Here is a 115,343-nt window from a genome sequence, read left to right on the forward strand (position 1 = left end):
CTCCGCGGCTGTACCTTTGTGCGGGTGTGGTTTCTTTTTTTTTTTTTTTATTTTTTTTTTTTTTTTTTTTTGGGGGGGGGGGGGGGGGCGGCCCGCGGGGGGGGGGGGGGGGCGCCCCCCCCCACGTCCTTACCTCCAACAGCCTCAGGCCGGATCGACTTCCTGGTGCTTCAGAAAGCGCTGGTCGATTGCAGGCAGCGGCTCCCCTTCCAGCGTCGCCTCGAAAGCACGCAGGCGTTTGTGGATGGAGATCAACTCGACGATCGTCGGCCAGGCATTGACCAAATACTGAAATGAGGAGCTGACCTGGCCGAAAGCGGTGGAAACCTGCTGCCAAATGCCTAGGGTGATCGTACCAGCAGCAATCGTGGGAATGAGGATCAAGCTGGAGAAGATGGCATCTGCCTGCAGATAGCCGGATCGAACGACATTGAAATACGCATAGTGAAAGTAGAGGGTGAAATAGTTGCGTCTGACATGCGCAAAGAGTTCGGCCACTGTCGGCGGTGCTGCACGCGCCGCATCGTCTTCGCCGTATACAAGCTCTTTGCGGTAGGCGGCCTCGACGCGCTGATTTTTGAACTCCAACCCTGGCAGTTTTACGCCAGCAATCATGAGAAGAACCGTACCGAAGATCGACCAGGTGACGGCGGCTACAACCAAAGAATAGGGAATTTCGCCAACAAGAGGTAAGACCTTCACGTGGCTGGAGAGTTGCGCGAGCAATGGCAGGAACGCTATCAACGTCATCATGGAGTCAACGAGAGATACACCAAGGCCTTCCATCGTGGTGGAGAACCGCATCGTGTCCTCCTGCACGCGCTGAGAGGCGCCTTCGATATGCCTTAATCTCTGCCAGTGGGTCATATAGTAATCGTTCATGGCCGTGCGCCAGCGGAAGATATAGTGGCTGACGAAGAACCGGGTGACGACGAACAAGGCCATGCCCGAAGCGCCAATCCATGCGTAGATCCAGAACATTGAATAGAGTTCGCCGGCGGTCACCGAGCCGGCAGTCGTAATCGCTTTCTGAAAGAGATCAAAAAAGGGCCCGCGCCAAGTGTTCAGCGCCACATAAATCTGCACGTTAAGATATGTCGAAAACAGGATCAGCGCCGAACCGAGGATCGACCAGTTCTGCCAGGGATGAGGAGAATAAAAGCGCCAGAAGGCGTAAAAGGCGCCAACCAGAAAACCGAAATAGATATAGAACCAGATAAACGGCTTGGTCCAGAAGATCGTCATTCCGAGGATTGGAGGAACACCTGCCGGTGCTGGGGGCAGACCGACCAGCGCGCCGAGCTGTTCCCCGCCAAAGAACCAGAACAGAATTCCGGCGAGACTCCATACGACGGCCGAGGTGAAGAAGACCTTCGGCTGCGGAAAAAACGATACGAACACTGTAGGGAAATCCTCGGTCGATGCGCAAATCAGCGGGTTCAGCGCGCATAAAGTCACACATTAGTGGCAAAGAAAATGCCCGCTACCCAATCCCGTCGTCGAGCAAGACCATAATCATGGCGATTTTGGCGCAGCCGACCAGGCGATCGCACCGGAAGCGAGCAGGACGGCTGCGGCCATGATCGAGGCGAGGAAAAAGTTCCCCGAGGCCTGCGCGAGCAGCCCGGCGACGACTGGGCCGATGATCTGGCCGAGGCCGAAGGCGGCCGTCATCACCGCCAGCATCCGGCGTGGTGCTCGTGGAGCAAGCTGCCTGCCGGCCTGCAGGCCAAGCGCGGTGATGGCGATAAAGGTGCCCCCGACGAGAAGGCCGCCCAGCAGCGGCCCGGTGCGCCCGCCGATGACGACACTGGCGCTGACACCGACCACCTCGACCAGGCAGCCCAGGGCGTAGGTGGCATAGAGCCCGATCCTGGCCGCGAGCTTCTGCCACAGCCAGACCGACGGGAAACCGGCAAGGCCGGTGACCATCCAGACCACCGCCTCGAAGACGCGGCCGCCGCCGCCCTGGCGGACGATGGCGACCAGGAACGTTGCCGTGACGATGTAGCCGAAGCCGAACAGGCCGTAGGCGACGATGATTTTCACCAGCGACCGGTCCTTTGGCAGTGCCGGCTCGCTCCCGGTGGTGCTGCTCGCGGCCGAGGTGCCGCCCGCCAGCAAGGCGACGGCTGCAAAGCCGCAGGCCGAAATCGCCGCTGACCACAGCCAGCCCGCCGCCCAGCTGGCATGTTCGGTGACGAGGACTGCCAACAGCGCCGAGGACGCCGCGATACCGAGGCCGACACCGCCGAAATACGGCGCCTGCAGGTCGTTTCGCCCGGCTGCGGCGAGATGACCGAAAACGATGCTGGTCATGAAGACCAGCACGAAGGCGCTGGCGAGGCCGGCAAGAAAGCGGATGAGGAGAAAGGCGGCCATGGTGCCGCTCAGACCCATCAGCCCGGCGAGGATCGCGGTGGCGGCAAGGCCGGCCAGCATCAGCTGGCGCTCGCAGCCTTGCGCCCAGCCACCGGTGGCGGCAAGCGCGCCGACGAGGTAGCCGAGATAATTGGCCGATGCGATCCAGCCGGCATCGGCCGGCGACAGATCGAGCTCTTGCATCATGCCGGGCAGGATCGGCGTGTAGACGAAGCGGCCGATGCCCATGGCGACGGCCAGGGCAATCATGCCGGCGATTGCGAGACGCAAGGGCGAAGCGATGTTCATTGCAGTGCACCATAGGTGCGCCTGCCGGTGAGACAATCCGTCTTTTATTGGGCCAGTACGTCCGTGCGTCTCCGCATGTCAGCCGGGGCCGTCTCGAAGCGGGTACGACGCGCCGTCAGCCTGAACGGCATGTCGGCGAGCTCGCGCTCCGACATGGTGTCGAGAACCGGATGCGACAGCGGATCGGTCACCCAGCTGGTGGCCTCGCTGTCATGCGGGAGCGGCTGCGTTCCGAGCGGGGAAAAGGCTCCGAGCCATGACAAAATCTTCATCAGATTGCCTCCTCGCTCTGAGTAGCCCACTTAGAATCCGGCACCCGGCAGTGTCTGGCAATTGAGATTTCAGCCGTTCGAGTTTAGAAAAACTGTATGGCTATGCTGAACCGTGTACATCTCAACGGCTTGCGCGCCGTCGAAGCCGTCGCCCGCCTGGGGTCGCTCGCGGCGGCGGCCGGCGAGCTCAACGTCTCGGTCAGCGCCGTCAGCCAGCAGATCAACCGGACAGAAAGGCAGCTCGGCCGGGCGTTGTTCGAACGAACGCCAGCTGGCCTGGCGGCGACGGAATTCGGCAACGTCTTTACTGCCCGGCTCAGCACCGGGTTTCGCGAACTCGCACAGGCGGTGGCGCTTGCCGATGAAAGCTCCGAGTGCACGCTGGTGGTTTCGGTGGCGCCGGCCTTCGCCTCGAAATGGCTGCTGCCGCGGCTGTCGCGGCATTTTGCCCGACATCCGAACGTGCTCCTTCGCATCGACGCCTCGGTGCGGCTTGCCGATCTCGATCGTTCGGACATCGACGTCGCCATCCGGCTCGGCGACGGCAAATGGCCCGGTGGGCGGTCCGAATTGCTGCTGGCGCAAGAGGTGTTTCCGGTCTGTGCACCGGTGATCGCCAGCAATCTGAAATCGATCGAAGACCTTGCTTTGACCTGTGCGATCACCGACGAAAGATCGATGATCAGTTGGGAGAGCTGGTTCGAAGCGGCCGGGGTGGAGCCGGTCACCTTCATGAAAGGCGCGCGCTTCACAGATCCGATGCTGTGCCTGGAATCCGCGATTGCCGGTCACGGCGTCATGCTCGGCTGGCAGTTGCTGGCCGCCGACGCGCTGGCCGACGGCCGGCTTGTCGCGCCGTTCGGCGTACGCGCCCAGAGCGGGCTCGGCTATTGGCTGGTGACCTCGGCCAGCAAGAGCGAAAGCCGCAAGGTCAGGGAATTCAAGATCTGGGTGCGCGAGGAGATCGAGGCGACGATGGCGCAGTTCAGGTCGCTCGAGAGCGCCAGCTGAGCCTGCCGGCACATCACGGTGGAAAGGTCGGTAGCGCCGGTCTATGTAAAGAACAGTCCCCAATCACGGCAGGCAGGATTATGACCACACATTCGCGCGGCGTTTCCGCAAGCATCGACCCGGTGAAGCTCGACAGGCTGGCGGAGGTCGCCGTCAAGATCGGGCTGCAATTGCAGCCCGGTCAGGATCTGGTGCTGACCTCGTCTGTTGCCGCGCTGCCTCTGACGCGGCGGATCGTCGAGCACGCCTACAAGGCAGGTGCCGGCCTGGTGACGCCGATCTTCAACGACGACGAGATCACGCTGGCGCGCTTCCGCTACGGCGCCGACGCCGGCTTCGACCGCGCCGCCGGCTGGCTCTATGAAGGCATGGCAAAAGCCTTCGCCAATAATGCGGCCAGGCTTGCCGTGCGCGGCGAGGATCCGTCGCTGCTTTCTTCTCAGGACCCGGCAAAGGTGGCGCGTGCCAACAAGGCGAATTCGATGGCCTACCAGCCGGCGCTGGAGAAGATCACCGGCTTCGACATCAACTGGAACATTGTGGCTTATCCCGATCAGGCCTGGGCCAAACAAGTGTTTCCGAACGACGCCGAAGACGTCGCCGTGGCCAAGCTTGCCGACGCCATCTTTGCCGCCTCGCGGGTGGACGTCGAAGACCCGATCGGCAACTGGACGGCGCACAATGCGGCGCTGAAGAGCCGCACCGAATGGCTGAACGGCCACAATTTCCACGCGCTGCATTTCACCGGCCCCGGCACCGACCTGACCGTCGGGCTGGCTGACGGCCACGAGTGGATGGGCGGCGCCTCGACCGCCAAGAACGGCATCACCTGCAACCCCAACATCCCGACCGAAGAGGTTTTCACCACGCCGCATGCAAGGCGCGTCGAAGGCCATGTCACGAGCACCAAGCCGCTGTCCTACCAGGGCACGCTGATCGACGGCATTGCGGTGCGTTTCGAGGCGGGCCGTATCGTCGAGGCAAAAGCTTCGAAAGGTGAGGATGTACTGCAAAAAGTGCTGGACACAGACGAAGGCTCGCGCCGTCTCGGCGAGGTGGCGCTGGTGCCGCATTCCTCGCCGATCGCCAAGAGCGGGCTCTTGTTCTTCAACACGCTGTTCGACGAGAACGCCGCCTGCCACATCGCGCTTGGCCAGTGCTATTCGAAGTGCTTCGTCGACGGCGCCTCGCTCAGCCAGGACGAGATCGCGGCGCGCGGCGGCAACAAGAGTTTCATCCACATCGACTGGATGATCGGCTCGGACAAGATCGACATAGACGGCGTCCATAAGGACGGCAGCCGCGTGCCGGTGATGCGCAAGGGCGAGTGGGTTTAGGCCGGGGACCTCTAAGCGAAAGCCAGCAAGCAGCGTCGCCTGCTGGCCCATGCGGAGTTGGCAATGGAGCTCGCGGTAAAGCGCATCTATGAGCCGCCGGCGTCCGATGACGGGCAGCGGGTGCTGGTGGATCGCATATGGCCGCGCGGCATCGCCAAGCAGGACGCGGCGCTGACCGTCTGGCTGAAGGACATCGCGCCAAGCAATGAATTGCGCAAATGGTTCGGTCATGAGCCGGCGCGCTGGGCGGAGTTCAAGCGGCGATACCGCGATGAGCTCGACCGGAACGGCGAGGCGGTGGCGGAACTGCGCGCCTTGCTCCGTGAAGGCAAGGTGACGCTGCTCTACGGCGCGCATGACGAGGCGCACAACAATGCGGTGGCACTGGCGAGCTATTTGCGTGGGATCAATTAGTAACGCCGGCGGGACAGCGCCCCCCTCTGGCCTGCCGGCCATCTCCCCCTCAAGGGGGGAGATTGGCAGCTTCGCCGAAAGCGCTTTTCTTTGGAGACTAGCGAAAGCCGAAGTGACATCCAATCTCCCCACTAGAGGGGGAGATGTCCGGCAGGACAGAGGGGGGGCGCGACGGATCGCGGTGGGTCGGTTCTACTTCCTACCGATCGCCTCTTGATAAACATCAGGCTTGAAGCCAACCAGTATGCGATCGCCAAGTTCCAGCACCGGTCGCTTTATCATCGTCGGTTTGGCCAGCATCAGCGCCTTGGCCTTCTTCTCGTCCAGGCCCAGTCTGTCCTCCTCCGACAGTTCACGGAACGTTGTGCTCGCCTTGTTGAGCAGGATTTCCCAGCCGACCTTGCCTGACCAGCCGTTCAGCCGATCCGCGTCAAGCCCGTCTGCGCTGTAGTCGTGAAAGCGATAGGCAACATCATGGCTCGCCAGCCAGGAACGCGCCTTCTTCACCGTATCGCAATTGGTGATGCCGTACATGGTGATCGTCAAAACGCGTCCTCGGACCAGTCGAATCTGACGGCACCCTAAAACCGCGCCTCTCGGTTTTCCAGCGGCCTCGCCGGGCATCTGCGATTTCGCGCTTGCCAATAGTAAGGAATTTCCCTAAGTGTTTCTAAGCTAACTCTGGTCACGCGAAATAGCCGAGGCAAGGAAACGACCATGACGGGCCTGCAGACCGAAAGCCCCCCGCCCATCGACGGCATTTTCCGGGCGCTCGCCGATCCTACCCGGCGGCGCGTGGTCGAGCGGCTGAACCGAAGCCCCGCCTCGGTCAGCGAGCTTGCGCAGCCGTTCGAGATGGCCCTGCCATCCTTCATCGAGCATCTCAGGGTTCTGGAAGGCTGCGGGCTGGTGCATTCGGAGAAGGCAGGCCGCGTCAGGACCTACCGGCTCTCGCCGGAGCCGTTGAAGCTCGCGGAAAACTGGCTGGCCGAGCAGCGTGCGCTGTGGGAGCGCCGTCTCGACCAGTTCGACGACTACGTCCTGAAACTCAAGGAGAAAGACAGATGAATATGGTCCCGTTGTTCCAACCCGATCCGAAGCTCGACCTCGTGCTCGAACGGATGATCGAGGCGCCGCGAGAACTGCTGTGGATGGCCCTAACGAAGCCCGAGCATGTCCGCCAATGGTTCACGCCGAAGCCGTGGATCATCACCGATTGCGAGATCGACCTGCGGCCCGGCGGTCTGTTCCGCACCCGCATGCAGTCACCCGACGGCAAGGAGGTCAACGACAGGCGTTGCTGCTACCTCGAGATCGTCCCGAACGAGCGGCTGGTGTGGACCGACGCGCTGCTGCCAGGCTACCGGCCGTCAGGCGATCCATTCATTACAGCGGTCATATCGCTGCAATCGCATGGCGAGACGACGCGCTACACCGCGACCGCCATCCACCGCGACGAAGCCACGCGCAACAGCCACGAGGAGATGGGCTTCTACGACGGCTGGGGCACGGTGGCGGAACAGTTGGCGGGCTACGTCGAGACGATCTGAGGAGACCCGCTTCGCACTCACAGTGCGGCCACGGAGCCGTCGTGGCCGTTCAGCCGAACGCCGGTGCCGAAGGCACCAAACATCGCAACAAATTTGACGGTTGGTGTAATGCCAATGTCGAAGGCTCAGGCGCCATAGCCGATGATGCCCTTGATCTCGAGGAAATCGTGGATCGCCCAGTCGGCGTATTCGCGGCCGTTGCCGGACTGCTTGTAGCCGCCGAACGGCGCGAACGTGTCCCATTCCGGATAGTTGATCGAGACCTGGCCGGCACGCAGGCGGCTGGCAATCTTGCGGGCGTGGTCGATATCCCCGGACTGCACATAGGCGGCCAGGCCGTAGACGGTGTCGTTGGCGATCTTCACCGCATCATCATCGTCCTCGTAGGAGATGACCGACAGAACCGGCCCGAAGATCTCTTCCTTCTCGATGGTCATGCCGGGCCTGACGTGGCCGAAAACGGTCGGCCGCACATAGTAGCCACGGTTGAGGTGCTCCGGCCGGCCGGGGCCGCCGGTGACCAGCGTTGCGCCCTCGGCGATACCGGCCTCGATCAGCCGCTGGATCTTGTCGAACTGGATGTTGCTGACCACCGGCCCGAGCTTGGTCTCTTCCGAGCGCGGGTCGCCGACCTTGTGCGCTTCGGCCGCCCTTTTGGCGATGGTCAGCGCTTCGTCGTGGCGGGCGGCCGGCACCAGCATGCGGGTCGGCGCGTCGCAGGACTGGCCGCTATTGCCGAAACACGCCTTGACGCCCTTGCGCACGGCCGCTTCGAAGTCAGCGTCGGCCAGCACGATGTTGGCCGATTTGCCGCCGAGCTCCTGCGCCACGCGCTTGACCGTCTCGGCCGCCGTCTTGGCGACGATGATGCCGGCCCGGGTCGAGCCGGTGAACGAGACCATGTCGATATCGGGATGGCCGGCCATGACCTGGCCGACATCCGGACCGGTGCCATTGACCATGTTGTAGACGCCCTTCGGCGTGCCGGCGGCCTCCATTACTTCGGAAAAGACGATGCCGCTGATCGGCGCGATTTCGGAAGGCTTTAAAACGACGGTGCAGCCGGCCGCGATGGCCGGCGCCACCTTGCAGACGATCTGGTTGAGCGGCCAGTTCCACGGTGTAATCAGCGCGCAGACGCCGATCGGCTCCTTGACCACCATGGTGGTGCCGCGCTTTTCGCTGAATTCGTAGTCCTCCAGCGCCTTAATGGCGGCTTCCATATGCGCTCTGCCCGCCCAGGCCTGCGCCTCGCGCGCCCACCTGATCGGCGCGCCCATTTCCTGGCTGACCGCCTGGGCGATGTCCTCGTAGCGCTCATTGTAGACTTCGAGGATACGCTTCAGCAGCTTCAGTCGCTCGGCCTTGCTCGTTTGCGAGAAGGCCGGGAATGCCGCCTTGGCTGCCGCCACGGCCTTGTCGACATCGGCTTTCGAGCCGACCGAGATTTTGGTGTAGGCCTCTTCGGTGGACGGATCGGTCACATCCAGCGTTGCCGGAACCACGGGGCCGACCCATTTGCCGCCGATGAAGAAATTGAGATGATTGCTCATGGGCCGTGCTCCGGTTTTCAGAAATGAGTGAGACTAGCTAGGCAGCATAGGGCAGTTGGCACCACGGCGCAGGCTGATATGCGCCACATCGCCGACGCTGAATTGAAAGCCCTCCGCCCGGCGCGGCGCGTCGATGACCACCTGTGTCCCTTGCCCCAGCTCTGCATGAAGGCGCAAGGTGCGGCCGTGAAAGACGATGCTGTTCACCCGCACCGGTGCAGTACCGGCCGCAGCCTCGGTCGTGGCCAAAAGGTCCTCCGGACGCACGCCAATGGTGCGCACAGTGCCCTCGCTAGGCAGCTCGCCTTTATCCGAAATCGCATCCAGCGGCAGGACGCCGGCGGTGAACAGTAAGCGCTCGCCGTCACGGCCGACAAAGCGCGACTGCAGAAGGTTCATGGTGCCGATGAAGCTGGCGACGAATTTGGTGGCGGGCCGATCGTAAAGGGTCGCCGGCGGCGCGATCTGCTCTATGCGGCCCTTGTTCATGACGACAATGCGGTCTGAGATCGACAGCGCCTCGGTCTGGTCGTGCGTGACCATGACGAAAGTAGTGCCAAGCCGCGACTGCAGCCGCTTCAGTTCGACCTGCATCTGCTCGCGCAGATGCGCGTCGAGCGCCGACAGCGGCTCGTCAAGCAGCAGCACACGCGGCTCGCAGACGATGGCGCGGGCAAGCGCGACGCGCTGGCGCTGGCCACCCGACAATTCGGACACGCGGGCGCCGAGCTTTTCGGCAAGGCCGACCATGTCGAGCGCTGCGCCGACGCGCCTTGCCTGTTCGGCACCGGAAAGCTTGCGCAGCGACAAGCCGAAGCCGACATTTTCGGCGACGTTCATGTGCGGGAACAGCGCGTAGTCCTGGAATACGGTGTTGACCGGACGGTCGAAGGGCCTGAGCGCCGTGATGTCGCGCCCTTCGAGCAGGACCCTGCCGTTCGACGGGCTCTCGAAGCCGGCGATGACCCGCAGGCTGGTGGTCTTGCCGCAGCCGGACGGTCCGAGCAGGGTCAGGAACTCGCCGTGCGAAATGTCGAGATCGACGGTGTCGAGCCCGATGATGCCGCCGGGGAAAATCTTGGAGACCTTGTCCAGCCGGACGAGCGGATCAGGCGCCATCGCGAACCTCGGATGGTTTGGTGGTGTTGACCCACAGGATCTGGCAGCGCTCGCTGCCCGGATTGCGGAAGGCATGCAGCAAGGTGCTCTTGAAGGCGAAGCTGTCGCCGGCCTTCAGCCCGTATCTGGTCGAATCGACCACCAGTTCGACCTCGCCTGACAGGACGAAGCCGAATTCATGGCCGGCATGGGCATAGGCTTCGGCGGTGCCGCCACCGGCTTCCACGGTCACCAGCATGCCGGTGAGTGTGGCGGCCGGCGGCGACAGCAGCGCCTTGGCGATGCCTTCCGACTTTACCGGGATCTGGCGCCGGCTGTTGGCGCGCACACAATAGAGGTCGTTGCCGGCATCGTTGCCGTCAACGATCAGCGCCGACGGCTCGATGTCGAGTGCGGCGGCGAGCGGCCAGATCACCCGTACCCGCAACGACGACATGCCGCGCTCGATCTGGCTCAGCGCACCGATCGACACACCGGCCCTGGCGGCAAGTTCGGCCAGCGAGAGATTGCGCTCCAGCCTGAGCGCCCGCACGCGCCGGCCGACCCTGACGTCGGCGTCGTCCTTCGGCTTCTCAGCCGCTTCGTCCAGCATGTCCATTCGTTCGTCCTTGCTTGGTAGGGTTTCCCCTTCCCCCTTCTGGGAGAAGGTGGATCGGCGCGAAGCGCCGAGACGGATGAGGGGTGTTGGCCGGAGTGCCGTGGGTGCCATCTGGAACACCCTCATCCGTCGCCTTCGGCGACACCTTCTCCCGCAAGGGGAGAAGGACGGACCAGGCTCAGCCGCCTGCCTTGACCTTCTCGAACATCTTGGCGAGTTGGTCATTCTGTTTCATCGGTCCGGTGAAGACGGTGGTCTTCAGCATCACCTCGGGATCGGGAGGCAGCTGCAGTTTCTCCAACTCCTCCTTCGGCACGGCCGCGAAAGCCGAGCTGGTCGAGCTGCCATAGCCGTAGGCCTGGATCAGGTATTTGCCCGAGTCCGTCTCCAGCCGGCTGTTGATGAAGTCATAGGCAAGGTCGACGTTCTTGGCGTCCTTGAGCATGACGAAGCCGCAAGCCCAAGTCAGCATGCCTTCCTTCGGCTTCATGAACTCCACAGGCACACCCTGCTTCTTCAGCGAGGTGGCCGAGGCATTCCAGGTCATGGCGGCGACCAGCTGGCCGCTCGCCAATGCCTGTTCGACCGAGGTCATATCAGTGGTGTAGTTCGAGAGCAGCGGGCGCTGCTCACGCAGTTTTTCCGCCACCTTGTCCATCTGTTCCGGTGTCATGTCGAATGGATTGACGCCGGCAAGAAGGGCCGCCACCACCGGTGTGTCGTGGACGGCATCGATGGTCGCCATACGCCCGGCATATTGCTTGTCCCAGAGCAGGTTCCAGCTGGCTTCTGGATTCTTCACCAGATCGGTGCGGTAGAGGATCGAGGTGTTGCCCCAGTCCCACGGCACCATCCAGACCTTGCCGTCGCCGGCCTGCAGGTCGGGCAGGTTCTTGAAGACCGGGAAGATCGAATCCCAGTTCTTGATGCGCTTGGTGTCGATCGGCTGCAGCAGGCCTTCCTTGTTCCAGCGCGCCACCTTGTCATAGCAAGGGTGCGCGACATCCGGGCGGAAGCCGGCCTTGACCTTGGTGAAAGCATCATCGTCGTCGCCGAACATCGAGGCTTCGACACCATCGGGGTGCGCCGCGAGGAAGCTCTTGTTGAAGTCGGGCAGTTCATAGCCCGACCAGGTGAAATATTGCAGCTTGTCGCCGGCAAAGGCGACGGTGGATGCAAGCGCCAGCGCGAGGGCGGCCAGTCCAGTTTTCGCCATCTTTGCCGTCGTCGATTTCAGGTCGAATGCCATTGCAGTTCTCCTCTTTCGGTTTCTTCTGGTTTTGACAGGTTGGCGGACGCTGGCCGCCGGGCCGCAGCGAGCCCGCGATGGCGCAGGATTTCGGCGAGTGCGGCGATGACGAAGGACACGGCCAGGATTGCCGTGCCGAGCGCCATGACGGTTGGCAGCGATTTCGGGAAGCGCAGCTGACTCCAGATATAAAGCGGCAGCGTCGGCTCGGTGCCGGCGAGGAAGAAGGCGACGATAAACTCGTCGAACGAGGTCAGGAAGGCCAGCATGAACGCCGAAATGATGGCGGGCAGGCTGAGCGGCAGCATCACCCGTCTGAAGGTCGTCCAGTCCGAGGCGCCGAGGTCGAGCGCTGCCTCGCGGATGGTCGTCGGAATAGCGGCGAAGCGGCTGCGCATGACCACCACCGTCGTCGGCAGCGCCACCAATATATGACCGAGCACGATGGCAATGCGCGACGGCCCGAAACCGGCAAGATTGACCAGGATGAGCAGCGCTATGCCGACGATGACGCCTGGGATCAGGATCGGCAGCCGCGCTATGGCACTGATCGTGGCGGCCAGCGGCGAGCGGCTGTAAAGGTCCATATAGGACACTGTGATGCCGCAGAGCGTTGCGCCAGTGGCGGCAATGGCGCCGATGACGAGGCTGGTGGCAAGCGCACCGGACAGCGCCGAATTGCCGACCAGCGTGCCGTACCACCCAAACGTGAAGCCTTGCAGCGGAAATGCTGCCTCGATCGAATTGTTGAAGGAAAACAGCGGAATCAGCAATATCGGCAGATACAGGAACACGAGATAGGCAAGGACGTAGGCTCCCAGCCAGCCGCCGCCCTGCCTTGCATCGATACGCGCCGTGTTCATGTGCGGCTGCCGTATCGGCGGTCGGCGAAGCGCACCACCAGCACCACGGCGAGAATGACCAGCATGACGGCGACGGCGAGCGCGGCGCCGAACGGCCAGTCATTGGCCTTGCCGAACTCGGCCTGGATCAGCGTGCCGATCATCGTGCTGGCAGGGCCGCCGACCAGCGCCGGCGTCACGTAATCGCCGACGGTCGGCACGAAGACGATGAGGGCCGCCGCCAGCACGCCCGGCATCGAATTAGGCAGCACGATGCGACGGAAACTGGTGAACGGTTTTGCGCCGAGATCGGAAGCAGCTTCGAGCAACGATTTCGGGATGGTGTCCAGCGCCACATAGATGGGCAGGATGGCGAACGGCGCATAAGCGTGGGCAAGCGTGACGACCACCGCTGCCGGCGTATTCAAGAACACCAATGTCGGCTCCGACCAGATGCCGCTTTCGATCAGCGCCGAGTTCAGCACGCCATTATAGGCAAGCACGATCTTCCAGGCGAAGACACGCAGCAGATAGCTGGTCCAGAACGGCAGGGTCAGCAGGAACAGCAGCAGCCCGCGCCGCCGCCTGGCATGAAAGGCCAGATAGTAGGCGACAGGATAGGCGGTGACGACAGTTACCAGCGTCACCAGTCCGGCGATGCTCAGCGAGCGCAGCGTTACCGTCCAGTACAGCGGATCGGTTGTCACAGTGACGAAATTCGCAAGGGTGAAACCAGCCCCCAGCAGCGAACCGTCATTGCCGCGGAACGCGAGGAAAAACACCAGGCCAAGCGCGAAAAGGATCAGCAGAAAGGTGACCAGCCCGCCGGGCAGCAGCATTGCGAAGCGAAAACCCGGCGGAGACCGGGTTTCCGGCAGCGGCTGCATTGCGGCGATGGTCGACATCGGCTGTCCATCGGAATTTGAAATCGACTAAGCTTTTTTCATATTCGTGAAGCTGTCAAGCTGTTTCACGTTTGGGCATGAAACGTCAGCGTTCGAAGGCGTCCAGCATCCGGTACAAGGCGATCGTCGCGGCAACGCCGACCTGCCGAAAGGCGTGAAACGGGATCGGCCGGATCGGCGATATCGGCAACGGCAATTGCCTGGTGTCGCCGCTCGACAAATAGGAGGCGATGCGCTCGCCAAGCGCAGTCATCAGGCCGACGCCGCGGCCCTGGCAACCGACGACCGCCAGCAGACCCTTCTCTGGCTCGTGGATATGCGGGAGATGGTCCGGCGTCATCGCCACCCGGCCGAACCAGCGCTTTTCAATGGCCACATCGGACAGCGCCGGGTAGAGCCGCAGCAGCGCGCGTTCCAGATGCGCCCAGTCGGCCGGGCCGTTCGGCAAGGCCATGCGGCCGCGCCCACCGAGCACCAGCCGGCCGTCGGCACTCTTGCGGTAATAGACGAGGATGCGGCGCGAATCCGACACTGCCTGCCCTTCCGGCAGGATCGCCGCCGCGAGATTGGACGATAGCGGTGCTGTCGCGATCTGAAAGGAATGCAGCGGAACGATCGTCTCGGCGAGGCCGGGGAGCAGGCCGCCGGTATAGGCATTGGTCGCCAGGACAATCGCCTTGGCCTTGAGTTCGGCGCCGCTTTCCGTTGAAACGTGCCAAATGCCGGTATTCTTGCTGATCTGCATCACGTTCTGGCGCTCGGCGATCTTCACGCCCGCCGCTGCAGCGACGCGCGCCAGTTCCGACGTGTAGGCGAGCGGATCGATGACGCCGGCGCGGCGATCGAGCCAGCCGCCGAGATAGCCTTGCGCGCCGGTCATCGTCGCGATCTCCGTCGCGCTCAGCAGCCGGACATCGGCGCCGCGAGCGCGCCACTGCCGATCCCGGTTCGCCGCCGCTTGCAGCGCGGTCTCGGTATGCGCGGCCTGGATCCAGCCATTGCGAACGAACGGCACAGCCAGTCTTTCGTCGCGGATCAATTCGAAAACGGCATCCGCCGTCGAGGCGGCAAAGTTGACAAGCGCCTCGCCGCGTTCGAGACCAAAATGCTCCAGCAGCCAGTCCGGATCGTATTTCAGGCCGGGAATGACCTGGCCGCCGTTCAGGCCGGACGCGCCGCTGCCGATTTCGCCGGCCTCCAGCACCTGGACGGCAAGGCCGAGCCGGGCGGCGTGCAAGGCTGTCGACAGCCCCATGATGCCGCCACCGACGATGACGACATCGACGCATTGGCCGGCTGGAAAAAGCGACTGGAACGCGGGTGTCCGCGGCTTCTGCCAGATTGGATCGGAAAACCGTAAGAGCAAGCGTCACCCTGGAGATTTCAGTGGTGAAAACCCTAGCGACGGTTTCATTATTTTGAAAGAGCGTTTTGCGTCGCCATTGGCGCACGTCGGGCTCGATCACGGTCCAGCGATGCGAAGACCGCTTGAAAGAATTGACAAAGCTCGCCCTGCAAGCGGGATAGACCTTTGGCGGGAATTTGTTGAAAGTGCCGCGGCCGAAGGACAAGACAACAGGAAATGTAAGCCATGACGAACGCCACCCATTTGCCCGCCGAGGGTCTTTTCGTAGGCCGCACCCGGGCGAGCGATGCTTCCCATCCGCTGGTAGTCACGGTGCGCGACGGTACAGTCTTCGACATCACGTCAAATGTGGCACCGACCGTACGCGACGTTTGCGAATTGCCGGATCCGGCAGGACACGTCCGCTCGGCAAAGGGGCGGCCGATCGGCCCGCTCGATGCCATTGCCGCCAACAGCTTCGAGACAGCGCGCGATCCGGGGAAACCGTACCTGCTGTCCCCCGTCGACCTGCAGGCGATCAAGGCGTCTGGCGTCACCTTCGTCGTCAGCCTGCTCGAACGGGTGATCGAGGAGCAGGCGCGCGGCTCGGCGGAAAAGGCCGACGCCATTCGCGCCGACATTGCCGGGCTGATCGGCCACGATCTGTCGAAGCTCAAGCCCGGCTCGCCGGAAGCGATGGAGATCAAGGCCAAGCTGATTGCGCGCGGCGCCTGGTCGCAATATCTGGAAGTCGGCATCGGCCCCGATGCCGAGATCTTCACCAAATGCCAACCGATGGCCTCGGTCGGCTTCGGCGCCGATGTCGGCCTGCATCCGGTTTCGACATGGAACAATCCGGAGCCGGAGATCGCCACGATTGCCGCCAGCAGCGGCAGGATTGTCGGGGCGACGATTGGCAACGACGTCAATCTGCGCGACGTCGAGGGGCGCTCGGCGCTGCTGCTCGGCAAAGCCAAGGACAACAACGCTTCGGCAGCACTTGGCCCCTTTATCCGGCTGTTCGACGAGACATTTTCCATCGGCGACGTGAAGCAGGCGATCGTACGGTTGAAAGTCGAAGGCGAGGACGGATTCTCGCTGGAGGGCGCCAGTTCGATGGCTGAAATCAGCCGCTCGCCGGAAGAGTTGGTCGCCGCCGCCATGGGGCCCCATCATCAATACCCCGATGGGCTGGCGCTTTATCTCGGCACCATGTTCGTGCCGTCGAAGGATCGCGGCGAAAAAGGCAAGGGCTTTACCCACAAGGTCGGCGACATCGTCACCATCTCGTCGGAGAAGTTCGGCGCGTTGGTCAACCGGGTGCGGTTGTCGCCCGACTGTCCGCACTGGACTTACGGTGCCAGTCACCTGATGCGCGATCTCGCAAGGGCCGACCTCATCTAGTCCCCCCGCCTAACATCCGATAGATTCTAGAATTCTCTGATTGGAATTACCTGCTCGTAGGCATTCGGGAGAGTCCATTGATCGTCGCTCTTGAGGGCAAGATGCTTGTTGTTACCGGCGGAACGCAAGGGCTTGGCGAGACCATCGCCCGGCTGGCCTCAGCCCCCGACGGCGGCGAAGGGATCGCTATTGTCGGCCGCAATGCCGAGCGTGGCAGACGCATAGCCGAAGAGCTTTCACGACCAAGCCGGCCCGTCGTCTTCATCCAGGCCGACCTTCGAGATCCGGCCGCGCCTGCAGCTGTCATGGCGGAAGCGATCAAAAGACTTGGCCGCATCGATTGTCTGGTGAACGCCGCGGCCCTCACCGACCGGGCCTCGCTGCAAACTGGCACAATCGACGACTGGGACAGGTTGTTTTCCGTCAATGCGCGCGCGCCGTTCTTCCTCATGCAGGCGGCCGTAGCCGACATGAAGACACGGCGGGCGGCGGGCGCCATCGTCAACATACTGTCTGTGAATGCGCATTGCGGTGCGCCGGACCTTGCCATCTATTCCGCAACCAAGGGCGCGCTTTCGACGCTGACCAGAAACATCGCCAACGCGCATCTTTCCGATCGCATCCGCGTCAACGGCATCAACATGGGCTGGGTAGCGACGCCGGCCGAACAAGAGATGCAGGCGCGCACGCTGGGCAAGGGCGAAAACTGGAAAAAGATCGCCGCCGCCGGGCTGCCCCTTGGTCGATTGCTGACCATGGACGAAGTCGCCCGGCTAGCGCTGTTCCTGCTCAGCGACGCCTCCGGGCTGATGACCGGGACGCTGATCGACCTAGAGCAATCCGTGCTCGGCGCGCCGCCGCGCGGCATTGCATGACGGTCGCAAGCCGATCGTCGCCTGCGTGGAAAATATCAGCCAAACTGATGCAATCTGATGCGATTGCTGATGGCGTGGTGCCTTGCGCCAACGTCCATTGGCAATGGAGGCTTGCCATCGATCGAAAAAGGGAATGCTCTAATGCGCCCAGGTCGACGCTGGCAAAATGCGATACCGGTTTTGGCCGCGCACGGCTTTTGGCCGCGATCGTCGTCGGAGGAGGAGTTCGGTTCAAATGGGAGGAAATCAAATGCTGACGAGGCTAAAATTGCTTGTACTCGGCTTAGTGGTGGCGCTGGCCATCCCGGCCGCGGCACAGGCCAAGACGTTCTACTGGATTTCGCATGGCGGCCCGGCCGATCCGGTCTGGACCTACTTCCTTGCCGGCGCCAAGCAATGGGCGACGGACACCGGCAACACCGTCAACACGTCGTTCCACAATAACGACGTGGCGTCGCAGCAGGAGGCAGTGCGCGCGGCGATATCGGCCAAGGCCGACGGCATCGTCACCACCAGCCCCGATCCGGGCAGCCTTGTCGAGATCGCCAAGGAAGCGCGGGCGGCAAACATCCCGATCATCAACTTCAACACGCCCGACCCCAAGGCGGACTTCAACGCCTATGTCGGCGGCGACAACGTCACCTTCGGCAAGCACTGGGCGCAGTATCTGGTCGACAAGGGCCTGGTGAAGAAGGGCGACTTCGTCTGGATGCCGGTCGAAGTTCCCGGCGCCACCTATGGCGTCCAGGAAGAGGAAGGCATCAAGAGCGTGTTCGAGCCGCTCGGCATCACCTATGAAATCACCGAAGCGACGCTCGACCAGGCCGAAGTGATCAACCGCATGGTCGATTACCTCACTGCCAACAGGGCCAAGGTCAAGGCGATCATCGGTCTTGGCGACCTTGTCACCGGTTCGATCAAGCGGGTTTTCGACCAGGTCGGCGTCAAGCCGGGCGAAATCCCGGTCGTCGGCTGGGGCAACTCGCTCGACACTACGCAGGAAGTGCTGAACGGCTACGTCAATGCCGGCCAGTGGCAGGATCCGCAGGCGACCAGCTACGTCGCGCTCTCACTTGCCAACATGGCGGCCAGCGGCATTCCGCCGGGCTTCGACGTGATCACCGGCGCCCTGTACGAGAAGGACACCGCGGCAGTCTACGACAAGATCCTGTCCGGCAAATAAATCCGCGATCGAGTTGGTCACGGCCGCTTCGGCGGCCGTGACTGTCGCATCATCCGCCGAAGCCGGTTGCGGTCTCGGCCAATTCCAATCCTATCGCGGGTCCAAGGTGGAAAATCGTTCTCTTATCCAACGCTCGATCGCGCGGCCCGAGTTCGGGCCGTTCGTGCTGCTCGTCATCGAGATCGCCGTGTTCTGGGGCATCAACCACGACTTCCTGTCGCCGCAGAACATCTCGAACACGCTGGCCTTCACGGTCGAGCTCGGGCTGATCGCGCTGACGATGACGCTGTTGATGACATCAGGCGAATTCGACCTCTCGGTCGGCTCGGTGTTCGGCTTTTCGCCGGTGCTGATGTGGACGTTGTTCAACAGCGGCGTCGCCTCGCTGGAAGCCGCCTTCGTCATCGCGCTGGTGGTCGCTGCGTTCATTGGACTGGTCAATGGCTGGTTCGTGACACAGCTCAAGATTCCATCCTTCCTGGTGACGCTGGGCATGCTGCTGGTGGTGCGCGGCACCGCTTTGTTCGTCACCAGCGGGTTTCCGCAGCGGACCTGGAGCGCCGAGGGCAGCTGGCTGGCGGAAGCGCTGATCGGCGATTTCTTCATCGGGCCGTTCCGTATCTATATGTCGCTGTTCTGGTTCATCGCCGCCGCAATCGCGCTCGGCTACGTGCTGACGCAGAGCCGGACAGGCAACTGGATCCAGGCGGCCGGCGGCAACCCGAGTGCTGCAAGGGCGCGCGGCGTCAATGTCAGCGGCGTCAAGATCGGCCTGTTCATCCTGTCGTCTATCCTGGCCTCGCTCGCCGGCGTCATCTCCTCGCTACGCACCTCGGCGGCCAACCCCAATAGCGGCACCGGCTACGAGCTCGAAGTCATCGCCATGGTGGTGATCGGCGGCACGGCGCTGACTGGCGGACGCGGCACAATCATCGGCACGGTGCTCGGTATCCTGATCCTGCGCGTGATGCGCAACGGCATCGTGCTGATCGGCGTGCCTGGCCTAGCCTACAACATCTTCATCGGTGCCATCATCCTCGGCATGATGGCGCTCCACTCATGGCTGGAACGCCGGCATCAGGCAGGGACTTGAGACGATGATCGAGCCACTGATCCGCATGACGAACATTCGCAAGTCCTATGGCCGCGTTCAGGCGCTGGTTGATGCCAATTTCCATGTCAACGAAAGGGAAATCGTCGGCCTGCTCGGCGACAACGGCGCGGGCAAGTCGACACTGATCAAGGTGCTGTCGGGCGCGGTCCCGCTGACCAGCGGCGACATTTTCATCCGCGGCAAGAAGGTGAATTTGCGCAGCACCAGCGACGCCATCGCCCATGGCATCGAGACGATCTACCAGGATTCGGCGCTGGTGACGCAGCTTTCGATCGCACGCAACCTGTTTCTCGGACGCGAGCCGATCAAGCCGCCGCGTTTCCTCAACCGCATGGACCAGGAGGCGATGAATGTGGTTGCCCGCGACCTGCTCAAGCAGGTCGGCATCTCGAAGAACATCCCGCCGACGACGCCGATCGGCTCGCTCTCCGGCGGCGAGCGGCAGGCGGTGGCGATTGCGCGCGCCATGCATTTCGACAGCGACCTCATCATCCTCGACGAGCCGACCAACAATCTCGGCGTCGCCGAAACGCAAGGCGTGCTGAGCTTCGTGCGCAGCGCCCGCGACTCAGGCCATTCCTGCATCTTCATCGCCCACAACATCCATCATGTCTTTCAGGTGGTCGACCGCATCGTCGTGATGCGGCGCGGCAAGGTGGTCGCCGACGATATCGACCCGAAGAAGACCAGCGTCGCAGAAGTCGAACGCGTCATCACAGGCATGTCGGACAAGGAAATCCGTGACGCGCTGGTCGAGGGTACGCAACGGCCCGGCTGAGCGGCCGGGCCGGCCTTATCGTCGAGGCACTGGATCGCATCGCCACATGGTTGCGACATGAAAGCCACCGTTTCGGATATTGCCAGGAGCTGCGGCCTGTCGAGCGCGACGGTCGACCGTGTGCTCAACAACCGACCGGGGGCCAGTGCCGCCAACCGGCAGCGCGTAATGGAGGCGGCCAAGCAACTCGGCTATCTGCCGGTCGTCGACCAGGTCGCGTTGCCCTCGCGGCCGGCGCATCTCGAATTCTTCCTGCCGATCGGCAGCAATGCCTTCATGGCCGATCTGGCCAGGCACATCGAGGATTATGCGGCGCGCCTGCCGCTGGTCGCCTCCTGCCGCATCCACAAGCTCGCCGGCATCTCGCCGAGTGCCTTGCAGGCGGCCGTCGAAAACCTCTCGCTCAAGGTGAACGGTGTCGGCGTCATTGCCGTCGACCATCCGAGAACGCGCAACATCTTGCGCGAGATCGTCGAGGCCGGCATCCGCCTGGTCACGCTGGTGTCCGATGTTCCCGGCGCGCCCCGCTCGGCCTATGTCGGCATCGACAACCGGGTGGCCGGACGAACAGCGGCGCTGCTGATGGGACGCTTCCTCGGCGGCCGCCAGGGCCATCTGGCGATGGTCGTCGGCTCACGTTCCTATCGCGGCCACGAAGAACGCGAAATGGGCTTTCGCTCCGTGCTCGGCGAGGAGTTCCCCAATCTGACCGTCACCAGCGCCGTGGAGATCAACGACGAGCCGGAGGTCAGCTATACCGCGACCATGAAGGCGCTGCACAACGAGCCGGAGCTGCTAGGCATCTATTGTGTCGGTGCCGGACGCTCGGGCGTGGCAAAAGCATTGCTCGAAGCCAGGCCGCAGAAGAAGCCGGTGTTCATCTGCCATGATCTGACGCGCGAGACGCGCGGCTATCTCGTCGATGATCTGCTCGACGTGGTCATCGACCAGAATGCGCGGCTGATCGCCGAACAGTCGGTCATTCGCCTGCTCGGCTCGATCGCCTCGTCGGCGCCGTACCTGACGCGGAAATTCATCGAGCCCCGCCTGATCTTCAAGGAAAATGTCCCGGTGCAGTGATGCTGCGAGGCGATATTCGCTCGGCCTAATCGTTAAAATTCGGTGGATACCGCAAATCTGCACATGACCTATGCAACTTTTGTGCTTGCCGAATCATTGGGCAATCGATACTTTCGCAGGTGTCGGCCATCTACTCCTCCCAGATGCGATGCCGACGCTGAGTGCGGTACACCTCCTCCCGTGCCGTATTCGAAATCGAGCCCGCTGCCACCTCCTCCCGGCAGCGGGCTTTTTTTGTTCCGGCTCCGGGATAGCGCCAATGCTTGCGGTCGGGACAGCACCGGACACGACTGTTGATCCGCGAATCGACGAGCTTTGCTGCGACCCGCCGCGGCTTGTCGGGCAGAATCCTGTCACACTTGTCACTCTCACCGGATCGCCGGCGGCCCTATCCTGCCTCACAACCAGCAAACAGCGCCGCGCCGGCAATGGTGCGGAGGATCGGCAAGGGAGACGCGAGATGGCAGATTGCGATGGGACGAGACACCACCCGGCGGCGCGGCGCGCAATCGAAACGCCACGGATCGTTTCGCCGCTTGCGAGATTATCTGGCCCTGAAAGAAGTGATCAGGCCTTCCGCCATGCGGACGAACTGCGCGCTCGGGCCCTCGGCGCCGACGCTTTGCAGGCTGACGCGGGCGCCCTCGAGCAACAGCGACAACGTGTCCGCAAGAAGTTCGGCCTGTCCGATGCCGGCATCGCGACAAAGCGAGACCAGCCGCTCGCGCTGCGCTTCCTTGAGTTCCTTGATCACTTGCCTTGCCGGATGATCGGTCTCGCTGAGCTCGATGGCGGCGTTGGCCATGTCGCAACCGCGACGATCCGACATCAGGCAATCTGCCGCCATCCGGACCCAGGCGTGCAGCTGCGCCAGCTTATTGCCCGGATTCTCGGCCTCGAACTTTTCCCACATCGCGTTGGCGCTGCAGGCGGTCGCCCGCAGACATTCGATGATCAGGTCGTCCTTGGATTCGAAATGCCGGTAGAGCGTCATCTTGTTGGTGCCGGCGGCCTCGGTGATGGCGTCGATGCCGACGCCGCGAATGCCATGCTTGTGAAACATGTCCCGTGCCGTCTCCAGGATCCTGTCCCGGGGGCGAACACGCTCCACAACACCGTCTGTCATCAAAACCTCCGTGATTGCGTTTCCCGAAATTCCCTTGGTGCACCTCTTGACTAGGGTGTTACCGGTCTGTAACGTTAGAGATGTTACTTACCTGTAACACCCGCATTGCATCATGTCAAACTCGCAAGTGCCGGCCATCAGCCTAGCCCCGATCAGCAAGGCGACGAACCGCACCTTAGGGCCCCGGCCGGCGAGCAAGAGAACACCCGATCCGCGGCTTGCCGCGGATCGCCAAAAAGCAGGAGCCGCTTCGATGTCGCAGCGCAATGATCTGACGATCGATGAAGTCGTGAGGGATCCGATGATCCGCATGCTGATGAAGGCCGACCGTGTCGACCCGCGGTCTTTCGAGGCGATGCTGCGTGCGCTGGCCGACGAGCAGGCCGAGCGCCGCAATGCGCCGCGTGGCCCTGTGGAAGATTTCGGGTTTCTCCAAGATTCCGGCTCAACGCGCAGCCGGCGGCTGTCCAGGGTAGCCCGGGCGTTTGGCCGGGCCAGAGCATCGGGCGAGGCGTGCATCTCATGGTAAACTTCTTCATCCAGCGTCCGATCTTTGCGTCGGCGATCGCCATCATCATGGTGCTCGCCGGGGGGATCAGTTATTTTCTCCTTCCCGTCTCGCAATTTCCCGACATCACGCCGCCCCAGGTCGTGGTCAGCGCCCATTACCCGGGCGCCAGCGCGCAGGTCGTCGCCGACACGGTAACGACGCCGCTCGAGCAGCAGATCAACGGCGTCCAGGGCATGACCTATATGTCGTCGTCGAGCTCCAATGACGGCTCCTCGACGATCACCATCACCTTCGACGTCGGCTACGACCTGAGCACCGCGGCCGTCGACGTGCAGAACCGCGTTTCACAGGCGGCTTCCTCGTTGCCGGCCATCGTCAACCAGGGCGGTGTGACGATCAAGAAGCAGAACCCGAACTTCGTCCTGATCGTCGACCTCACCTCGCCCGACGGTTCCGTCAATCCAGTCGCTTTGAGCAACCTAGCTTATCTGCAGGTGGTCGATCCGCTGAAGCGCCTGCCCGGCGTCGGCGATGTGCAGATTTTTGGCGAGCGGCGCTATTCGATGCGCATCTGGCTCGATCCCGACAAGCTCGCCAATCTCGGCATCACCGCCGTCGACGTGCAGGACGCGGTCGCTGAGCAAAACGTCCAGGTGGCGGCCGGCAAAATTGGGCAATCGCCGGCTCCGGCCGGCACCGCCTTCGAGATGCAGGTCAACGCCGTCGGCAGGCTGAGCGATCCCAAGGAGTTCGGCGACATCGTCGTGCGGGCCAATACCACCAATGGCTCGCTGGTCAGGCTGCGCGACGTTGCCCGCATCGAGCTCGGCGCGCTGCAATATTCGTCGTCGGCCTTCTTCGGCAAGGATCCGACGGTGGTGCTCGCGGTCTACCAGATGCCGGGCTCCAACGCGCTCGATCTGCAGCAGCGCGTCAAGGATAAGATGCAGGAGCTGTCGGCCCGCTTCCCGAAGGGCGTCAGTTACGCCATGCATTACGATACGACACGTTTCGTTTCGGCCTCGATGCACGACGTGCTGATCACGCTCGGCGAAGCGCTGGTCCTGGTCGTCGCCGTGGTGTTCATCTTCCTGCAAAGCTGGCGCACCACGATCATCCCGACGATCGCAATTCCGGTGTCGCTGGTGGCGACGCTGGCCGTGATGAATATGCTTGGCTTCTCACTGAACATGCTCAGCCTGCTCGGCATGGTGCTGGCGATCGGCCTCGTCGTTGACGATGCCATCGTGGTCGTCGAGAATGTCGAACGCCAGCTCGAGGCCGGCCTCAAACCGCTGGCCGCCACGCGCACTGCGATGGCCGAGGTCACCGGCCCGATCATCGCCACGACCGCCGTGCTGATGGCCGTGTTCGTGCCGGTCGCCTTCATTCCCGGCGTGTCCGGCCGGCTCTACAACCAGTTTGCCCTGACGGTGGCGATCTCCTTCGGTATCTCGGCTTTCGTCTCGCTGACGCTTACCCCGTCGCTCAGCGCCGCCTTCCTGCGCCACCGGCCGGAAACGCAGTTTGTGCTGTTCCGCTGGTTCAACACGGGCTTCGAACGGCTGGCGCATGCCTATGCGAATGGCGTGCGCATTCTCATCCGCCTGCGCTGGATCATGCTCGGCGTGTTCGCGGCCGGACTTGTCGCCACCTATTTCGTCTGGCAGCGCCTGCCCTCGACCTTCCTTCCGGTCGAGGACCAGGGCTACTTCTTCGTCGTCATCCAGCTCCCCGACGGGGCCTCGCTGGAACGCACCGACGCGGTGGCGCAAAAGGCACGCGACATCCTGCAGAATACGCCCGGCGTCGACATCGTCGGCTCGATCAGCGGCTTGAACTTCCTGACCAGTGCCGCGCAGTCGAATTCGGCGGTCGAATTCGCGATCCTGAAGCCATGGGACGAACGCGGCCCCGACCAGAGCGCCTCGAAGCTCGTCGCCGATGTGCGCAACAAGCTGCTGCAAATTCCCGAGGCTTTTGCCCTGAGCTTCGACCCGCCGTCGATCCCGGGCATCGGCACTACCGGTGGCTTCGAGTTCCAGGTCGAGGACCTGACCGGCCGCGGCAGCGTGGCGCTCAACGATGCGACGCAAGCGGTGATTGCCGAGGCGCGCAAGCAGCCCGAACTCAACCCGCAGCAATTGTTCTCGTCGTTCTCGACCTCGACGCCGCAGTTCAACTACGATCTCGATCGCGCCAAGGCGAAGCTGCTCGGGCTTAACCTGCCGGACGTCTTCAACACGCTGCAGATTTATCTCGGCTCGCTCTATGTGAACGATTTCAACCTGTTCGGCCGCACCTTCCGGGTGACGATCCAGGCCGACAAGGACTCTCGTGCCGGCCCGGCCGACATTTCGCGGCTCTATGTCCGCAATGCTTCGGGTGGCATGGTGCCGCTGAACACGCTGGGCAAACTTGTCCCCATCGTCGGCCCCGAGACCGTGCCGCATTACAACAACAATGCGTCGGCCCTGATCAATGGCGGCGCCGCCCCCGGCTTTTCGTCCGGCCAGGCGGTGGCGGCAATGGAGCGTGCCGCTGCCACGGCGTTGCCGAGAGATTTCGGCTACGAATGGACCGGCATCACCTATCAGGAGCTCAAGGCGGGATCGATCGCATCCGTCGTCTTCGGCCTTGCCATCGTCTTCGTCTTCCTGATCCTCGCCGCGCAATATGAGAGCTGGGCGATGCCGTTCATGGTCCTGCTGGCAGTGCCGCTTGCATTGTTCGGTGCATTCGTCGTGCTGTGGCTGCGCGGCATGCAGATCGACGTCTATTCGCAGATCGGGTTCGTCATGCTGATCGGACTGGCGGCCAAGAACGCGATTCTGATCGTCGAGTTTGCCCGGCGCCGGCGCGAAGAAGGCCTCAGCATCGTCGAGGCCGCGATGGAAGCGGCACGGCTGCGGCTGCGGCCGATCCTCATGACCGCCTTCGCCTTCATCCTCGGCGTGCTGCCGCTGATGTTCGCCAGAGGTGCGGGTGCCGCGAGCCGGCAGTCGATCGGCACCACCGTTTTTGGCGGCATGGTCGCGGCGACGATCCTGTCGCTGGTGTTCGTGCCGGTCTTCTATGCGGTGATCGAGCAGCTGCGCGAGCGCCGCAGCGAGAGCGAACCGGTCTCCGAAGCGACCGAACAACCAACTGCCGAACTTGCCTTCGAGCCCTTGGCCGAGGCGGCTGAATAGGACTGGAGAATTGATCATGCGTAAATGGAAAATGGCGCTGGGAACGGCCGTCGCCCTTGGGGCGATTTCGGTGGCGAGCGTTCACCTGCTCGACATGGGCAGCCTCAGCCTCAACGCCGGCACAGCCGGGGCGGCAACCCCCAAGCCGGAAGCTTTTGTCATGCCGGTGCCGGTGGTGAGCGTCGTCAAGAAGACGATCCCGATCTATCTCGACTATGCCGCCCGGGTAGAGCCGATCCGCAGCATCACGCTGCAGGCGCGCGTGCCGGGGTATCTGCAGGAGCAGGTCGCCACCGACGGCAGCGACGTTGCGAAGGGCGACCTTCTCTACAAGATCGCGCCTGAGGATTTCCAGGCTGCCCTCGAGCAGGCGAAGGCGCTTATCCAGCGCGACACGGCAACACTCGACTATGCGCGCTCCAGTCTCGGGCGCGGCAGCGAGCTCGCCAAGAGCGGCTATCTTGCCAAGGATGTGTTCGACCAGCGCACCAGCACCTTGCGCGAGGCTCAGGCCTCGCTCGCCGTGAACCAGGCCGCTTTGCGGACCGCCGAGCTCAATTTGAGCTATACCGAAATCCGTGCCCCGTTCGCGGGACGTATCGGACGCAGCCAGGCTTCCGTTGGAACGCTGGTCAGCGTCGCCGGCACTGTGCTCAACTCGCTGGTGCAGCTCGATCCGATCTACGTCACGTTCAATCCGAGCGAAACGGACCTGACACAGATCGAGGAGGCCCGCGCCGCTGGACCGATCGGTGTCGATGTCCTGCTTCCCGGTGAAACGGAGCCGCGCCAGAAGGGCGATCTTACCTTCATAGACAACACCATCGATCGCTCGACCGGCACGATCACGGCACGGGCGACGATCGGCAACGGCAAGTTCACGCTGCTGCCCGGCCAGTATGTCCGCGTCCGGCTGCACGTTAAAGAGCAGCCCGATGCGCTGATGGTACCGCAGACGGCACTCGGCTCGGGCCAGCTCGGCAAATACCTCTATGTCGTCGGCAAGGACAACACGGTCGACCAGCGCATCGTTTCGCTCGGACCGACCAATGGCGATCAGGTCGCCATCTTGAGCGGTGTGGCCGAAGGCGACCGGGTGATTACCGGCAATTTGCAGAAGATCGGCCCGGGAATGCCGGTCTCGCCGCTGCCCGAGAAACCGGCCACCTGATAACCCCCATCAGGTCCGGTCCCGCGGCGCCCTCGGCTCCCACGCCAAGCGCGCCGCTTTTGCTGAGCAGGTCGGCAAGATCCGCGACATCGGCGCGCTCGGCTTGGCAGGAGCTATGAAGGCGCAAATAGAGCGGGCCGTGACGCACCCATCTGCCGCAAGCTGCTGGCCAGCGGAGAACCTGAACCCGCAATTACCCTCTTGTTAGATTGTCGACAATCTGCTTGTCTAGCTTTTGATCTCCCGGAGCGGCCGAATGGCAAAGCTGGATTTCAATCCGATCGCGGATACGACACGCAGGGCCGAGATCGTCGCGCTGCTTCGGCGGGCGATCCTGACCGGCCAGTTGGAACCGGGGCAGAAGCTCAACGAACTCAGGATTTCCGAGCAGATGCGGGTGAGCCGCGCGCCATTGCGGGAGGCGATGCGCGAATTGGTGCAGGAAGGCATCCTGACCAGCATCCCCTATGCCGGGACGTTCGTCATCGATGTTACCGCCAAGGACATTGACGATGCCTATTCGCTCAACAAAGTGCTGGACGAATTCGCCATTGAGCGGACCTGGCCGCTGCGCGACCAGCGCTTCTTCGATGAGCTAGACCGGCGCCATGCAGCAGTGAAACGGGCGACGCACGCGCTGGACACCACTCTCCAGATTGAAACGGCGCTGCAACTGCACGGCCTGATCCATGAATGGGCCGACAATTCGGTGCTCCTGGAAACCTGGCAGCGGCTGACCAGCCGGCTGCAGATGTATTTCGCGTTGCACCAGCGGGCGCGCAACGAGCCGGTGCCTGCCGAAGATGGTCACGAGACCTATGTGCGGCTGCTCAAGGGTACCGACATGCGCGCTGCGCAGCGCCACGCCAAGGAGCATATTGATTTCGATTTCGAGGCATTGCTCGCCTATGCGCGCGGGCTGGAGCGACGCGGCCCAAAGGCCGGCGCCGATCGTGCCGGCCAGCCCAAAGGCGGCTGAGCCCGACAAGTTGGCGGTCATCCCGGAACATAGCAACGGACAGAAAACGTGCAGATCAAAACCATCAAGGCCTACCATGTCGTCCAGCCCTTCGTTGACGGGCCTTACCGCATGTCCAAGGGGCGCGTCGCCGATGCGTTCGACGCGGTAATCGTCGCCGTCACCGCCGACAGTGGGCTCACCGGCTGGGGCGAGATGGCGCCGCTCGGCAATTTTTACTCGCCGGCCTTCGCAGCTGGTGTCCGCGCGGGCGTCGTCGAGATCGCGCCGCATCTTGTCGGCCATGACCCACGCGGGCTTGCCACTATCAACAGGCTAATGGACACGGTGTTCAAGGGCCACCCCTACATCAAGTCGGCGCTTGACATGGCATGCTCGGATCTCGCGGCGCGCGCCGCCGACATGCCGCTGGTCACCCTGCTCGGTGGGCGCGAAAGCGAGACGGCCGAACTCTACAAGGTGGTCACCCATGGCACGGTCGAGGTGATGGCCGCACTTGCCAAGCGCATCGTCAAGGACGGCTTTCACCGGCTGCAGGTCAAGGTCGGTGGCAATGTCCATGACGACATCGAGCGCATCACCGCCGTCGCCGCCGCAGTGCCGAAGGGCACCGTCATCTTCTGTGACGCCAATGCCGGCTGGACGCCTTACCAGGCACGCCAGTTTGCCGACGCGACGCGTGCTATCGACTACACATTCGAGCAGCCCTGCACGACCATCGACGAATGCCTGTCGGTGCGCCGCTCGCTCGACAAGCCGATGGTGCTCGATGAATCCGTCGCCTCGCTGGATGATATGCTCGACATCCATCGCAAGGGCGCCGCCGACGGGCTGACGCTGAAGATCTCGCGCCTCGGCGGCGTCACCAAAACGCGCCAGATCCGCGACCTTGCCGTCGACCTCGGCTTCATGATCACGGTCGAGGACACTGGCGGTGCCGAGATCGACACATCAGCCATGGCGCACCTGTCGCTGTCGACGCCGGAGGAGCGCCGGCTGCACGCCATCGCCTTCCACGAATGGGTGACGGTGCGCACCGCATCCAACATGCCGCCGGTGTCGGGCAGCCGCATGGGCATTCCGGATGGGCCGGGCCTCGGCATCGATGTCGTTCCCGACCTGCTTGGCGCGCCCTTCTTCGAAATCGGCAGCTGAGCGCAATAGGGCTGCACCCAATCGACCTGAATCTGCCGCGCCCTCCTGACTGCAGAGGCATGGCCGCGTGGATTGACCGCTCATCCAATCATCTTCTGCCGATTGCAGGGCGACAATGTCCAATTGCCGGTTGAAATATTTTTCATTTGGAAATAGAAATGTTCAAAATACTGATTTGGACGCTGCGGCGCGTCCGGAACTGGAGGAAGCGACATGTCCCATCCGCAATTTGCAGCGGAACTTCTGCAGCGCGCTGAACAGCAGGGGCCGATCACCATCGGGCTTGCCGGCGCCGGTCAGATGGGCACCGACATCGTCGTCCAGGTGGCACTGATGCCAGGCATGCGGATCGGCGCCATTTCCGAAGTCAGGCCGCAGGCAGCGATCGACGCGGCGCTGCTCGCCGGCCACGACCGTTCCGACATCGTCCAGGCCGGCAATGCGGCGGCGATCGACCGCGCCATCGAGGCCGGCAAGATCGCGGTGACCGAAGATTTGCATGCGCTGGCGGCGGCCGGCCACATCGACGTCATCATCGACGCGACGGGAAATCCCAATATCGGCACACTGTTCGCGCTCGAAGTGATGAAGAACGGCAAGCACATCGTCATGCTCAATGTCGAAGCCGACATCACCATCGGCCGCTTCCTCAAGGAGGAGGCGCGCAAGGCCGGCGTCGTCTATACCGGTGCCGCCGGCGACGAACCGGCCTGCACGCTGGAAATCATCGGCTTTGCCAAAAGCCTCGGCTTCACCATCATCGCCGCCGGCAAGGGTAAGAACAATCCGCTGAAGATCGACGCCATGCCGGCCGACTACGAGAAGGAGGCGGCCGAGCGCAACATGAATGCGCGCATGCTGGTCGAATTCGTCGACGGCTCGAAGACGGCGATCGAAATGGTGGCGATCGCCAATGCGACCGGCCTGGTGCCCGATGTGCCGGGCATGCACGGCCCGACCGCGACGCTCGAGGACCTGGCCAATGTGCTCTGCCCACGCGAGGATGGCGGCGTGCTGCACCGCAAAGGCGTTGTCGATTACTCGATCGGCAAGGGCGTCGCGCCCGGCGTGTTCTGCATCATCGAGACCCGGCATCCGCGCGTGCTGGAGCGCATGATCGACCTCAAGGTCGGCAAAGGGCCGTACTTCACGATCTTCCGGCCCTATCATCTGACCAGCCTGGAAGTGCCGCTGTCGGCGGCGCGCGCCGTGGTCTACAAGCGCGCCGACATGGAGCCGCTCGACCGTCCGGTCGCCGAGGCGGTGGCGGTTGCCAAGAGCGATCTTGGCGTTGGCCAGTCGCTCGGTATGATCGGCGAAAACGATTATCGCGGCTTCGCCATGACGTGGGAGGATGCGCGCGCCCGCGGCGCCCTGCCGCTCGGCCTTGCCGAGCGCGCCAAGGTGGTCAAGCCGCTCAAGACCGGCGACTTCCTGACCTATGAAAATTGTGTACCCGACGATTCGATGGTGATAACCCAGATCCGCCGCCGTCTCGACCAGTCGGACGGACGGTTCGTCACAAACGCAGCCTGACCCCGCCGGATCTCCGCCTGATGGACGATGTCGTAATCGGGATCGACGCCTCGACCACGGCCGTGAAGGCGATTGCCTTCACCCGCGCCGGCGAGGAGCTGTTCCAGGCGCGCGAGACTTACCCGCTTTCAAATCCGAAGCCCGGCCATTTCGAGCAGGACGCCGAACATTGGTGGACGGCGCTGCTTGGCGCATTGAAACAGGTCACCGAGGCGGTCGGCGCTGCGCGGGTGGCGGCGATCTGCATCGCTCACCAGCGCGAGACTTTCACGCTGGTGGACAGCGCCGGCAAGCCACTCATCCCGGCGATCCTGTGGCTTGACGAACGTGCCCGGCCGCAGGTTATCAGGCTTTCGGCCGAACTCGGCCGCGAGGCGATCCGCGACTGGAGCGGCAAGCCGCCGGACCCGACGCCGGCGCTCTACGCCATTGCCTGGCTTGCCGAGCACCAGCCCCAGGTGCTTCACCAGGCAGCGGCGCTGGTCGACGTACACGGATTCTTCGTTCAGCGGCTGACCGGGCGATTGGTCACCAGCACGGCAAGTGCGGATCCGCTCGGGCTGCTCGACGTCGAGAAAGGTACCTGGCATCCCCGCCTTGTTGCGGCGGCCGGACTGCAGATGGAGCAATTGCCCGAGCTGGTCGCGCCGGGCGCAATTTGCGGCGGACTTTCCGCAATTGCGGCGCAGCTGACCGGCCTGAAGGCTGGCACGCCGGTTGTGGCAGGAGCCGGTGACGGGCAAGCTATGGGCCTTGGCATGGGCGTCTACGGCGAGGGCAAGAGCTATCTCTCGCTCGGCTCCGGCGTGGTCAGCGGCTGCTATTGCGGCAAGGTGAAAACCTCGGACGCCTTTCGAACGCTGGTCTCGCCGACCGGCTCCGGTTTCATGCTTGAGACCGTGCTGCGTTCGGGCATGCAACTGGTCGACTGGATCGTTCGCACCACCGGTTCGCCCTCGGCGGCAGCGCTGGAAAAAGCGGCGTTGGATGTCGCCGCGGGCAGCGAGGGTCTGCTCATCATGCCCTATTGGGCCGGCGTCATGAGCCCCTATTGGGATGGTGCGGCGCGCGGCGCCATCGTCGGCCTGTCGCTTGACCACCGGCCGGAGCATCTTTTCCGCGCTGTCCTTGAAGGTATCGCTTTCGAGCAGGCCGTTGCCACCGAGGCCATGGAAGCCCAGGCCGGTGGCAAACCGGCGGCGATGATTGCCGCCGGCGGCGGCACCAATTGCGCGCTGCTCATGCAGATCATGGCAAGCGTGCTCGAGCGGCCGCTCTCGGTTTCGCCGGTCAACGAAGCCGCCGCACTCGGCGCTGCCATGCTGGCGGCAGCGGCTGTCGGCTGGTTCGCCTCGCCCGAGGTTGCGGCAAAGACAATGGCTGCCGCTTCCACCAGGCATGTCGATCCGGTCGGTGAACTGGTTCCCTTCTACCGCACGCGCAAAGAGATCTACCGCGACCTCTATCACGCGACACGCGACATCCACGCGCGCCTTGGTGCTGTCAACGCGGCTAACGGTTGAGCAAACCCTTGGCCGCGTCTTCGTCGGTGATCAAAACCGATACTTTGGTGTTGGCGAGTGCTGCCCGCATGATGGCAATCTTTTCCAGCCCTCCCGAAACCAGGATAATGCTCGGAATATCCGACAGATCCTGCAGTGGATAGGCACAGACGCGGCGGTTCACCTCGTGGTCGACCGGGCGGCCCTCGGCGTCGATGAAATGACACAGAATATCGCCGACGGCACCGGCCGCCTGCAGTTCCTCGAGTTCGCTGGGCTTGATGAAGCCGTAATTGGCGATCGGGCTGTCGTTGGAAAACGAGCCGACGCTGAGCACGGCGATGTTTGCCCGGCGTGCGCGGAAGACGACGTCCTGAACGCTGCGCTGGCTCATGAAAGCGTCGCGCTGTTCCGGCCTGTCGGCGTAGACCGGCACCGGCAGCAGGAAGCACTCCGCACCGATCTTTTCGGCGAAATCCCAGGCACTTTCGGTCGGGTTGAGCGGCTGGGCATGGGTGAGGCCGCCAAGCATCGAAACCACCATCGTCCTGGCGATGGGCCGCCGCGGCAATTCATTGATGGCGAATTTCAGTGTCCGCCCCCAGCCGAGCGCGATGACGTCGCCGGCATTCACATGGTCGGCCAGGTAGGCGGCGGCGGCGTGGCCGATCATCAGCGGCGCGTTGCTTCGATCGGCCGCCGACGGCACGACCACGGCCTGGCTGAGCCCGAACCGCTGCTTGAGGCTTTCCTCCAAAATCACGCATTCGACGACGCTGTCGCGGATGCGAAACTGAACGACACCCTCTTCGCGGGCGGCGGAGAGAATGCGATGCACCTTGATGCGGCCGACGCCGAGAATTTCGGAAATCCGCTCCTGTGTAAGACCCTCGACATAATAGTGCCACGCGGCGCGGGCCTTGAGTTCGGCGTCGGGGAAGCGCGAGGCTCGTTCGTTCTCTACGATCGTCATCTGTTTGCCTTGCCGCAGCCGCCGGCTCTGCTCAAGATATTCCAATCCGGCGACTTCGAAATGCCCAAGATTTCGCAGACCTTGCGTAAGGCAAACCGGCGGACAGCGCAAACCCGTCGTCGAATGAAGCGGCAGGCCTTGACAATTTTCCGACGAACAGTTTAGCTGAACAAAATTGCATGTTAAAGATAAATTGTTCACAGGGAGGGGCCTGGTGAACGAAGTGGCCCGGTGGTGCAGCGCCGGATTGCTGTGGAGGAGACAAAGTGGCTGTGAGCAACGACGCAAGCGAGTTGAAAGCAGGCTCTGGTGCGCAGGCTACGACGGGTGCAAGGTTTTCGGCTGTCTTTGCCGGAACCATGGGTCCGCTGATCGGGCTGGTTCTGCTGTGCCTGGCGCTCTCGCTGACCACCGACACGTTCCTGACCATCCGCAACATTCTTAACGTGCTCGACCAGGTCACCGTGCTCGGCATCATGGCGATCGGCATGACGCTGGTCATACTGATCGGCGGCATCGACCTGTCCGTCGGCTCCGTGCTGGCGCTAGCTTCAATGGTGATGGGCTTCGTCGCCCATCCGGACTATCTCAATCTCGGCCTGCCAATGGGCATTGTCGCGGCCCTCGTTGTCGCCGGCCTTTGCGGGCTGGTTTCGGGCCTGCTGGTGACGGTCACCAAGCTGCCGCCCTTCATCGCCACCTTGGCCATGATGTCGGTGGCGCGCGGTCTCGCCAATATGATCACCGACGGTTCGCAGATCGTCGGCTTTCCCGACTGGTTCACCAGCCTGTCGATCATCCGCCATTTCGGCTTCCTGTCGGTCACCGTCGGGCTGATGATCGTGCTTGCCGTCATTTTCGCGATCTTCCTGAACTACCGCGCCACCGGCCGTAGCCTGTACGCAATCGGCGGCAGTGCCGAAGTCGCCCGGCTGTCCGGCATACCGGTCAAGTCGCTGACCAACTGGGTCTATGCGATCTGCGCCGTGCTGGCCGGTCTCGCCGGCATCGTGCTTGCCGCCCGGCTCGATTCCGTCCAGCCGAGCTCCGGCCTCGGCTACGAGCTCGACACCATAGCGGCGGTGGTAATCGGCGGCGCCAGCCTGTCGGGCGGCGTCGGTTCGATCGGCGGCACCGCCATCGGCGTCCTCATCATCGGCGTACTGCGCAACGGGCTGAACCTGCTCGGTGTCTCGCCCTTCATCCAGCAAGTGGTTATCGGCGTGGTGATCGCGCTGGCGGTGGCCACCGACACCTGGCGGCGAAGAGCGCAATGAAGAATGGGGCGCAATAAAGAATTGGGCCCGATGAAGAATGGGGCTCGATGAGATTCGCCCGGACATTCGGGCGAAAACGGATCGGTGATCCGAAACTGGGAGTTGTTCGGCCAAGGGGCGCCGCGATGCGCGGGCAGGACAGATTGAACATCAACGGAGGAATAACATGCTGACCAAACGTTCATTGCTGCTTGCCGCCGCGGCCGTCATCCCGCTGCTTAGCCTGTCCGACATGGCCTCGGCCAAGGACGCCAAGAAGCTCGGCCTCGCCGTCGCCAATCTGCAGGCCGACTTCTTCAACCAGATCAAGCAGTCGGTCGAAGCCTACGGTAAGGAAAAGGGCATCGAGGTCGTCACCGTCGATGCCAAGGGCGATTCGGCGACCCAGGTCAGCCAGGTGCAGGACCTGATCACGCAGAACATCGATGCGCTGATCTATATTCCGGCCGGCGCCACCGCCGCGACCGTGCCGACCAAGACCGCCAAGGCTGCCGGCATCCCAGTCATCAATGTCGACCGCAACGCCGACGGCGCGCCCGGCGACACCTTCATCGCCACCAACAGCGTGGCCTCGGCCAAGGCGGTTTGCGACTACATCGCCAAGCAGGCCGGCGGCAAGGGCGAGCTGATCATCATCCACGGCCAGAAGGGTACGACGCCCGAGGTCGACCGCTCGAAGGGCTGCGGCGAAGCGCTGAAAGGCTACCCCGATATCAAGGTCGTCGGCGAATTGTGGAGCGAAGGCTGGCACCAGGACGAAGGCTTCAAGCTGACGCAGGATCTGTTGCAGTCGCATCCCGACGTGTCGATCGTCATCGGCCAGGCCGATGCGCTGGCGCTCGGTGCGGCGCAGGCGGTCAAGGTCGCCAATCCCGGCCATAAGGTCTGGGTTGCCGGCTTCGACGGCGACGTGGCGGCGCTCAAGGCGCTGAAGGACGGCGTCTTCGACGTGACTGCGACGCAGCAGACCCAGGGCATGGGCCGGCTCGCCGTCGACGCGGCAATCAAGCTGGTGGCCGGCGAGACCATTCCCGCCGAACAGCTGCAGGATGCGACGCTGACCACCAAGGACAATGTCGAGCAGTTCATCGCCAAGCATCCCTGATTGAGACCAGTCCGGCAGTCGACGAGCGCTACGATGTCCACCGATCCTCGCCACACGCACAGCCCCCATAACGGGCTCGTCGTCAGCGGTCTCTGCAAGAGCTACGGGCCGGTGCAGGTCCTGGCCGATGCAAGCTTCGAGGTGCGGCCGGGCGAGGTCGTGGCGCTGCTTGGCGAAAACGGCGCCGGCAAGTCGACCATCTCGAACATCATCGCCGGGTCGACCAAACCCGATGCCGGCGCCATCACCTGGCGGGGGAACGCTTATTCCCCCGCCAATCCTGCCGCGGCGATCGACGCCGGCATCGGCATGATCCACCAGGAGCTGAAGCTCTTGCCCGATCTGTCGGTCGCCGAAAACGTCTATGTCGGGCGCCTGCCGATGCGTGGCGGCCGCATCGACCGCGCGGCAATGAATGCACGGGCATCGGCCCAGTTGAAGCGTCTCGGCCTCGATGTCTCGCCCGAGCGCAAGGTGCGCACGCTGCGTATCGCTGCCCAGCAGCAGGTCGAGATCGCCAAGGCGCTGACGCTCAATGCCGAGCTGCTGATCTTCGATGAACCGACGGCCGCCCTTGGCGGCGAGGAAACGGAGCTCCTGTTCCAGCAAATCCGCAAGCTCAAGGCGGAGGGCATGTCCTTCATCTATATCAGCCACCGGTTGGACGAGATCGCCCAAATCGCCGACCGCGTGGTGGTGATGCGCGACGGGCGCATCGTCGCCCGGCACGAACGCGCTGATATCCCGGTTCGCACCGTCGTCGAGCAGATGGTCGGCCGCAGTGTCGAGCGGATGTTCCCTACGCTATCGGCGCCGGGCAACGACACACTGCTCGAGGTCGAAAACCTGTCCTCGCCGGAACGCAGCTTTCAAAATGTCAGCTTTTCGGTGCGGGCCGGCGAAATCCTCGGCATTGCCGGGCTGATCGGCGCCGGACGCACGGAGCTGGTGCGGGCGATCGCCGGTGCCGATCCGATCTCATCGGGATCGGTGCGCGTCGGAGGCCAAGCGGTGCATCTCAATGGCCCGGCGGCGGCGATCAAGGCCGGCGTCGTTCTCGTACCGGAAGACCGCAAGGCGCAAGGCGTGGTGCTCGACCAGACGATCGGCGAGAACCTGGCGATCGGCAACTTCGACCATGTCGCGCCGAATGGCTGGGTGTTCCCGAAGGCGGTGCAGAAATTCGCCGAGGCCGGGATTCGCAGGCTCGGCGTCAAGGGCCGGCCGAACCAGGCGGTCAGCAAGCTTTCAGGCGGCAACCAGCAGAAGGTGATCATCGCCAAATGGGTGTCGCGCCCGCCGAAGGTGTTCATCCTGGACGAGCCGACGCGCGGCATCGACGTCGGCGCACGCGCCGCGATCTATGATGTCATCGCCGACCTTGCCCGCTCCGGCATGGCGGTGGTGGTGGTGAGCTCCGACCTCGAGGAAGTGCTCGGCCTGTCGCATCGTGTGCTGGTGCTCAGCCGCGGCCGGCAACGCGGCATTCTCGAGCGTAACCAAGCAAGCAATATCGCCGTGATGGAACTCGCCACGAGCTAGGATCGAAACAAAGCGCAGCAGGTGGTATCCTCCCAAGCACCAGACCGCGCGGGGCGCCAGCAACAGAGTTGGCGCCCCTTCATTTCCGGAGGACGGCGGTTGGAGGAGAGGGACCGACGATGAAATTATTCGATCTTCATGGTGACGTGGCACTTGTGACAGGCGCCGGCAGCGGCATCGGGCAAGCAGTCGCCATTGGGCTGGCCGAGGCCGGCGCCGACATAGCCTGCTTCGGCCACGCCTCCAAAGGCGGGCTGGAGGAGACCGCGCACCGGATCACAGCACTCGGCCGCAAGGCACTGGTGCTGAACGGCACGGTGACTTCAGAGGCCGATCTCGCGGCCGCGATCGAGCGTACGGAGGTGGAACTCGGCGCGCTGACGGTCGCCGTCAACAATGCCGGCGTCGCCGGCGCTGAGCCAGCCGAGACGCTGTCGCTGGAGAAATGGCAGAAGCTCTATGACGTCAATGTCAGCGGCGTGTTCCTGTCCTGCCAGGCCGAGGCCCGCGCCATGCTGACGCGGCGCAAGGGCTCGATCATCAACATCGCCTCAATGTCGGGCTCGATCGTCAATCGCGGCCTGACCCAGGCGCATTACAATTCGTCGAAGGCCGCGGTCATCCACATGTCGAAGAGCCTCGCCATGGAATGGGCGGATCGCGGCCTGCGCGTCAACGTCGTCAGCCCCGGCTACACGCTGACGCCGATGAACAAGCGACCGGAGGTCGCCGACCAGGTCAGGATCTTTGAGCGCGACACGCCGATGGGCCGCATGGCAGAGCCGGAAGAGATGGTCGGCCCGACCGTGTTCCTGGCCAGCCGCGCCGCGAGTTTCGTCACCGGCATCGACCTGATCGTCGATGGCGGCTTCGTCTGCTGGTAGGAGAAAAGATGCAGAAGCGATTCCAGGGAAAAACGGCGGTGATCACCGGCGCCAGCGGCGGCATCGGCGCGGCAATGGCCCGGCGCTTCGCGGCGGAAGGTGCTGCGATCGTCGTCAGCGCCATCGACCCGCGCGTCGAAGAGGTCGCCGCCGATCTCAAGGCTGCGGGCGCCAGGGTCGCATCGTTGCGCATGGACGTGACCAAAAAGGACGAAGTCGTCGCCCTCTATGACCTGGCCGAGCAACAGTTCGGCCGCGTCGACATCTCCGTACAGAATGCCGGTGTCATCACAATCGCCAGGATCGAGGCGATGACCGAGGGCGAGTGGGACAAGGTGATGGCGGTCAACACCAAGGGCGTGTTCCTGTGCTGCCAGGAGGCGATCGCGCGCATCCGCAAGCATGGCGATGGCGGCCGGCTGATCAACACCGCATCCGGCCAGGCGCGGCAGGGTTTTATCTACACGCCGCATTATGCGGCCTCGAAATTCGGCGTCGTCGGCATCACCCAGAGCTTGGCAAAGGAAGTGGCCAAGGAGAAGATCACCGTCAACGCGATCTGCCCCGGCATCATCGACACCGATATGTGGGCCTATAACGATGCCGCATGGGGCAAGTTGATGGGCGACTACAAGCCCGGCGAGTTGATGGCCGAATGGGTGAAGAACATCCCGATGGGCCGCGCCGGCAGCGGCGAGGATGTCTCCGGCCTGGTCAGTTTTCTCGCCAGCGACGATGCGGCCTACATAACCGGGCAGACCATCAATGTCGATGGCGGCCTGATCATGTCGTGAGCGGCGGCGCGGGCAAACGTACCATCCGCTGGCATCTGAAAGCCCCCCCTCGCTGCATTCAGGCTGCTCGGCCGGCCCGTGCCAATCCATGTTCCACGAGCCGGTCGATGATTTCGGAATAGCTGACGCCGCTTGCCGCCATTGCCTTGGAATACATGCTGATATCGGTGAAGCCGGGGATGGTGTTGATTTCGTTGACAAGGAACTGCATGTCCGGTGTCAGGAAAAAGTCGATGCGCGCCATCCCGTCACAGCCGACGGCTCTGAAAGCCCTTGCAGCCACATCCCGCATGCCTGCCTCGATCTCCGGCGGCAGATCGGCCGGCACTCTTAGCGCCGCGCCGTTCTCGTCGCTGTATTTGGCATCGTAGCTGTAGAAATCGTGGCTTTCCGCCGGCACGATCTCGCCTGGCCGCGAGACGAACAGGTCGCCTGCCGGATCCTCCAGCACGCTATATTCGATCTCGCGCCCATGAATGAATTCCTCGGCCAAAAGCTTGCAATCGTGCCGGAAGGCTTCAGCAGGCGCTCCATCGAATTCCTGGCTGGCATTGATCTTTCTGACGCCGACAGACGACCCTTGACGCGCCGGTTTGATGAAGAACGGCAGGCCGAGTTCGCTTTCCAGTGCAGCGAGGGCAGGCGCCGCACCTTCATGGATCGTCACTGAGCGCGCGATCGGCAGCCCCGCCGCTTTCAGGAGTCGCTTGGTAACGTCCTTGTCCAGCGCGGTTGCTGAACCCAGGATGCCGCAGCCGGCGAGCGGCACTCGAGCCACCTCGGCCACCCCCTGCACCGAGCCGTCTTCGCCATGGGGGCCGTGCAGGACGGGAAACAGAACGTCGATCTTAGGCAGATCATGGGGCATGCCGTCGACCGGGATCGCCATCATTCGTCCGCGCCCACCCGGAACCAGGCAAACCTCCGTGCCGCCCGCGGGTTTTGCCAGCGCACCATCCTGGAAGCTGCTCAGCAGCCACTGTCCTTCGCGCGTGACGAAGATTGGGACGGCATCGTATTTGGCGGGCAGCAGCGCCCGCATGACATTGGTTGCTGAAAGCACCGAAACGTCATGCTCGGCGGAGCGTCCGCCGAAGAGCACGGCAATACGCAGTCTGTTCAAGGAAGAGGTCATGAAAGCCTCGGATATGATCTGGTTTTGAGGAGGTCAGGAGCCGACGGCGATACTGCGGTTCGCAAAAAAGTAAGGCACTTTGGTCTGCTGCATTGTGTCGATATCCTGTCGTCGCGGCTGGTAACCCGATGACTGGCAACCTTGGCTTTTTTCAATCCGATTTACGGGTGCATGCAAAAAGACGGGCTGTGAAATTGGCACCGGCGTTAATCGTTGCGCGACGTGAACGTTGGTATATATAATTTCATCTCATGAAAGTGGCTCTAGGCGAGTTGCCGAGCCAACAGCCGAGATCATGGGACTTTGATGGTTTGCACCTCAAGACCGACGATCGATCCGTGGATTACTGCTTGGGCAGCAATCGTTCGGCAGTCATGACGCGGCCGGTCCCGCCCCATCTTCACCAATTTGGGCACCACCCGGTTTTGCGCCGGTTCCGCTTCGGCAGCATTTGTGACGCCTACGGCCTTGCGCAACGACCGGCTTTTCCAACACAATCAAGAAAAGACGCAAGAAGGGAACGAACGATAACTTCCACCAGAGCTTGACAGGAGAACAAGCATGTCACTTCGGAGCATGATTTCGAATTTCTCAATGGGAGCCTTAACACTTGCCGCCGCAAGTGCACTGACACCTTCAGCTTATGCGGCGGCGCCGGAATCCAACGATCCTATCAAGATCGCGCTGTTCGACTGGACCAGCGTCAATCTGAACGCCAAGATCCTCGGCGGCATCCTCGAAAAGCTAGGCTACACCGTCGAGTACCCGACCGCCGACTATCTCTCCAGCCTGACCACCGGCCTGACCAACGGCGACATCGATGTCGGCCTGGAATTCTGGGACACGACGGCCGGCGAGGCGATGAAGGCCTCGGACGCGACGGGCCAGACCGAACGCCTTGGCGCGCTCGGGCCCAAGGCCAAGGAAGAATGGTGGTTTCCCGAATATATGAAAGAGAAATGCCCCGGCCTGCCGAACTGGGAGGCGCTGAAAGACCCGAAATGCGCCGAGGCCTTTTCGACGGCCGAAACCACACCGAAGGGGCGCTATCTCGGCGGTCCGGTGACATGGGAAGGTTTTGACGACGAACGCGTCGAGGCGCTGAAACTGCCCTTCACCGTCATCCATGCCGGCACCGATGCGGCGATGTTCGCCGAACTGGACTCGGCCTATCAGCGCAAAGCGCCGATCATGCTGTGGATCTATTCGCCGCATTGGGCGCCGGCCAAATACAAGGGCGAATGGGTCGAATTCCCCGAATATACGGCACAGTGCTACACCGACCCGAAATGGGGTGTGAACCCCAACGCGAAATATGACTGCGGCAAACCGCATGGCGAGATCTGGAAATATTCCTGGGCCGGCATGAAGGACAAATGGCCGGTGGCCTACAAGGTCGCGAAAAACTACACGATGGATACCGACGAGCTCAACAAGATGAGCGGCGAGATCGATCTCGAAGGCAAGACGCCGGAAGACGTCGCCGCCGCCTGGATCGCCGCCCACGAAGCTGACTGGAAAGCCTGGGCCGAGTGACCGTCTGACTGGAAATCCGACGACCCGGCCATTCGTGGCCGGGTCTCGATCCCCGTGTTCCAGAAGGACGATCGCATGACCGATACGATTGAACAGGCGGCGAAAGCGGGCAACGATGCCCGCCCGATAAAGCTTGCCTGTCGCAATGTATGGAAGCTGTTCGGGGCGGACGCGGCCAATTTCATCCGCCGGCGCGACGGCAAGGCCAGCCTGGCGGACATCGCCGCTGCCGGACTGGTTGGCGCGGTGCGCGCCGTCGATCTCGAAATCCGCCAAGGCGAGATCTTCATCATCATGGGACTTTCGGGATCAGGCAAGTCGACGCTGGTGCGCTGCATGTCGCGGCTGATCGAGCCGACCCATGGCAAGGTCGAATTCGAGGGCAAGGACCTGCTCAAGATTTCCGATGCCGCGCTGATCGAGCTGCGACGCCATCGCATGGGCATGGTGTTCCAGAATTTTGCCTTGCTGCCGCATCTCAACGTACTGGAGAACATCGCCTTTCCCTTGGGCATCCAGGGGCAGGACCGGCCGACGCGCGAAAAGCGCGCGCGGGAAGTGATCGAGCTGGTCGGCTTGCGCGGCCGCGAGCATTTCTATCCTCGCGAGCTTTCCGGCGGCCAGCAGCAGCGTGTCGGCATCGCGCGCAGCCTCGCCACGAAACCGGAAATCTGGTTCCTCGACGAGCCGTTCTCGGCCCTCGATCCGCTGATCCGCCGCGAGATGCAGGACGAGCTGATGCGGCTGCAGACCATGCTGCACAAGACCATCGTCTTCATCACCCATGATTTCGACGAGGCCATCCGGCTGGCCGATCGTATCGCCATCATGAAGGACGGCGAGGTCATCCAGATCGGCACGCCGGAAGAGCTGGTGGTCAACCCGGCGACCGACTATGTCGCCGAATTCACCCGCGACGTCGATCGTGCCAAGGTGATCTCGGCCAAGAGCCTGATGCGCGCCAGCGACGGTGCCGAGTACGGCGGCACGGTCGCGCCGGATGCCAAGATTGCCAGTTTCTCGGCAGATATAGTCTCTGCCGGCAAGCCCTTCGCGGTGGTCAACGGCACCGGCAAGCCGATCGGCGAGATCAGGCCTCAGGCGGTGATCGATCTTCTGGCCGGCATCGAACGTCGTGGGGCCGGCGCATGACGGTCACGGCAAGCGCTAGCGCAGCGAGGCCCCGGCCGGTCCAGACATGGCTGGCGATCTGGGCCTGTGCGCTCGCCGCCGTGCTTATTGTCTTCCTGCTGCAGGAAAGCCTGCCCTGGGCGGTCAATTACCCGGCCGACTCGACCGTTCCTGTCGCCGACTGGGTCAGTGCACTGATGAACTGGGTGAAGTCGAACTTCTCCTGGCTGACCCGCTCGATCACCGCGGTGCTCGGCGTGCCGCTCGATTTCGCACTCGGTCTTCTGGCCAAGAATTTCAAGATCGGCCATGGCGCGGAAATGATCGTCTTGCCGCGCCTGTCCTGGGTCGGCGTCTGCGCTGCCGCCTATTTTGCCGGGCGCGCCGCCGGCGGCTGGAAGCTGGGTGCGCTGGTCGGCGGCTGTTTTCTCTACATCGCGCTGTTCGGGCAGTGGACCAGCGCCATGCTGACGCTGGGCTTGATCTCGATCGCCGTGCCGTTTTGCATTGTCACCGGCCTGTTCGCCGGCATCTGGGCATGGCGCAAGCCTTGGGCGGAGAGGCTGCTGATCTCCCCTGCCCTCGATCTGATGCAGACGATCCCGACCTTCGCCTATCTGATCCCGATGCTGCTTCTGTTCGGCAACAGCCCGGTCTCGGCAATGATCGCGACGGCAATTTTCGCGACACCGCCGATGGTGCGGGCGACGATGCTGGGCCTGTCGCGGGTGCCGTCGGAGATCGACGATTTCAGCGAGATGGCCGGCTGCACGGCACGGCAGAAACTGTGGCGGGTGCTGTTGCCGTCGGCGCGGCCGACATTGATGGTCGGCGTCAACCAGGTCATCATGCTGGCGCTCAATATGGTGATCATCGCCTCGATGATCGGCGCCGGTGGGCTCGGCTATGACGTGCTTTTGGCGTTGCGCGCGCTCAAGGTCGGCGAGGCCATGGAGGCCGGCCTCGCCATTGTCGCACTGGCGATTGCCCTCGACCGGCTGAGCCAGGCGATCGCGCATAATCACGCCAAGGGCAATGTCCGCCATCAGGCCAGCACCAGGTTCTGGCGGCGCTATCCCAATCTGACGCTGGCCGTCGCCATCCTCGCCGTCACCACGCTGCTCGGCCTGTTCGTGCCGGCCTTCGCCGCGGTGCCGAAAGCGATCACCTTCACCACCGCGCCTTTGTGGAAAGCGGCGGTGAACTGGATCACCATCAACTTCTTCGACACGATCGAAGGGTTCCGGGTGGCGCTGATCCTCAATGTGCTCAACCCGGTGCGCGCCTTCTGCGAGGGTTTCCCCTGGCTCGGCGCGGTGTTCCTGCTCGGCCTTGCCGGCTACCACCTCGGCGGCTTGCGCCTCGCGGCCCTGGTCGCGGCATTGACAGCATTCTGCGCCGTCACCGGACTTTGGGAAAAGACCATGGCGACGGTCTATCTGTGCGGCATCTCGGCCTTTATAGCCTGCCTGATCGGCATCCCGATCGGGCTCATGGCATCGCGCAGCGACCGCTTTGAAAAGACCGTCACGCCGGTCATCGACACACTGCAGGTGCTGCCGTCATTCTGCTTCATTATCCCGGTGGTGATGCTGTTCAGGGTCGGCGACGTCACCGCGATGATCGCCACCGTCGCCTTCGCCGTCGTGCCGGCGATCCGCTACACCAATCACGGCATCCGACAGGTGCCGCCGGCGCTGATCGAGGCGGCGAAGGTTTCGGGCTGCACCAGGCGCCAGACCTTCTTTCGCGTGCAGCTGCCGTTGGCGTTGCCCGAGATCATGCTCGGCGTCAACCAGACGATTCTGATGGCACTGGCGATGATCATCATCTGCGCCATGGTCGGCACGCGCGATCTCGGCCAGGAGGTGTTCATCGCCTTGTCCAAGGCCGATTCCGGCCGCGGCATTGTCGCCGGCCTGGCCATCGCCTTTATCGGCATCGTCGCCGACCGGCTGTTCAACGCCTGGACGGCCAAGGCAAGAGCGAGGTTGGGGTAGCCGGGAATACGGGCGCCCTAACGGCAAACTCAATCGGCTGGCTATCACCAGGCGCGGCGGCGATGAGCTGCCGACTCCCTTATGCCTGGAGATATAGCCCTTTGTGATTATTGCTCGCTCCTGCCGCACAGCGTAAGGCTGTGATGGGTCGGGGTAGGCTAAACAGGAGAGCGTACAATGTCTAAACGCGTTCCCTTTACTTCCGGTGATCTAACAGATTATCAACGCGGCACTGATGACAGCCTCGCAGGCGATCCAATTACAAACAGCTTAATCGGCGATGCTGGCGGCAGCCTGCTCGATTTCTCTAGGGGCGGCAACGATATCTTCACAGGGCTGCCATACTCCACCACCACTGCTTACGGCGATGCCGTCGAGGATGGCTCGGACCACAGCAAGGGCGGCAACGACACTTTCACGGGCGCCTCGGTAGGCACCTACATCTTCTACGGTGACGTGGGCGGCAACATGTTCCTCCATGCTCAGGGCGGCGACGACAGTTTTAGGGCCGAGGGCGACTCCTTCAACACTTTTTACGGCGACGCCGGCGGCGATATGTCGGACCACAGCAAGGGCGGCAACGATATCTTGAGCAGTGAAGAGGGTAGACGGGTAGACAACACGTTCTACGGTGATGCCGGCGGCAACATGTTCGGCTTTGCCCAAGGCGGTGACGACGCTTTCGTGACCAGCACTCGACAAGGAGCCGACCACACCTTCTACGGTGATGCAGGCGGCGAGATGTCCGATCGCAGCAAGGGCGGCAACGACACGTTCCAGGGGTCCACAGAGGCGACCAACACTTTCTACGGTGACGCCGGCAGCAACATGTCCGGCAATGGGCAGGGCGGCGACGATAGCTTCACGGGCAAGAGCGATTCATTCAACACTTTCTACGGCGATGCCGGCGGCGACATGTCGGACGACAGTAGGGGTGGCAACGATACCTTTACGGGCCGCTCATTTTCCACCAACACTTTCTTCGGCGACGCTGGCGGCAGCATGTCTGGCAATGCTCTGGGCGGCGACGACTATTACACAGACACGTTTGGGGATCTCGGGAGGAAAACTCTCTATGGCGATGCGGGCGGCGATGTTTCCGGTTTTGCGACAGGCGGCAACGACACCTTCACGAGCGTGGGTGGGTCCCAGGTAACGTTCTACGGTGATGCCGGCGGCAGTATGTTCGACCATGCGCTTGGGGGCGACGACGTCGCCGTGCTGCAAGGCACTCATAATTTAGGGTATGGCGATGCGGTCACGATGCTCGGCAGCGCTGTGGGCGGCAATGATTCCCTGACTGGCGGCGACGGGAGCTCCGGTCCGGATGTCCTAAGCGAGTTGTACGGCGACGCCCTCGCTATGTCCGGTTCCGCCCAGGGCGGCAACGACATTCTTACCGGGGGCCACAACAACGAAATCGGCCAGGTCCGCAACTTCCTGTGCGGCGACGCTCTACAAATGTCCGGTTCGGCTTTGGGCGGAAACGATGTCCTATATGCCGGGAGCGCGGCGCCCGGCTGCACGGTCATCAACGACTTGTGGGGTGACGGGCAACTGAGCGAACTGGCTCAGGGCGGCAAAGACCAATTCATATTCAAGGACGATGGTTCAATGACGGTCGGAACCCAAAACACCATTTACGACTTCAGCCAGACCCAAGGCGACACCATCGTGTTTAGCGGCGTGGAGGGCGTGCAATCGTTCGATGATCTCACAATTGCGCAAAGTGGAACCGACACCATCATTACCGCGGGAATCGATCAAGTTACTCTCGCAAACTTTACGAACCCGCTGACGACGAGCGATTTTTTCTTCGTCTGACAGCAAAGCTTATCGCATTCAAAGAGTGGAAATGGGTGAGAATTCGTTGAGCATCGTCGCGCGGCCGGTCGCCCCAATTCCAGTCGACCGGCCGATCGGCAATCGAAGGCGCAGTTATGGATCAAACGGCCAGGAATCTCTCGGTCAAACGAGCGCAGAGCGCTACGCGACGGTCAGATGGCCGTCGTTGAAATCATATTTCGGACTGTGCAGGATTACTGAATTCTCGCCGTCCGCGTCGCGACCAGGATCCTGGACGAAGAGCACCTCGATCACGTCGCAAATTCCCTCGCGCTGGCAGCCGACCCCGTACGGGAAGTTGTCTGAGGCAAGGCAAGCGTCGTTCGGACTGCCTACTCCGCCGCGACACCCTTCACTTCGAGATAGCTCTCCATCGAATCGTCCATCGCCTGCAGCCATCGCGTATGGTGCAGCGGCGCCATCGTGCCGGTCATCAGCGAGCGATAGGAATGGTCGCGGAAGCCCATAATGTCTTCCGCCTTGTGGTGCTCCCACTCCATGAAGGTCCGGTTGACGGCCTCGACGTCGAAGCCGGGATAGTCGGTCTGCTCCATCAGCTCCCTGGTGTAGTCGCCCTGGAACCAGATCATCTGCTCGGCGTCTTCCAGCGTTTCCTCGCGCGCCCGCCATTTCCTGCCGTGCTCGGCCATCGCTTCGGCCGAGGGCAGCTTGATGCGACCCATGATGACGTCGCGGGCGAACCAGGCCTGCGCGTCGAACATGTTGAAGGTGTAGAACTGGTCCTGCATGCCGATATAGGACAGCTTCGGGTTTTTCTCCCAGACGACGCCGTCGTAGAGCCCGTCGGGCCACATGCGGTTGGCGGTCTTCAACTTCAACTCCTCGGTGAGGAACGGGAAGGAATGGAGATAGCCGGTGCACAGGATGATGGCGTCGACGTCTTTGGTGCTGCCGTCCTTGAAGTGCGCGGTCTTGCCGACGACCTTCTGCAGCAGCGGCACTTCCTTCCAGTTCTCCGGCCATTTGAAACCCATCGGCTTCGAGCGGTAGCTCGAGGTGATCGATCTGGCGCCATATTTGTAGCATTGCGAGCCGATGTCCTCGGCCGAATAGGAGCGGCCGATGATCAAGATGTCCTTGCCCTTGAATTCCATGGCGTCGCGGAAATCGTGGCTATGCAGGATACGGCCGTTGAAGGTCGAGAAGCCCTCGAAATAGGGAACGTTGGGTACGGAGAAATGGCCCGAAGCGACGACGACATTGTCGAACTCTTCCGAATAGGTGACGTCGTTCGTCCGGTCATGCGCGGTGACGGTGAATTTCTTCGTCGCGTCGGAAAAGGTGACCATGCGCACCGGGCTGTTGAAGCGCACCCATTGGCGCACGCCGGATTTTTCGACGCGGCCCTTGATGTAGTCCCACAGCACGGCGCGCGGCGGATAGGAGCCGATCGGCCGGCCGAAATGCTCCTCGAAGGTGTAGTCGGCAAATTCGAGGCATTCCTTCGGGCCGTTCGACCAGAGGTAACGGTACATCGAGCCATGCACGGGATCGCCGTGCTCGTCGAGGCCGGTGCGCCAGGTGTAGTTCCACAGGCCGCCCCAGTCGGACTGCTTTTCGAAGCAGACGATCTCTGGAATGTCGGCGCCCTTGTCGGCGGCCGACTTGAAGGCCCGGAGCTGGGCCATGCCGGAAGGTCCGGCTCCGATCACGGCAACACGACTTTTCATTGCGGGCCTCCTCTTTTTTTGATTTCCCCAGCGAAACAAATTTCACTGAGAGTGACAGTAATTGGCCCCTCCGTGCTGTCAACTGGGCTTGCACCGAAACAGCGTTGCGCGGACGCGACTTTCTGCGGAAAAAGGTCGAATGGACACGCTCTTGGAAAGCCGACCAATTCACCGCAAGGGGCTTGTTGCGGCGGTTGCGCTCTTGTATCGGCAACGAATATTGTTCACCGTGAGTGAAATAATCTGCAGATTCTCCGGCGAGGCGACATGACGAAAAAGACTTCCGATCACAGGCGCGGTGCCGATCCTGTCGCAGCCAAGACAAGGCCATCGCCGAAAGGCATTGGCCCGAACGGCCGGACGATCCGCACGCCGCTGACCCAAGACCCGCATGCCATTCGGGACACGCGTGAAAAAGTGCTGGAGGTCGCGATCGGCCGCGAGGTCCGGGCATTCCGCAAGAAGCTCGGCATCACCGTCGCCGATCTGGCTGCCGCCACCGACATTTCGCTTGGCATGCTGTCGAAGATCGAGAACGGCATCACCTCGCCGTCGCTGACAACCTTGCAGGCCCTGTCACGGGCGCTCGGCGTTCCCGTCACCGCCTTCTTCCGCCGCTTCGAGGAGGAGCGCAGCGCCGTCTTCGTCAAGGCAGGCGAAGGGCTCGATGTCGAGCGCCGCGGCACGCGCGCCGGCCATCAATACAATCTGCTCGGCCATATCGGCTCCAACACCAGCGGCGTCGTCGTCGAACCCTATCTGATCACGCTGACCGAGGATTCCGACGTGTTCCCGACCTTCCAGCACGAAGGCATGGAATTCCTCTATATGCTCGAGGGCGAGGTGGTTTACCGGCACGGCAGCAATCTCTACCCGATGAAGCCCGGCGACAGCCTGTTCTTCGACGCCGACGCGCCGCACGGGCCGGAAGTGCTGACCGTCCTGCCAATGCGCTATCTGTCGATCATCTGCTACCCGCAGAGCGCGGGGCGAGGAACCCATGTCTTGAGAGGGCAGCGCGGAACATCAGCAGAAAAGTCAATCCGGCCCAAAGCCCGGCGACGTCACGCTCCCGTCATCCAGCTTCGACAGCCATTCGACCAGCGTCGCGCGGTAGCGCGTCAGACCTTTGTAATTGGCGAGTTCCTCGGGCAGGTCGCGGATGACGCGGTGCAGGCGCCGTGCCCATTTCGGCTGGCTCACCAGCTCGTCCATCTTGATCAGGTAGCAGCGGATCGGGAAGACGATCGCGTTCGAGCGCGGCAGCCGCCAGAAACTCTGCAGCTCGACGCGCAGATGGACCTTGTCGCCGACGTTTTCCGGCGTCACCGTGGCGCGGTCCGGACCCCATTTGTGGTAATTTTCCGGGCTGGTATCGAGGCGCGGATTGATGGTCATCGTCCAGTTCAGCCGCCGCGCCGGCTTGCCCTGCTGGATGTTGGTGAGGAACTTCAGCGCCCGCACGAATATACCCTTCTCATGCGCCAGCGGCACCGGCGCGTGCCATTCGAAGAAATTCATGCCGATGTCGAAATCGAGCGACCAGTCGGCCTGGGTGGTGACCATGCCGGCATCCATCCACAGATTGCCGTCGCGCTGGTCGAGGATGCAGAAATCGCCCTGGCTCTGTCGGGTGATATATTCCATCGGCCCATAGGGCAGCGTCGAGACGTCACCGAAGGTGAAGCTGTCGTCGATGCCGAGCGGCCGGTTGATCCAGCGCCAGCGGTCGCCGTCGCGGGTCAGCGTGAAGTGCTCGGGATAGCCCAGCGCCTGCTGCTCCATCAGCAGTTCGAGCAGGTCCCAGCCGGCCAGCGTCATATGCGGCAGCGACTGGCAGCGCAGCGGATCCTCGGCCAGCACCAAAGCGCGGTCCTGCATCTCGGCGACATAGTGCTCGTCGACGTCGATCAAATTCTCCAGCACGCTGCCCTTCGGCCCGACGACATGCGGCTCGATATTGACCGCATACATGTAGCTGTCTTCGTGGAACGGGAACGGAAACCGCCTGATGTGCTCGGGGCTGTTCCTGAAGGTGAAGTCGTCGCGGAAGGTTTCCTTGCGAAAGGTGATACCCAAGCTCGCCTCCTATCTTTCCAGCACCAGCGACCGACCCTCGAAGCGCGACACGCAGGGCATGATCTTGCAGCCCGAACGGTGGTCTTCCTCGCTCAGCCAGTTGTCGTTGTGGATGAATTTGCCGTCATGGGAAATGACGTTGGTCTCGCACTGGCCACAGACGCCGCCGCGGCAGAGATAGGGCGGATCGACGCCGGCTGCCTCGATCGCCTCGAGCAGGCTCTGCTGCTCGTCGACGCGGATGGTCTTGCCGCTGAGCGCCAGCGTCACGTCGAATGGCGCGCCGGGCTGCGGGGCCGCGAAATGCTCGAAATGCACGGTCTCCGAAGGCCAGCCAAGAGTCGCCGCAGTGTCGCGCACCCAGCCGATCATGCCGGACGGGCCGCAGACATAGAGATGCGTGCCGAGCGGCTGCGACGACAACAGCCGGTCGAGATCGACGCGCTCGTCGCGGTCGTCATGATAGAGCCTGACCCGGCGATCGTAGCGCTCCCTGAGCAGATCGGCGTAGGTGCCGAGCGAGGCGGTGCGGCAGGTGTAATGCAATTCGAAATTGCCGCCTTCCGCCGCCAGTTGCGCGGTCTGCGCCATGAACGGGGTGATGCCGATGCCGCCGGCCAGCATCAAATGCTTCCTGGCGCGCAGATCGAGCGAGAACAGATTGACGGGGTAGCTGACCACCATCTCCGTGCCCGGCCTGACCTGCCTGTGCATGAACAGCGAGCCGCCGCGGCCGGCGTCGTCGCGGCGCACCGAGATGGTGTATTCGCGGGTGTCGAGCGGCGAGCCCATCAGCGAATAGGGATTAAGCCTGGTGCGTTCGCCGTCGCGCATCTCGACGACGACATGGGCGCCGCCGGAGAATGTCGGCAAAAGCCCGCCGTCGCGCTGGCGGAAGTGGAAGCGCGTCACCAGCTCGTTGACCGGAACGACATCGCTGACGACGACGTCGAGCTTGGTGGTGCCGGTGCTCATCGAAAGACCTCCTCGATCGGAGGAATTTCGCTGCGGTCCTCGGCGTTGATGCAGACGCCCTGGAACGCGGCGAGGCGCCGCGAATAGTGGTCGCGCACCAGAAGCAAGAGGCCGCAATGCGAACAGGTTGCCGGCTGCGTCGTCACGTTCTCGGTGATGCCCTTGCAGTGGACGCACTGCATGCGGCGCGCCAGCGAGCCGCGATGCTCGGTCTGGATCGAGGTGTGGTCGATACCGGCTTCGAGCGCCGCCTGCATGGCCTGGCCGATCAGCCCTTCGGTGCCGGCCAGATAGAGCCTGAGTCCCATATGCGCGTTGGCCAGCGTCTGCTTCAGTCGCGGCAGGGCGCTAGCAAAGGAATGGCCGAGGTAAAACTGCGCCGGCTTCAATGCTTCGAGCGCACCGGCATATTTGCCGTCGCCGCCGGGAATGAAGATGATGTGGGCGCCGCCGAAGAAGTCCGCCGGTGCCTTGGCGGCCAGATCGGCAATGGCCAGCACTCCCTCTGCATCCGCTATGAAAAGATGATGCTTGCCGGGCTGCGGAGACAGGGTCCCATAGACCGGCCGGCTGATGATGCTTTTCGCTGCCATACCCGCAGTATGCCTCAGCCTTTCGCCGTGCGCTTGGTCTTCTTCGGATCGTCGAAGGGAAGCGGCTCGGCGGTTGCGCTGATAGCGCCGCTCTTGTTGCGGATCTCGAGCCTAGTGCCCGGTACCGCGCAATCGACGTCGAGCCGGGCGATGCCCATCGATTTCCTGACCAGCGGCGAATACATGGCGCAGGTCACCACGCCGACCTTTTTGCCGTCGCGATAGACCGGCGCGCCCTCGTCGGCCGGCTCCCTGCCTTCGAGCAGCACGCCGAAGATCTTGAAGCGTTCCTTGTCCTTGAGGCGATAATGCTCCTCGGCGCCGCGAAAGCCCGTCTTGCCGGGGCTGACGGTGAAGTCGAGGCCGAGCTCCCACAGCGTGTCGCCGGGGCCTTCGTTCTCGAACGGATATTTCTGCGAATTGTCATAGGGGTAAAACAGCAGGTAGCTCTCGACGCGCAGCATGTCGAGCGTGGTGAAGCGGCACGGGATGATGCCGGCGCTCTTGCCCTCGTCGAGGATCCTGTCCCAGATCGTACCGGCGTCCTGGCCGCGGCAGAAGATCTCGTAGCCGCGCTCGCCGGTGTAGCCGGTGCGCGAGATCATCACCGGGAAGCCGAACAGCTGCGTCTGCATGTGATGGAAATAATTGAGGTCGCGAATGCCGGGCACATGCTTTGCCAGATAATCGATAGCTAGCGGGCCCTGCAGCGAAAGGTCATGCAGATTGTCGTCGAAGCGCAGCGACACGTCACGACCGACCGAAGCGCGCTGCAGCTCTTCATGGCCGGTGCCCGAGCCATGCACAACCGTCCAGGCGTTCGGGCCGGTGCGGTAGAGGATGCAGTCGTCGGTGAATTTTCCCGCCTCGTTCAGCATGCAGGCATAGGCCGACTTGCCGGGATAGATCTTTTCGACGTCGCGCGTCGTCGCCAGGTCGATCAGGTGAGAGGCGTGGGGCCCGGTGATGTGGACCTTCTTCAGGCCGGACACGTCCATCAGGCCGGCCTTGGTGCGGATGGCGATGTACTCTTCGTCGGCGTCCTTGTCGTAGGTCCAGGCGGTGCCCATGCCGCTCCAGTCCTCGAGCTTCGAGCCGAGCGCCCGGTGGCGGTCCGCAAGGGCCGAAAATCTCCAGGATGCCGTCATGGGCTTGCTCTCCTCAATAAATTGCCGACGCTTCGCCGGCGCAGAGGCCAGCGACGAACAGCGCGCATATTGACTCAAAACTCCAAAAGCGCGCAATACTAAGATGCAAAAAGTTTTACTCAGAGGCAAGGATTCCAACTGAACAGAGGGGACTTAGAATGGAAGGGAATCTCAACGCTCTAACGACCATTTTCACCGAGTTCTATTATTGGGTGACCATCGTCATGATGTTCCTCATCCATGTCGGGTTCTGCACCTACGAGGTCGGCGTCTCGCGCCGTCGCAATCACCTGAAAACGCTTATGAAGAACGCCATGGCGATCCCGATCGTCACGGTCACGTTTTATTTTTTCGGCTGGTGGATCTATTTCGGATTTCCCAACGGGCCGGGCATCACGGGCGGGCTTGCGACCGCACCGTTTGCCGAACCATGGAATCCGCTGATGGCGACCCATCTGTCCGGCGTCAATCCAGGCGAACCCGGCGTCACGCCTACCGACGCCGCGCTGTGGCATCGGCTCAATGGCGTGTTCTGGGGCGCCTTCCTGCTGTTCTCGATCACAACGGCGTCGATCATTTCGGGCTCGATCATCGAACGCGCTCGCTCGGGTGCGTTCTGGATCGTGGCGGTGCTGATCGGCTCGGTCCTGTGGATCCTCGACGCGGCTTGGGGCTGGCATCCGCAAGGCTGGATGGTGAAGCTCTGGGGCTATCACGACGCCTATGCATCCGGGGTCGTGCACGCAATCGCCGGCGGAGCGGCGCTCGCCTTCCTCATCGTGCTCGGACCGCGCATCGGCAAATTCAGGCCGGACGGCACGCCGCGCGATATCCCGCCCCACAATGTATGGCTGGTCACGATCGGACTGTTCCTCATCTACACCGGCTTCTGGGGCTTCTATGCCGCCTGCAACATTCCGCTGATCAGCCCGGCCACGATTGCCGGCCAGATCACCGGCGAGACCTGGACAGCAACCAACATCTATCTTGCGCCGACGACCCTCTCTGCGGTCACCTTCAACTTTCTGATGTCGCTGTCGGGCGGGATGATGGCCGGCTACATCGTCTCGAAAGGCGATCCTTACTGGACGTTCTCGATGGGGCTCTGCGGCATTATCTCGGCCTCGGCCGGCAACGACCTCTATCACCCGATCCAGGCGATGCTGATCGGCGCGATCGTGCCAACCATATGCTATAAGCTGCACTACTTCGTCGAGCGCCGCTTCAAGATCGACGACGCGGTGGGCGCCGTTGCCGTGCACGGTTACGGCGGTTTTCTTGGGGTCGTCGTGGCGGGCTTCATGCTGTGGGGACAGCCGTCATCGCCCTATGAGGGCTTCGCGCACATCAACCCGCTCGGCAATTTCGCGGGCGCGGTCTTGATGTTCGTGCTCGGTTTTGCCCCGACCTTTGTCGTCTGCAAAATCCTCAACAGCATGGACCTGCTGCGCGTGCCGAAGAAGGTCGAACTCGAGGGTGTCGACTTCGCGCTCAATCATGCGTTCGATGCGTCGGTCCGCGAAGTGGGAGCCGCCGAAAAGGCCATGATGAGCGACAAGGCCATGGTGAAATAGTCAACGGACAAGGAGAACCGCAATGTCGACCAATGGAATGGAAAGCTGGGCCGTCGACCTCAAGGACGTCGGCGCGATCTACCCGTTTCAGGGCTCCGAAGTGCTGATGGTGATCATCGGCCTCGTCTTCTGGATCGGATGGCACGTCCTCCAGACGCGCCACGAGAACGCTGAAATCGAGGCCGATATGGCCGCGGATCGCAGCGGGGACGAGACAAGAGAGGCGATCGACCGTTACTAAACCTACGCTCTTTTCGCCTGGCGCGTTGGGCGTCAGGCGATTTGTTTGACATGAAAAAAAGTTTCATGTCAGTTGAATTTGCTCTGCGAAGCTGATAGCACCGAAATCATATCTCACCTCGGGAGCCTGACATGTGCGGAATCGTCGGACTGTTTTTGAAAGACAAGTCGCTCGAGCCTCAACTCGGCTCGATGCTGTCGGAGATGCTGATTTCGCTCAGCGATCGCGGTCCCGACAGCGCCGGCATCGCCATCTATGGCGCGCCCTCCCATGAAGCCAAGATCACCATCCAGTCGGCCAAGCCGGAGCGCGATTTCCGCGGCCTCGACGCCGAACTCGCCAAGGCGATCGGCGCGCCGGTGAGCATTGCTGCGAAGTCGACGCATGCGGTGGTCAGGACGGCGCCCGCCAAGATCGACGAAGCGCGCGAGGCGATCCAAGCGCTGCGCCCCGACATCCGCATCATGGGCGCTGGCGACGTCGTCGAAATCTACAAGGAAGTCGGCTTGCCCGAAGCGGTCGTCGACCGTTTCGGCGTCCGCGAGATGACCGGCACGCACGGCGTCGGCCACACCCGCATGGCGACCGAATCGGCGGTGACGACGATGGGCGCGCATCCGTTCTCGACCGGCGCCGACCAGTGCCTGGTGCACAATGGCTCGCTGTCCAATCACAACAATGTCCGCCGCGAGCTGGTCCGCGAAGGCATGAAATTCGAGACCGAGAACGACACCGAGGTCGCTGCCGCCTATCTCACTTCGCAGATGGCGCATGGCAAGAATCTCGGCGAGGCGCTGGGAGGCACGCTGAGCGACCTCGACGGCTTTTTCACCTTCGTCGTCGGCACCAAGAACGGTTTCGGCGTGGTGCGCGACCCGATCGCCTGCAAGCCCGCCGTGATGGCCGAAACCGACCAGTATGTCGCCTTCGGCTCGGAATATCGTGCGCTGACCAAACTGCCCGGCATAGACAATGCGAAGGTCTGGGAACCCGAGCCCGCAACCGTCTATTTCTGGGAGCATTGAGCTGATGCCGGCAATTAACCTCTCCAAGGCCGCGCGTGAGCCGGGCCAGGCATCGAGGGTCTTCGACCTGGCCGAAATGTCACTGCGCGAGCTCAACCGGGCGCTGCACGATCTGGCGCCCGGTTCCAATGAGACCGCCTGGGAGGTGCTGCACCCGCGAGGCAGCCATTCGGTCGCCGTCGGCGTCGACCAGCCGGTCGCCATCGATGTGCGCGGCAGCGTCGGCTATTATTGCGGCGGCATGAACGACGGCGGCACCATCACCGTGCATGGTTCGGCCGGACCCGGCGTCGGCGAGAACATGATGTCCGGCCAGATCGTCGTCAAAGGCGATGCCAGCCAGTATGCCGGCGCCACCGGCAGGGGCGGGTTGCTGGTCATCGAAGGCAATGCGTCGTCGCGCTGCGGCATCTCGATGAAGGGCATCGACATCGTCGTCCATGGCAATATCGGCCACATGTCGGCCTTCATGGCGCAGTCCGGCAATCTCGTGGTGCTGGGCGATGCCGGCGATGCGCTCGGCGATTCCATCTACGAGGCGCGGCTTTTCGTGCGCGGCAAGGTCGAAAGCCTCGGCGCCGATTGCATCGCCAAGGAGATGCGGCCCGAGCATCTCGAATTGCTGCAAAATCTGCTCGACCGCGCCGGCGTGACCGGCGTCAAGGCGGCGGAGTTCAAGCGCTACGGCTCGGCGCGCACGCTTTACAATTTCAATATCGACAACGCCGACGCGTATTGAGGCTCAATGACCTATCGCAACCCGCCGACGACGCCGCGCACATCCGCGACCTTCGACGACTACACGCTTTCCGAGATCCGCCGCGCCGCGGCGACCGGCATCTATGACATCCGTGGCGCCGGCGCCAAGCGCAAGCTGCCGCATTTCGACGACCTTCTGTTCCTCGGCGCCTCGATCTCGCGCTACCCGCTCGAAGGCTATCGCGAGCGCTGCGACACCAGCGTCGTGCTCGGTTCGCGCTATGCGAAAAAACCGATCGAATTGAAAATCCCGATCACCATTGCCGGTATGAGCTTCGGCTCGCTGTCCGGCCCGGCGAAGGAAGCGCTCGGCCGTGGCGCGACGCTGTCGGGCACCTCGACCACCACCGGCGACGGCGGCATGACCGAGGAAGAGCGCGGCCATTCGAAGACGCTGGTCTACCAATACCTGCCGTCGCGCTACGGCATGAACCCGCGCGATCTGCGCCGCGCCGATGCGATCGAGGTTGTCGTCGGCCAGGGCGCCAAGCCCGGCGGCGGCGGTATGCTGCTCGGCCAGAAAATCTCCGACCGCGTCGCCGAAATGCGCACGCTGCCGAAAGGCATCGACCAGCGCTCGGCCTCGCGCCACCCCGACTGGACCGGGCCGGACGACCTCGAGATCAAGATCCTCGAACTGCGCGAGATCACCGACTGGGAAAAGCCGATCTACGTCAAGGTCGGCGGCGCGCGGCCCTATTACGATACCGCGCTTGCGGTGAAATCGGGCGCCGACGTCGTCGTCGTCGACGGCATGCAGGGCGGCACCGCCGCAACCCAGGAAGTGTTCATCGAAAATGTCGGCCAGCCGACGCTCGCCTGCATCAGGCCGGCTGTACAGGCGCTGCAGGATCTCGGCATGCACCGCAAGGTGCAGCTGATCGTCTCCGGCGGCATACGCAACGGCGCCGACGTCGCCAAGGCGCTGGCACTCGGCGTCGATGCGGTGTCGATCGGCACGGCAGCGCTTGTCGCGCTCGGCGACAATGATCCGCGCTGGGAACCGGAATACAACGAGCTCGGCACCACTGCCGGCGCCTATGACGACTGGCATGAGGGACGCGACCCGGCCGGCATCACCACGCAGGATCCCGAGCTGATGAAGCGGCTCGATCCGATCGCGGCCGGACGACGGCTGGCGAATTATCTTAAGGTGATGACACTTGAGGCTCAGACGATCGCCCGCGCCTGCGGCAAGAACAGCCTGCACAATCTCGAGCCCGAGGATCTTGTGGCCTTGACGATCGAAGCCGCCGCCATGGCCGGCGTGCCGCTGGCTGGCACCAACTGGATACCGGGCAAGAACGGCTTCTAAAACAACCAAATGCCAGTAAGCGAGGAACTATAATGGGGAACGATCTCGCCGCCTTCGCCAAGGAGAAGGGCGTCAAATATTTCATGATATCCTACACCGACCTGTTCGGTGGGCAGCGCGCCAAGCTGGTGCCGGCGCAGGCGATTGCCGACATGCAGCGGGACGGCGCCGGCTTTGCCGGTTTCGCCACCTGGCTCGACCTGACGCCGGCGCATCCCGACATGCTGGCGGTGCCGGATCCGGATTCGGTGATTCAGTTGCCTTGGAAGCCCGAAGTCGCCTGGGTCGCCGCCAACTGCATCATGGACGACAAATCGGTCGAGCAGGCGCCGCGCAACACGCTGAAGCGACTGATCGCGGAGGCCGCCGGCGACGGCATGCACATCAAGACCGGCGTCGAGGCCGAATTCTTCCTGATCTCGCCGGACGGCAAGACGATTTCCGACGAATACGACACGGCGTCGAAACCCTGCTACGACCAGCAGGCGGTGATGCGCCGCTACGATGTCATCGCCGAGATCTGCGACCACATGCTGGCGCTCGGCTGGGGCGCCTACCAGAACGACCACGAGGACGCCAACGGCCAGTTCGAGATGAACTGGGCCTTCGACGATGCGCTGGCGACCGCCGACAAGCATTCGTTCTTCAAATTCATGGTGAAGTCGGTTGCCGAAAAGCACGGCCTGCGCGCAACCTTCATGCCTAAACCCTTCCAGGGCCTGACCGGCAATGGCTGCCATGCGCATATCTCGGTGTGGGACAAGGACGGCAATACCAATGTCTTTGCCGATAATGCGATGGAGCTCGGCCTGTCGGCAAAGGGCAGGAATTTCCTCGGCGGTATCATGAAACATGCGTCGGCGCTTGCCGCGATTACCAACCCGACGGTCAACTCCTACAAGCGCATCAACGCACCGCGCACCATCTCCGGTGCCACCTGGGCGCCGAACACGGTGACCTGGACCGGCAACAACCGAACCCACATGGTGCGCGTGCCTGGTCCCGGCCGCTTCGAGCTGCGCCTGCCGGACGGCGCGGCAAACCCCTATCTGCTGCAGGCGGTGATCATCGCCGCCGGCCTTGACGGCGTCCGCTCCAAGGCCGATCCCGGCAGGCGCTACGATATCGACATGTACCAATTCGGCCATACGGTGGAAGGCGCGCCGAAACTGCCGCTCAACCTGCTCGACGCGTTGCGCGAGTTCGACAACGACAAATCGCTCAAGGCGGCGCTGGGTGAGGAATTCTCGTCGGCCTATCTAAAGCTCAAGCAGCAGGAATGGAATTCCTATGCTTCCCACTTCACCCAGTGGGAGCGCGACCACACGCTCGACATCTAATCCGGAATTGTTGCACGCCCGGCGCGAAACAGGTTCATGAAATACTCGATCTTCTCCCTCGCCCGGGCGGCATTTTCCGGCCACAAGAACTGGCAGCGCACCTGGCGCGACGCGAGCCCGAAGAGCCACTACGACGTGGTGATCATCGGGGGCGGCGGCCATGGCCTGGCGACGGCATGGTTTCTCGCCAGTGAATACGGCATCAGGAATGTCGCCGTGCTGGAAAAGGGCTGGATCGGCTCCGGCAATGCCGGCCGCAACACCACCATCATCCGCTCCAATTACGGGCTGCCCGGCAATACCGGTTTCTACGAGCTGTCGATGAAGCTGTGGGAACGGATGGAGCAGGACCTCAACTACAACACCATGGTCAGCCAGCGCGGCGTCATCAATCTCTACCATTCCGACGCGCAGCGCGACGCGTACGCGCGGCGCGGCAACACCATGCGCATCAACGGCATCGATGCCGAGCTGCTCGATCTGGCGGCCGTCAGGAAGATGATGCCGTTCCTGAACTTCGACAATGCGCGCTTTCCAGTGCAGGGCGGGCTTTTGCAGCGGCGCGGCGGCACGGCGCGCCACGACGCCGTGGTCTGGGGCTATGCGCATGCGGCAAGCGCGCTCGGCGTCGACATCATCCAGAATTGCGAGGTGACCGGCTTTGTCCGCGACGGCAGCGGCAAGGTGACCGGGGTCGAGACATCGCGCGGCAGGATCGGCGCCGGCAAGGTCGGCATGGCGGTCGCCGGCTCCTCGTCGCGCGTCGCGGCAATGGCCGGCATGCGGCTGCCGATCGAAAGCCATGTGCTGCAGGCCTTTGTCTCGGAGGCGATCAAGCCGCTGATCCCCAATGTCATGACGTTCGGCGCCGGGCATTTCTACGTCAGCCAGTCCGACAAGGGCGGCCTGGTGTTCGGCGGCGACATAGACGGCTACAATTCTTACGCCCAGCGCGGCAATCTGCCTGTCATGGAAGACGTCTGCGAAGGCGGCATGGCGCTGATGCCGATGATCGGCCGGGTGCGGCTGCTGCGCCAGTGGGGCGGGATCATGGACATGTCGATGGACGGGTCGCCGATCATCGACAAGACGCCGGTCGACGGGCTCTATCTCAACGCCGGCTGGTGTTATGGCGGCTTCAAGGCGACGCCCGGCTCCGGGCTCGTCTTTGCCCACCTGCTGGCACGCGACGAGCCGCACAAGGAGGCTACCCGCTTCCGCCTCGACCGCTTCCGGCGAGGTGCGATGATCGACGAAAAGGGCCAGGGCGCCCAACCGAACCTGCATTGATGGCTGGCTGAAGAGAGCATGCGCATTGTCTGTCCCTTCTGCGGCGAACGCGAACTCGGCGAGTTCACCTATCTCGGCGACGCCAAGCCGGTGCGTCCGGCCGCCGACGTCTCCGAAGACGAGGTCTTCGACTATGTCCACCTGCGCGACAATGTCGCCGGGCCGATGAGCGAATACTGGTATCACGGCGGCGGCTGCCGGGCCTGGCTGAAGGTCGCCCGCAACACGCTGACGCACGAGATTTCGTCGGTCGAGCCGGCGGCGGGCGCTGGTGCCGCCAAGGTTTGCGCCTGATGGTTGGCCCTGCGCAGACACATCGGCTGGAGAGCGGCGGTCTCATCGATCGCGCCGCGCCGCTGGGCTTCCGCTTCGACGGCAAGAGCTTTGCCGGCTTCCAGGGCGACACGCTAGCCTCGGCGCTGATCGCCAATGCCGTCAAGCTGGTCGGCCGCTCGTTCAAATACCATCGGCCGCGCGGCATCCTGACAGCCGGGTCGGAGGAGCCCAACGCGCTGGTCGAACTGCGCAGCGGAGCGCGGCGCGAGCCGAACACCAAGGCGACCACAGCCGAGCTCTATGACGGGCTCGAAGCGGCCAGCCAGAACCGCTGGCCGTCGCTGCGCCACGATTTGATGGCGGTCAACCAGCTGTTCGCGCCGATCTTCGTCGCCGGCTTCTACTACAAGACCTTCATGTGGCCGGCGAAATTCTGGGAAGCGGTCTACGAGCCGGCGATCCGCCGCGCCGCCGGCCTCGGCCGTGCGGCGGGCGTTGCCGATCCCGACCATTACGACAAGGCGTGGGCGCATTGCGACGTGCTGATCGCCGGTTCCGGCCCGGCCGGACTGGCTGCGGCATTGGCGGCCGGGCGCAGCGGCGCCCGCGTCATCCTGTGCGAGGAAGATTTTGCGCTTGGCGGCCGCCTGCTCGCCGACGGCGGCATGATCGACGGCGAGCCGGCAGCCGAATGGATTTCGCGCACGCGGGCCGAACTCGCAGCACTGCCCGATGTCCGCATCATGAACCGCACGACATTGTTCGGCGTCTATGATGGCGGCACCTATGGCGCCATCGAGCGGGTCAACGACCACCTGCCCTCGCCGCCCGAGCACCAGGTGCGCCAGCGGCTGTGGCGCATCGTGGCCAAGCGCTCAATCGTTGCCGCCGGCGCCATCGAGCGGCCGATCGTCTTTGCAGGCAACGACACGCCGGGCGTTATGATGGCTTCGGCAATGCGGACCTATGTCGCGCGCTACGCGGTTACCCCTGCCAGGAGGATCGCCCTGTTCACCAACAATGCGGACGGCTGGCGCACGGTCGAGACCGCGCTTGCCGCCGGATTGACGATCGCGGCGGTCGTCGATGCGCGCCCGGACGTCTCCGCCGCGCATCGCGCGCTTGCTTCCAAGGGTGGCTTTCCGGTGCTGAGCGGTTCGGTCAGCGGAGTCGAAGGCGGCAAGGACGGTGTCCGGAAAATCGCGGTGGCACTCACTGGCGGCGCACGGGCGGAAGTCGAAGCCGACGGGCTTGCCGTCTCCGGCGGCTGGAATCCGGCGGTCGGGCTGACCTCCTACCATCGCGGCCGGCCGAAATGGCAGGACGATATATCAGCCTTCGTGCCGGATGGTGCGCCGCCCGGCATGGTGGCGGTCGGCGCCGCCAACGGCGCCTTCGGCCTGGGCGACTGCCTGCGCCAGGGATTTACCGCGGGTGCTGCGGCAGCGCAGAGCGCTGCACGAAGCGGCGATGCCGGCACATCGCCGGTCGCCGACGATGAGGCGTTTTCGCTGACGCCGCTCTGGCACGTCGCCGGCAAAGGGAAAGCCTTCGTCGATTACCAGCATGACGTGACCGCGTCCGACATCGAACTCGCGCAGCGTGAAGGTTTTGAATCCGTCGAGCATCTCAAGCGCTATACGACGCTCGGCATGGCCACCGACCAGGGCAAGACCTCGAACGTCGCCGGTCTCGCCATCATGGCTGCGGTGTCAGGCAAATCCATTCCCCAGACCGGCACGACGATCTACCGGCCGCCCTACGTGCCGGTCGCCATCGGCGCCTTCGCCGGCCATCATCGCGACGAGAATTTTCACGCGACACGACTGACGCCGTCGCACCACTGGGCAGCCGAACAGGGGGCGGTGTTCGTCGACACCGGCCTGTGGAAACGGGCGCAATGGTATCCGCGCGCCGGCGAAAAGGACTGGCTGGAATCGGTTACCCGCGAGGTCAAGGCGGTGCGCTCCGGCGTCGGCTTCTGCGACGTCTCGACGCTCGGCAAGATCGACGTGCACGGCCCGGACGCCGGCGCCTTCCTCGACCGCGTCTACATCAACACCTTCTCCAATCTTGCTGTCGGCAAAGCCCGCTACGGGCTGATGCTGCGCGAGGACGGCATCGTCTATGACGATGGCACCACGTCGCGGCTGGCCGAGGATCACTATTTCCTGACCACCACCACCGCCAAGGCCGGGCTGGTGATGCAGCATCTCGAATTCTGCCGGCAGGTGCTGTTCCCCGAATTCGACGTGCAGTTGACCTCCGTCTCCGACCAGTGGGCGCAATTCTCGGTGGCCGGGCCGAAGACGCGGGACCTGCTTTGCGAAATCGTCGATCCGGCGGAGGATCTGTCGAATGAAGGTTTTCCGTTCATGGGGGCGCGGGAAGTCGCGCTTCGCGGCGGCATCAGAGCGCGGCTGTTCCGCATCTCGTTTTCGGGCGAAATGGCGTTCGAGATTTCGGTTCCCGGCCGTTACGGCGAGGCGCTGGTGCGCAATTTGATGCTGGCCGGTAAGCCGTTCGGCGTGACGCCCTACGGCACCGAGGCGCTCGGCGTCATGCGCATCGAAAAGGGCCATGTCGCCGGGCCGGAGCTGAACGGCACGACGACGGCCGCCGACCTCGGCCTCGGCAAGATGATGTCGACCAAGAAGGATTTCATCGGCCGTGTCATGGCCGGACGCGCGGCGCTGGTTGCGCCGGACCGGCAGGTCGTGGTCGGCATCAAACCGGCCGACAAGACGCGCCGCATGCGTTCCGGCGTGCATATCATCCCGAAGGGCGAGACGCCCGGTCCCGACAACGACCAGGGCTACGTTACCTCGGTCTGCTTTTCGCCGATGCTCGACCAGTGGATCGGGCTTGGCCTGGTCGAGCGCGGCCGCGAGCGCGTCGGCGAGATCGTCAATGCGCACGATCCGTTGCGCGGCGAAGACTACGATGTCGAGCTGTGCAGCCCGGTCTTCTACGATCCGGATGGAGGGCGCCAGCGTGGCTGAGTTTTCCTGGATTGCCCGCAGCCCGCTGGAGAAAGCGCTTGTTGTCGGCGCCTATGGCGCGCGCGGCAAGGCGGCCGGCGTATCGCTCACCGAGATCCGCAATTTCGACCTGATCCAGGTGATGGCGCGGCGCGGCAAGGCGGCGGAGCTGGCAAGCGCAGCGAAAGCCCGCTTCGGCGTTGCCGCCCCGGATGTCCCGAAGGCGGTCCGAGTTCCCGACGCCACGCTGATCTGGTCGGGACCGGACCAGTTCCTCGTCCTGTCGAAGGGCGGCAAGCACGCGATCGAACCACTAAGGCAGGCGTTTGCGCAATCCGCCTCGCTGTCCGACCAGTCGCATGCTCGCGTGCTGATCAGCGTCTCGGGAGAAAAGGCGCGCGCGACGCTGGCCAAACTGTCGTCGCTGGACCTGCACTCGGCGGCGTTCCCGGCCGGCACCGCTGCCGCGACCTCGATCGACCATACCAGCGTCAGTCTGTGGCGCGCTAGTGACCAGCCGAACGGACAGGCGGTGTTCAATCTTCTGGTATTTGCGACGTTTGCCGAAAGCCTGTGGCATACGATGCTGGATTCGGCCGCTGAGTATGGCGTCGAGATCAGCCACAGCGAGGAGTTGGGGTAGGATTGTGCGCTATGTTCCTTCGCCCCTTGTGGGAGAAGGGAAGGGCCGCGCTCCACCCTTCACTTGCCAACTCCGGCTCTTCTATCCTATTCTTCCCGCTAAAATAATTTCACACACAGGCAAACTTGTTTCTCGAACGCAAGGTTGAGATGAGCCAGTCGCCCTACCCCGTAATCGCCGCCGGACCGCCGCGGCCGAGCCTGATCCTGCGGCCCGGCCAGATCGCGCTGCCGGCCGGGATGGAGCGCTATTCGGTTCAGGGCAACGGCACGGTGCTGATCGAGGTCGAGGCCGGCGATACGATCAGCGTGCGCAATGTCGAAGGCGGGCAGGCCTGCGAGCTGCTGGCATGGGACAGCAGCGGCGCGACCGATCCCGGCATTTTTGGCGAGACATCGAACAGCAATGCCGCCGGCATCAAGGCGCTGCTTGCGGAGGGCGGCGACAGCCTCGCACCCTTGCGCCGAGCCCTCGAGCGGCGCGAGGTACAGCTCGACCGGGCAAAGGCGGTTCGCGTCTTCGGCGGGGCCACCCCTGCCGGTGTTGAACAGGGGTTCACCGTCGCCCGCGATGGGTCGATGCTGATTGCGGCGCCCGGCGGGCCAATGCTGGTCGACGGCCACGATACGGCGACGCCGCTTAGCGTTATCGTCCGGCGCGCCACCATTCGCCCGGTGGCGAAATCCAGGCTTGCCGACCCGCTGGCCGATCCCGTGCTCGACCTGCGCGTCCACTCGGCGACGGCGGAGGCCTACTTCGTCAAGGCGGGCGACTATCTGCAGATCATCGATGTCGATGGGCGACAATGCACGGACTTCCAGTGCTTTTCGGCGCGCAAGCTGGACAAGGGACGCGATCATCCGCTCGACGTGACCACGACGCGCACGCTGATGGGCTCAAGCTATCCGATGCCCGGCCTGCACTCGAAATATTACGACCAGGACATGGAGCCGCTGGTCGAGGTTATCCAGGACACTTGCGGCCGGCATGATGCATTCGCACTCGCCTGCGCCGCCAAATATTACGACGACATCGGCTATCCCGGCCATCCCAACTGCTCGGAGAATTTCAACCGCGCGCTGGCCGACAAGGGTGTGACGCCCCGCGCCGGCTGGATGGCGATCAACTTCTTTTTCAACACGGCGATCGACGCGCATGGTGTCGTGGTGGCAGACGAGCCATGGTCGCGGCCGGGCGACTATGTGCTGCTGCGGGCGCTGACCGACATCGTCTGCGTTTCGTCCGCCTGCCCCGACGATACGACGCCGGCCAATGGCTGGAACCTGACCGACATCCATGTGCGAACCTATTCCGGCCAGCACAAATTCTCGCGAGCGATCGCCAGACGCATGACGCCCGATTCGGAACCGAAAATGACCCGCGAGACCGCCTTTCATTCGAGCTTTGCCAAGCACACCCGCAACTTCGTCGAGTACAAGGGCTATTGGCTGGCCAATTCCTTCGCCAGGCAAGGGCCGATCGACGAATACTGGGCCTGCCGGCAAGACGCCGTGATCATGGACCTGTCGCCGCTGCGCAAGTTCGAGGTCACCGGGCCGGACGCCGAGGCGCTGCTGCAATACACGCTGACCCGCGACATCAAGAAGCTCGGCGTCGGCCAGGTGGTCTATTCGGCCATGTGCTACGAGCATGGCGGCATGATCGACGACGGCACGCTGCTCAGGCTCGGCAAGGACAATTTCCGCTGGGTTGGCGGCGACGATCTATCCGGCGAATGGCTGCGCGAAACGGCGCAAAAACTCGGCCTCACCCTGCTGGTGCGCTCGTCGACCGACCAGATGCACAACGTCGCCGTGCAGGGACCGAAAAGCCGCGACATCCTGCGGCAGATCATCTGGACCTCGCCGCTGCAGCCGTCGATCGACGAGCTCGAATGGTTCCGTTTCGCCGTCGCCCGCATCGGCGGCGGCAAGGGCATTCCGATCGTTATTTCGCGCACCGGTTACACCGGCGAGCTCGGCTACGAGATCTGGTGCCATCCGCGCGACGCCGAAAAGGTGTTTGACGCGATCTGGCAGGCCGGCCAGCCGCACGGCCTGAAGCCGATGGGCTTGCTAGCGCTCGACATGGTGCGCATCGAGGCCGGGCTGATCTTTGCCGGTTATGAGTTCTCCGACCAGACCGATCCGTTTGAGGCCGGCATCGGCTTCACCGTACCGCTGAAGACCAAGAGCGACGATTTCATCGGCCGCGAGGCGCTGATCCGGCGCAAGGAAAATCCGCAGAAGAAGCTGGTCGGCCTCGACATCGACGCCAATGTCGCGGTCGGCCACGGCGATTGCGTGCATGTCGGCCGCGCGCAGGTCGGCGTCGTCACTTCCGGCATGCGCTCGCCGGTGCTGAACAAGACAATCGCGCTGGCTAGGCTCGACGTCGCGCATTCGGCGATCGGCACCGAGGTCGAGATCGGCAAGCTCGACGGCCACAGCAAGCGGCTGCCGGCGCGCGTCGTCGCCTTCGCCCACTACGACCCGCAAAAGACCAGGCCTCGTTCCTGATCGACGCCGCCCGGTTCTTCCCTTCTCCGCTTGTGGGAGAAGGTGGATTGGCGCGCAGCGCCAAGACGGTTGAGGGGTGCTGGACGAAGTGCGGCTTTGCCAAGCTGGAACAAAAGGAAAGACCGCACCCGTTGGCAGGGCCAACGAAGCTCGACTGTTTCCCAAGCGCAATGTGCAAAGCGTCACAAACCGCTTGACGTGAAAGCGTGTTGGGTCAATCTTCACTGCTAAGAATAAAATACTACTGAGCGGAAAGACCTGGACCGTCAACGTGAGCGTCGATGACGCCTCGCGAGATTGCGGCTGTTGCCGATGGGGAACATCAAAATGGGGAATTCACGTAAATGAGCACGATAGTCACCACCTTGGTGCCGCCTGCCGAAGGGCAGCTGCACCGGAGCATCGATTGGCGCGGCGCCTTCTGGGTGGCAAGCGGCGTTCCGGCCCTTGTCCTGTTTTCGATCGGCGGCATTGCCGGCACCACCGGAACGCTGGCTTTCCTGATCTGGACAGCATCCATGATCATGGGCTTCCTGCAGTCCTTCACCTATGCGGAGATCGCCGGCCTGTTCCCGAACAAGTCCGGCGGCGCCTCGATCTACGGCGCCACCGCCTGGCTGCGCTATTCGAAATTCATCGCGCCGCTTTCGGTGTGGTGCAACTGGTTCGCCTGGTCGCCGGTGCTGTCGCTCGGCTGCTCGATCGCGGCCGCCTATATCCTCAACGCGCTGGCGCCGGTGCCGCTGTTCACCGACACTTCGCCGGAAGTCGCCGCCTACATCGCGGCCCATGCCGGAACCAGCGCCGCCGACGCCATCGCCGTGGTCACCGCGGCCGCGACGCCGGCGATCCGCAACTGGACGCTCTACGGCCACACGCTTGGCCCGGTTTCCTTCACTTTCAACGCCACCTTCTTCATCGGCGCGGTGCTGATGCTGATCATCTTCTCGATCCAGCATCGCGGCATTCTGGGCACCGCCAATGTGCAGAAATATATCGGCCTGCTGGTCATTATCCCGATGCTGATCGTCGGGGTTGTGCCGATCGTCACCGGCCAGATCGACTGGGCGAATTTTTCGCCGCTGGTGCCGCTGGCAGCAGCCTATGCGCCGGAGCCCGGCGCGTGGAACATCGCCGGCTGGACGCTGGTGTTCGGCGGCATGTTCATCGCGGCATGGTCGACCTACGGTTTCGAGACCGCCGTCTGCTACACCTCCGAGTTCAAGAACCCCGGCACCGATACCTTCAAGGCGATCTTCTACTCCGGCCTGTTGTGCATGCTGCTGTTCATCCTTGTGCCGTTCACCTTCCAGGGCGTGCTCGGCTTGAACGGCATGCTGGCGACGCCGATCGTCGACGGCTCCGGTGTTGCCGATGCGCTGGCCGGCATGGTCGGCGGCGGCCAGCTGATCCATAGCCTGCTGGTGATGCTGATGATCCTGGCGCTGGTGCTCTGCATCATGACGGCGATGGCCGGCTCTTCGCGTACGCTCTACCAGGGTTCGGTCGACGGCTGGCTGCCGCGCTACCTCAGCCATGTCAACGAGCACGGCGCGCCGACACGGGCGATGTGGACCGACCTGGTCTTCAACCTGATCGTGCTGGCCATCGCCTCGGCCGATGCGACAAGCTTCTTCTTCATCCTCGCGGTGTCGAACTGCGGCTACATCATCTTCAACTTCCTCAACCTCAATGCCGGCTGGATCCACCGCATCGACAATGGCCACATCGCGCGGCCATGGAAGGCGCCGAGCTGGCTGCTCGGCCTCGGCGCGATCTTTGCCTATGTCAACGCGGTCTTCATGGGCGCCGGCGCCAAGGTCTGGAACCCGATGGCCTTGTGGGCCGGGCTGATCACGGCCGCCTTGATCATCCCGGTGTTCTGGTTCCGGCACTACATCCAGGACAAGGGCAAATTCCCCGACCACATGCTGGCCGATCTCGGCATGAGCTCGTCCGACCTTGCAACGCGAAAGGCGGGCATGCTGCCATACCTGACGTTGATCGCCGGCGTGGTGGTGATGCTGCTCGCCAACTGGCTGTTCGTCATCTGAGGCTTGCCTTGAGGGATCGGGCGCGCGGTGCGCCCGATCCCCTGCCGGAACATCGAGACGCCCGGCACGCCTATTATTTGAGGCACAGCCCTATTTTGTTCTTGCTTTGTGCCGGCAGCTATGCTACTAATCTGGGTATGGTGCTAATTGGCTCCAAAGACCCGCCTCTCGAGGCGGGTTTTTCGTTTCTGACCCTGTTGGCGCAGGCTCAGCCGATCTTGATGAACACGCCCTTGGTGTTGAGATACTCGTCGAGGTGCTCGGCGCCGCCCTCGCGGCCGTAACCGCTCATCTTGTAGCCGCCGAACGGCACAGCCGGATCGATGGCGTGGTAGGTGTTGACCCAGACCGAGCCGGCCCGGATTTTTTGCGACAGCTGGTGGGCGGCGACGAGATTTTGGGTGAAGACCCCTGCAGCCAAGCCGTAGGGCGTGTTGTTGGCCCGCTCGACCACCTCGTCCAGCGTATCGAATGGCAAGGCTGAAACCACCGGCCCGAAGATCTCCTCGCGGGCGATCTTCATGTCGTCCGAGACGCCGGCAAAGACAGTCGGCGCGACGAAATTGCCGGCGGCAAGTGCGCCTTCCACAAGCCGGGTGCCTCCGGTGACGAGTTTCGCCCCTTCCGCAGTGCCGGCCTCGAGGTAACCGGTGACCCGTTGCAGCTGCTTTTCGGAGACCAGCGGACCGATCTCGGTCGCCGGGTCGATGCCGTCGCCGACCCTGAGACCCTTGGCATATACCGCGAGCCGCTCGACGAACTCGTCATGGACGGCGCGTTCGACAAACAGGCGCGAACCGGCGATGCAGATCTGGCCGGAATTGGCGAACACCGACATCGCGGCCACCGGCACCGCTTTGTCGAGATCGGCATCGGCGCAGACGATGACCGGCGACTTGCCGCCGAGCTCCAGCGAAACGCGCTTGAGGTTGCCGGCCGAGGCGCGCACGATCGACTGGCCGGTCGCCGTCGAGCCGGTGAAGACGATCTTGTCGACGCCCATGTGCTCGGCGAGTGCGGCACCTGCCTCGGTGCCGGTGCCTGTGACGATGTTGACGACGCCTTTGGGAACACCCGCCTCGTTCATGATGTCGGCGATCAAAAGTGGCGTCAGCGGCGCCTCTTCCGATGGTTTCAATACAACGGTGCAGCCGGTCGCCAGCGCCGGGCCGATCTTCCAGATCGACGCGGCGGTCGGCGCGTTCCAGGGAATGATGGCGCCGACGACGCCGACCGGCTCCTTGCGGGTGAAGGAGACGATTTCGCCGGGCAGCGAGTTTTCGATGGTCTCACCGTGCAGCGCCGTCGCCATGCCGGCATAGTAGCGCAGCATGCCAATGACGCGGTTGCGATTGGCGCGGGTGCGTATGATCGGCATGCCCATGTCGGTGGTGTCGGAGCGGCTGATCTCTTCCCAGTGCTTTTCGAAGAGGTCGGCGATCCTCAGCAGCAGCACCTGCCGCTCATAAGGCTTGAACCGGCTCCACGGTCCCTCGAACGCCTTGCGGGCTGCAGTCACCGCCAAGTCGATGTCCTGGCGGTCGCCGCGCGGCACGGTGGCGATGACCGCGCCGGTGGCGGGGTTGCGGCTCTCCATGGTCCGGCCGGAGCGGGCATCGACCCAGGCGCCGCCGATGAACATCTGGCGATGGCGCCCGTCGATCGGCAGCCGCAACGCCGCCTTTGTCTGAGCCATGGTCATAACCGTCCTCCTCCGGCGCCTACGCCTGGTGGGCGGATTAAACCGCCGGAGGTCACATTTGCCAACAGCTCTATTCGGCCGCCAGGGCCAGTTGCGGCCTTTCGCTTTCTTCTGCCACCTTGGCCGCCTCCTCCGTTGCCACCACCTTCTTGGGCTCCCTGCCGAAGAACAGTGCATAGGCTGCCGGCAGGACAAGGATGGTCAGCACCGTGGCGACGAGAATGCCGCCCATCATGGCGTAGGCGAGCGGCCCCCAGAAGACGCCGCGCGAGATCGGGATCAGTGCCAGCACCGCGGTCAATGCCGTCAGCACGATCGGCCGGAACCGGCGGACCGCCGAGCCGATGATGGCCTCGGAGCGCTCCACGCCGGCGGCGATGTCCTGATCGATCTGATCGACCAGGATGATCGAGTTTCGCATGATGATGCCGAGCAGGGCGATAACACCGAGGATTGCGACGAAGCCGAACGGGGCGCCGCTGATCAAGAGTGCCGCAGCCGCACCGATGATGCCGAGCGGACCGGTCGCCAGCACCAGCATCGCTTTACCGAAATGCTGCAGCTGGATCATCAGCAGCACGACGATGACGGCCAGCATGACTGGAGCTTTCGCCGCGATCGAGGCCTGGCTTTCGGCCGCATCCTCGGCGCCGCCCTGGATCTCGATCTTGTAGCCCGGGGCGAGGCTGGCGCGCAGGCCCTGCATGTCGCTGTACATCTTCATGGCGACATCGTTCGGCTGCACGCCGTCCGGCAGCGTGGCGCGTACGCTGATGGTCGGCAGGCGGTCGCGCCGCCATTCGACGCCTTGCTCCAGCACCGGAACCACCTTGGCGACCTGCGACAGCGGCACGGAGCCGCCGAAATCTGTCGGGATGTAGACGGAATCGACCGCCGACAGCAGGTGACGGCTTGCCTCCGGTTCGCGGGCGACGATCGAAACCGTCTCCTCGCCGTCGCGGAAGTCATCGAGCGGCGCTCCCGACATGCTTGCCTGCAGCACCTGGCGGATGCGCTGCGAGGTGACGCCGAGCGCACGGGCTCGATCCTGGTCGATCACCAGCTTCATCGCCGGCACCGGCTCCAGCCAGTCGTCATGGATGGCGCCGAGCAGCGGATTTGCCTGGAACTTCGCCTTCACCTCGTCGGCGATGCGGCGCACTTCCTGGCGATCGGGACCCATGACGCGCATCTGTACCGGCCAGCCGGTCGGCGGACCGAGGAACAGGCGATCGACCTTGGCGCGGATCGATGGGAAATCCTCGGCCAGGATGGTGCGCAGCTTGACGATCAGCCGCTCGCGGGCCGGCTCGTCATTGGCCATCACCAGAAGCTGGGCGAAATTCGGATTGCGAAGCTGCTGGTCGAGCGGCAGGAAGAAACGCGGCGCGCCTTCGCCGATATAGGTGGCGATGAAGCGCTTGTCCTTGTCGTCCATCATCCTGGCTTCGAGCGCCTTGGCCTGCGTCTCGACCTCCTTGATGCTGGTGCCTTCCGGCAGCCAGAGATCGACAAGTATTTCCGGACGCGACGATTGCGGGAAGAAATTCTGCGGGATGAACTGGAACGCCCACAGGCTGGTGGCAAAGGTCATCAGCGTCATCACTAGCACGATGATGCGGTGGCGCACCACCCATGCCACGGTCGAGCGAAGACGGCGATAGAATCGCGTGTCGAAGACGTCGTGATGGTTGCCGGCGTGCTTGCGCTGCTTCAGGATCATGTGGCCGAGCCATGGCGTGAAATAGACGGCCGCGAACCAGGACACGACCAGCGCGATACCGACGACATAAAACAGGGTGCGCACATATTCGCCGGCGGTCGAGGCAGCGAAACCGACGGGGATGAAGCCGGCCGTCGTGATCAGCGTGCCGGTCAGCATCGGGAAGGCGGTCGAGGAGTAGGCGAAGCTCGCTGCCTCGACCTTGACCAAACCTTCCTCGAGCTTTCGCTCCATCATTTCGACGACGATCATAGCGTCGTCGACCAACAGCCCAAGCGCGATGATCAGCGCGCCGAGGGAAATGCGCTGCAGGTCGATGCCGAGCTCGTACATGATGGCGAAGGTGGCGGCCAGGACCAGCGGAATGACGATCGCGATGACCAGGCCCGAACGCCAGCCGATCGACAGGAACGAGACGAAAAGCACGATCAGCAGCGCTTCGCCGAGCGCTTCCATGAACTCGCTCACCGCCTCTTTCACGACGTGCGGCTGATCGGAAATCTGGTCGACCGCAACGCCGTAGGGCAGCGCCTCTTCGAAGCGCTTGTAAGTCGCTTCGACGTCCTTGCCGACGTCGGTGACGTTGAAGCCCTTGGCCATGACGACGCCGAGCTGAACGCTGTCGTGACCGTTGAAACGGTATTTGCGCTGGTACGGATCCTCGAGGCCCGAGGTCACGGTGGCGATGTCGCCGAGGCGCGTCACCTGGTTGCCGGCGCGCAGGCGAAGCTCGCGGATGTCGGCCGCCCTGGTGACGTCGCCCTCGACCGAGATGCGCACGGAACGTTGACCGGTGTCGACCGAACCTGCCGGGTCGACATTATTCTGGCCCCTGATCGCATTCTGCAGGTCGGTCAGCGTCAGGCCGCGTTCGGCAAGCACCTTGGACGAAACGTCGATGTAGAGTTTTTCCGGCTGGTCGCCGATGATAACGGCTTTCTCGACGCCGGGCGTCGTCAGCAGCATGTCACGCGCCTGGATGGCGAATTTCTTCAGCTCGGGATAGCTGTAGCCGTCGCCGCTGATCGAATGCAGGGTGATGAACGTGTCGCCGAATTCGTCATTGAAGTAGGGCCCAAGCAGCCCCTGAGGCAGCTCGTTGGCGATATCGCCGACCTTTTTGCGCACCTGATAGAACGCATCGGCGACCTGCGCCGGATTGGTGTCGCCCTTGACCTGCAAGGTGATGATGGCGCTGCCGGCGCGGGTGTAGGAGCGGACGAAATCGAGATGCGGCGTTTCCTGCAGCTTGCGCTCAATCTTGTTGACGACCTGGTCCTCCATCTCCTTGATCGAAGAGCCTGGCCAGATCGCCTGGACGACCATGACCCGGAAGGTGAAATCGGGGTCTTCCTTCTGGCCCATGCGCATCAGGCCGAGCGCACCGGCGACGATGATCAGCCCGAACAGGAAGCGGGCAATGCTCGGATGGCCGATTGCCCAGCGCGAAAGATTGAAAGACCGCTTTTCATTGGTGTCGGTGGTCATCGGCGTCAGTCCGTTTCAATTTGATCAACAGAGCACGCGCTTTCGCATGCCCAAGAAACTTCCGATGTGGGCTTCCGGGCGGCGGGGCTTTCCGAGTTGAGAGACCCTCATCGCGGTGGGACGCGAGGATCGACGTGGGGGTTACATCGACCTGAGATCTCGAAAATCGGGGGCGCCTGCCGCCCGGAAACCGTGAACTGCCTGGCCCTCAGCGCAAGCGGCTCGCGGCGTCGTCATCGGCCGACGCCGACTGTTGCGCCGCATCACCGGTCAGCTTGACTTTCAGATTCTCGGTCATGAACTGCGTGCCGGCGGCGACGACCACGTCGCCCGGCTTCAGCCCATCGGCGACACTGACGCCGTCAGGGGTGAAGGCGGCGACCTTGACCGGATGCGCATGCACGGTCCCGCCATTGCGGTCGACCGTCCAGACGATCGATTGGCTGTCCTTTTGCGCCAGCGCGGCCAGCGGGATCGACACCTGCTGCTGCCGGTTCTCCGCCGCGGCTTGGATGGAGGCGGTCATGCCTAGCAGCACCCGCGGATCGTTGGGCAGGCTGACGCGGACGGCAAAGGTGCGCGACTGCGGATCGGCGCTGCCGGCGACTTCGCGGACCTTGCCGTCGAGCGTCAGCGCCTCGTCGGACCAGAAGCCCGCCTTGACGGTCTTGCCCGGCTTGAATTCGGCGATATCGGTTTCCGGAACAGCGATCAGCACTTCCTTCTCGCCGTCGATGGCAACGGTCACCACCGGCGTGCCGGAGCCGACCACCTGGCCAACATCGGCGGCAACGGCGGTGACGATGCCGTTCTTGTCCGCCTTGAGATCGGTATAGCGGACCTGGTTCTGCGCCTGGGCAAGCTGCGAGCGGGCGGAATCGCGCGTGGCGACGGCCTGATTATAGGCGAGCGTCGCCTGCTCGAGCTGCGACTTCGGCGCGAAATTCTTGGCGTAGAGCTGTTCGGCGCGCTTGCGCGTCAGCTCGACTGTCTCGACCTGACGGTCGGCGGCATCGAGGCTGGCCTGAGCGCTTCTCACCGAAAGCTCGTAGTCGGTGGGATCGATGCGGGCGAGAACGTCGCCGGGCTTGACGCGGTCACCGATGTCGACAAGGCGCTCGGTGATCTTGCCGTTGATGCGAAAACCGAGATTCATCTCGGTGCGGGCGCGCACCGATCCTGAATAGGAAAGCTGACGGGTGTCGCTCGCCTTGGCGATCTCGACCACCTTGACCGGGCGGATGATCTCGGTGACCTCGGCTTTCTCCTGCGAGCAGCCGGCGAGGCCGAGAGCGGCAACGACAATCAGTGCTAGGCCGGCGGCCGGTCGCCTGTAGGTGATGGACTTGGACAAAGACACTTTTCGTACTCCCGAACTGTGGGGATGATTTCTCGGCATCGCCGCCCGACGGGCGGCAACGGTCATTTCTTCAAGGCTCTGATGGCAAACTCGGCAAGCTCGTCCGGCGTCGCCCGGTTCTTCTTGGCGAGGCACTGGGCCACCATCTGCGGATGACAGAGGCTGATAATGGCGGCGCCGAAACACCGGGAAGCGATCACCGGATCCTGATCGACGAACTCGCCGGTGGCGATGCCCTCGCGGATCACTTCCGCGACCAGTTCATGGATGCTGTCGATGTGCTTTTCGATGACATGCCAGTCGCGCTCGATGGCGACGATGACCATCTCGTGCACCTTCTCCTGGTCGATCATGGTCTCGAGCGTCCACTGATAGTGCGTATGAACGTAGCGGCGGAGCTTTTCGCTGGCGGTGCCGGGGCTATGGCAGGCTTCGTAGGTCAACCGGTAGCAGGTGGCGAGCATGCGGCCGCAAACGGCCTGGTGGATTTCCACCTTGGAGGCGAAGAAGCGGTAGATGTTGGCAGTCGACATGCCGAGTTCGCGCGCTATGTCGGCGACGTTGGTCTTGCCGTAGCCATAGTGGCGGAACAATCGCTCCGCGCAGTCCAGGATGCGCGTGACATTTTCCTGGCGGGCGGAATCGGCGGTGGTGTCTAGGGTCTCAAGCATCTCAGTGGGCCAAAATTTACGACTGACGAATTTAGAATTTCGTCACTCGTAAATTGAAAACCATCACCTGTCAAGGCACGATTTTGGCCGGCCGGTGCCGCTGATGACATATGGTGACATCTCTGGACGGAGTTGGCCCATGAAACGCATGTGGTTTCCGCCCGGCGCGCCTGCAACGCCGTCCCGTGTTTTTGACGCAAAGGATTTGAAAAGATGCTTTCCGAAATCGGTCTCGAATTTCGGATCAGGTGCTATGCCCGCCTCGTCATCTCCCGCAGCCGGAACTTCTGGATCTTGCCCGTCGAAGTCTTCGGGATTGCGGCGAAAATCACCGCTTTCGGCACCTTGAAGCGGGCGAGCAGCGCGCGGCAGTGCTCTATGATTTCGGCCTCGGTCGCCGCCTTGCCCGGCTTCAGCTCGACATAGGCGACCGGCACCTCGCCCCATTTGTCGTCGGATCTGGCGACAACGCCGCAGGAAGCGACGGCGGGATGTTTGTAGAGCGCCTCCTCGACCTCGATCGAGGAGATGTTCTCGCCGCCGGAGATGATGATGTCCTTGGAACGGTCCTTGAGCTGGATGTAGCCGTCCGGATGCATGACGCCGAGGTCGCCCGAATGGAACCAGCCGCCGGCAAAGGCCTCGTCGCTCGCCTTGCGATTTTTCAGATAGCCCTTCATGACGATGTTGCCGCGGAACATCACCTCGCCGATGGTCTCGCCGTCGGCCGGCGTCTCTTGCATCGTCTGCGGGTCCATCACCGTCAGGCCTTCGAGCGCGGCGTAGCGTACGCCTTGCCTGGCCTTCTTCGCCGCCCTCGCCCCCTTCTCCAGCCGGTCCCACTCGCCGTGCCATTCGTTGACCACGGCCGGGCCATAGGTTTCGGTCAGGCCGTAGAGATGGGTGACGGCAAAGCCCGCATCGGCCATGCCCGACAGCACCGCCTCGGGCGGCGGCGCCGCGGCGGTATTGAAGGTGACGGTCTGCGGGAATTGCCGCTTGTCCTCGTCCCTGGCGTTGATCAGCACCGACATGACGATGGGCGCACCGCAGAGGTGGGTGACGCCGTGATCGGCGATGGCATCGTAGATCGGCTTCGGCCGCACCCAGCGCAGGCAGACATGCGTGCCGGCCTGCACGGCAACCGTCCAGGGAAAGCACCAGCCGTTGCAGTGGAACATCGGCAACGTCCATAGATAGACCGGGTGCTTGCCCATCCCGGCATGGATGGTGTTGGCATAGGCCATCAGTGCTGCGCCGCGATGGTGACAGACGACGCCCTTCGGATTGCCTGTCGTGCCGGAGGTGTAGTTGAGCGAAATGGCATCCCATTCATCGTCCGGCATCGACCAGGCGAAATCCTCGTCGCCGTCGGCGACAAACGCCTCATAGTCCAGCGTGCCGATCCGCTCGCCCTTGGGATAAGGCGCATCGGCGGCATAGTCGGGATCGTCGTAATCGATCAGCAGCGGCTTGACATTGGCCAGCGTCAGCGCTTGCCGAACCACGCCGGCGAATTCGCGGTCGACGATCAGCACTTTGCTTTCGGCGTGATCAAGCTGGAAGGCAATGACGGCGGCGTCGAGGCGGGTGTTGAGCGAGTGCAGCACCGCCTTGGTCATCGGCACACCGAAATGCGCTTCCAGCATCGGCGGCGTGTTGGACAGCATGACGGTGACGGTGTCGCCCTTGCCGATACCGCGCTTCGCCAGCGCCGAGGCAAGCCTCAGCGAGCGTTTCCAGAACTCGCGATAGGTCGTGCGCTGGCGGCCATGGATGATGGCGGTCTGGTCGGGAAAGGTTTTTGCCGCTCGCTCAAAATAGGTCAGTGGCGTCAGCGGCTGGTGGTTGGCCGGGTTCCTGTCGAGGTCCTGTTCGTAGGGATTGCCCATCCCGTCCTCCGCAATGTTCGCCGGGTACTTTAGCTACCGGCTTCCGGCCCGTCACCACCAACGATGCCATCATAGACCGCCTTTGGCACAAGAATGGTCTAGATTCGACGAGCGAAAGGGCATCTATGCCTTCCTCCCAATTTGACTTTTGTCGAGAGCCGTGAATAATGTCAGTGAGGAGATGGCATGGCGATCCGACCGGCAGAACAGCTTATCCACAAGGCCGCATGGCTTTACTATGCCCACGGCCTGCGCCAGGACCAGGTGGCCAGCCAGCTCAAGATTTCTCGTGCCTCGGTGGCGATGTATCTGCGCAAGGCGCGCGAGACCGGCATCGTCAACATCTCGACCTCGACCCAGCTTTTCACCGACGACGTGCTGGCACGCAAGCTGGAAGACGCGCTGAGGCTCGACGCGGTCTGGATCGCGCCGGAAAACGGCTATGTCGCCGACCCCTCGACCGATATCGCTGTGCTGGCGGCAAGCGTCTTTCTCGAACTGGTCAGGAAGGGCGACCGCATCGGCGTCGCCTGGGGACGTACGATCTACACCATCGCCGACATCATGTCCTATGCCGATCTGCAGGACGTCACCGTGGTGCAGCTCTGCGGCAATCTGGGCGCACCCTATTCGTACCGGCCGGACCAATGCACGATGGAAATCGCGCGCCGGCTCAATGCCAAGGGCCTGAATTTTTACGCGCCGCTGGTGCTGACGACCGAAGAACTGGCACGCGGCCTGCGCGCCGAGCCGGTGATCCGCAACCAGTTGTCGGGCATCGGCGAGTGCGACCTGGCGCTGTATTCGGTAGGCTCGGTGGACACCGACAGCCATCTGGTCAAATGCGGCGCGCTGACGTCAAGCGAAATGGCTGTATTGCGCAAGGCAGGTGCGGCCGGCGTCATTGCCGGGCAGATCATCGACGCCGAAGGGCAGGCGCTCGACTGCAGCTACAACCGCCGGCTGATCTCGGCAGAGTTGTCATCGCTGCGCCAGATCGAAAAGCGCCTTGTGGTGGTGCAGGAAGAGAGCAAGTTCGAACCGCTCGTCGCGGCGATCGCCGGCGGGCTCTGCACCCATCTCGTCGTCGGCGCGCGCATGGCGCGACGGCTGCTCGAGCGTGCCGGAGCGGCAGCAGAAAAGGTCGCCTGGTAGTAATTCCAGCCGCCGGTGCATTGTCATCAAGGCGTCGCGGCATTCCTGTTCACAACAAAAGAGAAATCGGACGAAGCTGACATGAAGAACCTGTGGAATGACGGCGAGGCGGAGAAGCTGGTCGCCAGCTATGCAAAGAAGGGTGTGGCCCGCGACCTGGCGCTGCGTGTCTACACGACCAGGCTGCTGGGCGGCGAGCCGCGGCTCGTCCTGCATGGCGGCGGCAACACCTCGTGCAAGACCAGGGCCACCGATCTTGTCGGCGACGAATGGGACGTGCTCTGCGTCAAGGGCAGCGGCTGGGACATGGGCGTCATCGAGCCGCAGGGCCTGCCGGCGGTCAAGCTCGGCGCGCTGTTGAAGGCGCGGTCGCTGAAGAAGCTCTCCGACGAGGACATGGTCGCGCTGCAGCGGGCGAACCTCATCGATCCGTCCTCGCCCAATCCGTCCGTCGAGACGCTGCTGCACGCCTTCCTGCCGCACAAATTCGTCGACCACACGCATTCGACCGCAATCCTCGCCATCGTCGACCAGGAGGACAGCGAGGCGCTGAGCCGGAAGGTGTTCGGCGAAAAGATGGGCTTCGTGCCTTACATCATGCCGGGCTTCGATTTGGCCAAGGCGGCCGCCGACATCTTCGACGCCGATCCGGCGGTCGAAGGCCTGATCCTAGACAAGCATGGCATTTTCACCTTCGGCGACGACGCCAGGCAGGCCTATGACCGGATGATCCATTACGTCAACGTCGCCGAGGATTTCATCGCCAGCCACGGCAAGCCGCGCACCGAAAAGGTGGCACTGCCGGCCAGGCTGGCGAAGCCCGCGGAGATTGCGCCGATGCTGCGCGGCGCGGTGGCGGTGGCACGCGGCGAAGGCCGCTTCGACCGCATGATCAGCGATTTCCGCACCTCGGATGCGATCGTCGATTTCATCAATTCGGCAAAGATCGCCGACTATGCCGGACGCGGCGTCTCGACACCCGACCTGTCGATCCGCATCAAGACCGGACCGATGGCACTGCCGTCGCCCGACGCTGACAAGGTCGGCGACTACAAATCCGTCATCCGCCAGCATGTCGAGAAATTCGCCAAGGACTATCGCGCCTATTTCGAAACCAATGATGCGCTCGACGACGTGAAGCGCACCATGCTCGACCCGATGCCGCGGCTGACGCTGGTGCCCGGCCTCGGCATGTTCGGCCACGGCCGCACGCTCAAGGACGCGAAGATCGCCTCCGACGTCGGTGAAATGTGGATCCAGGCGGTACGCGGCGCCGAAGCCGTCGGCGATTTCCGCCCGCTCTCCAAAGCCGACCTGTTTCCGCTCGAATACTGGTCGCTGGAACAGGCCAAACTCGCCGCCAACAAGCCGAAGCCGCTGACCGGCCAGGTGGTACTGGTCACCGGCGGCGCCGGCGCGATCGGTGCCGCCACGGCAAAGCTGTTCGCCGACAACGGTGCCCATGCCGTCGTCGTCGATCTCGATGCGGCAAAGGCTGCCGAGGCGGCAAATAAAGCCGGCAACGGTTCGATCGGCATTGGCGCCGACATCACCGATCCGGCGCAGATGCGCGCCGCGTTCGACAAGGCGGTGGCCGTCTACGGCGGCCTCGACATTCTCGTCTCCAATGCCGGTGCTGCCTGGGAGGGCCGGATCGGCGAGCTCGACGACGCCACCTTGCGCAAGAGTTTCGAACTCAATTTCTTCGCTCATCAGTCGGCGGCGCAGAATGCCGTGCGCATCATGCTGGAACAGGGCACCGGCGGCGTGCTGTTGTTCAACACCTCCAAGCAGGCGGTCAATCCGGGGCCGAAGTTCGGCGCCTATGGCATTCCCAAGGCGGCAACGCTGTTTTTGTCCAGGCAATATGCCCTCGACTACGGCGCCGATGGCATCCGCTCCAATGCCGTCAACGCCGATCGTATCCGTTCTGGGCTTTTGACTGACGCCATGATCGCCAGCCGCTCCGGCGCGCGCGGCGTGTCGGAGAAGGAATATATGTCCGGCAACCTGCTCGGGCAGGAAGTAACGGCCGAAGACGTCGCTCAGGCCTTCCTGCATCAGGCGCTGGCCGAGCGGACCACCGCCGATGTGACGACGGTCGACGGCGGCAACATCGCGGCGGCGCTGAGGTAGATCTAAACACCGGACCAACAAAAAAGAGCGACCCGCGAGCCGCTCTTTTCTTTGCCGATGGTGGAAGACTACTTCGCGTTCGGGTTCGGCATCCAGGCCGGCATCGCGACATCGGCATGGGCGAATTGCGGCAGCTTGGCCGAGAGGTCTTCCATGTTCTTGATGTCCTTGTCGAGCAGGTCCTTCTGGGTGATCAACGTCGGCGGCACAATGACGTTGTGGCCGGGATCTTCGCCGGCCAGAAGCTGAGCCAGCGCACGCACCGAGACCTGACCGACGACGGCCGGGTTGGTGGCGGCGGTTGCCGCCCAGGCGCTGTCCGGCTCGCGCATCGCGGCGATATCCGAGGTCGAGATGTCGGCCGAATAGATCTTGATGTCCTTGTTCAACCCGGCCTCGTCGACGGCGATCTTCACGCCCTTGGCGAATTCGTCATAGGGCGCGAACATCACCTTGATGTCGGGGTGGGCCGACAGCACCGAACGGGCTTGGTTGGCGACCGAATTGGCGATCGGGTTGTCGAGCGTGCCGAACATGGCAACTTCGTCGATGCCTGCATACTTCTTCTTGAATTCGACCCAGGTCTCGTTGCGGCGGTCGAGCGGCGCAATGCCGGCGACATAAACATAGCCGGCCTTCCAACTCTCGCCATTGTCCTTGACCGCCTGTTCGAGTGCGAGGCGCGCGAGGTCGCGGTCGGATTGCTCGATCTGCGGGATCTTGGGGTTTTCGACATTGACGTCGAAGGCGACGACCTTGATGCCGGCGTCCACCGCGCGCTGGGCGGCGTCCTTCATCGATTCCGTCAGTCCGTGCTGGATGATGATGCCCTGGACGCCGAGCGCGATGGCCTGGTCGACCATGTCGGCTTGAAGCGCCGCGTCCTGGCGGCTGTCGAGCACGCGCAGGTCGACGCCGAGTGCCTTGGCCTGCGCCTCGACGCCGGACAAATACGCCTGGAAGAAGTCGCCGGTCGAGAGATAGCGGACCAGCGCAATCTTGACGGCGCCCGGCTTGTCGAACGGCGCCGGCCTGTCCTGCGCCATCGCCGGCAACTGCATCAGCAATGTTGCGCCAGCAAGCCCGAGCGCTGCCTTCCCCAAAAGCCTTCTTGTGATGTTCACGTCGTTTCCTCCACTTGTTGAACCCAGAAATTTCCCGGTCGAAAACCTATCTCCTGCCCCTGCCGGAAAGGGCGAAGGTGAAGACAAGGGCGACCACGAGAACCACGCCCTTGACGAAATCCTGCGTGTAGTAGGGCGCGTTCATCATCGTCAGGCCCTGCAGCAGCACGCCGACAAACACCGCGCCGACGGCCGTGCCGAAGGCGTTCGGCTTGGCGGCGCCGAGAACCGCGTAACCGATGAGTGCCGCAGCCACCGCGTCGAGCAACAGATTATTACCCGAGGCGATATCGCCGCGTCCAAGCCGGGCGGCGAGCAAAATGCCGCCGATCGAGGCAAAAACCCCCGAAATAACGTAGGCCCAGATTTTGTATGCCTTGACAGGCGCGCCGGCGAGTTCGGCAGCGCGTTCGTTGCTGCCGACCGCATACATCATGCGCCCGAAACGCGTGTATTCGAGAAAGAACCAGATCAGCACCGCCAGCACGAGCAGGACGACGACCGACACCGGGATGAGGTTCGGGATAAAGAAATCGAAACGGTGGCGGCCGAGCGCCAGGAACGCTGCGCCGAAGCTGCCGTTGGCGACCGAGCCGTCGGGCATGGTCATGCCGGTGGCGATCGAACGGCCCTCGGTCGGTATGCGCTGCAGGCCGACAAGCAGGAACATCATGCCGAGCGTCGCCAAAAGATCCGGCACCCGCATATAGACGATCAGCCAGCCATTGATGAGGCCGACCACCGCGCCGATCACAAGACAGACGACGACCGCCATGACGGCGTTCTGTTCCAGCACCACCATGACATAGGCAGCCGCCATCATGGCGCTGGTGGCGACCGAGCCGATCGACAGGTCGAAGCCGCCGACGACCAGCGTGGCGGTGACGCCGAGGGCCAGAACGCCGGTGATGGCGACCGACTGGAAGATGAAGACAGCACTTTGCGGCGAGACGAAACCATCGGCGGCGACGGCGAAATAGGCGATCAGCCCGAACAACAGGATGATGAAGCCATAGCGGATCGCATTATCGCGCAGGATCATTCAGCGCTCCCGCACGCTGGCAATGTTTTCACCCAACCCGAATTCATGCCCTCTCCATTCCAATTCTCATCGTCTTCCCGCCCTCAGGCTGGGCTGTGCAACGGCCCGCCCGCCACTTCGGCCAGCAGACGATCGAGATCGATATCGGTGTTGCGGTGCTCGCCGACGATCGTCTGCTCCGACATCACCAGAATGCGGTCGGCCGTCTCCAGGGCTTCGTCGAGTTCGGTGACGAACAGCAGCGTCGCGCGGCCGTGGGCGCTGGCCCGCAGCTTGGCGGCAATATCGCGTCTGGCCGAGATGTCCACACCTTGAAACGGCTCGTCGAGGATGAAAAGCCTTGCCGCCTGCGACATCCAGCGGGCGACCATCACCTTCTGCTGATTGCCGCCCGAAAGTGACGACATCTCGTCCTTTTCCGAGCGGCAGACGATGCCCAGTTCCTGGATCTGCTGGCGGGCAATGGCGCATTCGATGCGGCGCTTGAGGACGCCGAGACGCGACATGCGGCTGTGGAACGGCAGGCTGATATTCTCCTGGATATTGAAATCGCCGACGATGCCGTTTTCGCCGCGGTCCTTGGCGACGAGAAACACGCCGGCGGCGATCGCTTCGCCGGTCGACCCCGGCGCATAGGATTTCCCGTTCAGCATCATGGTCCCGGCCAGCGGCCGGCGCAGGCCGAACAGCGTCTCGGCAAGCGCGGTCTTGCCGACGCCGACAAGGCCGGTGATGGCAACGACCTCGCCATCGCCGAGCGTCAGCGAGATCGGCCGGGCGCCTTCTGCAATCCGCAATCCGTCGGCAGTAAAAATTGCTTTGGCCGAATTCCTGGCGACGATCCGCTCAAGCTGGATCTTGCGGCCGAGCATGGCGTTGACAGCGCCTTCGTAATCCAGCGGCTTCTTGTCGAAGATGCCTGAGATGACCCCATCACGCATCGAAATGATGCGATCGGCAAGCCGCCTGATATCCGACATACGGTGCGAAATGTAGAGGATCGCCACGCCTTGCTGGCGGAGCCGATCGAGCAATGCGAACAGCCGGTCGGCCTCGGCGGTGGACAGCGAGGAGGTCGGCTCGTCGAGGATCAGCACTTTCGGCCGGTGCGCCATGGCGCGGGCGATCGCCACCATCTGGCGGTCGGCAAGCGAGAGATCGCTGATCCGGGCCTTGAGGTCAATGGCCAGTCCCATGCGGTCGGCAACCGCCTTGGCCTCGCGACGCACCCGGCCTGGATTGAACAGGGTCGGCACGCCGCTGCCGCTCAACCTGTCGAGGGTAAGATTGGTGGCGACGTCGAGGTCGGCGACGACACCGTCATTGATGTTCTGGTGGACGGTAACGACGCCGGCGCGGATCGCCTCTGCCGGCGTTTTCGGGGCGAAGTCCTGACCGGCAAGCGACATCGAGCCGCCGCCATGGTCGTAGACACCGCTGATGATCTTGACGAGGGTGGATTTGCCGGCGCCGTTGGCGCCCATCAGCACGGTCACTTCGCCGGCACGCAATTCGAGCGAGACGCCGCCAAGCACCTCGATATGGCCAAAGGATTTCCTCAGGCCGTCGACGCGGAACACGGCATCATTGCCCATTCGTTCCTCCCTGACCGTGACGCTATGGGCTATATCGGCAATTGTCAACACGATTGACAATTGCCAGCGGGGTTCCTAGCTTGGCCCGGCCGCATTGGCTCCGCTATCATCGGAGCACATGAGCGGGAGGTGAGGATGACTGGGAAATCGCCGTTCGAAGCACTGTCGGTCGAGACACTGGCGGGCCGTCTCGGTGCCAACGAGCCCCTGTGTTCGCAGATCGGCAAGGATACGAGCCAGTGGAAGGTTCGTGAAGTCGGCGACGGCAATCTGAACCTTGTGTTCATCGTCGAGGGTGCTGAGGGTGCGGCCGTCGTCAAGCAGGCCCTGCCCTACGTCCGGCTGGTCGGCGACAGCTGGCCGCTGCCGTTGAAGCGTTCCTTCTTCGAATACCATGCGCTGACGCGGCAACAGGCACGGGCGCCGGGTTCGGTGCCTGAGATCTACCACTTCGATGAAGGCCAGGCGCTGATCATCATGGAGTATCTGTCGCCGCACATTATCCTGCGGCGGGCGCTGATCGAAGGCCGGCAATTGCCCAACATCGCGAAAGACATCGGCCAGTTCATGGCCCGCACGCTGTTTCGCGGCTCCGACCTGCATATGGCGACCAAGGACCGCAAGGCCGATCTGGCGCTGTTCGCCGACAATGTCGAACTCTGCGACATCACCGAGAACCTGGTTTTCTCGGATCCGTATTTCGATAACAAGATGAACCGGCACACCAGCCCACAGCTCGATGGCATTGTCGCCGAGCTGCGCGCCGACCGCGACCTCAAGGTCGAGGCGCAGCGCATGAAGCACATCTTCGCCGCCAATGCGGAGACGCTGCTGCATGGCGACCTGCATTCCGGCTCGATCATGGTCACCGACACCGAAACGCGGATGATCGATCCCGAATTCGCCTTCTACGGCCCGATCGCCTTCGACGTCGGCATGCTGCTCGCCAATTTCTGGATGGCGTTCTTCTCGCAGCGCGGCCATGAAGAGGGCGGAAGCCGCGACGCCATGCGCGACTATCTGCTCGGCGTTACGGTCGAGACATGGTCGGTGTTTCGTGCCGAGTTCTCGCATCTGTGGCGAACCGAGCGTACCGGCATGCTCTACCAGAAGAGCCTGTTCGAAGATCAGGGTGACAGGCTTGGCGCCGAGCAGGCGCTCGACCACATGCTGCAGTCGATCTGGACCGATCTGCTCGGCTTTGCCGGCGTCGAGGTTCACCGGCGCATTCTCGGCCTTGCCCATAATGCTGATTTCGAGACCATTGCCGATCCGGATCTGCGCGCCAGATGTGAAGCAAAGGCGCTGAAATTCGGCCGTCACCTCGCCGTCAACCGGCGCCATACCCACAGCATCGACGAGGTCAACCATTTGGCCGCGCTGATCGAACGGGAGAGCAGGATTTGAACGTTGGTGACCGCCACTACCGCACCATCTGGCCGAGTGACGAAGGGCGTTCGGTGGAGATCATCGACCAGCGCTGGCTGCCACATGATTTCCGCATCGAAAAGATCGATACCGTCGCCGGCATCGCCACGGCAATCCGCGACATGTGGGTGCGCGGGGCGCCGCTGATCGGCGTCACTGCCGCCTATGGCGTCGCCATGCAGATGGCCGACGATCCGTCGGATGCAGCACTCGACGCCGTCTGGGCAACCTTGCACGAAACGCGCCCGACGGCGATCAATTTGCGCTGGGCGCTGAACGAAATGCAGCGCTTCCTGCTGACGCTTCCCCTGGCAGAACGTGCCGCGGCTGCGTATCGGCGTGCCGGCGAGATCGCCGACGAGGATGTCGGCCTCAACCGCGCGATCGGCGCCCATGGGCTCGAAATCATCAAGGCGATCGCGGCGCGCAAGCAGCCGGGCGAACCGGTCAATATCCTGACCCACTGCAACGCCGGCTGGCTGGCCACCGTCGACTACGGCACCGCCACCGCGCCGATCTATCTGGCGACGGAAGCCGGCATTCCAGTCCATGTCTATGTCGACGAAACGCGACCCCGCAACCAGGGTGCCCAATTGACCGCCTGGGAGATGGCCGGCCACGGCGTGCCGCATACGTTGATCGTCGACAATGCCGGCGGCCATCTGATGCAGGGCGGCCAGATCGACATGGTCGTCGTCGGCACCGACAGGACCACCGCCGACGGCGATGTCTGCAACAAGATCGGTACCTATCTCAAGGCATTGGCTGCCGCCGACAACGACGTGCCGTTCTATGTCGCGCTGCCGTCGCCGACGATCGACTGGACGGTGGGCGACGGGCTGGCCGAAATTCCGATCGAACAGCGCTCGCCCGACGAGGTCTCGCTGGTCTGGGGCAAGACCGCTTCCGGCGAGATCGCCCAGGTCCGCGTGTCACCGGAAGCGACGCCGGCGGCCAATCCGGCCTTCGACGTGACGCCGGCGCGGCTGGTCACCGGCTTGATCACCGAACGCGGTGTCGCTACGGCCTCGCGCGAAGGCCTGAAGACGATGTTTCCCGAGCGCGGGTGATCTCCCCCTTGAGGGGGGATGTCGCCGGAGGCGACAGAGGGTCGCAGCGCGTGGAGCGCCCGCGCCTTCTAGGCCGAGAAGACCTTGGCGCTCTACGTGAGACGACCCCCTCTGGCCTGCCGGCCATCTCCCCCTCAAGAGGGGAGATTACAGCTCCAGCCACGGCGTCGATTGACATCGGTAATGCGGCCTTCCATACAAACGCCGTCAATGTTCTCAGGGCGGGGTGAAAGTCCCCACCGGCGGTAAGGGTCTCGGCCCAAGCCCGCGAGCGCTTTCCGGTTAGCCGGAGGGGTCAGCAGATCCGGTGTGATTCCGGAGCCGACGGTCAAAGTCCGGATGGAAGAGAACGAACGGAAGACGGTCCGCTCTCGCGGTTCGGACTCCCGTGTCGGGCGTCCTGATTCTGGTTCGAAACGGAAGGATGGACCCATGAATCAGCATTCCCACAACGACTATGAAACGATCCGCGTTGCCGTCATTCGGGCGCACTGGCACGCCGATATCGTCGACCAATGCGTTGAAGCATTCGAGGCGGAACTGGCGGTTCTCGGAGAGAAACGCTTTGCCGTCGATGTCTTCGATGTGCCGGGCGCCTATGAGATTCCCCTGCATGCAAAAACGCTTGCCGAGACCGGCCGCTATGCCGCTATCCTCGGCGCCGCGTTCGTCGTCAATGGCGGCATCTACCGGCATGAATTCGTGGCAAGCGCGGTCATCGACGGCATGATGAACGTACAATTGTCGACTGGCGTGCCGGTGCTTCGGCGGTGCTGACGCCGCACAACTACCATGACAGCGCGGACCATCACCGCTTCTTCTTCGAGCATTTCAGGGTCAAGGGCAAAGAGGCGGCCAGTGCCTGCGTGCAACTGCTGGCGGCACGCGAACACATAGCGGCGTAAAACCTCCACCGCCGGGTGGAAATTCCGGTAAGGCGCCGTAGTATCTCACGAAAACCAGGGAGGATGCCGTTGCAGACCAAGAAGATCATCAATGACGGCAACCGTTCCGTCGACGAGATGCTGGAAGGCATTCTGGCCGCGCATCCGCGCCATCTCAGACGTGCGGATGGCAGCCCGCGGTCCATCATCGCCCGCGACGGCCCACGCCCCGGCAAGGTCGGTCTCGTCATCGGTGGCGGCTCGGGCCACGAGCCGACCTTCCTCGGCTTCGTCGGCAAGGGGCTGGCCGACGCCGCCGCGATCGGCAATGTCTTCGCCTCGCCGCCGCCTGACCCGATCCTCGAATGCGCCAAGGCGGCAAACGGCGGCGCCGGCGTGCTGTTCATGTACGGCAACTATGCCGGCGACGTGATGAACTTCGACATGGCCGCCGAAATGGCGGCAATGGACGACATCGAAGTGCGCACCGTGCTGACCACCGATGACGTCGCCTCGGCGCCGCGCGACCAAAGGCAGAAGCGGCGCGGCGTCGCCGGCAACTTCTTCATCTTCAAGGCCGCCGGTGCTGCATGCGACCGGATGCTGTCATTCGACGAGTGCGAGCGTATCGCCAGGAAGGCCAACGACCACACCTTCACCATGGGCGTGGCGCTGTCGCCCTGTTCGCTGCCGCAGACCCGCCGGCCGAACTTCGAAATCGGCCCGGACGAGATGGAGATCGGCATGGGAATCCATGGCGAACCCGGCATCGCGCGCGGAAAACTGAAGACGGCCGATGAGATCACCGACGAGATGCTGGACAAGATCGTCGACGAGATGGCGCCGGCGCGCGGCGACAAGGTCGCGGTGCTGGTCAATTCGCTCGGCTCGACGCCGCTGATGGAGCTCTACATCATGAACCGACGGGTCAAGCAGAGGCTCGATGATATTGGCATTTCCATCCACGCGACCTGGGTCGGCAATTATTGCACCTCGCTCGAAATGGCGGGCGCCTCGGTGACGCTGATGCATCTCGACGGCGAGTTGCAGGCGATGCTGGACCACCCCTGCGACTGCGCCATGTTCCGTGCCGGCTGAGGGGGTATCGTGACCTCGATCGATACAGCCGACTTGAAAAGAATGTTCGATGCGATCGCGGTGGCAATCGATGCCGACAAGGACCGGCTCTGCCAGCTCGACGGTGTCATCGGCGACGCCGACCACGGCATCGCCATGGCACTCGGCTTCACTGCTGCGCGCGATGCGCTGGCGCAACTCGACCTCGCGGCGACCGAGCCAACCGCGCTGCTCAACACCGCGGCGAAATCCTTCCTCAACGCGGTTGGCGCCTCGTCAGGCCCGCTCTACGCGACGGCCTTCATGCGCGGTGCCGCTGCCGTCAAAGGCAAGGCAATTCTGGAGGATGCAGATGTCGTCGCCATGTTCCGGGCGATGGCGCAAGGCATCCAGGATCGCGGCAAGGCCGAGCTCGGCGAAAAGACCATGGTCGACGCCTGGCTGCCGGCAGCGCAAACAGCGGGTGCCGCGCAGGAAGCCGGCAAGAGCCTGTGCGAGAGCCTGGAGGCTGCACTTGCAGCGGCCGAACGGGGTGCCGAGGCGACCAAGGACATGATCGCCGCCAAGGGCCGCTCATCGCGGCTCGGCGAGCGCTCGCTTGGGCATATGGACCCCGGCGCCGCATCGGCCGTGACAATCATCAGGGCGATGCGGAACAGTCTGGTCTAACCCCGCTTCGCCGCGTCGAGCCTGTCGATGGCCTGGACATTGCCGGCCGATGGTCCCTTCTCATCGAATTCCGATGCGAGCCAGGCGTCAACGATCGACTTGGCCAGTTCCGGGCCGATGACGCGGGCGCCCATGGTGATGATCTGGGCGTTGTTGGATTTTGCGGCGCGCTCGGCCGAATAGGTGTCGTGGGTGAGTGCGGCGCGAATGCCGGGCACCTTGTTGGCGGAAATGGATACGCCGATGCCAGTGCCGCAAAACAGGATGCCGCGATCGTTCTCGCCGTCCAGGATGGTCTGGGCGAGCTTCTGCGACAGGTCGGCATAGTAGCCCGCCTGGCTGAGGTCGTTGACGGTGAGGCCGGGCTTGGTCGCGAGGTGAGCGGCAATGACGTCGAGCAGCGGCTTGCCGGCGCTATCGGCTCCAATGGCTATTTTCATATTCGGTTTCCTTCCTGTTCCATGCTTCAGATCGCCGCCGAGGCGCGTTTGAGGATGTCGACATAGCCTTCCGCCTGCCAGGCGGAACGGCCGATGAACAAGCCGTCAATATGAGACTGTCCGATCAGTTCGGCGGCATTTCGCGGATTGACGCTGCCGCCATAGAGCACCGGCGGCACGACCGGCAGCAGGTCGCGAGCGATTTTCTTGATCAGCGCATGCTGTTTGCCCGCATAGTCCGAGCTTGCCGGCACGCCTTTGTCGCCGATCGCCCATACCGGCTCATAGGCAAACAGGATCGTCGCCGCCTTGGCCGGGCCCTCGAGAAATTGCAGCGCGCCGTGCACCTGCAAGGCCAGCAGCGCATCGGCCTGGCCGCTGTCGCGCTGTGCCAAGGTCTCACCGACGCAGATCAGCGGCACCATGCCGTGCTTCACCGCGGCCGCAGTCTTCAGCCCGACGGCCTTGTCGGTCTCGCCGAAATGCTCGCGCCGTTCGCTGTGGCCCAACTCTACTATATCAAGTTCGCAGTCTTTCAGCATGACCGGCGAGATCTCGCCGGTCCAGGCGCCGGCGTCGGCCCAATGCATGTTCTGCGCGCCGACCTTGATGCGTGTCGGCGACAGCGCTTTCTTGACCTCGCGGATCGCCGTGAAGGGCGGGATGACGAAAGGCTGAATGCGCTCGTCGAAACCGGGGACGAACTCGGCCAATGTCTCGGCGAAAGCCATCGCCTCGGCGAGCGTCTTGTTCATTTTCCAGCTGGTGCCAACCCAGTAAACCATGCGTGCTCTCCTACTCTGCGATCACCGTCAGCGAAACGCCAGCACCATCCAGCGCGGCGCGCATCTGCGGCTGCGGCTCGCGGCCGGTGAAGACCGTGTCGAAGGCCTTGAGATCGGTCAGGAAGTGCAAGGCAGTGCGGCCGAATTTCCCATGGTCGACAAGCAGATATTTGCGCGCTGCTGCGGCCATCATCAGCCGTTTGGTCTGGACCACTTCCTGATCCTGGTGAAAGGCGCAAGCGCCGTGAATGGCCGACGACGACAGAAAGGCGACATCGGCGCGCAATGATTTCAGCGTGTCCTCGGCGAGCAGGCCGAAGAATCCGTGAAACTTCTTGCTGTATTGGCCGCCGAGCCCAATCAGGTTGATGCCGGCAACGCCCGCCAAATCCTGGATGACGGCCAGATTGTTCGAGATCACCGTCAGCGGACGCAGATCTACAAGGTGCCGCGCAACGCCGCCCGCGGTTGAGCCGTCGTCGATGATCACCGTCTGACCCGGTTCGATCATCGTCACGGCAGCCGCGGCGATGCGCTTTTTCTCGTCGCCGGCCAGTCTCTGGCGGTAGCGGAAATCGCTCTCGAAAAGGCTGCTCGGCTGGATCGAGGCGCCGCCGCGCACCTTGCGCAGGAAACCGCTTTCCTCGAGCTCGTCGAGGTCGCGGTGGACGGTCATCTTCGACACGCCGAAGCGCGAGGCAAGATCGTCGACACTGGCGGTGCCGGTGTCCATCAGAAAATCCATGATGCCTTGCCGGCGGCCGTCGCTCTTCATTTCCGCGGCTTCCTCGTGCAACCCGGTTCCGAGATATAACAGCAAACGTCGCACAAGCCACCAAATTTTTGTGATAATGTTATACATCTATGGGATATCATGACGCTTCTGGTCGCGTGCTGTAACAAGAATTGCTGCCGGCCGAGCGCCCAGCGGTTGCGGTGCCGCGGAAATCCGGCCAGAAGCATCAAGGGCTCGACGAGAACCGAACAGCCCGCAAACACTGGCTCGAAACCGGATACGGGAGACTACTGAGTGGCTCGCATCACACTGAGACAATTGCTCGATCATGCCGCCGAATACGGCTATGGCGTGCCTGCCTTCAACATGAACAATATGGAACAGGGCCTCGCCATCATGGAGGCAGCCGAGGAGACCAAATCGCCGGTTATCCTGCAGGCGAGCCGCGGCGCGCGGGCCTACGCCAACGACGTGGTGCTGGCCAAGCTGATCGACGCGCTGGTCGAAATCCATCCCGATATCCCGGTCTGCATGCATCTCGACCATGGCAACAACGAAGCCACTTGCGTCACCGCGATCCAGCACGGCTTCACTTCGGTGATGATGGACGGATCGCTAAAGGAGGACGGCAAGACGCCGGCCGATTACGCCTATAATTCCGGCATCACCCGCCGTGTCGTCGACATGGCGCATTGGGGCGGCGTCTCGGTGGAAGGCGAGATCGGCGTTCTCGGATCGCTTGAGATGGGCGGCGGCGAGCAGGAAGACGGCCATGGCGTCGAGGGCGTCATCAGCCACGACCAGCTGCTGACCGATCCGGTTCAGGCCGAACAGTTCGTGCGCGACACCCGCGTCGATGCGCTGGCAGTCGCCATGGGCACCAGCCACGGCGCCTACAAGTTCAGCCGCAAGCCGGACGGCGCTGTGCTGGCCATGAACGTCATCGAGGAAATCCACCGCCGTCTGCCGAGCATGCATCTCGTCATGCACGGCTCGTCCTCGGTGCCGGAAGAGCTGCAGGAGATCATCAACAAATATGGCGGCCAGATGAAGCCGACATGGGGCGTGCCGGTGGAGGAGATCCAGCGCGGCATTAAGCATGGTGTGCGCAAGATCAATATCGATACCGACAACCGCATGGCGCTGACCGGGGCGATCCGCAAGGTGCTGACCGAGAACCCTTCGGAATTCGATCCGCGCAAATATCTGACGCCGGCAATGGGCGCCATGCGGAAGCTCTGCAAGGAGCGCTTCGAGCAGTTCGGCACCGGCGGCAACGCACCGAAGATCAAGCCGCTGCCGCTGTCGGAAATGGCCAAGCGCTACAAGTCCGGAAGCCTCGATCCGAAATTTGGCTGACATATTCCGGTTCTGGGCAGGAGCCGGTTCGGCTCCTGCTCATCCCATCATGCTCGCGGCATGAGATCGGCCCTGCCGGTCTCGATAAAGGGCGCCCAGTAGTCGACCGACTCGCGGATCATGGCGACGACCTGATGGTCGACCGGCTCGCGCTCGCGGAACGACAATTCGAGGCAGATCTCGTTGTCGACGCCGCCGCCACGACGAACCGTCTCCAGCAGCTTTTCCGGCGTGATGCGGCCGTCCTTGTTGCGGGCGGCAATGAACGGCCAATGGCCACCCTTGTTCATCGACGACTGCTTGACGTGGATGATCGGCGATTGCTTTGGAAAGGCTTCGGCCCAGGCATAAGGGTCGATGTCGTCCGGATTGCTCGACGTTACGTCGCCATGATCGATATCGACCATCATCTTCATGGGGACGGCCATGCCGGCCGCCTCGATCTCGCGCTGCAGCGCGCGGCAGCTCTCGACCGTATGGCCGAACTCTCGGCCGACCGACATCGGCTCCCAGAACAGGTAGGTCAAGCCGGCTGCTTTGGCATGCTCAGCAACCTCGCGCCAGCATTCCAGCGCGATGTCCAAAAGCCGCGCGCGACGCTTGGGATCATCGTAGTCCCGGTGGGTGAAGATCGCGAACTGTGTACCCATGCCGCCGGCGCCGAGCTCGGCCGAAATATCGGCAAAGGTCTTGAACCAGTCGACGTAGTAGCGCCGCACGTCGGCATCGGGATGGCCGAAATGATTGAGCCGGCCGTAAGGGCCGGTCATGACGGAGGTCACGCGCACGCCGGTGCGGTTGAGAGCGGAGCGGAACAGGCGGACAAATTTGGCAATCGTCGCCGCCGGCCAGCCGGGATTGACGAATTCATGCGTGAGTTGCACGTCGCGGATGCCAATGTCGTAGGCGATCGCGTCGATAAGGTCGTCCGGCTCGGCAAAGCGGTTGACCAGCGGGTTGGTGTTGAGCGAAAGCGTGAAGGCCATCAGCCGGCCTTTGCCAGCCGGCTCAAGCACCAGTCCTCGAAGGCGGTTCTTTCCGCGGCGGATAGATGCAGGCCGTGCTTGGTGCGCCTTTCGAGAATATCGGCGGCGGTCTCGGCCCATTCATGCTCGAACAGGTAATTGGCTTCGCACTCGAAAAAATCATTGCCGAAGCGCCGGCCCAGTTCGGCGAGCGAGGTGGCCGCGCCGACCAGATCACGCGTCCTTGTGCCGTAGAGCCGGCCATAATGCTTGACCAGGGAGGCCGGCATCCAGGGATATTCATGGCCGAGATCACCGAGGAACTGCTCGAAATCGGCCTTGGCGATATCGCCGCCCGGCAGATGCCCTTTCGAGGTCCACGGCTTGCCCATCTTCGGAAAGAACGGGGCGATGCGGTCCAGCGCGTGCTCGGCCAGTTTACGGAAGGTGGTGATCTTGCCCCCGAAGACGGAAAGTAGCGGCGCCTGCCCTGCCGAAGCGTCGAGTTCGAAAATATAATCGCGGGTCACCGCGCTCGGGTTGTCGGCATTGTCGTCATAGAGCGGTCTGACGCCGGAAAACGAATGAACGACGTCGCTGCGCGCAAGCTGGCGCTTGAAGTAGCGGTTGACCACCTTGATCAGGTAGTCGATCTCGCCGGCATCGGCGGTCACGTCCTCCGGCCGCCCTTCATAGGGAATGTCAGTGGTGCCGATCAGCGCGAGATCGTTTTGGTAGGGATTGATGAAGATCACGCGCTTGTCGCTGTTTTGGACGAGATAGGCCTGCCGCCCTTCCCAGAATTTCGGCACAACGATGTGGCTGCCCTTGACCAGGCGCACGTTCCGCCTGGAATTCTGGCCAGCCACGCGGTTGATGACGTCATTGACCCAGGGACCGGCGGCATTGATCAGCCCCCGTGCCCGGACTGTGGTCCTGACGCCGGTTCGACCGTCGCGTATCTCCACCGACCACAGGCCGTTTTCGCGACGGGCCGCTATACAGGCGGTGCGGGTGAATATCCTGGCTCCACGCTCGGCGGCGTCGAGTGCGTTGATGACGACCAGGCGGGCGTCGTCGACCCAGCAGTCGGAATATTCGAAGCCGCGCTTGAAGGCGTCCTTGATCGGCGCGCCTTCGGGTGCGGTGCGCAGATCGAGCGTACGCGTGGGCGGCAGGCGCTTGCGGCCGCCAAGATGGTCGTAGAGGAACAGGCCCAGCCGGACCAGCCAGGCCGGCCGGTCATCGGGGCTGTGCGGCAGCACGAAGCGCATCGGCCAGATGATGTGTGGCGCGGATTCGAGCAGCACCTCGCGCTCGATCAGCGCCTCCCGCACCAGGCGGAACTCGTAGTATTCGAGATAGCGCAAACCGCCATGAACGAGCTTTCCCGATCGCGAACTGGTGCCCTCGGCGAGATCGTCTTTTTCGCAAAGAATGACCGACAGTCCCCGGCCTGCCGCATCGCGCGCGATCCCGGCGCCATTGACGCCGCCGCCGATGACGAACAGATCGACGATTTCGGTGTCGCCGCTCATCTCGCTCTATGCCCTGTCGTCAGCATGGATTGACCGACGGCAGGCCGGCGATGAAGCGGCGCACTTCCTCGGCCGCCTGCTCGGCAGCGTAAGTCACCGTGCGCACCGAGGCGCCGGCGATATGCGGCGTCAGCGTCACGTTCGGCAGCTGCAGCAAGGGCCAGTCGGCAGGCACCGGCTCGACGGCGAACGTCTCAAGCATAGCACTGCCGATGTGCCCCGAGACGAGCGCCTCGTAGAGCGCATCGTAGTCGACCAGCGGTCCGCGCGCGGTATTGACGAAGATCACGCCGGGCTTCATCCGGGCGATAGCGTCCTTGCCGATCAGACCGCGCGTCTCCTCTGTGACCCTGGAGTGCAGCGTGACCACATCGGAGCGCGACAGCAGATCGTCCAGCGCAACCAGCTCGACGCCGGCATTGCGATCCTCGGCACTCAATTGCACGTAGGGGTCGGAGACCAGGATGCGGCAGCCGAAGACGCGCAGCAGCCGAACCAGCCTGGTGCCGATATTGCCATAGCCGATGACGCCGACGGTCATTTCGTTGAGCTCGCGGCCGGTGCGGTCGGCGCGGTAGAGATCGCCGCGCCATTCGCCCTTGCGCAATGCTTCGTGACCGACGCGGATCAGCCGGGTTTCGGCGAGAATGGCGCCGATGGTGAACTCGGCCACGGCGCTGGCATTGCGACCGGGCACATTGACCACCGTGATGCCATGGGCCTTGGCGGCCGCCATGTCGATGTTGATCGGCCCGCCGCGCGATACCGCAACCAGCTTGAGAGTGGGCAGGCGCTGCATCATGCTTTCGGAGAGCGGCGCAAGCTGGGTGACGAAGATTTCGGCATCGCTGATGAAATCGACCACCTCCTCGGGATCGCCGAAATACTCCTTGACCTTGTCCAGACCAAGCGCCGCATTGCCGAATTGCATCGGTTCGTCGGGCCAAGCGGTCTCAATGGTGCGGATGTCGAGGTTGTCGCCGCACGCCGCCTCGATTTTCTCGCGAAATACGTCCGGGAGCATGAAGCGGTCGCCGATGATCGCAATTTTCTTGGGCATGCTCTTCTCAGTTCACGTCAGTTTGTCTGGTCACGTCAGTTTGTCTGGACAAGTCGGTTTGCCTGGACGCGGCCATCGAACGCCAGACCGGCCGCAGCGCCTCATGCGCCAATGTGTAGGACGGAGCCATCGCCTCATAGGCGGCGGCAAGTTGCCGGTCGCTGGGCTCGGCCGCACGGAGCAAAGGCGTGACCCATTCACCGACGCATTCGTCCATCGATGCGTATTGGCCGACGCAGACTGCAGCGATCATCGCGGCACCGGCAGCACCGGCCTCCTCGCGTTCGCTGGTGCGAATGTCGGCGCCGACCGCAGCACCCAGGATCTTGCGCAGCGCCGGGCTCCTGGCCGCCCCGCCGGTCAGGCGGATTTCTTTGGGCAGCGGCCCCATGGCGGCGTAGCAATCGCGTGCCGCGAACGCCAGCCCCTCGAACACCGCGCGAACCATGTCGGCATAGCCGTGCCTGGACGAAATGCCGACGAAACCGGCCCTGGCATTGGCATCTACGAACGGGCCGCGCTCGCCGGCCTCCGAGACATAAGGCTGGTAGAGCAGCGAGCCTGGCGCGGACGATGATATCCACTGGTCGACCAGCGCGATCATCTCGCCATTGGTCCGCGTGATACCTTGCGAGGCGAGGATGCCGGAGGCGAGGCCAAGGACCCAGTCGATATTGAGCGTTGCCGCCATGTTCGACTGCATCTGCGCAAAGACGCCCGGTGCCGGCATCGTCATCGTGTAGCCGGTTGCAGCCTCGTTGAGCAGAACCTCGTCCGGCGTTTCGGCAAGCCGCATATGCATTCCGGTGGAGCCAATGATCGAGCATCCCGGCTTGCGCTCGCGATCGAACAGGCCGGCGCCGAGCGCCGTGCAGGCGACATCGACATAGGCCAGAACGACCGGTGTGCCGGCGAGCAAGCCGGTCGCATCGGCTGCTGCCGCCGACAGCGAGGCGCTTTGCCTGGTCCCATCGACGATGGGCGGCAGCAGATGCCTGAGATCGGTGACGCCGAGCACCTCGAACACATCATCGCAATAGCCGCGCGTGCGGAAGTCGCCGAAGGTGAAGGTGCCCTCGGACGGGTCGGTGGCGCGGTGGCCGGTCAACTTGAAATAGAGCCAATCCTTGCAGTGGAAGGCTGTCGCTGCATTGGCAAGCATCGCGGGCATGTGGCGCTTCATGAACACCAACTGCGATCCCTGCTGGCAGGCAGCGAGCCCGCTGCCGGTCTTTTCGAAGCGCAGCCGGTCCTCGGGCCGCGCGCGGATCTCCTCTACGACCGCGGCAGCGCGGGCGTCGAGCCACAGCCAGCCCTTGGCTACCGGCTCACCATCCTTGTCGATCAGCCAGGTGCCGTCGCCCTGCCCGGTCACGGCAATGGCAATGGTCCGGCTGGCTAGGTCCGGCACCTTGTCGGCAAGCTGGCGCAAGGTCGTCGCGGTATCGGCCCAGGTGCGTGTCAGTTCCTGCTCGGCGCCGCCGCCCGGCAGTGTCTCGTATTTATTGGGCAGCGCGGCGGCCGCGATCTGCCTGCCCGCCGTGTCGAAGCCGACGGATTTGATGACAGACGTGCCGGCGTCGATGCCGATCAGCACATCCCGCATCAGGCAAGCTCCGTGCCGTGCGAAATGGCGTCACCGCTCGCCTGATCGAAGACGTGCAGGTTTTTTGGATCGATGCTGATCTTGATCGGTGCGCCGAGCTCCAGGCGAGTCCGGTCGTGTTCGACCAGGACCAGCGAGCCGCCGGCGAAATCGGCGGCGATGTGGGTCTGGTCGCCGAGCCATTGATTGGCCGAAACCGTCGCCGGCACGCCATCCTTCGAGCGGCGGACCGCATAAGGCCTGACGCCGATGACGACGCGCTGCCGGTTGAGCAATTCGTCACGAACCGGGCTGCTGAACGCATCTTTGTCGTAGTCGAGCGAAAGCCCGTCGGGCAGCTTGAGGCTGATCTTGCCGGCAGCCGTGCCGACATAGGCCTCGAAGACATTCATCGGCGGCTCGCCGACGAAGGTGCCGGTGAACAGATTTGCCGGCCGCTCCTTGAGCCTGTCAGGCGTGTCGAACTGCTGCAGCACGCCGCCCTCCATGACAGCAATGCGATCGGCCAGCGCATTGGCCTCGGTCTGGTCGTGCGTGACCAGGATCGCGGTCAGGCCGCGCTCCTTGATGAAATGCTTGATGCGGCCGCGCAGCACGGCGCGAAGCTGCGGCTCGAGCTGGCCCATCGGCTCGTCAAGCAGATGCAGGTCGGCCTCGCGAATCAGCGCCCGGCCGAGGCTGGCGCGCTGCTGCTGGCCGCCGGAGATCGAACTCGGATAGCGCTCGAGAATGTCCTCGATCTCGAGCAGCTGGGCGATGTTGGCAACCTTTGCATCGACCGCACTCTTCGCCAGCCTGGCGGCCTTGAGGGCGAAGGCCATGTTCTCGCGCACGGTCAGCGGCGGATAGAGCGAATAGCCCTCGAAGGCCATTGCGACGTTGCGCCTGACCGGCGGCAACGTGTGCACCTTGCGGCCGGCAACGGCGATGGTGCCGCGCGAGACCTCTTCGAAGCCTGCGATCATGCGCAATGTCGAAGTCTTGCCGCAGCCGGACGAGCCGAGCAGCGCGACGATCTCGCCTTTGGCGATTTCCATCGTCAGGTTCTTGACTGCGTGTACGCCGCGATCGATCGGACCGTAGAACTTGTCGACGCCTGAAAGGGTGATTGCGCTCGGGCTCATGCCGCTTCTCCACTGCGCAAGTTGACGACGTTTTTCGAGCCGATGCGTTCGCCGCTTGTGCGATCGAACAGCAGGGCGCTTTTGCTGTCGAGGGCGATGTGGACCTTGCCCTCGGATTTGCCCGGCGTCCCGGAAGGACGCGAGACCAGAATCTCGCGGCCGCGCACGGTTCGCACCAGCGTGACGATCTTCTCGTTGAGCGGCGTCTCAGCCTCGACCGTCACCGGGATGGCCCCGGGCGTGCCTTCATCGACAAAGACCAGCGCCTCCGGCCGCAAACCGATTACGCAGTCGCGGCCGACCGCCGCCTCATGAGCGCCGGCAAGATGGACCTGGACGTTGGACAGACCGACATAGATGCCCTTGGCGTCCCGCGACGGCTTGACGTCCAGAAGGTTGATCGTCGGGTCGCCGAACAGTCGGGCAATCTCGACATTGGCCGGCTCGCGATAGATCTGCTCGGGGGTGCCGAGCTGTTTGACGACTCCTTGCGACATCACCGCGATGCGGTCTCCGAGCGCCATCGCTTCCTTGTAGTCCTGGGTGACGTAGATGACGGTCGCGCCGCGATCCGCGAGCAGCCTTGGCAGCTCGAGGCGCATCTCGAAGCGCAATTTGGCATCGACGTTGCGCAAGGGGTCGTCGAGCAGCAGAAGCGGCGGCGAGCCGACCAGCGCGCGGGCAAGCGCGGTTCGTTGCTTCTGGCCATTGGACAACGCTCGCGGCTTGTGGCTGAGCACATGGCCGATTTTCAGCAGCTTGGCGACGCTCTCGACGCCCGCCTTGATCGTGCCCTGCGATGAGTGCTTCGCCTGCAGCGGCGTGGCGATGTTATCGAACGCCGTCATATGCGGGAACAGCGCGAAGTTCTGGAACGCCATGCCGACGCCGCGGAACTCGGCGTCGAGATCGGTCATGTCCTCGCCGCCGATGAGGATCTTTCCCTCGTCGGGGTCGATGACGCCGGCGACCAGCCGCAACAGCACCGTCTTGCCGGCGCCGGACGGCCCGAACAGGACCAGCGTTTCGCCGTCGGCGACGGTCAGCGACAGATTGTCGAGAACAGTCTGGCTTTTATAGTGTTTGACGATGTTTCGCAGTTCGAGGCTTGCCATCGGACTATCCTTTCACCGCGCCAAGCGACAGGCCTTCGACGAGGTAGCGTTGCGCGTAGAGCGCGAGCGCCAGCGTCGGCGTGATCGACAGCACGATCGCCGCCGAGATCTGGCCATACTGAATGCCCGAGGAGGTGATGAAGGCGAGCGCGCCGACGGTCACCGGCTGCTTGTCGGCCGAGGCGAGCACCAATGCAAAAACGAAATTGTTCCAAGCAAAGATGAAGGCGAGCAGGCCGGCAGCGGCGATGCCTGGGCCGGCGAGCGGCAGCGCGATCTTGCGGAAGGTGGCAAACCAGGAATGTCCGGCAATGCGGTAGGCGTATTCGATGTCGGCGGGAATGTCCTCGAAATAGCCGCGCACGATCCACAGGATCAACGGCAGGCAGATCAGCTGATAGACCCAGATCAGCCCGACATAGGTGTTGGCTAGCCCGAGCTTCTGGAAATAGAGGGTGAGCGGCAGGAGCACCAGCAGCGCCGGCGCAAACCGGAACGACAGCAGCGTGAAGGCAATGTCCTCCGAGCCGCGGAATTTGTGCCGCGCGAAGGCGTAGGCAGCCGGAACGCCGAGCAGCAACGCAACGGCAACCGAGGTGACCGACAGGAAGACGGAATTCCAAAGATTCCGCATGAAGGCGATATCGAGCGTGCCGGCTGCCGTCATCAGCTTCCCAGTGACCAAGGCGGTGTAGTTGGCAAGCGTCGGCTCGAAGACAAGCTGTGGTGGAATCCGTAGGATTGTCTCGTTGGTCTGGAACGACATCATCAGGATCCAGACGATCGGGAACATGAAGAAGATCACGACGAGCGCCAGTGCAATGCCGCGCAGGATGCGTTCGAGAAGGGAGGTGTGTTCCATGCCAGCCTCCTATGCCTGGCCGCGGGCGCGTTCGCGCAGCCGCAGCCAGTTCTTGATGAAAATGTTCGAGAGGAAATAGGTGATCGCCCACAGGATGATCATCAACGCCGCCGAGCGGCCGACATTGGTCGACTGGAAGAAGTTGAGATAGGCCTCGACCTGGAACACGGTCAGCGTGTCGCCGGGACCACCCTGCGTCATGGCGTAGATGATGTCGAACTGCTGGATGGAATCGAGCAGGCGGAACAGGGTCGCCGTCAGGATGTAAGGGGTCAGCATCGGCAAGGTGATGCGGAAGAAGACGAAGCTCCTCGGCACGCCATCAAGTGCTGCCGCCTCGAAGGGCTGCGTCGGCAGGCTGCGCAGGCCGGCAAGCAGCAGGATCATGATGAAGGGGGTGTAGACCCAGATGTCGACGAGCACGACGGTGAGCAGGGCCGTCGACGGAGACGAGGCCCAGCGGAAATCCTGCAACCCGATCAGGCTGGCGAGATAGCTGAGCACGCCGAAACCGGGATTGGTCATCAGCTTCCACATCAGCGCGGCGAGCGCCGGCGCCGTCATCAGCGGCATCAACAGCATGATCGAGATGAAGTTGTTCAGCGTCGAGCGCTTTTGCAGCAGCATGGCGATGCCGAGACCGAGAAGCAGCTCGAGCACAACGGTGATGCCGGCGTAGAGCAGCGATATCTCCAGCGTGTTCCAGAACTTCGGGTCGGTGAAGAACGAGATATAGTTGTCGCCCCAGTTGAACTGCCGCGCCCAGGGTTGGCTCAACCGGTAACGCTGGAACGAGTAGACCACCGAGGTCAGGAACGGGATCAGGATGCCGATGCAGACCAGCAGGGCTGGCAGGCTGAGGAGGTAGGGCAGCACCCGCTTGCTGATCCTGAACCCCGACGGCCTGTTTCTTTGTATTGTTGCCGCAGTCATCTGCTGCTCCGTCATCCTGTTGCTTCGCCGTCCCGGCCGCCCAAGGGAGCAAGGCGGCCGGTCGGGCGAGCAGGCGATGCCTCTAGGCACCGCGTCGCAAACTTAACATTTCAACGGCTGGCCCCTAGGAAGGGCCAGCCTTTGGCGTTGGCCGCGGCTTAGCCGAGCCCGGCTTCCTTGAGCTGGCCGTTGATGCTCTCGGCCAGCTTATCGAGGCCCTCGTCGACCGGCACTTCCTTGGCCACCATCTTCTGCAGCGTCGCCGCCCATTCGGTGGTGAGATCGAAGAACAGCGGCTGTGGGGTGAACTTGATGCTGGCGCCTGGCGCCGACACGTCGAACATCTCGACATAACCCGGATAGCTCTTGTTCAGCTTGTCGCGGAACATCTGGTCGTTCCAGACCGACTGACGGACCGGATTGACGAAGTCCATCTTGGTCGCACCGAACAATGCATGCTCTGGCCCGGATGCCCACTGCATGAAGTACCAGGTGGCGTCCTTGTCCTTGGAGAAATTGGACATCGACAGCGACCAGATCCAGATATTGGGCGTCGGCGCCTTGGCGGCAGGATTGGCCTTGAATGCCGAAAAGGCGAGCTTGCCGGCCATCTTGTTGTCGCCGCCATTCATGAAGTAGCCAAGGATGTCGGCGTCGTAAATCATCGCCGAGGCACCTGCACCGAGATCGGTACCGACCTGGTACCAGGTGTAGGTCGACCAGTCCTTGGGGCCGCTCTCCTGGATCATCTGGACCCACTGCTTGTGGAAAGCCTTGGATTCGGCGGTGCTCATCGCGGCCGACAGCTTGCCGTCAGCCGAGACGTTCAGGTCCTTCTGGTCGAAATTGGCGTAGGCCGACAGGAAGCCCGGGTGGATCGTTGCCCAGGAGCGCGAGCCGCGCACGCCGATGCCGTAGACGCCACCGCCGACATCTTTGGTGAGCTTCGCCGCCGTAGCGACCATCTCATCCATATTGCCGGGAACGCTGACGCCGACCTTGTCGAACATGCCCTTGTTGTAAGTGATGTTGTTCTGCTCGAAGCCCCACGGAATGCACCATTGCTTGGCGTCTTCCGAACCGAGCGCCCCGCCCGGCTGGCCGTTCCAGGCGCAGGAATTCTTGACGCCTGGCAGGAAATCGTCCCAGGCATATTTCGGGTTGGTCTTGGCCGGATCCTTGATCCATTCGTTGAGGTCCGTGATCCAGCCGGCGGGGCCGTAGGTCCAGGTCATGTAGGCGCCGGTCATGAAGGCATCGTATTCGGGCGAGCTGGCCGACAGCGCGGCGGTAACCTTGTCGAAATAGACGTCTTCGGGGAACACGTCATAGACGACTTCCATGCCGGTCAGCTTCTTGAAATTGTCGAGGTTGGCAATCATCGCATCGGCGTAAGGATGCTTGTTGAGCAACAGCTTGATGGTCTTGCCCTTATGCGCCTGCCAGTCGAAATCAGCCGCCAGGGCACGGGTCTGCCCGAAATTGAGCAGTGTGCCGGCGGTGCTGGCGGCAAGGCCCATTGCACCGAGGCCCTTGATCAGCCCACGGCGGTCGACTTGTCCACGCAGGAACGCGTCAATGAGGTCTTTCTCTTTCTCATGCATTTCTCTTCTCCTCCACAGGGTAGTTTCAACGAAATGGTTGCCGGCTACCCGACCGGCGTCTGTTCCACGAGCGATCGCGCCGTCCGCTCGTCGGTTATCAAGCCTGTGAGATAACGGCCCTCCAGCACTGACTTGATGGCGCGAACCTTCACCTTGCCGCCGGCGACGGCGACAATCCTGCGGTTGCTGATGTCTTCGCGCGCCAGTGCCAGCGCCCGGTCGGAAAGCGTCGTTGCAACCGCCTTTCCGGCATCGTCGAAGAAATGGCCGAGCAGTTCGCCGACCCCGCCGTTGCGGCGGATCTCCTCCATCTCGCCCTTCTCGATCATACCGGTGGCGACAAGCGAGGCCTCACGCTCGGCGGTGCCGATGCCGGCGATGAGCAAGTCGGCGGACTTGGCGAGGTCAAAGACATCGCTGACGCCTTTCTGCCCGAGCAACACGGTTCGATCCTCGACCGTGTTGGCGAACATGGGTACGGGCATCACATAGGCCTCCGCACCAGTCCGCTCGGCGACGCGGTGGATGACGTCATGCGGATTGGCCGAGAACTTGCGCGTCAGGCCGCCAAGCAGCGAGACGAAACGGATCCGGCCGGCCGATATGCGCGGCAGATATTCCACGCAGGCGGCCAGCGTGCGGCCGTGGCCGACGCCGATCAGCGCCTCCTCGCCGCGTTCGATCTCGCGCTTGAGAAACTGCGCGCCGGCGATGCCGAGCGCCTTGAGCGGCAGGTCTTCGGCATCGAAGTCCGGAACCACCTCGCAATAGTCTAGGCCGTAACGGCCGGACAACTCGTCCTCGAGTTCCACGCATTCTGAGACTTCGCCGTCGATATAGACTTTGACCAGGCCTTCCTGATTGGCCTTGGTGATGAGGCGATGCGCCTTGAGGCTAGTTAGGCCGAGCCGCTTGGCGACCTCCGACTGGGTCAGGCCGCCGGCATAGTGAAGCCAGGCGGCACGGGCTGCCATACCTGTCTCATCGTCGCGCAGCAGGCCGTTACCAAAACCAACCATTTCCGCCCTTTGATATTTTTATCAGTTGATGCAAAATTTTTCACAAGGCATCGCTCGAGTCAAGCAACCGCTGCGTTTAAATCTCCGTCCGGGAGCTTGCTGGCAGAACCCGGTCTTGGTCGAAAAAGGGCCAAGCGGATCAACGGGCAAGAATCAAATACCGCTTGCGCGCATTTAAAACGTTTGCAATTTGACTTGGACTGATTACAAACGTTTCAAACTCGTTCGGGAGGAACGATGCCGGCCCGCGTTACTACCCTCAAGGAACTTGCTGCGCAGCTCGGCCTGTCGATCACCACCGTTTCGCGCGCCCTTGCCGGCCACGAGCAGATCGCCTTGAAAACGCGCCAACGTGTCACCGAGGCCGCGCGCCTGGCCGGCTATGTGCCGAATACGGCAGCCCGCACGCTGGTCTCCGGCCGCAGCGGTTTTGTTGGCATGGTGCTGCCGATCCGCGGCCCCAATCTGGTCGATTCCTTCCTCGGCGAATTCGTCACCGGGCTCGGCGAAGGCTTGGTTTCGCACGGCTCCGACCTGATCCTGGCCGCAGCGGCGCAGGGCCAGTCGGAACTTTCCGTGCTTCGCCATGTCGTCGAATCCGGACGGGCCGATGGCGTCGTCGTTACCCGCATCGCAGAGGTCGACGAGCGGCTTGCCTATCTGCGCCGACGCAATTTTCCGTTCGTCGCGCATGGCCGGCTGATCGACGGTGACTTTGCCTACCATTGGCTCGATACCGATGGCGCGCACGCGTTCGGCGAGGCCTTCGACATGCTCTACGATCTCGGTCACCGGCATTTCGGCCTGGTGACGATTTCCGAACCGATGACATTTCGCCATCTCAGACAGGATGGGCTCGCTGCCGCTATCGCCCGCCGGGGCGATCCGTCGGTCAGGCTCGACGTGGCGACGGCGCCGCGCTTCGATCGCGGTGCCCGCATCCAGGCAATCAACCGGCTTCTGCACGCCACCGAGCGGCCGACGGCGATTATCGCGCTGTTCGACGAGCTGGCGCTGACGGTGATGGAAGAGGCGGCGCGCGCCGGACTTGCCATTCCTCGCCACCTTTCGGTGATCGGCTTCGACAACATAGCCGCCTCAGCCTATGCGCCGCCGGGGTTGACCACTTTCGACGCTTCGATCCGGCAGTGCGCGCGCGAGATAGGCGAAATGCTGCTGACTGTCATCGGCAACAGGCCGGCGGCGCCACTGACGCGACTGGTCCGGCCGACACTCGTGTCGCGGGCAAGCCATGGCCCGGCACCCACAGGACGGAACTGACGCCTTAGCGGCGCACAACCAGGGAGGAAGATGACGATGAATGCTTTGCGGATATTGGCCAGCGCCGTGCTGGCGCTGTCGCTCGCTGCCGGTGCTGCGCAAGCCCAGCAGGTGTTGTTCTGGTCGACACAGGCGCGACCTGTGGAGGAGACGCAAAAAATGCGCGGCGAGGTGCTGAAGGGGTTTGATGGCCAGGTCGATTATCAGGTCGCCGAAGACGGGCCCTGGCTCACCCGCCTTCAGGCCGAACTGCAGGCCGGCTCCGGCACCATAGGCGTGCTCGGCGGCCTGCACGGAGACTTCTCCACCGTCGGCGCGAACCTTGTCGATCTCTCTGGCGTCGATCTCGGTGGCGCCAAGGTCAACGAGACCTACAAGAAGCTCGGCATGCTCGGCACCGGCGAGCAGAAGTACCTGCCATGGATGCAGGCCACCTTCCTGATGGCGGCAAACAAGCAGGCGCTGCAATATCTGCCGGCCGGCACCGATCTCAACGCCATCACCTATGACCAGCTCGTCGAGTGGGCGAAAAACATCGCTGAAAAAACCGGTTCGCCCAAATTCGGTTTTCCGGCCGGCCCGAAAGGGCTGAAGCACCGCTTCTTCGAGGGCTTTCTCCTTCCGTCCTACACCGGTTCGATGGTGACCAAGTTCCGCTCGGCGGAGGCCGAGACGGCGTGGAACAAGTTCAAGGAATTGTGGCAGTACACCAACCCGAACTCGACCAACTATGCCTTTATGCAGGAGCCGCTGCTGACCGGCGAAGTCTGGGTGGCGTTCGACCACGTGGCGCGGCTTGCCGACGCGTTCAACCAGAAGCCCGACGAGTTCGTCGCCTTCCCGGCGCCGGCCGGCCCGGCAGGCCGCGGCTATATGCCGGTGGTCGCCGGCGTCGCTGTCCCGAAGACCTCGCCCGACATGGACAAGGCCAAGGCGCTGGTCGCCTATATGCTGAAACCGGAAACCCAGATCGCGACGCTGAAGGCGACAAACTTCTTCCCCATCGTCGACGTCAAGCTGCCCGACGACATGCCGGCCTCCGTCAAGGCCTTCGGCCCGGTGATCGCCACCATGACCGGTGCTCCTGATGCGTTGCCGGCGCTGTTGCCGATGGGACTTGGCGGCCTCGGCGGCAAGTTCAATCAGATCTACACCGACAGCTTCGAGCGCATCGTGCTTGGCGGCGAGGATGTGCGCGGCGTACTCGACGAACAGGCAGCGGCGCTGAAGGCGATCGTCGACCAGGCGAAGGCGCCGTGCTGGGCGCCCGACAAGCCCTCGCAAGGCGCCTGCCCGGTCGATTAAGAATCCTCCCCGGGCGTCCGGACTTTAGCGCGCCGGGCGCCCACCCTTTTCAAGCATCGAACAGAGAGCGCTCCATGCACGGCAAGGCCCTGCCCTATCTGCTGCTGATGCCGGCGACGCTGTTCCTTTGCGTCTTCTTCCTCTACCCGTTCGCGCTGGTCGCCTTCGAGGCGTTCACCCGCGACGGCAGCTTTACGCTCGACAATTTCCGCACCATGGCGGGCAGCTGGAAGTTTCCGGTCACGGTCCGCAATACGCTGCTTCTGAGCGCCGTCGTCGTGCCGATCCAGCTGGTGATGGCGCTGCTGATGGCGACGGTGGTGTCGCGGCTCGAAACCGGGCGCAGTGCCGCGCTCTATATCTTCGCCATTCCGCTCGGCATCTCCGATCTCGCCGCCGGGCTGATCTGGCTCGCCATCTTCGACCAGTCCGGTTTCCTCAACACCTTGCTCTCCAACCTCGGTGTCGTCGACAGGCCGGTCATGTTTCTCGGATACCAGAGCAAGCTGACGATCTTCATTGCCGTGGCGCTGGCCGAGATCTGGCGCGCGACCGCCATCATGATGGTCATCCTGGCCGCCGGCATGGGGCTGATCCCCCGGGAATATTACGAGGCAGCCGAGGTTTTTGGCGCTAGCCGGTGGAAGCGCTTCATCAAGATCACGCTGCCTCTGCTGCGCCCAAGCCTGCAGACGGCGATCATCCTGCGCGTCATCCTTGCGTTTGAGGTCTTTGCCGTGGTTGCGGCACTCGGCGGCACCAATCTGCCGGTGCTGATGGGCGAGACCTACAATTGGCAGTTCACGCTGCAGGACCGCAATGTCGCCGCCGCCATGGCGCTGTTCATCCTCGCCATCTCGATCGGCTTCACGCTGTTCTTTCTGCGGGTGCTGCGTGTGCCGAAGGAGGCGCGCATATGAGCACCATGGCGGAGCTGTCGATCGCCGCGCCTGAGGCCCGCAAAGCCGGCAACTGGTTGCTGGTCGCTTCCGTCATCCTGCTTTGCGTCTGGGTGCTGCTGCCGATCTATCTGTTGATCGTCAACGCGCTATCATCGCCGGAAGAGGTGACTGCCTTTCCCAAGCGCTTCTTCCCGTCATTCGATTTCGGCAGCCTTTCTTTCTTCGTCAATTTCGCCGGCGTCGCCAGGGCGCTGTGGAACTCCGTCCTCGTCGCCACGCTAACGATGCTCCTCTCGATCGGCTTCGGCGCACCCGCCGGCTACGCACTGTCGCGCTTCGAATTCCCGGGCAAGGAAACGTTCCGTTTCCTCGTGCTGATGACCCGCGCCTTCCCGCTGCCGCTGCTGGCACTGCCGCTGGCGGTGATGTTCATCCGCACCGGCCTCGACGACACCGCGATCGGGCTGGCGCTGGTCCACACCACGCTGGCGCTGCCGTTTGCGGTGCTGATCACCTTCTCGCTGTTCTCCGGCATTCCCGTCGAGCTGGAGGAAGCGGCCTGGACGCTCGGCTGCACGAGATTGCAGGCATTCCGAAAAGTCATTCTACCGCTGGCGCTGCCGGGCATCGCGGCATCGGCGGTGTTTGCCTTCACTATCTCGTGGAACGAGGTGTTTGCCGCGGCAGTGCTCACGATCGAGAACCGGACGCTGACCGCCTTCCTGCTGCAGAGCCTCGGCGAATCGCCGCTCTATCTCAAATTCGCCGGTGGCGCGGCACTGGTCATTCCGGCGCTGATCTTCATCTTCGCCGTTCGCAAATATCTGTTCGCCATGTGGGGGATCGCCAACCGATGACGCGCACGAGAGAGAACGCCGATGGCTGAGATCGCCATCAAAGGGGTGGCAAAGCGCTTCGGCGGCTTCACCGCACTGCATTCGATCGACTTGACCATCGCCGACCAGGAATTCATGGTGCTGCTTGGCGCCTCGGGTTGTGGCAAGACCACGCTGCTGAGGATCGTCGCCGGCTTGGAAACGCCAAGCCAAGGCGAGGTCTGGATCGGCGGCCGCCGCGTCGACCATCTGCCGCCGCGCGAGCGCGGCATCGCCATGGTGTTCCAGAATTACGCCGTGTTTCCGCACCTGACCGTATTCGAGAACATCGCCTTCGGCCTGCGCATGAAGAAGCTGCCGCAGCAGGAGGTCGAGGGGCGCGTCAACCGCACCGCGGAGCTCATGCATATCGAGCAGCTTTTGAAGCGCTATTCGGGCCAGCTTTCCGGCGGTCAGCGCCAACGCGTGGCTGTGGCCCGGGCCCTGGCGATGGAGCCTGACGTGATCTTGATGGACGAGCCGCTGTCGAACCTCGACGCGCTGCTGCGGCTCGAAATGCGCGCCGAGCTCAAAGGTGTACTCGCTGCGTCCAAGACCACCACCATCTACGTTACCCATGACCAAGTCGAGGCGATGAGCTTGGCCGACCGCATCGCCGTCATGCATCAGGGCCATATCGTCCAGGCCGCCTCGCCGGTAGAGGTCTACCGCAATCCGGCGGCCCGCTTCGTCGGCTCCTTCATTGGCAACCCGCCGATGAATTTCATCCCGGCGACGAAGGCGGCAGACGGCGGCTGGACCGTCGCCGGGCTGACGCTGCCTGGCCCCGAATCGGACAAGCAGACGATAGAATTCGCCATTCGCCCCGAGGATGTCGACGCCGGCACCGAAGGGCTGCACGCCATCGTGCGCGTTGTCGAGCCGCTCGGACCGCACACGCTGGTCACCTGCGATGTCGAGGGCGGCATCTTTCGCGCCATCCTCGAATCGAATGCCACGGTCGCTGTCGGCGATCACCTGCGGCTTTCGCCCAAACCCGACCGCATCCGCTGGTTCGATCCCGAAACCACCAAAGCCCTTTGATTCCCCTTCGATCCTGAAAGTACGAACGCCCCGATGATATCTCTTGCTGTCGACGAAACCATCACCCGCGCCGTCGAGGTGCTCAGGGAAAACGACCAAGGCACCTACACCATACCGACCAAGGGGCTATACCCGTTTCAGTGGAACTGGGATTCCTGCCTGACCGCGCTCGGTCTTGCCTACTACGATGAAGCTCGGGCCTGGACCGAGATCGACACGCTCTTCGCCCACCAGTGGCCAGACGGCATCGTGCCGCATATCGTCTTCCATGTCCTGAACGACAGCTATTTCCCCGGGCCGGAGGTCTGGGGAACGGACCGTCCGACCGCCACCTCCGGCATCACCCAGCCGGCGGTCGCCGGCTTTGCCGTGCGCCGTCTGTTCGACCGGGCCAAGAACAAGACCCTGGCGGCCGAGCGCGCCCGTGCGCTGTTGCCGAAAATCGATGCCTGGCACCGCTGGTTCTACGAAAATCGCGACCCGAACGGCGAAGGGCTGGTCGCCATAATCCACCCATGGGAGTCCGGCCGCGACAACTCGATCGACTGGGACGAGGCGTTCGAGCGCGTGCCGACCGAAGGCGTCGAGCCCTACACCCGCCGCGACATCCTGCACGCCGATCCGGCGCATCGTCCAACCAAGGCACAGTATGACCGCTATATCTGGCTGCTGCAGCATTTCCGCGGGCTTGGCTGGGACAACGCCCGGCTGCACGATGCCTCGCCATTCCAGGTCGTCGATCCTGGCTTCAACGCCATCCTGATCCGTTCCGCCGCCGACCTTGCCGATCTCGCCGAGGCCCTTCACGAAACCGAAATCGCCAAGGCCAACCGCGCCCGTGCCGAAAAGGGGCTTTCGGCAATGGAACGGCTGTGGAGCGACGCGCATGGCCAGTACATTTGTTTCGACCGAGTGGCCGGAAAGCACGTCGACAGCGCGTCGGTCGGTGGCATTCTGCCGGTGTTTTCGGCCATCCCGGAAAGCCGGGCAGCGGCCATCGCCGCAACGATCGAGCGCATCGCCGGCAAAGCGCGTTACATCGTCCCCTCGCACGATCCTGAGGATGAACGCCTCGACCCAAAGCGCTACTGGCGCGGCCCGGTCTGGCTGGTGGTCAACTACATGATCGCCGACGGCCTTGCCGCCGCCGGCCACAGCCAAATCGCACAACGGATCACCCAGTCCAGTCTCGAGCTGATCGCCGAGAGCGGCTTTGCCGAATATTATGACCCGCTCACCGGCGAACCGCTCGGCGGCAATCGCTTCACCTGGACCGCGGCTATGGTGCTCGAGTTCCTGAAGGGCAGAACCTGAAGGCAGCCACTGTTGGCAGTCCCGCATAGGTTTGACAAACAGCAGTCCGTGTCTATCGTCAGCGTGTTGCAGGAGCGGCGCATGACGACAACATCCGTGAGCGCTCTGTCCCCGCTGACCGGCGAACTCCTATCGCGGCTGGAAAACCGGCTGGACCGGTCGGCGATCGTCTCGGCCGATGAGGCCGGGCCGCGTTACAGGGAAGACCCCGATGGCAAGACCGGTACGCCACCGGAGGTCGTGCTGCGACCGCGCACTGCCGGCGAGGTGTCGGACATACTGCGCCTCTGCAATGAGGCGGGGCAGAGGCTTGTGATCCAGGGGGGCCGGACCGGGCTCGCCGGCGGCGCTCGCATCCAACCCGGCGAAGCTGTGCTGTCGCTGGAGCGCATGGCTTCCATTGAGGCTCTCGATCGCGAGGCGGCGACCATCATCGCCGAGGCCGGGGCGCCGCTGCAAGCAGTGCAGGAAGCCGCCGATGCGGCCGGCTTGCTGTTCGGCGTCGACATCGGTGCGCGCGGCACGGCCACCGTCGGCGGCAATATCGTCACCAATGCCGGCGGCATGCGCGTGCTACGCTACGGCATGTACCGGGCGCAGGTGCTTGGCCTGGAAGCGGTGCTTGCCGACGGCAGTATCCTGACCTCGCTCAAGGGTTTGGCGAAGGACAACTCCGGCTACGACCTCAGCCAATTGTTCATCGGCAGCGAGGGCACGCTCGGCGTGGTCACGCGCGCATGCCTGCGGCTGCATCCGAAGCCAGCCACCGAGGTCAACGCCTTCTGCGCGCTTGCGTCGCTCGATGCAGCGATCACGTTGCTTGCGCTGCTCAGGCGGAAGCTCGGGCCCTTGCTATCGGCCTATGAGGTGAATTTCGCACCGCTTTATGGCGCCATGATCGCCGGCATGGACGCGCCGGCGCCGCTGCCCGCCGGCTCGCCCGTCTATGTGCTTGCCGAGATACAGGGCAGCGAGCCCGACCGCGACGGCGAACGTTTTGCCGCGGTGCTGATGCAGGCGGTTGAAGATGGCGTGATCGACGACGTGGTCGTCTCGCAATCGCCGCGAGAATTCCGGGCGCTCTGGGCGGTGCGGGAAGAGGCCAACCGTTTCCTGTTTTCGATTGCAGGCCTGATCGGCGTCGATGTCAGCATCCCGCTGGCGAAAATGGCGACTTTCTTGCGCGAAGCAGAAGCCGCAATCAAGGCCGTCGACCCGAGCGCCGACATCTACGTCTTCGGCCATCTCGGCGACGGCAATCTGCATTACCAGGTCCGCACCGTGGATCCGGCGGCCGCATGCGGCATCGTCTACCGCGGTGTCGCCGCCGCCGGCGGTGGCGTTTCGGCCGAACATGGCATCGGCCTCGACAAGAAGGAATGGCTGCATCTGGTGCGCAGCGATGCAGAGATCGCGGCAATGCGCCGCTTGAAAGCGGCCTTCGACCCGAACAACATCCTCAACGCCGGGCGCATCTTTGACCTCGCGCCGGGCTGAAATCGAAGTCCGACGGCGCTGGCCGACAACCGACCTATCTTGCCATGAGCTTCAATTCGGCATGCGCCACCGCAATGCGGGCGGCAAGCTCGGCGTTGTTGCGGACCAGCGCGATGTTGGCCTTCAGGCTGCGGCCTTGCGAAAGCTCGTTGATGCGGGCGAGCAGAAACGGCGTCAGTTCCTTGCGTCCGATGCCGCGCTTCTCGGCCTCGGCAACGGCCGCTGCGATCGTGCCATCGATGAAGGCCGGATCGAGCGCGTCCGCTTCGGGGATTGGGTTGGCGAGGAGAATGCCGGTGCCGGATTCCATCTCGTTATGCAGCAGCATGGCTCGCGCGATCTCGTCGGGGGTATCGAGGCGATGGTCGGCCTTGAGCCCGCTGGAGCGGATGTAGAAAGCCGGAAAATCATCACTCCCATAGGCGATCACCGGCACGCGCTGAGTTTCCAGATATTCCAACGTCTTCGCAATATCGAGGATCGACTTAACTCCGGCGCAGACGACGGTCGTGCCAGTTTGGCCGAGTTCGGTCAGGTCGGCGGACACATCGAAAGTGGCTTCGGCGCCGCGATGCACGCCGCCGACGCCGCCGGTCGCAAAAATACCGATCCCGGCCAGAGCGGCGATCCGCATCGTCGCCGAGACGGTGGTTCCGGCCGAGCCGCCACGCACCATGATAGCGGCAAGATCGCGCCCGGAGGCCTTGACCACGTCGCTTGCGGCTGCCAGCTCTTCCAGTTCGCGGTCGTCGAGCCCGACCTTGATGTTGCCGGCGACCACCGCGATCGTGGCGGGCACGGCGCCGTTTTCACGCACCACCGTTTCGACACCACGGGCAGTTTCCAGATTGGCCGGATAGGGCATGCCATGGGTGATGATGGTCGATTCCAGTGCCACCACCGCGCGGCCTTCATCAAGCGCGGTAGCGACTTCGTCGTTCAAGTGGACAAGGGAAGGTTTCATATCATCTCGCTTTCAGGCAGGAATGCGGTACATGCCGGCGGCAAGGAAGCGCGGCGACAGATCGGGATGGACGCTGGATTCGCTCTCGGTGGTCAGCGTGGCAAGCAGCGCGCCGGTGCGCACGGCATGAGCGACCGGCTCACCCGAAAGCACCTTGTACAGAGTGCCGGCGATCATCGCGTCACCGGCGCCGGTGATATCGACAGGCTGGGCCGGGACGGAGTGCATGGTCGTCACACCGCTCTCGGTCGCAACGGCAAATCCATGCGCGCCCACGGTCACGATCACTTCGGCAGCGCCGGCCGCGCGCAGCGCTGCTGCTGCTTCCTCTGGTGTCAACCGCTTGTCGGCATCCGTCATGCCGAGCATCGTATTGGCCTCGTCATGATTGGTGAACAGAAGATCGATGCCGGTCAGGTCCTTCGGCAGGCGCGCTGATTTCGGCGCCGATACCGTGTCGACTGCGAGCTTGAAGCGCGCGCCCTGCTTGCGTGACATCAGTGCTGCGATAGTCGCAGCCGGCAGATTGCAGTCGATGAACACCCATCTCGCCGAAGCCAGATGCGGCCAGAAGCGGTCGAGATAGGACGGCGAAAACAGATCGAAGATCTCCATGTCGGCAATGCCGAGCACGAGATCATTGTTGCGGTCGAGGATGGCCGCGTATTCGGCCGTCGGCCGCTCCGTGGTGGTGATGACCTGGCTGACATCGACGCCGAGGTCGCGCAAATGCCGCATCAGCGAGCGGCCGGTTTCATCGTCACCGACGATCGAGACGAAGCTTGTATCGACACCTAGACGGGC

At 63.2% G+C, this 115,343-nt stretch carries 95 protein-coding genes, 2 pseudogenes and 1 riboswitch (1 of these 98 running past the window's edge); of the genes and pseudogenes, 55 read left to right on the forward strand and 42 right to left on the reverse strand.

Annotation, left to right across the window (positions count from 1 at the left end; translation table 11 throughout):
- Positions 1-144: 144 nt before the first annotated feature.
- The 3 genes from sbmA to AC0L2P_RS08070 all read right to left on the reverse strand — a co-directional run bounded on the left by sbmA (position 145) and on the right by AC0L2P_RS08070 (position 2,942).
- The gene (gene sbmA / locus AC0L2P_RS08060; protein WP_473500685.1) at positions 145-1,401 is read right to left on the reverse strand and encodes a peptide antibiotic transporter SbmA; all 1,257 of its coding nucleotides are present in this window, start codon (positions 1,399-1,401) and stop codon (positions 145-147) included.
- Positions 1,402-1,515: 114 nt separating this feature from the next.
- Complete coding sequence (locus AC0L2P_RS08065) at positions 1,516-2,670, reverse strand: YbfB/YjiJ family MFS transporter (RefSeq protein ID WP_473500686.1); 1,155 nt, start codon at positions 2,668-2,670, stop codon at positions 1,516-1,518.
- A gap of 44 nt (positions 2,671-2,714) precedes the next feature.
- Positions 2,715-2,942, reverse strand: coding sequence for a hypothetical protein (locus tag AC0L2P_RS08070; RefSeq protein ID WP_473500687.1), 228 nt, complete (start codon positions 2,940-2,942; stop codon positions 2,715-2,717).
- A 96-nt stretch (positions 2,943-3,038) separates the two neighbouring features.
- On the opposite strand from AC0L2P_RS08070, the gene AC0L2P_RS08075 reads away from it, so the two are divergent.
- The 3 genes from AC0L2P_RS08075 (at position 3,039) to AC0L2P_RS08085 (ending at position 5,704) form a co-directional block, all read left to right on the forward strand.
- Positions 3,039-3,953 carry a LysR substrate-binding domain-containing protein gene (locus AC0L2P_RS08075; RefSeq protein WP_473500688.1) on the forward strand — a complete coding sequence of 305 codons (915 nt, stop codon included), beginning with the start codon at positions 3,039-3,041 and terminating at the stop codon, positions 3,951-3,953.
- A gap of 80 nt (positions 3,954-4,033) precedes the next feature.
- Positions 4,034-5,290: an aminopeptidase gene (locus tag AC0L2P_RS08080; protein ID WP_473500689.1), complete on the forward strand. Its 1,257-nt coding sequence runs from the start codon at positions 4,034-4,036 to the stop codon at positions 5,288-5,290.
- 57 nt (positions 5,291-5,347) lie between these two features.
- The gene (locus AC0L2P_RS08085) at positions 5,348-5,704 is read left to right on the forward strand and encodes a DUF488 domain-containing protein (RefSeq protein WP_473500690.1); all 357 of its coding nucleotides are present in this window, start codon (positions 5,348-5,350) and stop codon (positions 5,702-5,704) included.
- A 192-nt stretch (positions 5,705-5,896) separates the two neighbouring features.
- Here AC0L2P_RS08085 and AC0L2P_RS08090 read toward each other — a convergent pair whose 3' ends face one another.
- A complete protein-coding gene (locus AC0L2P_RS08090) occupies positions 5,897-6,250 on the reverse strand; it encodes an ArsC family reductase (RefSeq protein WP_473500691.1) in 354 nt (117 codons plus the stop codon).
- A gap of 171 nt (positions 6,251-6,421) precedes the next feature.
- On the opposite strand from AC0L2P_RS08090, the gene AC0L2P_RS08095 reads away from it, so the two are divergent.
- Positions 6,422-6,772 carry an ArsR/SmtB family transcription factor gene (locus AC0L2P_RS08095; protein ID WP_473500692.1) on the forward strand — a complete coding sequence of 117 codons (351 nt, stop codon included), beginning with the start codon at positions 6,422-6,424 and terminating at the stop codon, positions 6,770-6,772.
- Positions 6,769-7,254, forward strand: coding sequence for an SRPBCC family protein (locus AC0L2P_RS08100; RefSeq protein ID WP_473500693.1), 486 nt, complete (start codon positions 6,769-6,771; stop codon positions 7,252-7,254). Before AC0L2P_RS08095 ends, AC0L2P_RS08100 begins: the two co-directional genes overlap by 4 nt.
- 125 nt (positions 7,255-7,379) lie before the next feature.
- Here the strand turns inward: AC0L2P_RS08100 and AC0L2P_RS08105 are convergent, their stop codons facing one another.
- The 7 genes from AC0L2P_RS08105 to AC0L2P_RS08135 all read right to left on the reverse strand — a co-directional run bounded on the left by AC0L2P_RS08105 (position 7,380) and on the right by AC0L2P_RS08135 (position 14,886).
- The gene (locus AC0L2P_RS08105) at positions 7,380-8,807 is read right to left on the reverse strand and encodes an aldehyde dehydrogenase family protein (protein WP_473500694.1); all 1,428 of its coding nucleotides are present in this window, start codon (positions 8,805-8,807) and stop codon (positions 7,380-7,382) included.
- A gap of 33 nt (positions 8,808-8,840) precedes the next feature.
- Positions 8,841-9,926, reverse strand: a complete 1,086-nt coding sequence (locus tag AC0L2P_RS08110; protein WP_473500695.1) for an ABC transporter ATP-binding protein — start codon at positions 9,924-9,926, stop codon at positions 8,841-8,843.
- The gene (locus AC0L2P_RS08115) at positions 9,916-10,524 is read right to left on the reverse strand and encodes a cupin domain-containing protein (protein ID WP_473500696.1); all 609 of its coding nucleotides are present in this window, start codon (positions 10,522-10,524) and stop codon (positions 9,916-9,918) included. Before AC0L2P_RS08115 ends, AC0L2P_RS08110 begins: the two co-directional genes overlap by 11 nt.
- A gap of 178 nt (positions 10,525-10,702) precedes the next feature.
- Complete coding sequence (locus AC0L2P_RS08120) at positions 10,703-11,773, reverse strand: ABC transporter substrate-binding protein (RefSeq protein WP_473500697.1); 1,071 nt, start codon at positions 11,771-11,773, stop codon at positions 10,703-10,705.
- Positions 11,758-12,636 carry an ABC transporter permease gene (locus tag AC0L2P_RS08125; protein WP_473500698.1) on the reverse strand — a complete coding sequence of 293 codons (879 nt, stop codon included), beginning with the start codon at positions 12,634-12,636 and terminating at the stop codon, positions 11,758-11,760. The genes AC0L2P_RS08120 and AC0L2P_RS08125 overlap by 16 nt, the downstream gene beginning before the upstream one ends.
- Positions 12,633-13,520 (reverse strand): ABC transporter permease, encoded by an 888-nt coding sequence (locus AC0L2P_RS08130; RefSeq protein WP_473500699.1) that lies wholly within the window; start codon positions 13,518-13,520, stop codon positions 12,633-12,635. The genes AC0L2P_RS08125 and AC0L2P_RS08130 overlap by 4 nt, the downstream gene beginning before the upstream one ends.
- Before the next feature lie 85 nt (positions 13,521-13,605).
- Positions 13,606-14,886 carry an NAD(P)/FAD-dependent oxidoreductase gene (locus AC0L2P_RS08135; RefSeq protein ID WP_473500700.1) on the reverse strand — a complete coding sequence of 427 codons (1,281 nt, stop codon included), beginning with the start codon at positions 14,884-14,886 and terminating at the stop codon, positions 13,606-13,608.
- A gap of 225 nt (positions 14,887-15,111) precedes the next feature.
- Between AC0L2P_RS08135 and AC0L2P_RS08140 the strand changes: the two genes are divergently transcribed.
- The 6 genes from AC0L2P_RS08140 to AC0L2P_RS08165 all read left to right on the forward strand — a co-directional run bounded on the left by AC0L2P_RS08140 (position 15,112) and on the right by AC0L2P_RS08165 (position 21,299).
- Positions 15,112-16,269, forward strand: a complete 1,158-nt coding sequence (locus tag AC0L2P_RS08140; protein ID WP_473500701.1) for a fumarylacetoacetate hydrolase family protein — start codon at positions 15,112-15,114, stop codon at positions 16,267-16,269.
- A gap of 77 nt (positions 16,270-16,346) precedes the next feature.
- The gene (locus AC0L2P_RS08145; protein WP_473500702.1) at positions 16,347-17,144 is read left to right on the forward strand and encodes an SDR family oxidoreductase; all 798 of its coding nucleotides are present in this window, start codon (positions 16,347-16,349) and stop codon (positions 17,142-17,144) included.
- Between the two features lie 250 nt (positions 17,145-17,394).
- Positions 17,395-18,327: a substrate-binding domain-containing protein gene (locus AC0L2P_RS08150; protein WP_473500703.1), complete on the forward strand. Its 933-nt coding sequence runs from the start codon at positions 17,395-17,397 to the stop codon at positions 18,325-18,327.
- Between the two features lie 106 nt (positions 18,328-18,433).
- Positions 18,434-19,420, forward strand: a complete 987-nt coding sequence (locus AC0L2P_RS08155; protein WP_473500704.1) for an ABC transporter permease — start codon at positions 18,434-18,436, stop codon at positions 19,418-19,420.
- 4 nt (positions 19,421-19,424) lie between these two features.
- A complete protein-coding gene (locus tag AC0L2P_RS08160) occupies positions 19,425-20,219 on the forward strand; it encodes an ATP-binding cassette domain-containing protein (RefSeq protein WP_473500705.1) in 795 nt (264 codons plus the stop codon).
- Positions 20,220-20,276: 57 nt separating this feature from the next.
- Positions 20,277-21,299 carry a LacI family DNA-binding transcriptional regulator gene (locus tag AC0L2P_RS08165; protein ID WP_473500706.1) on the forward strand — a complete coding sequence of 341 codons (1,023 nt, stop codon included), beginning with the start codon at positions 20,277-20,279 and terminating at the stop codon, positions 21,297-21,299.
- A gap of 544 nt (positions 21,300-21,843) precedes the next feature.
- On the opposite strand, the gene AC0L2P_RS08170 is transcribed toward AC0L2P_RS08165, so the two are convergent.
- Positions 21,844-22,425: a TetR/AcrR family transcriptional regulator gene (locus tag AC0L2P_RS08170; protein ID WP_473500707.1), complete on the reverse strand. Its 582-nt coding sequence runs from the start codon at positions 22,423-22,425 to the stop codon at positions 21,844-21,846.
- Positions 22,426-22,678: 253 nt separating this feature from the next.
- On the opposite strand from AC0L2P_RS08170, the gene AC0L2P_RS08175 reads away from it, so the two are divergent.
- From AC0L2P_RS08175 to AC0L2P_RS08205, 7 genes are all read left to right on the forward strand, one after another.
- Positions 22,679-22,954, forward strand: a complete 276-nt coding sequence (locus AC0L2P_RS08175) for a hypothetical protein (protein ID WP_473500708.1) — start codon at positions 22,679-22,681, stop codon at positions 22,952-22,954.
- Positions 22,948-26,127, forward strand: a complete 3,180-nt coding sequence (locus AC0L2P_RS08180) for an efflux RND transporter permease subunit (RefSeq protein WP_473500709.1) — start codon at positions 22,948-22,950, stop codon at positions 26,125-26,127. Before AC0L2P_RS08175 ends, AC0L2P_RS08180 begins: the two co-directional genes overlap by 7 nt.
- A 16-nt stretch (positions 26,128-26,143) precedes the next feature.
- Complete coding sequence (locus AC0L2P_RS08185; protein ID WP_473500710.1) at positions 26,144-27,298, forward strand: efflux RND transporter periplasmic adaptor subunit; 1,155 nt, start codon at positions 26,144-26,146, stop codon at positions 27,296-27,298.
- 256 nt (positions 27,299-27,554) lie between these two features.
- On the forward strand, positions 27,555-28,277 hold the full coding sequence (locus tag AC0L2P_RS08190) for a GntR family transcriptional regulator (protein ID WP_473500711.1): 723 nt from the start codon (positions 27,555-27,557) through the stop codon (positions 28,275-28,277).
- Between the two features lie 48 nt (positions 28,278-28,325).
- Positions 28,326-29,432: a mandelate racemase/muconate lactonizing enzyme family protein gene (locus AC0L2P_RS08195; protein ID WP_473500712.1), complete on the forward strand. Its 1,107-nt coding sequence runs from the start codon at positions 28,326-28,328 to the stop codon at positions 29,430-29,432.
- 213 nt (positions 29,433-29,645) lie between these two features.
- Positions 29,646-30,968, forward strand: coding sequence for an NAD(P)H-dependent oxidoreductase (locus AC0L2P_RS08200; protein ID WP_473500713.1), 1,323 nt, complete (start codon positions 29,646-29,648; stop codon positions 30,966-30,968).
- A 20-nt stretch (positions 30,969-30,988) separates the two neighbouring features.
- On the forward strand, positions 30,989-32,491 hold the full coding sequence (locus AC0L2P_RS08205) for a xylulokinase (RefSeq protein ID WP_473500714.1): 1,503 nt from the start codon (positions 30,989-30,991) through the stop codon (positions 32,489-32,491).
- Here AC0L2P_RS08205 and AC0L2P_RS08210 read toward each other — a convergent pair.
- On the reverse strand, positions 32,481-33,443 hold the full coding sequence (locus AC0L2P_RS08210; RefSeq protein WP_473500715.1) for a sugar-binding transcriptional regulator: 963 nt from the start codon (positions 33,441-33,443) through the stop codon (positions 32,481-32,483). The two genes, AC0L2P_RS08205 and AC0L2P_RS08210, sit on opposite strands and share 11 nt — an antisense overlap.
- A gap of 266 nt (positions 33,444-33,709) precedes the next feature.
- On the opposite strand from AC0L2P_RS08210, the gene AC0L2P_RS08215 reads away from it, so the two are divergent.
- The 5 genes from AC0L2P_RS08215 (at position 33,710) to AC0L2P_RS08235 (ending at position 39,045) form a co-directional block, all read left to right on the forward strand.
- Positions 33,710-34,720: an ABC transporter permease gene (locus AC0L2P_RS08215; protein WP_473500716.1), complete on the forward strand. Its 1,011-nt coding sequence runs from the start codon at positions 33,710-33,712 to the stop codon at positions 34,718-34,720.
- A 166-nt stretch (positions 34,721-34,886) separates the two neighbouring features.
- The gene (locus tag AC0L2P_RS08220) at positions 34,887-35,825 is read left to right on the forward strand and encodes a substrate-binding domain-containing protein (protein ID WP_473500717.1); all 939 of its coding nucleotides are present in this window, start codon (positions 34,887-34,889) and stop codon (positions 35,823-35,825) included.
- A 33-nt stretch (positions 35,826-35,858) separates the two neighbouring features.
- A complete protein-coding gene (locus tag AC0L2P_RS08225; RefSeq protein WP_473500718.1) occupies positions 35,859-37,367 on the forward strand; it encodes a sugar ABC transporter ATP-binding protein in 1,509 nt (502 codons plus the stop codon).
- A gap of 119 nt (positions 37,368-37,486) precedes the next feature.
- Positions 37,487-38,251 carry an SDR family oxidoreductase gene (locus AC0L2P_RS08230; protein ID WP_473500719.1) on the forward strand — a complete coding sequence of 255 codons (765 nt, stop codon included), beginning with the start codon at positions 37,487-37,489 and terminating at the stop codon, positions 38,249-38,251.
- A gap of 8 nt (positions 38,252-38,259) precedes the next feature.
- Positions 38,260-39,045, forward strand: a complete 786-nt coding sequence (locus tag AC0L2P_RS08235) for an SDR family oxidoreductase (RefSeq protein WP_473500720.1) — start codon at positions 38,260-38,262, stop codon at positions 39,043-39,045.
- Between the two features lie 58 nt (positions 39,046-39,103).
- Here AC0L2P_RS08235 and AC0L2P_RS08240 read toward each other — a convergent pair whose 3' ends face one another.
- Entirely contained in the window at positions 39,104-40,180 is a 1,077-nt protein-coding gene (locus AC0L2P_RS08240; protein ID WP_473500721.1) for a D-alanine--D-alanine ligase family protein, read from the reverse strand.
- 561 nt (positions 40,181-40,741) lie between these two features.
- On the opposite strand from AC0L2P_RS08240, the gene AC0L2P_RS08245 reads away from it, so the two are divergent.
- The 4 genes from AC0L2P_RS08245 (at position 40,742) to AC0L2P_RS08260 (ending at position 46,671) form a co-directional block, all read left to right on the forward strand.
- Positions 40,742-41,716, forward strand: coding sequence for an ABC transporter substrate-binding protein (locus tag AC0L2P_RS08245; RefSeq protein WP_473500722.1), 975 nt, complete (start codon positions 40,742-40,744; stop codon positions 41,714-41,716).
- A gap of 75 nt (positions 41,717-41,791) precedes the next feature.
- Entirely contained in the window at positions 41,792-42,868 is a 1,077-nt protein-coding gene (locus AC0L2P_RS08250) for a quaternary amine ABC transporter ATP-binding protein (protein WP_473500723.1), read from the forward strand.
- A complete protein-coding gene (locus AC0L2P_RS08255; protein WP_473500724.1) occupies positions 42,865-44,847 on the forward strand; it encodes an ABC transporter permease in 1,983 nt (660 codons plus the stop codon). Before AC0L2P_RS08250 ends, AC0L2P_RS08255 begins: the two co-directional genes overlap by 4 nt.
- A 177-nt stretch (positions 44,848-45,024) precedes the next feature.
- Positions 45,025-46,671: a hypothetical protein gene (locus AC0L2P_RS08260; RefSeq protein WP_473500725.1), complete on the forward strand. Its 1,647-nt coding sequence runs from the start codon at positions 45,025-45,027 to the stop codon at positions 46,669-46,671.
- 353 nt (positions 46,672-47,024) lie between these two features.
- Here AC0L2P_RS08260 and AC0L2P_RS08265 read toward each other — a convergent pair whose 3' ends face one another.
- Entirely contained in the window at positions 47,025-48,383 is a 1,359-nt protein-coding gene (locus AC0L2P_RS08265; RefSeq protein ID WP_473500726.1) for an NAD(P)-binding domain-containing protein, read from the reverse strand.
- A 267-nt stretch (positions 48,384-48,650) separates the two neighbouring features.
- Between AC0L2P_RS08265 and AC0L2P_RS08270 the strand changes: the two are divergent.
- A pseudogene (locus AC0L2P_RS08270) lies at positions 48,651-49,373 on the forward strand (helix-turn-helix domain-containing protein); the annotation flags it as partial.
- 48 nt (positions 49,374-49,421) lie between these two features.
- On the opposite strand, the gene AC0L2P_RS08275 reads toward AC0L2P_RS08270, so the two are convergent.
- The 4 genes from AC0L2P_RS08275 to AC0L2P_RS08290 are packed head-to-tail and all read right to left on the reverse strand — an operon-like array spanning position 49,422 to position 53,178.
- Positions 49,422-50,462 carry a heme-dependent oxidative N-demethylase family protein gene (locus AC0L2P_RS08275; protein ID WP_473500727.1) on the reverse strand — a complete coding sequence of 347 codons (1,041 nt, stop codon included), beginning with the start codon at positions 50,460-50,462 and terminating at the stop codon, positions 49,422-49,424.
- A gap of 9 nt (positions 50,463-50,471) precedes the next feature.
- Entirely contained in the window at positions 50,472-51,437 is a 966-nt protein-coding gene (locus AC0L2P_RS08280) for a PDR/VanB family oxidoreductase (protein WP_473500728.1), read from the reverse strand.
- Entirely contained in the window at positions 51,434-52,030 is a 597-nt protein-coding gene (locus tag AC0L2P_RS08285; protein WP_473500729.1) for a dimethylamine monooxygenase subunit DmmA family protein, read from the reverse strand. The genes AC0L2P_RS08280 and AC0L2P_RS08285 overlap by 4 nt, the downstream gene beginning before the upstream one ends.
- A gap of 14 nt (positions 52,031-52,044) precedes the next feature.
- Positions 52,045-53,178 carry an aminomethyl transferase family protein gene (locus AC0L2P_RS08290; protein ID WP_473500730.1) on the reverse strand — a complete coding sequence of 378 codons (1,134 nt, stop codon included), beginning with the start codon at positions 53,176-53,178 and terminating at the stop codon, positions 52,045-52,047.
- Positions 53,179-53,336: 158 nt separating this feature from the next.
- Between AC0L2P_RS08290 and AC0L2P_RS08295 the strand changes: the two genes are divergently transcribed.
- From AC0L2P_RS08295 to AC0L2P_RS08350, 12 genes are all read left to right on the forward strand, one after another.
- Positions 53,337-54,752: an ammonium transporter gene (locus AC0L2P_RS08295; protein ID WP_473500731.1), complete on the forward strand. Its 1,416-nt coding sequence runs from the start codon at positions 53,337-53,339 to the stop codon at positions 54,750-54,752.
- Positions 54,753-54,774: 22 nt separating this feature from the next.
- Positions 54,775-54,993 (forward strand): hypothetical protein, encoded by a 219-nt coding sequence (locus AC0L2P_RS08300; protein WP_006330135.1) that lies wholly within the window; start codon positions 54,775-54,777, stop codon positions 54,991-54,993.
- A 131-nt stretch (positions 54,994-55,124) separates the two neighbouring features.
- Positions 55,125-56,018, forward strand: a complete 894-nt coding sequence (locus AC0L2P_RS08305) for a class II glutamine amidotransferase (RefSeq protein WP_473500732.1) — start codon at positions 55,125-55,127, stop codon at positions 56,016-56,018.
- Positions 56,019-56,022: 4 nt separating this feature from the next.
- A complete protein-coding gene (locus tag AC0L2P_RS08310) occupies positions 56,023-56,757 on the forward strand; it encodes a GltB/FmdC/FwdC-like GXGXG domain-containing protein (RefSeq protein WP_473500733.1) in 735 nt (244 codons plus the stop codon).
- 6 nt (positions 56,758-56,763) lie between these two features.
- Positions 56,764-58,092, forward strand: coding sequence for an FMN-binding glutamate synthase family protein (locus AC0L2P_RS08315; RefSeq protein WP_473500734.1), 1,329 nt, complete (start codon positions 56,764-56,766; stop codon positions 58,090-58,092).
- A gap of 32 nt (positions 58,093-58,124) precedes the next feature.
- On the forward strand, positions 58,125-59,432 hold the full coding sequence (gene glnT, locus AC0L2P_RS08320) for a type III glutamate--ammonia ligase (RefSeq protein ID WP_473500735.1): 1,308 nt from the start codon (positions 58,125-58,127) through the stop codon (positions 59,430-59,432).
- 36 nt (positions 59,433-59,468) lie between these two features.
- Entirely contained in the window at positions 59,469-60,722 is a 1,254-nt protein-coding gene (locus AC0L2P_RS08325; protein WP_473500736.1) for a sarcosine oxidase subunit beta family protein, read from the forward strand.
- Positions 60,723-60,740: 18 nt separating this feature from the next.
- On the forward strand, positions 60,741-61,016 hold the full coding sequence (locus tag AC0L2P_RS08330; protein ID WP_473500737.1) for a sarcosine oxidase subunit delta: 276 nt from the start codon (positions 60,741-60,743) through the stop codon (positions 61,014-61,016).
- Positions 61,016-64,000, forward strand: a complete 2,985-nt coding sequence (locus AC0L2P_RS08335; protein WP_473500738.1) for a sarcosine oxidase subunit alpha — start codon at positions 61,016-61,018, stop codon at positions 63,998-64,000. Before AC0L2P_RS08330 ends, AC0L2P_RS08335 begins: the two co-directional genes overlap by 1 nt.
- Positions 63,993-64,622, forward strand: coding sequence for a sarcosine oxidase subunit gamma (locus AC0L2P_RS08340; RefSeq protein ID WP_473500739.1), 630 nt, complete (start codon positions 63,993-63,995; stop codon positions 64,620-64,622). The genes AC0L2P_RS08335 and AC0L2P_RS08340 overlap by 8 nt, the downstream gene beginning before the upstream one ends.
- Positions 64,623-64,771: 149 nt before the next feature.
- A complete protein-coding gene (locus AC0L2P_RS08345) occupies positions 64,772-67,141 on the forward strand; it encodes a DUF1989 domain-containing protein (protein WP_473500740.1) in 2,370 nt (789 codons plus the stop codon).
- 344 nt (positions 67,142-67,485) lie between these two features.
- Positions 67,486-69,195 carry an APC family permease gene (locus AC0L2P_RS08350; protein ID WP_473500741.1) on the forward strand — a complete coding sequence of 570 codons (1,710 nt, stop codon included), beginning with the start codon at positions 67,486-67,488 and terminating at the stop codon, positions 69,193-69,195.
- A 208-nt stretch (positions 69,196-69,403) separates the two neighbouring features.
- Here AC0L2P_RS08350 and AC0L2P_RS08355 read toward each other — a convergent pair whose 3' ends face one another.
- The 5 genes from AC0L2P_RS08355 to AC0L2P_RS08375 all read right to left on the reverse strand — a co-directional run bounded on the left by AC0L2P_RS08355 (position 69,404) and on the right by AC0L2P_RS08375 (position 78,031).
- Positions 69,404-70,897: an aldehyde dehydrogenase family protein gene (locus AC0L2P_RS08355; protein WP_473500742.1), complete on the reverse strand. Its 1,494-nt coding sequence runs from the start codon at positions 70,895-70,897 to the stop codon at positions 69,404-69,406.
- Positions 70,898-70,967: 70 nt separating this feature from the next.
- Positions 70,968-74,108, reverse strand: a complete 3,141-nt coding sequence (locus AC0L2P_RS08360; protein WP_473500743.1) for an efflux RND transporter permease subunit — start codon at positions 74,106-74,108, stop codon at positions 70,968-70,970.
- Positions 74,109-74,316: 208 nt separating this feature from the next.
- Complete coding sequence (locus AC0L2P_RS08365; RefSeq protein WP_473500744.1) at positions 74,317-75,468, reverse strand: efflux RND transporter periplasmic adaptor subunit; 1,152 nt, start codon at positions 75,466-75,468, stop codon at positions 74,317-74,319.
- A gap of 62 nt (positions 75,469-75,530) precedes the next feature.
- Positions 75,531-76,139, reverse strand: coding sequence for a TetR/AcrR family transcriptional regulator (locus AC0L2P_RS08370; RefSeq protein ID WP_473500745.1), 609 nt, complete (start codon positions 76,137-76,139; stop codon positions 75,531-75,533).
- Between the two features lie 251 nt (positions 76,140-76,390).
- The gene (locus AC0L2P_RS08375; protein WP_473500747.1) at positions 76,391-78,031 is read right to left on the reverse strand and encodes an acyl-CoA synthetase; all 1,641 of its coding nucleotides are present in this window, start codon (positions 78,029-78,031) and stop codon (positions 76,391-76,393) included.
- Between the two features lie 186 nt (positions 78,032-78,217).
- Between AC0L2P_RS08375 and AC0L2P_RS08380 the strand changes: the two genes are divergently transcribed.
- Together AC0L2P_RS08380 and AC0L2P_RS08385 are read left to right on the forward strand one after the other, a co-directional pair.
- The gene (locus AC0L2P_RS08380) at positions 78,218-79,186 is read left to right on the forward strand and encodes a sugar-binding transcriptional regulator (protein WP_473500748.1); all 969 of its coding nucleotides are present in this window, start codon (positions 78,218-78,220) and stop codon (positions 79,184-79,186) included.
- A gap of 81 nt (positions 79,187-79,267) precedes the next feature.
- The gene (locus AC0L2P_RS08385) at positions 79,268-81,322 is read left to right on the forward strand and encodes a bifunctional aldolase/short-chain dehydrogenase (RefSeq protein WP_473500749.1); all 2,055 of its coding nucleotides are present in this window, start codon (positions 79,268-79,270) and stop codon (positions 81,320-81,322) included.
- A gap of 68 nt (positions 81,323-81,390) precedes the next feature.
- Here AC0L2P_RS08385 and AC0L2P_RS08390 read toward each other — a convergent pair whose 3' ends face one another.
- The 3 genes from AC0L2P_RS08390 to AC0L2P_RS08400 form a co-directional block, all read right to left on the reverse strand.
- Positions 81,391-82,446 carry a substrate-binding domain-containing protein gene (locus AC0L2P_RS08390; protein WP_473500751.1) on the reverse strand — a complete coding sequence of 352 codons (1,056 nt, stop codon included), beginning with the start codon at positions 82,444-82,446 and terminating at the stop codon, positions 81,391-81,393.
- Positions 82,447-82,492: 46 nt separating this feature from the next.
- The gene (locus AC0L2P_RS08395) at positions 82,493-83,488 is read right to left on the reverse strand and encodes an ABC transporter permease (protein ID WP_473500752.1); all 996 of its coding nucleotides are present in this window, start codon (positions 83,486-83,488) and stop codon (positions 82,493-82,495) included.
- A gap of 83 nt (positions 83,489-83,571) precedes the next feature.
- Positions 83,572-85,083, reverse strand: a complete 1,512-nt coding sequence (locus AC0L2P_RS08400; RefSeq protein WP_473500753.1) for a sugar ABC transporter ATP-binding protein — start codon at positions 85,081-85,083, stop codon at positions 83,572-83,574.
- Between the two features lie 135 nt (positions 85,084-85,218).
- Between AC0L2P_RS08400 and mtnK the strand changes: the two genes are divergently transcribed.
- From mtnK to dhaL, 5 genes and pseudogenes are all read left to right on the forward strand, one after another.
- Positions 85,219-86,490: an S-methyl-5-thioribose kinase gene (mtnK, locus tag AC0L2P_RS08405; RefSeq protein ID WP_473500754.1), complete on the forward strand. Its 1,272-nt coding sequence runs from the start codon at positions 85,219-85,221 to the stop codon at positions 86,488-86,490.
- The gene (gene mtnA, locus AC0L2P_RS08410; RefSeq protein WP_473500755.1) at positions 86,487-87,581 is read left to right on the forward strand and encodes an S-methyl-5-thioribose-1-phosphate isomerase; all 1,095 of its coding nucleotides are present in this window, start codon (positions 86,487-86,489) and stop codon (positions 87,579-87,581) included. The genes mtnK and mtnA overlap by 4 nt, the downstream gene beginning before the upstream one ends.
- Before the next feature lie 208 nt (positions 87,582-87,789).
- Positions 87,790-87,936, forward strand: a riboswitch (FMN riboswitch).
- Positions 87,937-88,013: 77 nt separating this feature from the next.
- Positions 88,014-88,486, forward strand: a pseudogene (locus AC0L2P_RS08415) (6,7-dimethyl-8-ribityllumazine synthase).
- Positions 88,487-88,555: 69 nt separating this feature from the next.
- Positions 88,556-89,563, forward strand: a complete 1,008-nt coding sequence (locus AC0L2P_RS08420; protein WP_473500756.1) for a dihydroxyacetone kinase subunit DhaK — start codon at positions 88,556-88,558, stop codon at positions 89,561-89,563.
- 9 nt (positions 89,564-89,572) lie between these two features.
- Positions 89,573-90,211: a dihydroxyacetone kinase subunit DhaL gene (gene dhaL / locus AC0L2P_RS08425; protein ID WP_473500757.1), complete on the forward strand. Its 639-nt coding sequence runs from the start codon at positions 89,573-89,575 to the stop codon at positions 90,209-90,211.
- Here the strand turns inward: dhaL and derI are convergent.
- The 3 genes from derI to AC0L2P_RS08440 are packed head-to-tail and all read right to left on the reverse strand — an operon-like array spanning position 90,208 to position 92,211.
- The gene (derI, locus tag AC0L2P_RS08430) at positions 90,208-90,651 is read right to left on the reverse strand and encodes a D-erythrulose-4-phosphate isomerase (protein ID WP_352505330.1); all 444 of its coding nucleotides are present in this window, start codon (positions 90,649-90,651) and stop codon (positions 90,208-90,210) included. The genes dhaL and derI overlap by 4 nt on opposite strands.
- A 26-nt stretch (positions 90,652-90,677) precedes the next feature.
- The gene (locus tag AC0L2P_RS08435; protein ID WP_473500758.1) at positions 90,678-91,436 is read right to left on the reverse strand and encodes a triose-phosphate isomerase; all 759 of its coding nucleotides are present in this window, start codon (positions 91,434-91,436) and stop codon (positions 90,678-90,680) included.
- Positions 91,437-91,446: 10 nt separating this feature from the next.
- Positions 91,447-92,211: a DeoR/GlpR family DNA-binding transcription regulator gene (locus tag AC0L2P_RS08440; RefSeq protein WP_473500759.1), complete on the reverse strand. Its 765-nt coding sequence runs from the start codon at positions 92,209-92,211 to the stop codon at positions 91,447-91,449.
- Positions 92,212-92,466: 255 nt separating this feature from the next.
- Here AC0L2P_RS08440 and fba point away from each other — a divergent pair, with 255 nt between their 5' ends.
- A complete protein-coding gene (gene fba, locus AC0L2P_RS08445) occupies positions 92,467-93,531 on the forward strand; it encodes a class II fructose-bisphosphate aldolase (protein WP_473500760.1) in 1,065 nt (354 codons plus the stop codon).
- A gap of 47 nt (positions 93,532-93,578) precedes the next feature.
- On the opposite strand, the gene AC0L2P_RS08450 is transcribed toward fba, so the two are convergent.
- The 10 genes from AC0L2P_RS08450 to AC0L2P_RS08495 all read right to left on the reverse strand — a co-directional run bounded on the left by AC0L2P_RS08450 (position 93,579) and on the right by AC0L2P_RS08495 (position 105,357).
- Positions 93,579-94,517, reverse strand: a complete 939-nt coding sequence (locus tag AC0L2P_RS08450; RefSeq protein WP_473500971.1) for a sugar phosphate isomerase/epimerase family protein — start codon at positions 94,515-94,517, stop codon at positions 93,579-93,581.
- Complete coding sequence (locus tag AC0L2P_RS08455) at positions 94,517-96,034, reverse strand: glycerol-3-phosphate dehydrogenase (RefSeq protein WP_473500761.1); 1,518 nt, start codon at positions 96,032-96,034, stop codon at positions 94,517-94,519. Before AC0L2P_RS08455 ends, AC0L2P_RS08450 begins: the two co-directional genes overlap by 1 nt.
- Positions 96,035-96,053: 19 nt before the next feature.
- A complete protein-coding gene (locus tag AC0L2P_RS08460; RefSeq protein WP_473500762.1) occupies positions 96,054-97,094 on the reverse strand; it encodes a 2-hydroxyacid dehydrogenase in 1,041 nt (346 codons plus the stop codon).
- A 7-nt stretch (positions 97,095-97,101) separates the two neighbouring features.
- Positions 97,102-98,700 carry an FGGY family carbohydrate kinase gene (locus tag AC0L2P_RS08465; protein WP_473500763.1) on the reverse strand — a complete coding sequence of 533 codons (1,599 nt, stop codon included), beginning with the start codon at positions 98,698-98,700 and terminating at the stop codon, positions 97,102-97,104.
- The gene (locus AC0L2P_RS08470; protein ID WP_473500764.1) at positions 98,700-99,824 is read right to left on the reverse strand and encodes an ABC transporter ATP-binding protein; all 1,125 of its coding nucleotides are present in this window, start codon (positions 99,822-99,824) and stop codon (positions 98,700-98,702) included. The genes AC0L2P_RS08465 and AC0L2P_RS08470 overlap by 1 nt, the downstream gene beginning before the upstream one ends.
- A complete protein-coding gene (locus AC0L2P_RS08475) occupies positions 99,821-100,939 on the reverse strand; it encodes an ABC transporter ATP-binding protein (RefSeq protein ID WP_473500765.1) in 1,119 nt (372 codons plus the stop codon). Before AC0L2P_RS08475 ends, AC0L2P_RS08470 begins: the two co-directional genes overlap by 4 nt.
- A 4-nt stretch (positions 100,940-100,943) precedes the next feature.
- Complete coding sequence (locus AC0L2P_RS08480; protein ID WP_473500766.1) at positions 100,944-101,801, reverse strand: carbohydrate ABC transporter permease; 858 nt, start codon at positions 101,799-101,801, stop codon at positions 100,944-100,946.
- 9 nt (positions 101,802-101,810) lie between these two features.
- Positions 101,811-102,734 (reverse strand): carbohydrate ABC transporter permease, encoded by a 924-nt coding sequence (locus AC0L2P_RS08485; RefSeq protein WP_352452414.1) that lies wholly within the window; start codon positions 102,732-102,734, stop codon positions 101,811-101,813.
- 158 nt (positions 102,735-102,892) lie between these two features.
- Positions 102,893-104,338, reverse strand: a complete 1,446-nt coding sequence (locus AC0L2P_RS08490) for an ABC transporter substrate-binding protein (RefSeq protein WP_473500767.1) — start codon at positions 104,336-104,338, stop codon at positions 102,893-102,895.
- A 44-nt stretch (positions 104,339-104,382) separates the two neighbouring features.
- Positions 104,383-105,357, reverse strand: coding sequence for a sugar-binding transcriptional regulator (locus AC0L2P_RS08495; RefSeq protein WP_473500768.1), 975 nt, complete (start codon positions 105,355-105,357; stop codon positions 104,383-104,385).
- A gap of 237 nt (positions 105,358-105,594) precedes the next feature.
- Here AC0L2P_RS08495 and AC0L2P_RS08500 point away from each other — a divergent pair, with 237 nt between their 5' ends.
- The 7 genes from AC0L2P_RS08500 (at position 105,595) to AC0L2P_RS08530 (ending at position 113,575) form a co-directional block, all read left to right on the forward strand.
- A complete protein-coding gene (locus tag AC0L2P_RS08500) occupies positions 105,595-106,638 on the forward strand; it encodes a substrate-binding domain-containing protein (protein ID WP_473500769.1) in 1,044 nt (347 codons plus the stop codon).
- Between the two features lie 36 nt (positions 106,639-106,674).
- Positions 106,675-107,943: an ABC transporter substrate-binding protein gene (locus tag AC0L2P_RS08505; protein WP_473500771.1), complete on the forward strand. Its 1,269-nt coding sequence runs from the start codon at positions 106,675-106,677 to the stop codon at positions 107,941-107,943.
- Between the two features lie 74 nt (positions 107,944-108,017).
- Positions 108,018-108,863, forward strand: a complete 846-nt coding sequence (locus AC0L2P_RS08510) for a carbohydrate ABC transporter permease (RefSeq protein WP_473500772.1) — start codon at positions 108,018-108,020, stop codon at positions 108,861-108,863.
- Between the two features lie 5 nt (positions 108,864-108,868).
- Positions 108,869-109,702, forward strand: coding sequence for a carbohydrate ABC transporter permease (locus tag AC0L2P_RS08515; RefSeq protein WP_473500972.1), 834 nt, complete (start codon positions 108,869-108,871; stop codon positions 109,700-109,702).
- Positions 109,703-109,723: 21 nt separating this feature from the next.
- A complete protein-coding gene (locus tag AC0L2P_RS08520) occupies positions 109,724-110,764 on the forward strand; it encodes an ABC transporter ATP-binding protein (RefSeq protein WP_473500773.1) in 1,041 nt (346 codons plus the stop codon).
- Positions 110,765-110,797: 33 nt separating this feature from the next.
- Positions 110,798-112,078 carry an amylo-alpha-1,6-glucosidase gene (locus AC0L2P_RS08525; protein WP_473500775.1) on the forward strand — a complete coding sequence of 427 codons (1,281 nt, stop codon included), beginning with the start codon at positions 110,798-110,800 and terminating at the stop codon, positions 112,076-112,078.
- Between the two features lie 81 nt (positions 112,079-112,159).
- The gene (locus tag AC0L2P_RS08530; protein ID WP_473500776.1) at positions 112,160-113,575 is read left to right on the forward strand and encodes an FAD-binding oxidoreductase; all 1,416 of its coding nucleotides are present in this window, start codon (positions 112,160-112,162) and stop codon (positions 113,573-113,575) included.
- Between the two features lie 34 nt (positions 113,576-113,609).
- On the opposite strand, the gene AC0L2P_RS08535 is transcribed toward AC0L2P_RS08530, so the two are convergent.
- Positions 113,610-114,539 carry a pseudouridine-5'-phosphate glycosidase gene (locus tag AC0L2P_RS08535; RefSeq protein WP_473500777.1) on the reverse strand — a complete coding sequence of 310 codons (930 nt, stop codon included), beginning with the start codon at positions 114,537-114,539 and terminating at the stop codon, positions 113,610-113,612.
- Positions 114,540-114,551: 12 nt separating this feature from the next.
- Positions 114,552-115,343: the 3' portion of a carbohydrate kinase gene (locus AC0L2P_RS08540; RefSeq protein ID WP_473500778.1), read on the reverse strand. Its footprint extends 318 nt past the window's final position; the window shows 792 of its 1,110 coding nt (coding positions 319-1,110); its start codon lies off the right edge, out of view — the gene reads right to left on this strand; it ends in the stop codon at positions 114,552-114,554.

Source organism: Mesorhizobium sp. WSM4836 (assembly GCF_055811815.1).

Bases quoted from the DNA above. Each gene is read 5' to 3' on its own strand.
- AC0L2P_RS08190 (WP_473500711.1), top strand. From the start codon at position 27,555: ATGGCAAAGCTGGATTTCAATCCGATCGCGGATACGACACGCAGGGCC.
- AC0L2P_RS08105 (WP_473500694.1), bottom strand. From the start codon at position 8,807: ATGAGCAATCATCTCAATTTCTTCATCGGCGGCAAATGGGTCGGCCCC.
- AC0L2P_RS08095 (WP_473500692.1), top strand. From the start codon at position 6,422: ATGACGGGCCTGCAGACCGAAAGCCCCCCGCCCATCGACGGCATTTTC.
- AC0L2P_RS08480 (WP_473500766.1), bottom strand. From the start codon at position 101,801: ATGGAACACACCTCCCTTCTCGAACGCATCCTGCGCGGCATTGCACTG.
- AC0L2P_RS08515 (WP_473500972.1), top strand. From the start codon at position 108,869: ATGGCGGAGCTGTCGATCGCCGCGCCTGAGGCCCGCAAAGCCGGCAAC.
- AC0L2P_RS08360 (WP_473500743.1), bottom strand. From the start codon at position 74,108: ATGACCACCGACACCAATGAAAAGCGGTCTTTCAATCTTTCGCGCTGG.
- AC0L2P_RS08110 (WP_473500695.1), bottom strand. From the start codon at position 9,926: ATGGCGCCTGATCCGCTCGTCCGGCTGGACAAGGTCTCCAAGATTTTC.
- AC0L2P_RS08185 (WP_473500710.1), top strand. From the start codon at position 26,144: ATGCGTAAATGGAAAATGGCGCTGGGAACGGCCGTCGCCCTTGGGGCG.
- AC0L2P_RS08175 (WP_473500708.1), top strand. From the start codon at position 22,679: ATGTCGCAGCGCAATGATCTGACGATCGATGAAGTCGTGAGGGATCCG.
- AC0L2P_RS08125 (WP_473500698.1), bottom strand. From the start codon at position 12,636: ATGAACACGGCGCGTATCGATGCAAGGCAGGGCGGCGGCTGGCTGGGA.
- AC0L2P_RS08250 (WP_473500723.1), top strand. From the start codon at position 41,792: ATGACCGATACGATTGAACAGGCGGCGAAAGCGGGCAACGATGCCCGC.
- AC0L2P_RS08460 (WP_473500762.1), bottom strand. From the start codon at position 97,094: ATGCCCAAGAAAATTGCGATCATCGGCGACCGCTTCATGCTCCCGGAC.
- AC0L2P_RS08475 (WP_473500765.1), bottom strand. From the start codon at position 100,939: ATGGCAAGCCTCGAACTGCGAAACATCGTCAAACACTATAAAAGCCAG.
- AC0L2P_RS08220 (WP_473500717.1), top strand. From the start codon at position 34,887: ATGCTGACCAAACGTTCATTGCTGCTTGCCGCCGCGGCCGTCATCCCG.
- AC0L2P_RS08310 (WP_473500733.1), top strand. From the start codon at position 56,023: ATGCCGGCAATTAACCTCTCCAAGGCCGCGCGTGAGCCGGGCCAGGCA.
- AC0L2P_RS08465 (WP_473500763.1), bottom strand. From the start codon at position 98,700: ATGCGGGATGTGCTGATCGGCATCGACGCCGGCACGTCTGTCATCAAA.
- AC0L2P_RS08345 (WP_473500740.1), top strand. From the start codon at position 64,772: ATGAGCCAGTCGCCCTACCCCGTAATCGCCGCCGGACCGCCGCGGCCG.
- AC0L2P_RS08495 (WP_473500768.1), bottom strand. From the start codon at position 105,357: ATGGTTGGTTTTGGTAACGGCCTGCTGCGCGACGATGAGACAGGTATG.
- AC0L2P_RS08100 (WP_473500693.1), top strand. From the start codon at position 6,769: ATGAATATGGTCCCGTTGTTCCAACCCGATCCGAAGCTCGACCTCGTG.
- AC0L2P_RS08530 (WP_473500776.1), top strand. From the start codon at position 112,160: ATGACGACAACATCCGTGAGCGCTCTGTCCCCGCTGACCGGCGAACTC.
- AC0L2P_RS08210 (WP_473500715.1), bottom strand. From the start codon at position 33,443: ATGACGATCGTAGAGAACGAACGAGCCTCGCGCTTCCCCGACGCCGAA.
- AC0L2P_RS08470 (WP_473500764.1), bottom strand. From the start codon at position 99,824: ATGAGCCCGAGCGCAATCACCCTTTCAGGCGTCGACAAGTTCTACGGT.
- AC0L2P_RS08070 (WP_473500687.1), bottom strand. From the start codon at position 2,942: ATGAAGATTTTGTCATGGCTCGGAGCCTTTTCCCCGCTCGGAACGCAG.
- AC0L2P_RS08315 (WP_473500734.1), top strand. From the start codon at position 56,764: ATGACCTATCGCAACCCGCCGACGACGCCGCGCACATCCGCGACCTTC.
- AC0L2P_RS08295 (WP_473500731.1), top strand. From the start codon at position 53,337: ATGGAAGGGAATCTCAACGCTCTAACGACCATTTTCACCGAGTTCTAT.
- AC0L2P_RS08280 (WP_473500728.1), bottom strand. From the start codon at position 51,437: ATGAGCACCGGCACCACCAAGCTCGACGTCGTCGTCAGCGATGTCGTT.
- AC0L2P_RS08505 (WP_473500771.1), top strand. From the start codon at position 106,675: ATGAATGCTTTGCGGATATTGGCCAGCGCCGTGCTGGCGCTGTCGCTC.
- AC0L2P_RS08235 (WP_473500720.1), top strand. From the start codon at position 38,260: ATGCAGAAGCGATTCCAGGGAAAAACGGCGGTGATCACCGGCGCCAGC.
- AC0L2P_RS08305 (WP_473500732.1), top strand. From the start codon at position 55,125: ATGTGCGGAATCGTCGGACTGTTTTTGAAAGACAAGTCGCTCGAGCCT.
- AC0L2P_RS08265 (WP_473500726.1), bottom strand. From the start codon at position 48,383: ATGAAAAGTCGTGTTGCCGTGATCGGAGCCGGACCTTCCGGCATGGCC.
- mtnK (WP_473500754.1), top strand. From the start codon at position 85,219: ATGACTGGGAAATCGCCGTTCGAAGCACTGTCGGTCGAGACACTGGCG.
- AC0L2P_RS08455 (WP_473500761.1), bottom strand. From the start codon at position 96,034: ATGAGCGGCGACACCGAAATCGTCGATCTGTTCGTCATCGGCGGCGGC.
- AC0L2P_RS08490 (WP_473500767.1), bottom strand. From the start codon at position 104,338: ATGCATGAGAAAGAGAAAGACCTCATTGACGCGTTCCTGCGTGGACAA.
- AC0L2P_RS08285 (WP_473500729.1), bottom strand. From the start codon at position 52,030: ATGGCAGCGAAAAGCATCATCAGCCGGCCGGTCTATGGGACCCTGTCT.
- AC0L2P_RS08170 (WP_473500707.1), bottom strand. From the start codon at position 22,425: ATGACAGACGGTGTTGTGGAGCGTGTTCGCCCCCGGGACAGGATCCTG.
- AC0L2P_RS08075 (WP_473500688.1), top strand. From the start codon at position 3,039: ATGGCTATGCTGAACCGTGTACATCTCAACGGCTTGCGCGCCGTCGAA.
- AC0L2P_RS08520 (WP_473500773.1), top strand. From the start codon at position 109,724: ATGGCTGAGATCGCCATCAAAGGGGTGGCAAAGCGCTTCGGCGGCTTC.
- AC0L2P_RS08180 (WP_473500709.1), top strand. From the start codon at position 22,948: ATGGTAAACTTCTTCATCCAGCGTCCGATCTTTGCGTCGGCGATCGCC.
- AC0L2P_RS08240 (WP_473500721.1), bottom strand. From the start codon at position 40,180: ATGACCTCTTCCTTGAACAGACTGCGTATTGCCGTGCTCTTCGGCGGA.
- AC0L2P_RS08385 (WP_473500749.1), top strand. From the start codon at position 79,268: ATGAAGAACCTGTGGAATGACGGCGAGGCGGAGAAGCTGGTCGCCAGC.
- AC0L2P_RS08335 (WP_473500738.1), top strand. From the start codon at position 61,016: ATGGTTGGCCCTGCGCAGACACATCGGCTGGAGAGCGGCGGTCTCATC.
- AC0L2P_RS08165 (WP_473500706.1), top strand. From the start codon at position 20,277: ATGAAAGCCACCGTTTCGGATATTGCCAGGAGCTGCGGCCTGTCGAGC.
- AC0L2P_RS08380 (WP_473500748.1), top strand. From the start codon at position 78,218: ATGGCGATCCGACCGGCAGAACAGCTTATCCACAAGGCCGCATGGCTT.
- AC0L2P_RS08115 (WP_473500696.1), bottom strand. From the start codon at position 10,524: ATGGACATGCTGGACGAAGCGGCTGAGAAGCCGAAGGACGACGCCGAC.
- AC0L2P_RS08400 (WP_473500753.1), bottom strand. From the start codon at position 85,083: ATGGGCAATGATGCCGTGTTCCGCGTCGACGGCCTGAGGAAATCCTTT.
- AC0L2P_RS08205 (WP_473500714.1), top strand. From the start codon at position 30,989: ATGGACGATGTCGTAATCGGGATCGACGCCTCGACCACGGCCGTGAAG.
- AC0L2P_RS08500 (WP_473500769.1), top strand. From the start codon at position 105,595: ATGCCGGCCCGCGTTACTACCCTCAAGGAACTTGCTGCGCAGCTCGGC.
- AC0L2P_RS08260 (WP_473500725.1), top strand. From the start codon at position 45,025: ATGTCTAAACGCGTTCCCTTTACTTCCGGTGATCTAACAGATTATCAA.
- AC0L2P_RS08230 (WP_473500719.1), top strand. From the start codon at position 37,487: ATGAAATTATTCGATCTTCATGGTGACGTGGCACTTGTGACAGGCGCC.
- AC0L2P_RS08525 (WP_473500775.1), top strand. From the start codon at position 110,798: ATGATATCTCTTGCTGTCGACGAAACCATCACCCGCGCCGTCGAGGTG.
- AC0L2P_RS08510 (WP_473500772.1), top strand. From the start codon at position 108,018: ATGCACGGCAAGGCCCTGCCCTATCTGCTGCTGATGCCGGCGACGCTG.
- AC0L2P_RS08120 (WP_473500697.1), bottom strand. From the start codon at position 11,773: ATGGCATTCGACCTGAAATCGACGACGGCAAAGATGGCGAAAACTGGA.
- AC0L2P_RS08355 (WP_473500742.1), bottom strand. From the start codon at position 70,897: ATGACCATGGCTCAGACAAAGGCGGCGTTGCGGCTGCCGATCGACGGG.
- AC0L2P_RS08080 (WP_473500689.1), top strand. From the start codon at position 4,034: ATGACCACACATTCGCGCGGCGTTTCCGCAAGCATCGACCCGGTGAAG.
- AC0L2P_RS08370 (WP_473500745.1), bottom strand. From the start codon at position 76,139: ATGCTTGAGACCCTAGACACCACCGCCGATTCCGCCCGCCAGGAAAAT.
- AC0L2P_RS08140 (WP_473500701.1), top strand. From the start codon at position 15,112: ATGACGAACGCCACCCATTTGCCCGCCGAGGGTCTTTTCGTAGGCCGC.
- AC0L2P_RS08245 (WP_473500722.1), top strand. From the start codon at position 40,742: ATGTCACTTCGGAGCATGATTTCGAATTTCTCAATGGGAGCCTTAACA.
- AC0L2P_RS08330 (WP_473500737.1), top strand. From the start codon at position 60,741: ATGCGCATTGTCTGTCCCTTCTGCGGCGAACGCGAACTCGGCGAGTTC.
- AC0L2P_RS08130 (WP_473500699.1), bottom strand. From the start codon at position 13,520: ATGTCGACCATCGCCGCAATGCAGCCGCTGCCGGAAACCCGGTCTCCG.
- AC0L2P_RS08450 (WP_473500971.1), bottom strand. From the start codon at position 94,517: ATGGCCTTCACGCTTTCGCTCAACACCAACCCGCTGGTCAACCGCTTT.
- AC0L2P_RS08485 (WP_352452414.1), bottom strand. From the start codon at position 102,734: ATGACTGCGGCAACAATACAAAGAAACAGGCCGTCGGGGTTCAGGATC.
- AC0L2P_RS08160 (WP_473500705.1), top strand. From the start codon at position 19,425: ATGATCGAGCCACTGATCCGCATGACGAACATTCGCAAGTCCTATGGC.
- AC0L2P_RS08290 (WP_473500730.1), bottom strand. From the start codon at position 53,178: ATGACGGCATCCTGGAGATTTTCGGCCCTTGCGGACCGCCACCGGGCG.
- AC0L2P_RS08325 (WP_473500736.1), top strand. From the start codon at position 59,469: ATGAAATACTCGATCTTCTCCCTCGCCCGGGCGGCATTTTCCGGCCAC.
- glnT (WP_473500735.1), top strand. From the start codon at position 58,125: ATGGGGAACGATCTCGCCGCCTTCGCCAAGGAGAAGGGCGTCAAATAT.
- AC0L2P_RS08535 (WP_473500777.1), bottom strand. From the start codon at position 114,539: ATGAAACCTTCCCTTGTCCACTTGAACGACGAAGTCGCTACCGCGCTT.
- derI (WP_352505330.1), bottom strand. From the start codon at position 90,651: ATGAAAATAGCCATTGGAGCCGATAGCGCCGGCAAGCCGCTGCTCGAC.
- AC0L2P_RS08065 (WP_473500686.1), bottom strand. From the start codon at position 2,670: ATGAACATCGCTTCGCCCTTGCGTCTCGCAATCGCCGGCATGATTGCC.
- AC0L2P_RS08150 (WP_473500703.1), top strand. From the start codon at position 17,395: ATGCTGACGAGGCTAAAATTGCTTGTACTCGGCTTAGTGGTGGCGCTG.
- AC0L2P_RS08435 (WP_473500758.1), bottom strand. From the start codon at position 91,436: ATGGTTTACTGGGTTGGCACCAGCTGGAAAATGAACAAGACGCTCGCC.
- AC0L2P_RS08440 (WP_473500759.1), bottom strand. From the start codon at position 92,211: ATGAAGAGCGACGGCCGCCGGCAAGGCATCATGGATTTTCTGATGGAC.
- AC0L2P_RS08200 (WP_473500713.1), top strand. From the start codon at position 29,646: ATGTCCCATCCGCAATTTGCAGCGGAACTTCTGCAGCGCGCTGAACAG.
- AC0L2P_RS08375 (WP_473500747.1), bottom strand. From the start codon at position 78,031: ATGGGCAATCCCTACGAACAGGACCTCGACAGGAACCCGGCCAACCAC.
- AC0L2P_RS08350 (WP_473500741.1), top strand. From the start codon at position 67,486: ATGAGCACGATAGTCACCACCTTGGTGCCGCCTGCCGAAGGGCAGCTG.
- AC0L2P_RS08395 (WP_473500752.1), bottom strand. From the start codon at position 83,488: ATGATCCTGCGCGATAATGCGATCCGCTATGGCTTCATCATCCTGTTG.
- AC0L2P_RS08225 (WP_473500718.1), top strand. From the start codon at position 35,859: ATGTCCACCGATCCTCGCCACACGCACAGCCCCCATAACGGGCTCGTC.
- AC0L2P_RS08255 (WP_473500724.1), top strand. From the start codon at position 42,865: ATGACGGTCACGGCAAGCGCTAGCGCAGCGAGGCCCCGGCCGGTCCAG.
- AC0L2P_RS08300 (WP_006330135.1), top strand. From the start codon at position 54,775: ATGTCGACCAATGGAATGGAAAGCTGGGCCGTCGACCTCAAGGACGTC.